The sequence below is a fragment of the Pseudomonas sp. A39 genome (assembly GCF_058145955.1).
Genome location: NZ_JBYVMD010000027.1, coordinates 1 through 90,841, shown reverse-complemented (window position 1 = coordinate 90,841; position 90,841 = coordinate 1). Strand labels below are relative to the sequence as shown.

The 90,841-nt window shown below is 59.1% G+C and carries 75 protein-coding genes, 2 tRNA genes and 1 other RNA gene; 36 read left to right on the top strand and 42 right to left on the bottom strand.

Features of this window, described 5'->3' with window-relative positions:
* Window positions 1–116: 116 nt before the first annotated feature.
* From AC3ZU9_RS20115 to AC3ZU9_RS20105, 3 genes are read right to left on the bottom strand one after another with little or no spacing between them, the layout of a single operon-like run.
* Window positions 117–884: a heme ABC transporter ATP-binding protein gene (locus AC3ZU9_RS20115; protein ID WP_093544357.1), complete on the bottom strand. Its 768-nt coding sequence runs from the start codon at window positions 882–884 to the stop codon at window positions 117–119.
* Complete coding sequence (locus AC3ZU9_RS20110) at window positions 884–1,921, bottom strand: FecCD family ABC transporter permease (protein WP_122810724.1); 1,038 nt, start codon at window positions 1,919–1,921, stop codon at window positions 884–886. The genes AC3ZU9_RS20115 and AC3ZU9_RS20110 overlap by 1 nt, the downstream gene beginning before the upstream one ends.
* Window positions 1,918–2,796, bottom strand: coding sequence for a heme/hemin ABC transporter substrate-binding protein (locus tag AC3ZU9_RS20105; protein WP_490091225.1), 879 nt, complete (start codon window positions 2,794–2,796; stop codon window positions 1,918–1,920). The genes AC3ZU9_RS20110 and AC3ZU9_RS20105 overlap by 4 nt, the downstream gene beginning before the upstream one ends.
* Window positions 2,797–2,952: 156 nt before the next feature.
* On the opposite strand from AC3ZU9_RS20105, the gene AC3ZU9_RS20100 reads away from it, so the two are divergent.
* Entirely contained in the window at window positions 2,953–3,270 is a 318-nt protein-coding gene (locus tag AC3ZU9_RS20100) for a Rieske (2Fe-2S) protein (RefSeq protein ID WP_046034296.1), read from the top strand.
* On the opposite strand, the gene sfsA is transcribed toward AC3ZU9_RS20100, so the two are convergent.
* Window positions 3,267–3,977 (bottom strand): DNA/RNA nuclease SfsA, encoded by a 711-nt coding sequence (gene sfsA / locus AC3ZU9_RS20095; RefSeq protein ID WP_015885899.1) that lies wholly within the window; start codon window positions 3,975–3,977, stop codon window positions 3,267–3,269. The genes AC3ZU9_RS20100 and sfsA overlap by 4 nt on opposite strands.
* Window positions 3,977–5,149 carry a pyridoxal phosphate-dependent aminotransferase gene (locus tag AC3ZU9_RS20090; RefSeq protein WP_015885900.1) on the bottom strand — a complete coding sequence of 391 codons (1,173 nt, stop codon included), beginning with the start codon at window positions 5,147–5,149 and terminating at the stop codon, window positions 3,977–3,979. The genes sfsA and AC3ZU9_RS20090 overlap by 1 nt, the downstream gene beginning before the upstream one ends.
* 319 nt (window positions 5,150–5,468) lie before the next feature.
* Here AC3ZU9_RS20090 and dksA point away from each other — a divergent pair, with 319 nt between their 5' ends.
* The 14 genes from dksA (at window position 5,469) to AC3ZU9_RS20020 (ending at window position 24,934) form a co-directional block, all read left to right on the top strand.
* Window positions 5,469–5,909, top strand: coding sequence for an RNA polymerase-binding protein DksA (gene dksA, locus AC3ZU9_RS20085; RefSeq protein WP_026083092.1), 441 nt, complete (start codon window positions 5,469–5,471; stop codon window positions 5,907–5,909).
* 84 nt (window positions 5,910–5,993) lie between these two features.
* Window positions 5,994–6,881: a tRNA glutamyl-Q(34) synthetase GluQRS gene (gene gluQRS / locus AC3ZU9_RS20080; RefSeq protein WP_015885902.1), complete on the top strand. Its 888-nt coding sequence runs from the start codon at window positions 5,994–5,996 to the stop codon at window positions 6,879–6,881.
* 62 nt (window positions 6,882–6,943) lie between these two features.
* Window positions 6,944–7,120 (top strand): hypothetical protein, encoded by a 177-nt coding sequence (locus AC3ZU9_RS20075; RefSeq protein ID WP_003176118.1) that lies wholly within the window; start codon window positions 6,944–6,946, stop codon window positions 7,118–7,120.
* Entirely contained in the window at window positions 7,104–10,058 is a 2,955-nt protein-coding gene (locus AC3ZU9_RS20070) for a sensor histidine kinase (RefSeq protein WP_015885903.1), read from the top strand. The genes AC3ZU9_RS20075 and AC3ZU9_RS20070 overlap by 17 nt, the downstream gene beginning before the upstream one ends.
* Window positions 10,059–10,080: 22 nt before the next feature.
* Window positions 10,081–11,511, top strand: coding sequence for a sigma-54-dependent transcriptional regulator (locus AC3ZU9_RS20065; RefSeq protein ID WP_015885904.1), 1,431 nt, complete (start codon window positions 10,081–10,083; stop codon window positions 11,509–11,511).
* 709 nt (window positions 11,512–12,220) lie between these two features.
* Complete coding sequence (locus AC3ZU9_RS20060; RefSeq protein ID WP_015885905.1) at window positions 12,221–13,624, top strand: polynucleotide adenylyltransferase PcnB; 1,404 nt, start codon at window positions 12,221–12,223, stop codon at window positions 13,622–13,624.
* 2 nt (window positions 13,625–13,626) lie between these two features.
* Complete coding sequence (folK, locus tag AC3ZU9_RS20055) at window positions 13,627–14,112, top strand: 2-amino-4-hydroxy-6-hydroxymethyldihydropteridine diphosphokinase (RefSeq protein ID WP_122810727.1); 486 nt, start codon at window positions 13,627–13,629, stop codon at window positions 14,110–14,112.
* A 286-nt stretch (window positions 14,113–14,398) separates the two neighbouring features.
* Window positions 14,399–15,199, top strand: a complete 801-nt coding sequence (gene panB / locus AC3ZU9_RS20050; protein WP_046034293.1) for a 3-methyl-2-oxobutanoate hydroxymethyltransferase — start codon at window positions 14,399–14,401, stop codon at window positions 15,197–15,199.
* Window positions 15,196–16,047, top strand: a complete 852-nt coding sequence (panC, locus tag AC3ZU9_RS20045; RefSeq protein WP_046034292.1) for a pantoate--beta-alanine ligase — start codon at window positions 15,196–15,198, stop codon at window positions 16,045–16,047. Before panB ends, panC begins: the two co-directional genes overlap by 4 nt.
* A 213-nt stretch (window positions 16,048–16,260) precedes the next feature.
* Complete coding sequence (gene pgi / locus AC3ZU9_RS20040) at window positions 16,261–17,925, top strand: glucose-6-phosphate isomerase (RefSeq protein ID WP_015885909.1); 1,665 nt, start codon at window positions 16,261–16,263, stop codon at window positions 17,923–17,925.
* A 105-nt stretch (window positions 17,926–18,030) separates the two neighbouring features.
* Window positions 18,031–19,968: an acetate--CoA ligase gene (gene acs / locus AC3ZU9_RS20035; RefSeq protein WP_015885910.1), complete on the top strand. Its 1,938-nt coding sequence runs from the start codon at window positions 18,031–18,033 to the stop codon at window positions 19,966–19,968.
* 16 nt (window positions 19,969–19,984) lie between these two features.
* Window positions 19,985–20,854, top strand: coding sequence for an oxygenase MpaB family protein (locus AC3ZU9_RS20030; RefSeq protein ID WP_102060178.1), 870 nt, complete (start codon window positions 19,985–19,987; stop codon window positions 20,852–20,854).
* Between the two features lie 57 nt (window positions 20,855–20,911).
* On the top strand, window positions 20,912–21,928 hold the full coding sequence (locus tag AC3ZU9_RS20025; RefSeq protein WP_015885912.1) for a class I SAM-dependent rRNA methyltransferase: 1,017 nt from the start codon (window positions 20,912–20,914) through the stop codon (window positions 21,926–21,928).
* 87 nt (window positions 21,929–22,015) lie between these two features.
* Window positions 22,016–24,934 (top strand): DUF748 domain-containing protein, encoded by a 2,919-nt coding sequence (locus tag AC3ZU9_RS20020; protein WP_490091224.1) that lies wholly within the window; start codon window positions 22,016–22,018, stop codon window positions 24,932–24,934.
* 288 nt (window positions 24,935–25,222) lie between these two features.
* On the opposite strand, the gene AC3ZU9_RS20015 is transcribed toward AC3ZU9_RS20020, so the two are convergent.
* The 16 genes from AC3ZU9_RS20015 to rlmE form a co-directional block, all read right to left on the bottom strand.
* Window positions 25,223–25,846, bottom strand: a complete 624-nt coding sequence (locus AC3ZU9_RS20015) for a BON domain-containing protein (RefSeq protein WP_093544332.1) — start codon at window positions 25,844–25,846, stop codon at window positions 25,223–25,225.
* Window positions 25,847–26,141: 295 nt separating this feature from the next.
* Window positions 26,142–28,247, bottom strand: a complete 2,106-nt coding sequence (gene pnp / locus AC3ZU9_RS20010; protein WP_046034287.1) for a polyribonucleotide nucleotidyltransferase — start codon at window positions 28,245–28,247, stop codon at window positions 26,142–26,144.
* Between the two features lie 194 nt (window positions 28,248–28,441).
* A complete protein-coding gene (gene rpsO / locus AC3ZU9_RS20005; RefSeq protein WP_003177875.1) occupies window positions 28,442–28,711 on the bottom strand; it encodes a 30S ribosomal protein S15 in 270 nt (89 codons plus the stop codon).
* Window positions 28,712–28,826: 115 nt separating this feature from the next.
* Entirely contained in the window at window positions 28,827–29,744 is a 918-nt protein-coding gene (gene truB / locus AC3ZU9_RS20000) for a tRNA pseudouridine(55) synthase TruB (protein ID WP_015885916.1), read from the bottom strand.
* Between the two features lie 3 nt (window positions 29,745–29,747).
* The gene (gene rbfA / locus AC3ZU9_RS19995; RefSeq protein WP_015885917.1) at window positions 29,748–30,143 is read right to left on the bottom strand and encodes a 30S ribosome-binding factor RbfA; all 396 of its coding nucleotides are present in this window, start codon (window positions 30,141–30,143) and stop codon (window positions 29,748–29,750) included.
* Between the two features lie 159 nt (window positions 30,144–30,302).
* Window positions 30,303–32,828: a translation initiation factor IF-2 gene (infB, locus tag AC3ZU9_RS19990; RefSeq protein WP_015885918.1), complete on the bottom strand. Its 2,526-nt coding sequence runs from the start codon at window positions 32,826–32,828 to the stop codon at window positions 30,303–30,305.
* Window positions 32,829–32,855: 27 nt separating this feature from the next.
* Window positions 32,856–34,337, bottom strand: coding sequence for a transcription termination factor NusA (nusA, locus tag AC3ZU9_RS19985; protein WP_003212187.1), 1,482 nt, complete (start codon window positions 34,335–34,337; stop codon window positions 32,856–32,858).
* Window positions 34,338–34,384: 47 nt separating this feature from the next.
* A complete protein-coding gene (gene rimP, locus AC3ZU9_RS19980; RefSeq protein WP_003235029.1) occupies window positions 34,385–34,843 on the bottom strand; it encodes a ribosome maturation factor RimP in 459 nt (152 codons plus the stop codon).
* Window positions 34,844–34,983: 140 nt separating this feature from the next.
* Window positions 34,984–35,060: transfer RNA gene (locus AC3ZU9_RS19975), tRNA-Met, on the bottom strand.
* Between the two features lie 96 nt (window positions 35,061–35,156).
* A tRNA-Leu gene (locus AC3ZU9_RS19970) sits at window positions 35,157–35,242 on the bottom strand.
* 22 nt (window positions 35,243–35,264) lie between these two features.
* The gene (gene secG, locus AC3ZU9_RS19965) at window positions 35,265–35,648 is read right to left on the bottom strand and encodes a preprotein translocase subunit SecG (RefSeq protein WP_010206600.1); all 384 of its coding nucleotides are present in this window, start codon (window positions 35,646–35,648) and stop codon (window positions 35,265–35,267) included.
* Between the two features lie 4 nt (window positions 35,649–35,652).
* On the bottom strand, window positions 35,653–36,408 hold the full coding sequence (gene tpiA, locus AC3ZU9_RS19960; RefSeq protein WP_015885920.1) for a triose-phosphate isomerase: 756 nt from the start codon (window positions 36,406–36,408) through the stop codon (window positions 35,653–35,655).
* A gap of 66 nt (window positions 36,409–36,474) precedes the next feature.
* Window positions 36,475–37,812: a phosphoglucosamine mutase gene (gene glmM / locus AC3ZU9_RS19955; RefSeq protein WP_490091223.1), complete on the bottom strand. Its 1,338-nt coding sequence runs from the start codon at window positions 37,810–37,812 to the stop codon at window positions 36,475–36,477.
* Between the two features lie 16 nt (window positions 37,813–37,828).
* A complete protein-coding gene (gene folP, locus AC3ZU9_RS19950; RefSeq protein WP_046034284.1) occupies window positions 37,829–38,680 on the bottom strand; it encodes a dihydropteroate synthase in 852 nt (283 codons plus the stop codon).
* 8 nt (window positions 38,681–38,688) lie between these two features.
* Window positions 38,689–40,599, bottom strand: coding sequence for an ATP-dependent zinc metalloprotease FtsH (gene ftsH, locus AC3ZU9_RS19945; RefSeq protein WP_043205904.1), 1,911 nt, complete (start codon window positions 40,597–40,599; stop codon window positions 38,689–38,691).
* Between the two features lie 200 nt (window positions 40,600–40,799).
* Window positions 40,800–41,450, bottom strand: a complete 651-nt coding sequence (gene rlmE / locus AC3ZU9_RS19940) for a 23S rRNA (uridine(2552)-2'-O)-methyltransferase RlmE (protein WP_015885924.1) — start codon at window positions 41,448–41,450, stop codon at window positions 40,800–40,802.
* A 106-nt stretch (window positions 41,451–41,556) separates the two neighbouring features.
* Between rlmE and AC3ZU9_RS19935 the strand changes: the two genes are divergently transcribed.
* Complete coding sequence (locus AC3ZU9_RS19935; protein ID WP_010206607.1) at window positions 41,557–41,865, top strand: YhbY family RNA-binding protein; 309 nt, start codon at window positions 41,557–41,559, stop codon at window positions 41,863–41,865.
* Between the two features lie 20 nt (window positions 41,866–41,885).
* Here the strand turns inward: AC3ZU9_RS19935 and AC3ZU9_RS19930 are convergent, their stop codons facing one another.
* From AC3ZU9_RS19930 to grpE, 8 genes are all read right to left on the bottom strand, one after another.
* Window positions 41,886–42,290 carry an MFS transporter gene (locus AC3ZU9_RS19930; RefSeq protein ID WP_102060182.1) on the bottom strand — a complete coding sequence of 135 codons (405 nt, stop codon included), beginning with the start codon at window positions 42,288–42,290 and terminating at the stop codon, window positions 41,886–41,888.
* 28 nt (window positions 42,291–42,318) lie between these two features.
* On the bottom strand, window positions 42,319–42,795 hold the full coding sequence (gene greA, locus AC3ZU9_RS19925; RefSeq protein ID WP_490091222.1) for a transcription elongation factor GreA: 477 nt from the start codon (window positions 42,793–42,795) through the stop codon (window positions 42,319–42,321).
* Window positions 42,792–46,013, bottom strand: coding sequence for a carbamoyl-phosphate synthase large subunit (carB, locus tag AC3ZU9_RS19920; RefSeq protein WP_490091221.1), 3,222 nt, complete (start codon window positions 46,011–46,013; stop codon window positions 42,792–42,794). The genes greA and carB overlap by 4 nt, the downstream gene beginning before the upstream one ends.
* 105 nt (window positions 46,014–46,118) lie before the next feature.
* Window positions 46,119–47,255, bottom strand: coding sequence for a glutamine-hydrolyzing carbamoyl-phosphate synthase small subunit (gene carA / locus AC3ZU9_RS19915; protein WP_320399848.1), 1,137 nt, complete (start codon window positions 47,253–47,255; stop codon window positions 46,119–46,121).
* 259 nt (window positions 47,256–47,514) lie between these two features.
* Window positions 47,515–48,321: a 4-hydroxy-tetrahydrodipicolinate reductase gene (gene dapB / locus AC3ZU9_RS19910; protein ID WP_064053115.1), complete on the bottom strand. Its 807-nt coding sequence runs from the start codon at window positions 48,319–48,321 to the stop codon at window positions 47,515–47,517.
* Window positions 48,322–48,331: 10 nt separating this feature from the next.
* Window positions 48,332–49,456 carry a molecular chaperone DnaJ gene (dnaJ, locus tag AC3ZU9_RS19905; protein WP_015885930.1) on the bottom strand — a complete coding sequence of 375 codons (1,125 nt, stop codon included), beginning with the start codon at window positions 49,454–49,456 and terminating at the stop codon, window positions 48,332–48,334.
* Window positions 49,457–49,772: 316 nt separating this feature from the next.
* Window positions 49,773–51,689, bottom strand: a complete 1,917-nt coding sequence (gene dnaK / locus AC3ZU9_RS19900) for a molecular chaperone DnaK (RefSeq protein ID WP_015885931.1) — start codon at window positions 51,687–51,689, stop codon at window positions 49,773–49,775.
* Window positions 51,690–51,791: 102 nt separating this feature from the next.
* A complete protein-coding gene (gene grpE, locus AC3ZU9_RS19895) occupies window positions 51,792–52,352 on the bottom strand; it encodes a nucleotide exchange factor GrpE (protein ID WP_015885932.1) in 561 nt (186 codons plus the stop codon).
* Window positions 52,353–52,606: 254 nt separating this feature from the next.
* Between grpE and recN the strand changes: the two genes are divergently transcribed.
* Window positions 52,607–54,280, top strand: a complete 1,674-nt coding sequence (recN, locus tag AC3ZU9_RS19890) for a DNA repair protein RecN (protein WP_046034280.1) — start codon at window positions 52,607–52,609, stop codon at window positions 54,278–54,280.
* Between the two features lie 97 nt (window positions 54,281–54,377).
* Here recN and fur read toward each other — a convergent pair whose 3' ends face one another.
* Window positions 54,378–54,782, bottom strand: coding sequence for a ferric iron uptake transcriptional regulator (gene fur / locus AC3ZU9_RS19885; RefSeq protein WP_003194220.1), 405 nt, complete (start codon window positions 54,780–54,782; stop codon window positions 54,378–54,380).
* A 98-nt stretch (window positions 54,783–54,880) separates the two neighbouring features.
* On the opposite strand from fur, the gene AC3ZU9_RS19880 reads away from it, so the two are divergent.
* Window positions 54,881–55,408 (top strand): outer membrane protein assembly factor BamE, encoded by a 528-nt coding sequence (locus tag AC3ZU9_RS19880; RefSeq protein ID WP_015885934.1) that lies wholly within the window; start codon window positions 54,881–54,883, stop codon window positions 55,406–55,408.
* Window positions 55,409–55,471: 63 nt separating this feature from the next.
* Here AC3ZU9_RS19880 and AC3ZU9_RS19875 read toward each other — a convergent pair whose 3' ends face one another.
* Together AC3ZU9_RS19875 and AC3ZU9_RS19870 are read right to left on the bottom strand one after the other, a co-directional pair.
* Entirely contained in the window at window positions 55,472–55,774 is a 303-nt protein-coding gene (locus AC3ZU9_RS19875) for an RnfH family protein (RefSeq protein WP_015885935.1), read from the bottom strand.
* On the bottom strand, window positions 55,767–56,201 hold the full coding sequence (locus AC3ZU9_RS19870) for a type II toxin-antitoxin system RatA family toxin (protein ID WP_015885936.1): 435 nt from the start codon (window positions 56,199–56,201) through the stop codon (window positions 55,767–55,769). Before AC3ZU9_RS19870 ends, AC3ZU9_RS19875 begins: the two co-directional genes overlap by 8 nt.
* A 168-nt stretch (window positions 56,202–56,369) precedes the next feature.
* On the opposite strand from AC3ZU9_RS19870, the gene smpB reads away from it, so the two are divergent.
* Window positions 56,370–56,852 carry an SsrA-binding protein SmpB gene (gene smpB / locus AC3ZU9_RS19865; protein ID WP_003235073.1) on the top strand — a complete coding sequence of 161 codons (483 nt, stop codon included), beginning with the start codon at window positions 56,370–56,372 and terminating at the stop codon, window positions 56,850–56,852.
* A 36-nt stretch (window positions 56,853–56,888) separates the two neighbouring features.
* Here smpB and AC3ZU9_RS19860 read toward each other — a convergent pair whose 3' ends face one another.
* Complete coding sequence (locus tag AC3ZU9_RS19860; RefSeq protein WP_015885937.1) at window positions 56,889–57,656, bottom strand: GntR family transcriptional regulator; 768 nt, start codon at window positions 57,654–57,656, stop codon at window positions 56,889–56,891.
* Window positions 57,657–57,906: 250 nt separating this feature from the next.
* Here AC3ZU9_RS19860 and AC3ZU9_RS19855 point away from each other — a divergent pair, with 250 nt between their 5' ends.
* From AC3ZU9_RS19855 to AC3ZU9_RS19825, 7 genes are all read left to right on the top strand, one after another.
* Window positions 57,907–59,601 (top strand): lactate permease LctP family transporter, encoded by a 1,695-nt coding sequence (locus AC3ZU9_RS19855; protein WP_015885938.1) that lies wholly within the window; start codon window positions 57,907–57,909, stop codon window positions 59,599–59,601.
* Window positions 59,602–59,670: 69 nt separating this feature from the next.
* Window positions 59,671–62,481 carry an FAD-binding and (Fe-S)-binding domain-containing protein gene (locus AC3ZU9_RS19850; RefSeq protein ID WP_490091220.1) on the top strand — a complete coding sequence of 937 codons (2,811 nt, stop codon included), beginning with the start codon at window positions 59,671–59,673 and terminating at the stop codon, window positions 62,479–62,481.
* A gap of 150 nt (window positions 62,482–62,631) precedes the next feature.
* Window positions 62,632–62,910 (top strand): PA2433 domain-containing protein, encoded by a 279-nt coding sequence (locus tag AC3ZU9_RS19845; protein ID WP_064053113.1) that lies wholly within the window; start codon window positions 62,632–62,634, stop codon window positions 62,908–62,910.
* A 104-nt stretch (window positions 62,911–63,014) separates the two neighbouring features.
* Window positions 63,015–63,411, top strand: a transfer-messenger RNA (tmRNA) gene (gene ssrA / locus AC3ZU9_RS19840).
* Window positions 63,412–63,798: 387 nt separating this feature from the next.
* The gene (locus AC3ZU9_RS19835; protein ID WP_065875326.1) at window positions 63,799–64,059 is read left to right on the top strand and encodes a DUF6124 family protein; all 261 of its coding nucleotides are present in this window, start codon (window positions 63,799–63,801) and stop codon (window positions 64,057–64,059) included.
* 347 nt (window positions 64,060–64,406) lie between these two features.
* A complete protein-coding gene (locus tag AC3ZU9_RS19830) occupies window positions 64,407–64,916 on the top strand; it encodes a hypothetical protein (RefSeq protein WP_154845638.1) in 510 nt (169 codons plus the stop codon).
* Window positions 64,917–65,050: 134 nt separating this feature from the next.
* Entirely contained in the window at window positions 65,051–66,484 is a 1,434-nt protein-coding gene (locus tag AC3ZU9_RS19825; protein WP_102060201.1) for an ArnT family glycosyltransferase, read from the top strand.
* Between the two features lie 15 nt (window positions 66,485–66,499).
* Here the strand turns inward: AC3ZU9_RS19825 and AC3ZU9_RS19820 are convergent, their stop codons facing one another.
* Window positions 66,500–66,988: a TIGR00645 family protein gene (locus AC3ZU9_RS19820; protein ID WP_010206662.1), complete on the bottom strand. Its 489-nt coding sequence runs from the start codon at window positions 66,986–66,988 to the stop codon at window positions 66,500–66,502.
* A gap of 163 nt (window positions 66,989–67,151) precedes the next feature.
* On the opposite strand from AC3ZU9_RS19820, the gene AC3ZU9_RS19815 reads away from it, so the two are divergent.
* On the top strand, window positions 67,152–68,975 hold the full coding sequence (locus AC3ZU9_RS19815; RefSeq protein ID WP_490091219.1) for a hypothetical protein: 1,824 nt from the start codon (window positions 67,152–67,154) through the stop codon (window positions 68,973–68,975).
* 7 nt (window positions 68,976–68,982) lie between these two features.
* Here AC3ZU9_RS19815 and AC3ZU9_RS19810 read toward each other — a convergent pair whose 3' ends face one another.
* Together AC3ZU9_RS19810 and AC3ZU9_RS19805 are read right to left on the bottom strand one after the other, a co-directional pair.
* Window positions 68,983–69,300, bottom strand: a complete 318-nt coding sequence (locus tag AC3ZU9_RS19810; protein WP_015885972.1) for a PA4575 family protein — start codon at window positions 69,298–69,300, stop codon at window positions 68,983–68,985.
* A gap of 320 nt (window positions 69,301–69,620) precedes the next feature.
* Window positions 69,621–72,059, bottom strand: coding sequence for a Lon protease family protein (locus tag AC3ZU9_RS19805; protein ID WP_015885973.1), 2,439 nt, complete (start codon window positions 72,057–72,059; stop codon window positions 69,621–69,623).
* Window positions 72,060–72,328: 269 nt separating this feature from the next.
* On the opposite strand from AC3ZU9_RS19805, the gene AC3ZU9_RS19800 reads away from it, so the two are divergent.
* From AC3ZU9_RS19800 to AC3ZU9_RS19785, 4 genes are all read left to right on the top strand, one after another.
* Window positions 72,329–72,817, top strand: coding sequence for a DUF3015 domain-containing protein (locus tag AC3ZU9_RS19800; protein WP_015885974.1), 489 nt, complete (start codon window positions 72,329–72,331; stop codon window positions 72,815–72,817).
* 92 nt (window positions 72,818–72,909) lie between these two features.
* The gene (locus AC3ZU9_RS19795) at window positions 72,910–74,763 is read left to right on the top strand and encodes an Lnb N-terminal periplasmic domain-containing protein (protein ID WP_093544309.1); all 1,854 of its coding nucleotides are present in this window, start codon (window positions 72,910–72,912) and stop codon (window positions 74,761–74,763) included.
* A gap of 173 nt (window positions 74,764–74,936) precedes the next feature.
* Complete coding sequence (locus AC3ZU9_RS19790) at window positions 74,937–75,263, top strand: chorismate mutase (RefSeq protein ID WP_490091218.1); 327 nt, start codon at window positions 74,937–74,939, stop codon at window positions 75,261–75,263.
* A gap of 177 nt (window positions 75,264–75,440) precedes the next feature.
* Complete coding sequence (locus AC3ZU9_RS19785) at window positions 75,441–76,526, top strand: type I restriction endonuclease (RefSeq protein WP_231808049.1); 1,086 nt, start codon at window positions 75,441–75,443, stop codon at window positions 76,524–76,526.
* A gap of 100 nt (window positions 76,527–76,626) precedes the next feature.
* Here AC3ZU9_RS19785 and AC3ZU9_RS19780 read toward each other — a convergent pair whose 3' ends face one another.
* On the bottom strand, window positions 76,627–76,917 hold the full coding sequence (locus AC3ZU9_RS19780; RefSeq protein WP_490091217.1) for a DUF3077 domain-containing protein: 291 nt from the start codon (window positions 76,915–76,917) through the stop codon (window positions 76,627–76,629).
* 425 nt (window positions 76,918–77,342) lie between these two features.
* On the opposite strand from AC3ZU9_RS19780, the gene AC3ZU9_RS19775 reads away from it, so the two are divergent.
* Together AC3ZU9_RS19775 and AC3ZU9_RS19770 are read left to right on the top strand one after the other, a co-directional pair.
* Window positions 77,343–77,699 (top strand): hypothetical protein, encoded by a 357-nt coding sequence (locus tag AC3ZU9_RS19775; protein ID WP_093544306.1) that lies wholly within the window; start codon window positions 77,343–77,345, stop codon window positions 77,697–77,699.
* Between the two features lie 70 nt (window positions 77,700–77,769).
* Window positions 77,770–78,258: a GreA/GreB family elongation factor gene (locus AC3ZU9_RS19770; RefSeq protein WP_046034273.1), complete on the top strand. Its 489-nt coding sequence runs from the start codon at window positions 77,770–77,772 to the stop codon at window positions 78,256–78,258.
* Here AC3ZU9_RS19770 and gdhA read toward each other — a convergent pair.
* Together gdhA and ettA are read right to left on the bottom strand one after the other, a co-directional pair.
* Complete coding sequence (gdhA, locus tag AC3ZU9_RS19765; RefSeq protein ID WP_093544300.1) at window positions 78,255–79,592, bottom strand: NADP-specific glutamate dehydrogenase; 1,338 nt, start codon at window positions 79,590–79,592, stop codon at window positions 78,255–78,257. The genes AC3ZU9_RS19770 and gdhA overlap by 4 nt on opposite strands.
* A 349-nt stretch (window positions 79,593–79,941) precedes the next feature.
* On the bottom strand, window positions 79,942–81,606 hold the full coding sequence (ettA, locus tag AC3ZU9_RS19760) for an energy-dependent translational throttle protein EttA (RefSeq protein ID WP_015885979.1): 1,665 nt from the start codon (window positions 81,604–81,606) through the stop codon (window positions 79,942–79,944).
* Window positions 81,607–81,769: 163 nt separating this feature from the next.
* Between ettA and AC3ZU9_RS19755 the strand changes: the two genes are divergently transcribed.
* From AC3ZU9_RS19755 to glyA, 3 genes are all read left to right on the top strand, one after another.
* Complete coding sequence (locus AC3ZU9_RS19755; protein ID WP_015885980.1) at window positions 81,770–82,381, top strand: LysE family translocator; 612 nt, start codon at window positions 81,770–81,772, stop codon at window positions 82,379–82,381.
* A 116-nt stretch (window positions 82,382–82,497) separates the two neighbouring features.
* Window positions 82,498–86,349 (top strand): bifunctional diguanylate cyclase/phosphodiesterase, encoded by a 3,852-nt coding sequence (locus tag AC3ZU9_RS19750; protein ID WP_329616552.1) that lies wholly within the window; start codon window positions 82,498–82,500, stop codon window positions 86,347–86,349.
* A gap of 230 nt (window positions 86,350–86,579) precedes the next feature.
* Window positions 86,580–87,833 (top strand): serine hydroxymethyltransferase, encoded by a 1,254-nt coding sequence (gene glyA, locus AC3ZU9_RS19745; protein WP_015885982.1) that lies wholly within the window; start codon window positions 86,580–86,582, stop codon window positions 87,831–87,833.
* Between the two features lie 97 nt (window positions 87,834–87,930).
* Here glyA and yjiA read toward each other — a convergent pair whose 3' ends face one another.
* The 3 genes from yjiA to AC3ZU9_RS19730 all read right to left on the bottom strand — a co-directional run.
* Window positions 87,931–88,890 (bottom strand): GTPase, encoded by a 960-nt coding sequence (gene yjiA / locus AC3ZU9_RS19740; RefSeq protein ID WP_490091216.1) that lies wholly within the window; start codon window positions 88,888–88,890, stop codon window positions 87,931–87,933.
* A 148-nt stretch (window positions 88,891–89,038) separates the two neighbouring features.
* On the bottom strand, window positions 89,039–89,236 hold the full coding sequence (locus AC3ZU9_RS19735; RefSeq protein WP_003176208.1) for a YbdD/YjiX family protein: 198 nt from the start codon (window positions 89,234–89,236) through the stop codon (window positions 89,039–89,041).
* Window positions 89,237–89,251: 15 nt separating this feature from the next.
* Window positions 89,252–90,841 (bottom strand): carbon starvation CstA family protein (locus tag AC3ZU9_RS19730; protein WP_490091215.1); only part of this gene is annotated, 1,590 nt, incomplete at its 5' end.

Sequence of the window (90,841 nt, the reverse complement as noted above, 5' to 3'; positions counted from 1 at the left end):
GTTCGGACTCTCAGATTATCTCCTCATCAGGCTAATCACGGTTATTTGACCCGGCTCTTGCCGGGTCTTTTTTTGCCCGTAAAACGCTATCGGTACAAAGCCGCCCACACTGCATTTCAGCGGGCAATGATCAACGGATGCCCACGCTCCGGATGAGGCTGCACAAGCACATCCAAACCAAACACAGCTTTCAACGGCGCCGGCTGCATCACCTGCGCCGGCGCACCCAAGACATGCGGGCGCCCTGCCTCCAGCAGCAGGATCCGATCACAATAACGCGCCGCCAGGTTCAAGTCGTGAAGGATCACCAACACCGCCGCCCCTCGATCGGCAAAAGTGCGAATGGCCTGCAAGGTTGTGTGCTGGTGCAAGGGGTCCAGCATTGACGTCGGCTCATCCAGCAGCAACGTCTGCCCAGCCTCGCCCGGCCATAACTGCGCCAGCACCCGCGCCAGATGCACCCGTTGACGCTCTCCGCCGGACAGCGCCAGGTAGCTGCGACCGCTCAGGTGGCCGACATCTGCCGCCTGTAGGGCTGCCTCGATAATCGCGTCATCACGCACGCGCCCGGTCTGGTGTGGCAAGCGCCCCATGCCGACAACCTCTTCAACACGGAAAGCGAAGTCCAGCGTCGAACTTTGCGGCAATACCGCCAGGCGTTGCGCCCGTTGCGCGCCACTCCACTCGCTCAACGGGCGCTGGTCCAACCACACGTTGCCGTGGTCAGGAGGCAACTCGCCGCACAATCCGCCGAGCAACGTACTCTTGCCCGCACCATTGGGGCCCAGGACCCCGAGCACCTCGCCCGGCAACAGATCGAGGGTGACGCCTGCCAATACGGTTGTACGACCGCGACGGATCTGCAGGTCTTCCACACGCAACATCAGGCACGCCCCCGCAACAACAGATAAAGAAAAAATGGCGCGCCGATAAATGCGGTCACAATACCGATCGGCAATTCAGCCGGTGCCAAGGCCAAGCGCGCGACCAGATCGGCAAACAGCAGCAGGCTCGCCCCCGCCAGGACCGAAGCCGGTAGCAGCACACGATGATCCGGCCCCGCCAGCAAACGCACCAGATGTGGCACCACCAGCCCCACAAAACCAATCATGCCCGCAGCGGCCACGGCGGCTCCCACGCCTAACGCCGTGCAGAAGACCAACTCGCGCTTAAGCCTTTCTACATCGATACCTAAGTGATTGGCCTCTGATTCACCGAGTAGCAGCGCGTTCAGCGCTTTGGCTCGACGCGGCAACCACAGCGCGACACCCGCGCTTACCAGCAACAGGGGCCATAACCGCGAATAGCTGGCGCCGTTGAGGCTGCCCAGGTTCCAGAACGTCAGGGTGCGCAAGGTGGCGTCGTCGGCCAGGTAGGTAAACAGTCCTACCGCCGAGCTGGCGAGGGCTGTAAGGGCGATGCCGGCCAGCAACATGGTCGCGACATGGGTCTGGCCGTTGCGCCGCCCTAGTCGATAGACCAGTGCAGTGACACCCAAGCCGCCAAGGAATGCGCATAGCGACAACACATAGGGCCCGAATGCATCCGGCAAACCGCCGAAAAACGAACCCCCTACAATCGCCACCGCCGCCCCCAGCGCGGCACCGCTGGAAACCCCGACCAACCCCGGATCAGCCAAGGGGTTGCGAAACAGCCCCTGCATCGCCACGCCCGACAAGGCCAACACGCCGCCGACCGCCAACCCCAGCAGCGTGCGCGGCAAACGGATCTGCCCCAGGATCAGCTCAGCCTGCTCCAGCCCTTGGGCCTCGATCGGCACGCCCATCCACCGCAACGCAGCCCTGAGCGTATCCAGCAAGGGCAGGCTGACTGGCCCCAGCGCCAGCGAGAGCCAAATAGCGAATACACACAGCAGCGCCAACCCCACAAACAGCGTCTTCGGTTTAACCGGAGTGGTCATAGGGCTGGCTTGACCAGGGACGGATAAAACCCGGCGGACAGGTCCGCGAGGCTTTGTGGCAGGCGCGGCCCAAGCCCACCGACCAGCAAGGTGGGATCGACCTCAAACACTCGCCCGCTTTTGGCCGCTGGCGTGGAAGCCAGGATCGGGTTCTCCTTGAACAGTGCGGCACGCGCCGCCTCACCGGTCAGGGCACGATCAGCAAACACCAGCACATCCGGGCTCAACCCTGCCAACGACTCCACCGAAAACGGCTTGTAGCCAGTATGGGTCGCCAGGTTGCGCCCGCCAGCCTGCTGCAACATCCAGTCAGCCGCCGTGTCTTTGCCCGCGATCAGCGGCTTGCCGCCTGCATGACCGAGCAACAGCAACACGCCTGGCGCCTTTTGGGTCGATTGGGCCTTGCTTACCCAGCGCTTTTGCTGATCCAACGCCTGCTCATATCCGGTAAACAATTCGTTGGCTTTGGCCTCATTGCCCAGCAACGTGCCCAAGTGCTGAAGGTTACCTTTCAGCGTGGGCAGGTCCGGCTGCGCCGAGAACATTTCCACCTGCACACCCGCGTTGCGAATCTGCGCCAGCACGGGCGGCGGCCCCATTTCTTCAGTACCGACCAGCACCTGCGGGCGCAAACTCAGAATGCCTTCCGCAGACAACTGCCGCTGATAGCCAATGCTCGGCAACGCCTTGAGAGACTCCGGATGCTGACTGGTGGTATCCACACCCACCAATTTCGACTCACCGCCCAGGGCCGTCACCCATTCCGACAGCGCCCCGCCGGCACTCACCCAGCGTTGTGGCAGTTCGGAGGCTTGAGCCCCGTGGTTGACCAGCAATCCGACAACAAGCGCAATAGCGCTGGTACTCAGGCGCATAACAGGGTTTCCTTGCAAAGGCGGGGCCGCTCAAGCACTCATCGATGAGGCAGATAACGCCCGCCTGGCATCGCATTGAGCGCCCGCTCAGCTAACGGGCGAAGCCGGCATTTGATAATTGTTTGCATTTGAACGTCAAGGCACTTAAGGATTGAAATGAAGTTTCTCTGCCCCTCCGAAACCCTCGCGCCTAACTGCAGCCTCGGTTTTGATATCGACGGCTGCAAGGTGTTGGCGGTGCGTCGGGACGGTGTAGCCTACTTCTACATCAACCGTTGCCCCCATCGCGGCATTTCGCTGGAATGGCAACCCGACCAGTTTCTCGACGCCAGCGCCAGTTTGATCCAGTGCGCCACCCACGGCGCCCTGTTCCTGATCGAGAGCGGCGAGTGCATCGCCGGCCCTTGCGCCGGGCAAAGCCTTACCGCCCTGCCCGGCCGCGAAGATGACCAGGGCCTGTGGGTGGCGCTCTAGTCGAGCAGCACGTCCAGCCGCCGATCCACACAGATTTCTTCGGAAGTCACCCGCACGCCATACGCCAGCACTTCCACCCCCGCCGACTTGGCTTCACGCAGGGCGGCGGCGTAGGCCGCGTCGATTTCCACCGCCGGGCGCACGGCATCAATGCCCGAGAGATTGACGCAGTACAACTGCACTGCACGCACACCCTGCCGCGCCAGATGGGCCAGCTCGCGCAAATGCTTGGCGCCGCGCTGGGTCACCGCATCAGGGAACGCGGCAACCGCAGAGCCATCAAAGCCCAAGGTCACACTTTTGACTTCGACGTAGGCCGCGCCATCGGGATAGTCCAGACGAAAATCGATGCGGCTTTTCTCCTGGCCGTAAGGCACCTCGCGCTTCAACGCAGTAAAGCCGTTGAGTTCGGTGATGACCCCCGCCAGCAACGCCTCCTCGACCAACTGATTGGCACGCGCGGTGTTCACGCAGGCCAGACGCCCCTGGGGCGTCTCGGCGATTTCCCAGGTACCAGGCAACTTGCGCTTGGGGTCATTGGAGCGACTGAACCAGACCTGCCCACCTTCCACCATGCAATTGAGCATCGAGCCGGTGTTGGGGCAGTGAATGGTGAGCAACTCGCCGGTAACGGTTTCGATATCGGTGAGAAAACGCTTGTAGCGACGAATCAGCCGCGCTTCTTCGAGGGGAGGATTAAAGCGCATCAGCCTTGCCAGCTCCGCAGGCCACGGGCGATTCGCTCCACCGCCTCCTGCAGGCGATCGAGGTTTTGCGTGTAGGCAAAGCGCACATGATGACCGGCTTTAAAGCGGCCAAAATCCAGGCCAGGGGTAAAGGCCACATGCTCGGTTTCGAGGAAGTGACGACAGAATGCGAAGGCATCACCGCCGAACGCGCTGATATCGGCATACAAATAGAACGCCCCTTCCGGCTCGACGGCGATGCCAAACCCCAACTCGCGCAAGGCAGGCAGCAGGAAGTCACGACGACGGCCGAATTCAGCGCGGCGCTCTTCAAGAATGCTCAGGGTTTGCGGGGTGAAACACGCTAGCGCCGCGTGCTGGGCCATGCTTGGCGCACTGATGTAAAGGTTTTGCGCCAGTTTCTCCAACTCCCCCACTGCGGCCGGGGGCGCCACCAGCCACCCCAGGCGCCAGCCGGTCATGCCGAAATACTTGGAAAAACTATTCAGGACAAATGCTTCGTCGTCGACTTCCAGCACGCTGGCCGCGTCCGTGCCGTAGGTGAGGCCATGGTAAATCTCGTCCACCACCAAGTGGCCGTTGCGCGCCTTGATGGCGGCGGAAAGCCCGGCCAATTCGTCACGCGTGAGGATCGTCCCGGTCGGGTTGGCCGGGGACGCCACGAGCGCGCCGACACTGTCTTGATTCCAGTGCTTGGCCACCAGGTCGGCGGTCAACTGGTAGCGCACTTCGGGGCCGACCGGCACCAGTTGGGCCGCGCCCTCCACCAACCGCAGGAAGTGACGATTGCACGGGTAACCGGGGTCTGCGAGCAGCCAATGCTTGCCCGGATCCACCAACAGGCTGCTGGCCAGCAGCAAAGCGCCGGAACCGCCAGGGGTGATCAGGATACGCTCGGGGTCGACGTTCAGCCCGTAGCGCTGCTGATAGAACCCGCTGATGGCCTCGCGCAATTCCGGCAGACCACGGGCCGCGGTGTAGCGGGTCTTGCCGTTGGCCAATGCTGCCTGGCCGGCCTGGATGATGGGCTCGGCAGTGGTGAAATCCGGCTCACCGATTTCCAGGTGGATCACGTCATGGCCGGCGGCTTGCAGCTCATTGGCCCGCGCCAGCAATGCCATGACATGAAAAGGTTCGATGGCGCGACTGCGCGCACTATAGGGCTGAGCCATTAGCCTTCCTTAACGGTAGGGACAAAATCTGGATTCTACCGAACCCTCGCGGGAAAACATGTTCTATTGCCTGCCCGGAGGCATGTGCCGGCCGAGCAAGCGCCTGCAAAACGACTAAAATCAACATTCGAGGCAATGCATACCCAGCAATGGCGGGCTGTCGCAGTTTGCAAGCGATTTGCCATGGGCCTCGACAACCGGGAGTGGCGCACCCCGAATCTATCTGGTAAGTTCGCCCGCTTGCAGCCGCAGGGCCGGCAGGTGTCGGTGACGTTGCAATCCTGCGCAATGGATTAGAAGAGTGAGAGGCGGTCTATTCATGTCCACCCAAGCAAAGCAACAGCAGCAGAGCCTCAGTGGCTTCACACCTTACGTCGAAGCGAAGGGTGAGGAGTACATGGGCAAGCCCATGCGCCAGCACTTCACCAAGATCCTGCAAAAGTGGAAGCAGGACTTGATGCAAGAGGTCGACCGCACCGTTGACCACATGAAGGACGAAGCCGCGAACTTCCCGGACCCGGCCGACCGTGCCAGCCAGGAAGAAGAGTTCGCCCTTGAACTGCGCGCCCGTGATCGCGAACGCAAGCTGATCAAGAAGATCGACAAGACGCTGCAACTGATCGAAGACGAAGAATACGGCTGGTGCGAATCCTGCGGCGTCGAGATTGGTATTCGTCGCCTGGAAGCCCGCCCAACCGCGGACCTGTGCGTAGACTGCAAGACCTTGGCTGAAATCAAGGAAAAACAGGTCGGCAAGTAATCCCTGCCGAACTGAACGAATGGGGCGTGCAAACGCCCCATTTTTGTTTCTGGCGTTTACCGAATTTCCAGTAGTATCCGGCCCATGACAGCCTCTACCTATATCGGGCGTTTCGCCCCCACGCCCAGCGGCCATTTGCATTTTGGCTCCCTGGTCGCCGCCCTCGCCTCCTACCTCGACGCCCGCGCAAACCAAGGCCGCTGGCTGATGCGCATGGAGGACCTTGACCCACCGCGTGAAGAGCCGGGCGCCCAGGCAGCGATCCTCCACGCCTTGGAAGGCTACGGTTTCGAATGGGACGGTGAACTCGTCCGACAAAGCGAGCGGCATGATGCCTACGCCAAAGTGCTGAACGATATGTTCAACCATGGCCTGGCCTACGCGTGCACCTGTTCACGTAAACAGCTGGAACCCTACAACGGTATCTACCCTGGGCTGTGCCGCAATGCAGGGCACGATCAGCAGGATGCCGCCATACGGTTACGCGTTCCGGAGCTGGAATACCACTTTACCGACCGCGTCCAGGGCGAATTCCGACAGCACCTGGGCCGCGATGTAGGCGATTTTGTCATCCGTCGCCGCGACGGCCTGTATGCCTATCAACTGGCCGTGGTCCTCGACGATGCCTGGCAAGGCGTCACCGATATCGTGCGCGGCGCCGACCTGCTCGACTCCACGCCACGCCAGCTCTACCTGCAGGAACTGCTCGGCCTGCGCCAACCGCGCTACCTGCATGTGCCGCTGATCATCCAACCGGACGGCAACAAGTTGGGCAAATCCTACCGTTCCCCGCCGTTGACACCCGACCAGGCCACGCCTTTGCTATTGAGAGCCCTGCGTGCCCTCGGCCAGCAACCCGGCGACGAGTTGCTGCACGCCAGCCCACGGGAACTGCTGGACTGGGGCATCCAGCACTGGGATGCCGGCCGGATACCTCGCACACTCACGCTGGCCGAAGCGCAATTGAGCTGAAGGCGCTTGCAGCTTGCCAGGCATCCGTTACCATCGCCGCAGTTTTTCAATCAGAGGCCAACATGTACATCTATCGATTGGTCCTGCTGCTGGTCGTCGGGATCTACCTGTTTTCTCCCGCCATCATGGATTGGTGGATCGACGCCACGGGCGCCTGGTATCGCCCCTATCTGCTGTGGCTGATCCTGATCGTCGTGACTTTCATCCTGCAGAGCCAAAAAGATGCCGATGAGCTTTAGCCTCACCCAGATGCTGCTGATCAGTGCCGCCTACCTGGCCGCGCTGTTCGGGGTGGCCTGGATCAGTGAGCGCGGAATGATTCCGCGGGCGATCATTCGCCATCCGTTGACCTACACCTTGTCCCTGGGCGTGTACGCCAGTGCCTGGGCGTTCTATGGCACGGTGGGCCTGGCCTATCAATACGGCTATGGCTTTCTTTCCAGTTACCTCGGGGTGTCCGGCGCGTTCCTGCTGGCACCGGTGTTGCTGTACCCGATCCTGAAAATCACCCGTACCTATCAGCTGTCATCCCTGGCCGACCTGTTTGCCTTCCGCTTTCGCAGCACCTGGGCCGGCGCGCTGACCACCATTTTCATGCTGATCGGCGTGTTGCCGTTGCTGGCCCTGCAAATCCAGGCGGTGGCTGACTCCATCAGCATCCTGACCCGTGAGCCGGTGCAGCACCGCGTTGCCCTGGCCTTCTGCGCCTTGATTACGCTGTTCACGATTTTCTTCGGTTCACGCCATATCGCCACTCGCGAGAAACACGAAGGCCTGGTGTTTGCAATTGCCTTCGAGTCCGTGATCAAGCTGATCGCCATCGGCGGTGTCGGCCTTTATGCACTTTACGGCGTGTTCGACGGCCCGCAGCAGCTTGAGCTTTGGTTGCTGCAAAACCAGACCGCCCTCGCCGCCCTGCACACGCCGCTGCAAGAGGGCCCATGGCGCACGCTGCTGCTGGTGTTCTTCGCCTCGGCGATTGTGATGCCACACATGTATCACATGACCTTTACCGAGAACCTCAACCCGCGCTCGCTGGTCAGCGCCAGCTGGGGTTTGCCGCTGTTCCTGCTGTTGATGAGCCTGGCGGTGCCACTGATCCTGTGGGCAGGCCTGAAACTGGGCGCCACCACTAACCCGGAATACTTCACCCTCGGCATCGGCATTGCCGCCAACAGCCCGGCGTTGGCTTTGCTGGCGTACGTCGGTGGTTTGTCAGCCGCTAGCGGGCTGATCATCGTCACGACCCTGGCGCTCTCGGGCATGGCGCTCAACCATCTGGTGCTACCGCTGTACCAGCCGCCGGCCGAGGGCAACATCTACCGCTGGCTGAAATGGACGCGGCGCGCGCTGATCGTCGCGATCATCATGGCCGGCTACGGGTTCTACCTGTTGCTGGGCGCCGGGCAAGACCTGGCCAACCTGGGTATCGTCGCGTTTGTCGCCACCTTGCAGTTCCTGCCGGGCGTGCTGTCGGTGCTGTACTGGCCGACCGCCAATCGCCGTGGCTTTATCGCCGGCTTGCTGGCGGGGATCCTGGTGTGGATCGTGACCATGCTGCTGCCGCTGGTCGGTAATCTGCAGGGCTTCTACATCCCATTGCTGAACATGATCTACGTGCTGGATGACACCAGCTGGCACATGGCGGCGATTGCGTCCCTGGCCGCCAACGTCTTGATGTTCACGCTGATCTCGCTGTTCACCAATGCCAGCCCCGAAGAAACCAGCGCCGCCGAAGCCTGCGCAGTGGACAACGTGCGCCGCCCGCAACGCCGTGAATTGCATGCCGCCTCACCCCAGGAGTTCGCCACGCAACTGGCCAAGCCTTTGGGTGCCAAAGCCGCACAAAAGGAGGTCGAACAAGCGCTGCGCGATCTCTACTTGCCGTTCGACGAGCGGCGCCCTTACGCGCTGCGGCGTCTGCGCGACCGTATCGAAGCCAACCTGTCCGGTTTGATGGGACCCAGTGTGTCCCAGGACATGGTGGAAACTTTCCTGCCCTACAAGGCCGGCGGCGAAAACTACGTGACCGAAGACATCCATTTCATCGAGAGCCGGCTCGAGGATTACCACTCACGCCTCACGGGCCTCGCCGCCGAACTCGATGCACTGCGCCGCTACCACCGCCAGACCCTGCAAGAATTGCCGATGGGCGTGTGCTCGCTGGCCAAGGATCAAGAGATCCTGATGTGGAACAAGGCCATGGAAGAACTCACCGGTATCGCAGCGCAGCGCGTGGTCGGTTCACGCCTCAATACCTTGGGCGATCCGTGGAAAGAATTGCTGCAAGGGTTCATCAATCTGCCCGACGAGCACTTGCACAAGCAGCATCTGGCCCTCGACGGCCAAACCCGTTGGCTCAACCTGCACAAAGCCGCTATCGACGAGCCCCTGGCGCCCGGTAACAGCGGCCTGGTGTTACTGGTGGAAGACCTGACCGAAACCCAGATGCTCGAAGACAAGCTGGTGCATTCCGAGCGTCTGGCCAGCATTGGCCGACTGGCGGCGGGCGTGGCCCATGAAATCGGCAACCCGATCACCGGTATCGCGTGCCTGGCGCAGAACCTGCGCGAAGAGCGCGAGGAAGATGGCGAGATCATCGAGATCAGCGGGCAAATCCTCGAACAGACCAAGCGCGTGTCACGCATCGTGCAGTCGCTGATGAGCTTTGCCCACGCGGGCGGGCATCAGAACCAAGATGAAGCGGTGTGCCTGGCCGAAGTGGCGCAGGATGCCATTGGGCTGCTGGCCTTGAACCGGCGCAATTTCGAAGTACAGTTCTTCAACTTGTGCGACCCCGACCACTGGGTGGACGGCGACTCACAACGCCTGGCCCAAGTGCTGATCAACCTGCTCTCCAACGCCCGCGATGCAACGCCTGCCGGTGGCGCGGTACGCGTCAAGACCGAGGTTTTCGAACATACGGTCGATCTGATCGTCGAAGATGAAGGTAGCGGTATTCCACAGAACATCATGGACCGATTGTTCGAACCCTTCTTCACCACCAAGGACCCAGGTGAAGGTACCGGTCTGGGCCTTGCACTGGTCTATTCCATCGTTGAAGAGCATTATGGACAAATCACCATCGACAGCCCGGCTGACACCGAAAGCCAACGCGGCACCCGTATTCGGGTGACCTTGCCGCGTCATGTCGAAGCGACGTCCGCTGTGAACTGAGACCGTCGAGAGAATTGAATCAATGCCGCACATTTTGATCGTCGAAGACGAAACCATTATCCGCTCTGCCTTGCGTCGCCTGCTTGAACGAAATCAGTACCAGGTCAGCGAAGCCGGCTCGGTGCAGGAAGCCCAGGAGCGTTTCAGCATTCCCACGTTCGACCTGATTGTCAGTGACCTGCGCCTTCCCGGCGCGCCTGGCACCGAGTTGATCAAGCTTGGCCAGGGCACCCCGGTGCTGATCATGACCAGCTACGCCAGCCTGCGCTCGGCGGTGGACTCCATGAAGATGGGCGCGGTGGACTACATCGCCAAGCCTTTCGACCATGACGAGATGCTTCAGGCCGTGGCCCGTATCCTGCGTGACCGCCAGTCGGCCAGCAGTGCGCCCGTTGAGCAACGCCCGGCAGGCAAAGCGGCCGATAAACCAGGCGTCGATAACAGCAACGGCGAGATCGGCATCATCGGCTCCTGCCCACCGATGCAGGACCTCTACAGCAAGATCCGCAAAGTCGCGCCGACCGACTCCAATGTATTGATCCAGGGCGAGTCCGGCACCGGTAAAGAACTGGTGGCCCGCGCCCTGCACAACCTGTCCAAGCGTGCCAAGGCACCGATGATCTCGGTGAACTGCGCGGCGATCCCTGAATCCCTGATCGAGTCCGAACTGTTTGGTCACGAGAAAGGTGCATTCACCGGCGCCAGCGCCGGGCGTGCGGGCCTGGTAGAGGCCGCGGACGGCGGCACGCTGTTCCTCGACGAGATCGGTGAGCTGCCTCTGGAAGCCCAGGCGCGCTTGCTGCGTGTGCTACAGGAAGGTGAGATTCGCCGCGTAGGCTCGGTGCAGTCGCAAAAGGTCGATGTGCGCCTGATCGCGGCCACTCACCGTGACCTGAAGAGCCTGGCCAAAATCGGCCAGTTCCGTGAAGACTTGTACTACCGCCTGCACGTGATCGCGCTCAAGCTGCCAGCCCTGCGTGAACGTGGTGCCGACGTCAACGAGATCGCCAGCGCGTTCCTGCTGCGCCAAAGCGCGCGCATCAACCGTACCGACCTGAAGTTCGCCCCGGACGCCGAGCAGGCCATTCGGCATTACTCGTGGCCGGGTAACGTGCGGGAACTGGAAAATGCGGTCGAACGGGCGGTGATCCTGTCGGAGAGCCCGGAAATTTCCGCCGAGCTGCTGGGTATCGATATCGAGCTCAGTGATCTGGAGGAGGACGATTTCATCGGCCTGGCCCCACAGCACGGCGGCGGCAGCAATACCAGCCATGAGCCAACGGAAGATCTGTCACTGGAAGATTACTTCCAGCATTTTGTCCTGGAACATCAGGACCATATGACCGAGACCGAACTGGCGCGCAAATTGGGCGTGAGCCGCAAATGCTTATGGGAACGCCGCCAGCGCCTGGGTATTCCACGGCGCAAGACCGGTGTGGCCAGCGAGAGTTGAGGGTGCGCCCCCACAGGTAACACCCACAGATGTGAAAAAACTGTTACCGCGGATATTTCGCGTAACAAAAGCCGGGGCTTACGGTAACGAAGCCCCGGCTTTTTTTGGTCCGTCAAAAACCCGAAACCCCCTCAACCCCCCGGTTTTGCTGGGCGACGCAAAAGTTGGCACGCACCCTGCTATATGCTTAGTACAAAAACAATAACAAGCTTTGTACAAGACAATAAAAATAAGACGAATCGACTCACGCATAACAAAAACAACACGGCGGAGGCGCAGCTAACTGATTCTTTTGGAGAGGCGTTGCATTTGGGGCTTGCCCCGCAACCAGGCCGAGAACAACAAAAACTGCCCTAAGGCAGAGCCTGAACTGGTTGGATCGTAGATCAGCAACACAGCGACCAAAGCAATCCGTTTGCTCTTGGCTCCCGATTGGGAGTGCCATGAAGGTGAAGCTTCATGGCGAGGGCGATCAACAAAAACAAGAAGCCCGCAACCCATAATAAAAATAGAGCACGCAACTACTTCTGGGGGAGCTTCGGCTCCCCTTGTAGTTTCCGGGATTTGTCTGGCATGAATCACCGTAAAGGCTTATGGCGCAATGCCCTTAGCTTGTTCCTACACCATCCCCTGACTAAATGCTAGAATCCCGGCCCATCATGCGGTCATTCTTCGTTATGGCCGAACATTCCTTCAAACAGTGCATCCCATGCTGAAGAAGTTGTTCCAGTCATTCCGTTCTCCCTTGCGTCGTACGCAACACAAACGCAGCACGCCTGAAGTGCTCAACAGCAGCCAGCATTCGCTGCAACGTGCTCAATTCAGCCGTTATGCAGTGAACATCGTCGAGCGTTTGCAGAACGCCGGTTACCAGGCCTATCTGGTGGGCGGGTGCGTGCGTGACATGCTGCTCAATATCACGCCCAAGGACTTCGACGTTGCCACCAGCGCTACGCCTGAGCAGGTACGCGCCGAATTCCGCAATGCGCGCATCATCGGTCGGCGCTTCAAGTTGGTGCATATCCACTTCGGACGCGAAATCATCGAAGTCGCGACGTTCCGTGCAGGCCACCCGCAAAACGATGAAGAGGAAGACACCAACCAGTCCTCCCGCAACGAAAGCGGGCGCATCTTGCGCGACAACGTCTACGGCACCTTGGAAGAAGACGCGCAGCGCCGCGACTTCACCATTAACGCCCTGTATTACGATCCGGTCAGCGAACGCATTCTCGATTACGCCAATGGCGTACACGACATTCGCAATAACCTGATCCGCCTGATCGGCGACCCGGTCCAGCGCTACCAGGAAGACCCGGTGCGCATGCTGCGGGCCGTGCGGTTTGCCGCCAAGCTGAACTTCGGCATCGAGAAACACACGGCTGCGCCGATTCGCGAACTGGCACCGATGCTGCGGGAGATCCCTTCAGCGCGCCTGTTCGAAGAAGTGCTCAAGCTGTTCCTCTCGGGGTACGCAGCCGACACCTTTGAAATGCTGGTGGACCTGCAGCTGTTCGATCCCCTGTTCCCGGCCAGCGCCGAGGCGTTGGAATACAACCCCACGTACACCCACACCCTGATCAGCGAAGCACTGATCAACACTGACCTGCGCATCAAGCAGAACAAACCGGTGACCCCGGCGTTCCTGTTTGCCGCCCTGCTGTGGCCAGCCCTGCCAAAACGCGTACTGCGCCTGCAAGACCGTGGCATGCCACCGATTCCGGCCATGCAGGAAGCCGCGCATGAGCTGATCGCCGAGCAGTGCCAACGCATCGCAATCCCGAAACGCTTCACCATGCCGATCCGCGAGATCTGGGACATGCAGGAACGCCTGCCGCGCCGTAGCGGCAAACGTGCTGACCTGCTCCTGGACAACCCCCGCTTCCGCGCAGGCTATGACTTCCTGCTGCTGCGCGAAAGCGCTGGCGAGCAAACCGACGGCCTGGGCGAATGGTGGACCGACTACCAGGATGCCAATGACAGCGAGCGCCGCGACATGATCCGTGACCTCGGCAGCAAAGGCGACGGCGAAGGCGCTGGGCCGAAGAAGCGTCGCCGCAGTGGTACCAAGCGCAAGCGCAGTGCCGCTGATGCCTCGGGCGCTGCAGGCGAATAAACGTGGAACGCATCTACATCGGCATGGGCAGCAACCTGGCTGCCCCGGATCAGCAATTGCGCAGTGCTATTGAAGCGCTGGCGCAATTGCCAGGCACCACCGTCGCCGGTGTCTCCGCCTTTTATCAAAGTGACTCTCTGCTCCCGGGCCAGCCGCGCTATACCAATGCGGTGGCCGCCCTGGACAGCAGCCTCGCGCCCCTTGAGTTACTGGATGCGCTGCAAGCCATCGAAAACGACCAGGGCCGCGAACGCCTGGAGCGCTGGGGACCGCGCACGCTCGACCTGGATATCCTGCTGTTTGGCGATCACCTGATCGACGAGCCACGCCTCAAGGTGCCCCATTACCAGATGCACCTGCGTGCGTTTGTACTGTACCCGCTGGCGGAACTCGCGCCCGCCACCTTGTCATTGCCTGACGGCCAAACCCTGCGCGACTTGCTGGCCGCTTGCCCGTTTATCGGCCTGGAACGCCTTCCTCAGGACTGACTCAGCCAGCGCCCACATGTTGATCTCCTGTGACGTGAAAACGGGGCTCAAGTTGCTGAATCGCGTCAGTAACAGCGGTAACACCGCCATCGTAACAATGCGGTAACACATCCAATTGACTTCCCGTGTCCTCCTCACGACTATAGGCGTCCCGCTGCCGCCAACCCGGCGCTAAAGGGCGCAATCCAGGCCTTATAAGCACTGCTCTCAAGACAGTGCGCCTGTATAAACGAAGACTCACGCGCGTTACTCGCTGTTTCCAAGCGCCTGAACGAGGACCCTTTTCATGCCAGACATTACCCTGACCACCTTGCAGAGCCTCAAGCTCAAAGGTGAAAAAATCACCATGCTGACCTGCTATGACGCCACCTTCGCCCACGCCAGCTGCCAGGCCGGGGTTGAAGTGCTGCTGGTGGGCGACTCCCTGGGCATGGTTCTTCAAGGGAATGACAGCACCCTGCCCGTCACCACCGATGAACTTGCGTACCACACCGCCAGCGTCAAGCGTGGCAACGATGGCGCCTTCATCATCGCCGACCTGCCGTTCATGGGTTACGCGACGCTTGAACAGACCTTCCAGAATGCCGGCAAGCTGATGCAAGCCGGTGCGCACATGATCAAAGTCGAAGGTGCGGTGTGGCTTGCCGAGTCGATCCGCCTGCTGGCTGAGCGCGGCGTGCCGGTGTGCGCGCACATGGGCCTGACACCACAGTCGGTGAACCTCCTCGGCGGCTACAAGGTACAGGGCCGTAATGAGGCCCAGGCGCGCCAGATGCGCGCCGATGCCATCGCCTTGGAACAAGCCGGCGCGGCAATGATCCTGCTCGAATGCGTGCCAAGCGAACTGGCGGCAGAAATCACCCAGGCCGTGAAAGTGCCGGTGATCGGTATTGGCGCGGGTTCCGCCACCGATGGCCAGGTACTGGTGTTGCACGACATGCTCGGCCTGTCGATCACCGGTCGCGTGCCGAAGTTCGTGAAAAACTTCATGACCGGCCAAGCCAGCATCCACGACGCATTGAGCGCCTACGTCGCTGAAGTCAAAGGCGTGACCTTCCCTGGCGCCGAACACGGATTCTCTGCATGAACACCGTAAAAACCGTACGTGAACTGCGCGCAGCCGTAACGCACGCCCGCAGCGCCGGCAAGCGCATTGGCTTTGTGCCCACCATGGGCAACCTGCACAGCGGCCATGCCACCCTGGTGACCAAGGCCGCCCAACAGGCCGACTTCGTGGTGGCGAGCATCTTCGTCAACCCGCTGCAGTTTGGCGCCGGCGAAGACTTGGACAAGTACCCACGCACCCTCGCCGCCGACCAGGAAAAGCTGCTGCAAGCCGGCTGCAACCTGCTGTTCGCGCCCACCGTCGAGGAAATGTACCCCGGCGGCATGACCGGCCAGACCCGCGTGAGCGTGCCGCAACTGTCTGAAGGCCTGTGCGGCGCCAGCCGTCCAGGGCACTTCGAAGGCGTGGCGACGGTGGTCAGCAAGCTGTTCAACATGGTCCAGCCGGACATGGCCGTGTTTGGCCAGAAGGATTACCAGCAACTGGCGGTGATCCGCGCCATGGTCCACGACCTGAACATGCCCATCCAGATCATCGGCGAACCCACCGTGCGCGCCGACGACGGTCTCGCACTGTCGTCGCGCAATGGCTACCTCACCGATGAGCAGCGGGCCATTGCCCCGGTGCTGTACCGCAGCCTCAGCCAGATTGGCGCAGCGATCAAAGCCGGTGATCACGACTTCGCCAAGCTGCGTGCCGAACAGGTCCAGCAGATCGAAGCTGCCGGGTTGCGCCTGGACTACCTTGAAGTACGCCAGGGCGTGCATTTGCGCCCCGCCACGCCCGAGGACCGCGATATCGTAATCCTGGTAGCCGCTTATCTGGGGGCCACCCGCCTCATCGACAACCTGCACCTGACCCTCGACTGACCCCTCCTTGCTGCGGAAATAAAAAGTGCCGGTATAAAAAAGTACCGGCCTGAGCGCAGACAAAGCCAAGACATATCGACACGCTAGGTTTAATGTAATCGCCCTGCGCTATGGTTAGCGCTGTCCGGAACCCATTGCTTGATAAAAGACTGGACGTTCCGGGCTTAAAAGTGTCCTAAAGGCAGTCCCCGTAATAAAAGGAAACCCGCAGCGATGGCGTACTACCGCACTCCTCATGACGTTACCGCTCTGCCCGCCTGGCAAGCGCTCAATCAACATCGCCAAGCCATGCAGGATTTCAGCATGCGCGAAGCATTCAATGCCGATCCTCAGCGTTTCTCCCAGTTCACCTTGAGCAGCTGCGGACTTTTCCTCGATTACTCGAAAAACCTGATCACCAGCGAAACCCGTGACCTGCTCGTGGGCCTGGCCAAAGAAGTCGGCCTGAAAGACGCGATCAATTCGCTGTATGCCGGCGAGCCCGTCAACTCTTCCGAAGGTCGCCCAGCGCTGCACACCGCTCTGCGCCGTCCGGTGGGTGACAAGCTGTCGGTGAACGGCGTGAACATCATGCCGGACGTGCACAAGGTGCTGAACCAGATCACTGACCTGGTCGGCCGCATCCATGATGGCCTGTGGCGTGGCTACACCGAAAAGCCGATCACCGACGTGGTGAACATCGGTATCGGTGGCTCGTTCCTCGGCCCGGAACTGGTCTCCGAAGCGTTGTTGTCCTACGCCCATAAAGGCGTGCGCTGCCATTACCTGGCGAACATCGACGGCAGCGAGTTCCATGAGCTGACCATGAAGCTGCGCGCCGAGACCACGCTGTTTATCGTCTCGTCAAAATCCTTCAACACCCTCGAAACCCTGAAAAACGCCCAGGCCGCCCGCGCCTGGTACCTGGCTCAGGGTGGCTCGGAAGCCGAGTTGTATCGTCACTTCATCGCCGTATCCAGCAACAACGCGGCAGCCGTGGCCTTCGGTATCCGCGAAGAAAACATCTTCCCGATGTGGGACTGGGTCGGCGGCCGTTACTCACTGTGGTCGGCCATCGGCTTGCCCATCGCCCTGGCGATCGGCATGTCCAACTTCAAGGAACTGCTGTCCGGTGCCTACACCATGGACCAGCATTTCCAGAACGCCCCATTCGAAGCCAACATGCCGGTGCTGCTGGGCTTGCTGGGCGTGTGGTACGGCAACTTCTGGGGTGCGCAGAGCCACGCGATCCTGCCGTACGACCACTACCTGCGTAACATCACCAAGCACTTGCAACAGCTGGACATGGAATCCAACGGCAAGAGCGTTCGCCAGGACGGTACGCCCGTCGCTACCGATACCGGCCCGGTGATCTGGGGTGGCGTGGGTTGCAACGGCCAGCACGCTTACCACCAGTTGCTGCACCAGGGGACCCAACTGATCCCGGCCGACTTCATCGTGCCGATCGTCAGCTTCAACCCGGTGTCCGACCACCATCAGTGGCTGTACGCCAACTGCCTGTCCCAGAGCCAGGCGCTGATGCTCGGCAAGACCCGCGTCGAAGCCGAAGCCGAGCTGCGCGACAAAGGCATCCCGGAAGACGAAGTGCAGAAGCTGGCACCGCACAAGGTGATCCCGGGCAACCGTCCGAGCAACACCCTCGTGGTCGAGCGCATCAGCCCGCGTCGCCTGGGGGCACTGGTCGCCATGTATGAGCATAAAGTGTTCGTGCAGAGCGTGATCTGGGGCATCAACGCCTTCGACCAATGGGGCGTGGAACTGGGCAAAGAGCTGGGCAAAGGCGTCTACAACCGCCTGACCGGCGCCGAAGAAACCTCGGCCGAGGACGCTTCGACCCAGGGCCTGATCAACTACTTCCGCGGTCGTCACCGCGGCTGATACAGGTATTGCAGGGCCAACGTCCGTTTGGAGGTTGGCCTTGAACCCTCCCCTTGCAGGGTGCATCTTTATGACTTGTGGCTAAAACAAGAATAAGGATCGCTCATGTTCGATATCAGCACGTTTCCCACCGCCGATGCCGTCCGCCGGGCTGCGCAACTCAGTCAAGAGGACTACCAGCGCCTCTACCGCCAATCCATCGAACAGCCGGATACCTTCTGGGCTGAACAGGCCAAGGCCTTTCTCGACTGGATAACCCCTTGGCACACGGTTCATCGCTCAGACATCAACACCGGCGCCGCCCAATGGTTTGCCGGCGGGCAACTGAACGTCAGCTACAACTGCATCGACCGTCACCTGGGGCAACGCGCCGATCAACCGGCCTTCATCTGGGAAGGCGATGATCCTGCGAAATCGTCCACAATCACTTACCGCCAGCTGCACCAGAACGTCAGCCGCCTGGCCAATGTACTGAAAAGCCGTGGCGTGAAAAAAGGCGACCGGGTGTGCATCTACATGCCGATGATCCCGGAAGCCGCCTACGCCATGCTTGCCTGCACGCGGATTGGCGCCGTGCACTCCGTGGTTTTTGGTGGGTTCTCGCCGGACGCCCTGCGCGATCGTATTCTCGACGCGGACTGCCGCACCGTGATCACCGCCGACGAAGGCGTACGCGGCGGCAAGCCGGTGGCGTTGAAACAAAATGTCGACAAAGCCCTGGCCAGTTGCCCCAACGTCAGTACCGTGCTGGTGGTTGAGCGCACGGGGGCTGATCTGATCTGGGTGAAAGACCGCGACATCAAGTATCGACAAGCCCTGGACGCCGCCAGCGACGACTGCCCGCCCGAGCCGATGGACGCTGAAGACCCGCTGTTCATCCTCTACACCTCCGGCAGCACCGGCAAACCCAAGGGCGTGTTGCACACCACCGGTGGCTACCTGCTGCAAGCAGCAATGACCTTCAAGTACGTGCTCGACTACCGCGACGGCGAAGTGTTCTGGTGCACCGCCGATGTGGGCTGGGTCACCGGCCACAGTTACATCGTGTACGGCCCGCTGGCCAATGGCGCGACCTCGCTGATGTTTGAAGGGGTGCCGAGCTACCCGGACAGTTCGCGCTTCTGGCAGGTGATCGACAAGCACAAGGTCAATATTTTCTACACCGCGCCCACGGCCTTGCGTGCATTGATGCGTGAGGGCCATGGCCCGCTGGAGAACACGTCCCGCGCCAGCCTGCGCCTGCTGGGCAGCGTCGGCGAACCGATCAACCCGGAAGCCTGGGATTGGTACTTCAACGCCGTGGGCGAACAACGCTGCCCGATTGTCGACACCTGGTGGCAGACCGAAACCGGCGGCATCATGCTCAGCCCCTTGGTCAGCGCGCAACGGATCAAGCCGGGCTGTGCAACCCAGCCCATGTTCGGCGTACAGCCCGTGTTACTGGATGAACACGGCAAGGCCTTCAGCGGCGCCGGCAGTGGCGTGCTGGCAATCAAAGCGAGCTGGCCGGGGCAGATCCGCAGTGTGTACGGCGATCCGCAGCGGATGATCGACACCTACTTCAAACCCTACCCCGGCTACTACTTCACCGGTGACGGTGCGCGGCGCGATGAAGACGGTGACTACTGGATCACCGGACGCATCGACGATGTGATCAACGTGTCCGGTCACCGTATCGGCACCGCCGAGGTCGAGAGCGCCCTGGTATTGCACGACCAGGTCGCCGAAGCCGCCGTGGTGGGCTACCCCCATGACGTCAAAGGCCAGGGCATTTATGCCTTTGTCACGCCCATGAATGGCGTGGAGCCCAGCGACGCGTTAAAAAAACATTTGCTGGAATTGGTCAGCAAGGAAATTGGCAGCTTCGCCAAGCCGGAACTGATTCAATGGGCACCGGCCTTGCCCAAGACCCGCTCCGGCAAGATCATGCGCAGGATTTTGCGCAAGATCGCCTGCAACGAACTCGACAGCCTCGGCGACACGTCGACCCTGGCTGACCCGAGCGTCGTAGAGGGCTTGATCGACAAGCGCCTGAACCGATAGGAAACCCCACGTCGCCATGGAATTTATTCGCAGCCGTATCGAAACCCAGTTGATGAGCCTCACCGGCCTGTCGCTGGGCCAACTGGACCTGGAAAACCCCAAGGGTGACCCAGGCCTGTTCGGGCCTGACTCGGTGAGTTGGCAAGTCCATGGCGACTTCACCAGCATGCTCGTCGGCGGCATCAGCGCCTTGATGCTGCAGGCCTTGCACCCCTTGGCCCTGGCGGGTGTATGGGACCATTCGAACTTTCGCCAGGACATGCTCGGGCGCTTACGGCGTACCTCGCAGTTCATCTCGGGCACGACCTTTGGCTCGCGCAAAGACGCCGAATGGCTGATCGAAAAGGTCCGTACCATTCATTTGCAGGTGGTCGGCCATGCGCCGGATGGTCGGTCCTATGCGGCCAGCGATCCGGAACTGCTGACCTGGGTGCATGTGGCGGAAGTCAGTCACTTCCTGGCCGCCCACTTACGGTATCGCAACCCACACCTTTCAGGCCGGGACCAGGACCGTTACTACAGCGAAATTGCCTTGGTGGCCGAGCGGCTGGGCGCACGGCATGTTCCGCGCTCGCGGCAGGAAATTTCGGATTATCTGGCACGTATTCGTCCACAACTGCTGTGCGACGATCGCAGCCGCGAGGTCCTGCGTTTGCTGCTGAATGCGCCCTCTCCCAGTACGCTGGCCAAACCTTTTGGCGCCTTGATGATGCAAGCCGGGATCGACCTGCTGCCGGATTGGGCCAGCGCCATGCTTGGACAGCACCAGAGCCCGCTGCAACGCCAGATGATCCGAGCCGGGGTCAAACGCAGTGCGCCGATGCTGCGTTGGGCCATGCGCAACGGTTCGGTACAACGCGCCCATCGGCGGATGGGGTTGATGTAGGCGACGGCGCATAGCTGTTAAACTTCGCGCCCTCAATTCCCCAGCAAGGCGCGCTCCATGTCTTCCTTGAATCAGGCGCTGCGCGCCGCCCTCGATCATCGCCAAGACCTGATCAGCGAGTTGCACGCCCAGGGCACCGACTGCTACCGCGTGTTCCACGGCAGCCAGGAAGGCGCCGGCGGCCTGACCATCGACCGCTACGGCCCGCAATTGCTGGTGCAGAGCTTCCACCAATCCCTGCAAACCGAAGCGCTGTTAGACCTGCATCAACAGATCAACCAGTCCATGGGGCTGGAATTGCTGCTGGTGTACAACGACCGTTCCCGTGGCAATTCGCGCATCGACCGCGAAGACACGGTATACCGTGCCGAGCCCGCCGCGCTGGAGGACCTGGTTGGTCACGAGTGGGGCCTCAATTACCGCGTGCGCGGGCGCCATGCCGGGCAGGACCCACTGCTGTTCCTTGACCTGCGCAATACCCGTGGCTGGGTCAAGGCGCACAGCGCCGGCAAAAGCGTGCTGAACCTGTTCGCCTACACCTGCGGCGTGGGACTGAGCGCGGCTGCCGGCGGTGCGCGTGAGGTGTGCAACCTGGACTTTGCCGAGGGCAACCTGGCGGTCGGTCGCGAAAATGGCCTGCTCAACCCGCAATTGCCCACCATGGAGTTCGTACAATCCGACTACTTCCCGGCCATTCGCCAACTGGCCGGCCTGCCGATCACCCAGCGGCGTGGGCAGAAACTGCCGAGCTATCCGCGCCTGGAGCAACGTCAATACGACCTGGTTTTGCTTGACCCTCCGGCCTGGGCCAAGAGCGCATTCGGTACCGTCGACCTGCTGCGCGACTATCAGAGCCTGCTCAAACCCGCGCTACTTGCCACGGCTGAAAATGGCGTGCTGATCTGCTGCAACAACCTGGCAAAAGTCAGCATGGAGGATTGGCGCGAGCAGGTACTGCGTTGCGCTGAAAAAGCCGGCCGACCGGTGCGCGACTGCAAAATCATGACGCCCGGAGTGGACTTTCCCTCACAGGATCAACAGCCCCCCCTGAAAACCCTGATACTGCAACTGTAAGACCTTTCCCAAAGGCCCGGCTCTTCGGAACCGAAAACCCGTGCCATACTCCAAGGCACTCCTGTATGACATAGATGGCGCCGCCCCATGCCCAAAGGATTGATCCGCGCCACTGGCGCCTTGTTGACTGCCCTTGCCCTGTACAGCTTACTGGGCTTTCTGATTCTCCCCGGTATTGCGCTTCGTATCGCCAACCAGCAGTTGGCGAATTACGCCACGGTGCCGGCGCGGATCGAACGGATCGAGTTCAATCCGTTCAGCCTGGAAGTGACGGCCTGGGGCCTGCAAATCGGTGAGCCCGGCAAGGAGCAGGTAGGTTTCGAACGCCTCTATGCCAACCTGCAGATCGACAGTCTCTGGACCCGCGCCTTGCACCTCGCTGATATACAACTGGACAAGCCCAAGACCGAGCTGTTGTTCGACAAGTCCGGCCAGTTGAATCTGGCGCAGTTGTTCAAGCTGCCACCCAGTGAGCCCACCCCGACCGATCCGGATGCCAAGCCGTTTCCATTGCGTATCGACAGCATCAAGCTGGCGGCCGGCTACGTGCACTTCCAGGATTTACGCCCCAGCGAGCCTATCGAATTCCTCTACGACACACTCGACTTCGAGCTGAAGAACCTCAGCACCTTGCCAGAAGACAATGCCGACATGACCTTGGTCGCGGCAGGCCCTGAAGGTGGGCAGATCGACTGGAAAGGCAATTTCAGCCTGGTGCCGATCACCTCCGAAGGTACGTTGAAGGTCACTGGCGGAAAGATGAAAGCCTGGTGGCCCTACGTACGTGACGCGCTGCCACTGGTGCTTGAAGACGGCGTGCTCAACTTCAGCACCGAGTACACGTTCAGCCTGGCCAAAGAGACCGAACTGAAGCTGACCAACACCGCCGCCAGCATCGCACCGTTCTCCATCAAGGCCCCCGACGGCCGTCCATTGGCACGCCTGGAGCGCCTGGACGTCAGCGAGACCACCGTGGACCTGGCCAAGCAGCAGGTGATCGTCGGCAAGATCCGCAGCAACAAGCTGGAAACCTGGGCGGCGCTTGAGGCCGACGGGCAGTTGGACTGGCAAAAGCTGTTCGCCAGCCAACCGAGTAAACCCGCCAAGGCGCCGGAGCCTGCGACCGCACCGGCCACCGCCGACTCGCCAAAACCCGCGCCCGCCGCGCCAAGCAAACCGTGGCAAGTGCTGCTCAAGGACGTGCAACTGCGCAATTACCAGGTGCACCTGGCTGACCGTCAGGCCAAGCCGGCGGTCGCGTTGGAAGTGGGCCCGCTGAACGTCGATATGCAGAACTTCGATAGCCTCAACCAGAGCCCGTTCACCTTGAAAGTCGACACCGGCCTGGGCAAGCAAGGCAAGCTCCAGGCGACCGGCGAAGTCAACCTCAACCCGGTCAGCGCCAAGCTCAAAGTGAACACCCAGGACATCGACCTCCGAGTTGCCCAGTCCTATATCAGCCCTTTCATCCGCCTGGAACTGCGCAGCGGCATGCTCGGCAGCGCCCTCGATGTAAACCTGAAAAGCACCGCCCCGTTGAAACTGCAAGTCACTGGCCGGGCACAGGTCGACCAGTTGCACACGCTGGACACCCTCAAGACCCGCGACTTCGTCAAATGGCAGCGCCTGGTGTTGGAAGGTGTGAACTATCAACACGGCGACAGTCTGTCGATTGACAAGGTCAACCTGCTGCAGCCGTATGCGCGCTTCATGATCAACGATGACCGCACCACCAACGTGGATGACCTGTTGATACCGCAACCAGCCGACAAGAGCGCGAAGCCCGCCAGCAAAGACAAGCCCTTGGGCATTCGTATCGGGCAAATTGCGATCAATGACGGTTCCGCCAACTTTGCTGACTTCAGCCTCACACCTAACTTCGCCACGGCCATTCAACAGCTCAACGGGCAGATCGGCACGATCGACAGTCGCCAGGCCAAGCCGGCCAGCGTCGATATCAAGGGCAAGGTGGACCGGTATGCGCCGGTGACCATCAAAGGCAGCGTGAACCCGTTTGATCCTATGGCAGCGCTGGATATCGCCACCAGCTTCAAACGTGTCGAGCTGACCACCCTGACCCCCTATTCCGGTAAGTTCGCGGGGTTCCGGATCCGTAAGGGGCGCCTGAATCTCGACCTGCACTACGTGATCACCAAGGGCCAATTGAAGGCTGAGAACAAAGTGGTGGTTGAACAGCTGCAACTGGGTGAGAAAGTCGACAGCGCCGATGCCGTGGACTTGCCGATTCGCCTGGCAATCGCCCTGCTGAAGGACTCCGACGGCAAGATCTCCATCGAACTGCCGGTGACCGGCGACCTGAATAACCCGCAATTCAGCGTAATGCCGATCGTCTGGCAGACCCTGCGTAACCTGGTAGTGCGCGCGGCGACAGCGCCCTTCAAGTTTATCGGTGGGTTGGTGACGGGTGGGGGATCGGAAGACCTGGGGAATGTGTCGTTCGCCGCAGGTTCCAGCGAGTTGAACAAAGACGCTGAGGGCGCGTTGAATAAGCTGGCCAACGCGCTGAAAGAGCGCCCTACCCTGCGCCTGGAAATCGAAGGTACCGCCGCTGCCAGCAGCGATGGCCCACTTCTCGCCGCACAGCGTCTGGAGCGCGAATACCAATACAACTACTACAAGATGCTCCAGCGCCGCGGCGACAAGGTTCCGGCCCAGGCTTCCTTGGTGGAAGTACCGGAGAGTGAAAAAGCGCCCTTGCTGGAAGGCATCTACCGCACCCGTCTGAAACAGCAGCCGCCGGCGGAGTGGAAAGACCTTAGCCGTGATGAGCGCACAGCGAAGCTCAAGGACGGCGTGATCAAGTTCTGGAGCACAAGTGATGTACTGCTGCGCCAGCTGGGTCAGGACCGGGCCAGCACCATCAAGGACTACCTGGTCGACAAAGGGAAGTTGGAAGATGACCGGGTGTACTTCATCGATGCCAACCTGGGCCAGGCCGAGAAGGATGGTCGGGTCGTGACACCGATGCACCTGGATGCCGAGTAACGTCTGAGCGACACCTGTGCAACGGTGGGAGCTGGCTCGCCTGCGATACCGACACCTTCGTGATTCAGCTGAATCGAGGTGATGCTATCGCAGGCGAGCCAGCTCCCACAGTTGTTATCGGCTGACCTTGCGATTGTGTTCCAGCCCACAATAGAACAGGCCCCGGCACAAGTGCCGGGGCCTGTAATGACCACATCCGTGTGGTCGGTCGCATGAACCTTAGAGGTGCATTGAGTGGATATCTAACTCACGCGCCGCCGCCGCCTAGTTCAGACGAATTATTGAGCGTTACTCTGCTTTCAGGCCGTCGGCCGATACAGCTTTAACGCCTTTGATTTTCTTGGTGATATTCACCGCGGTAGTTTTCTGAGCTTCGGTGACTGCGGCAGTCGAAGACAGGGAAACTACGCCTTTGTTGGTCTCGACTTTGATGTCGGTGCCAGGAATGCCTTTCTCGGTTACCAGATCAGCTTTTACTTTGGTAGTGATCCAAGTATCGGAGGTCGACTCTTTGGCGTTAGCCGCTGCGCCTTTGGTTTTATCGATGTTGTCAGCCTTGGTAGCGCCGCCAGCCAGCAGGCCATCAGCAGAAACGGCAGTCACACCTTTAATTTTCTTGGTGATGGCAACAGCAGTCGCTTTTTGCGCATCCGAGATAGCGACTTCCGAGGACAGGGAAACCACACCTTTGTTGGTTTCAACCTTGATGTCCGAACCCGGAATGCCTTTTTCGGTCAGCAGATCAGCTTTAACTTTGGTGGTGATCCAAGTGTCAGAAGTCGATTCTTTTGCCTTGGTGACTTCACCGGCGGCCAGGGTCATTGGCGCCTGGGAATTCTGTGCGAAGGCTACGTTAGCCATAGCCAGGGTCAGAGCGGTAGCAGTTGCAGTAGCGAGAGCGAACTTCTTCATACGAGTAACTCCTGTTTTATTAAAAGTCTGCAGTGTGTGAACCTTGATGCTGCAGCGTTAACAGGGTTATTGCAGGCAGTGTGCCAAGTCTTGGCCAAGCACTAAACCGTTATAAAACAATGACTTATAAAAACAGGTAATTTTCGAAATCGTGCAACTTGCATGAAACAGTCCGCCCCTGCATGCAAGTTGCGGCTTTTTTTGAGTTTAGTAAGCGCCTGATTATTAGGCATTTTCTCACGGGCATAAAAAAGGACTCCGAAGAGTCCTTTTTTCAGCGTAAAGCCCGGGGTGATTAAACGCCCGAAGCCTTCGCTGCTGCTACGTCCTTGATGGACAGCTTGATACGGCCGCGGTTGTCCACGTCCAGAACCAGCACTTCCACTTCCTGGCCTTCTTTCAGAATGTCGGTCACTTTCTCAACGCGAGCGTCGCTCAGCATGGAGATGTGAACCAAACCGTCTTTGCCTGGCAGGATGTTGACGAATGCGCCGAAGTCGACGATGCGCTCAACCTTACCAACGTAGATCTTGCCGATCTCGGCTTCAGCAGTGATGCCCAGAACGCGCTGACGCGCGGCTTCTGCAGCTTCCTTGGTTTCGCCGAAGATCTTGATCGAACCGTCATCTTCGATGTCGATCGAAGCCTTGGTTTCTTCGCAGATCGCACGAATGGTCGCGCCGCCTTTACCGATAACATCACGGATTTTGTCGGTGTCGATTTTCATCGCGATCATGGTCGGAGCATTTTCCGACAGCTCGGTACGCGACTGACCAATGATCTGGTTCATCTGACCGAGGATGTTCAGGCGCGCTTCCAGGGCTTGGCCCAGAGCGATTTCCATGATTTCTTCGGTGATGCCTTTGATCTTGATGTCCATCTGCAGCGCGGTCACACCTTTGGCGGTACCGGCTACTTTGAAGTCCATGTCACCCAGGTGGTCTTCGTCGCCCAGGATGTCGGTCAGGATGGCGAACTTCTCGCCTTCTTTAACCAGACCCATGGCGATACCGGCAACCGGCGCCTTCATCGGCACACCGGCGTCCATCAGTGCCAGGGAAGCACCGCAAACGGAAGCCATGGAGCTGGAACCGTTCGACTCAGTGATTTCCGATACGACACGGATGGTGTACGGGAACACGTCGGCGGCTGGCAGCATGGCCGAAATCGAACGACGGGCCAGGCGGCCGTGACCGATTTCGCGACGACCAGCACCGCCCATGCGACCACACTCGCCCACCGAGAACGGAGGGAAGTTGTAGTGCAGCATGAAGGGGTCTTTTTTCTCGCCTTCCAGGGTGTCCAGCAGCTGTGCGTCGCGGGCAGTACCCAGGGTCGCAACAACCAGTGCCTGGGTTTCACCACGGGTGAACAGGGCCGAACCGTGAGTCTTCGGCAGAACGCCGACTTCGATGTTCAGCGGGCGCACGGTGCGGGTGTCGCGGCCGTCGATACGTGGCTTGCCGTTAACGATGTTTTCGCGAACGGTGCGGTATTCGATTTCACCGAAGGCTGCTTTGACTTCGCTGGAAGAAGGCTGACCTTCTTCGCCGGACAGTTTGGCAACGACTTGGTCCTTCAGTTCACCCAGGCGAGCGTAACGGTCGGCCTTGACAGTGATGGTGTAGGCGTCGGAGATAGCAGCGCCGAACTCGGAGCGGATAGCGCCCAGCAGTGCGGTGGCTTCTGGCTGAGGAGCCCAGGTCCAGGTTGGCTTGGCCGCTTCGGCAGCCAGTTCTTTAACGGCGTTGATCACCACTTGGAACTCGTCGTGAGCAAACAGTACCGCGCCCAGCATCTGGTCTTCGGTCAGCTCTTTGGCTTCCGATTCAACCATCAACACGGCTTCCGAAGTACCGGCAACGACCATGTCCAGGCTCGAAGCTTTCTGCTGCTCGTAAGTCGGGTTCAGCAGGTAGCCGGTGCTTTCGTGGAAGGCGACGCGGGCAGCGCCGATCGGGCCATCGAAAGGAATGCCGGAAATAGCCAGGGCCGCCGAGGTACCGATCATCGCAGCGATGTCCGGATCGGTCTTCTTGCTGGTGGAAACGACGGTGCAGACAACCTGCACTTCGTTCATGAAGCCTTCTGGGAACAGCGGACGGATCGGACGGTCGATCAGTCGGGAAGTCAGGGTTTCTTTCTCGGAAGGACGGCCTTCGCGCTTGAAGAAACCGCCAGGGATCTTACCGGCAGCGTAAGTCTTTTCCTGGTAGTGAACGGAAAGAGGGAAGAAGCCTTTGCTCGGGTCAGCGGTCTTGGCGCCAACAACGGTCACCAATACGGTGACGTCGTCGTCAACGGTAACCAGCACTGCGCCGGAGGCTTGACGGGCGATACGGCCTGTCTCGAGGGTAACGGTCGACTGACCGAACTGGAATTTTTTGATAACCGGGTTCACGGTGTCCTACCTTCTTTGTGGCTCTTGGGGAACTTGTCTTCTTGCGAAATTCTTGGGCAATGTCGGGAATCGGCCCGCCGCTTGTCCAGGGTAAAACGTGTATCCAGATAAAACTTGAGGCTGGGAGCCTGCCATGGGCCAGCGGGAATCCCACTGACACACGGCAGACAACCAACCTCTAGCGCAATCGCTGATTAGCGACGCAGACCCAGGCGACCGATCAGAGTCTGATAACGACCCAGATCCTTGCCTTTCAGGTAGTCCAGCAGCTTACGGCGCTGGTTTACCATGCGGATCAGACCACGACGGGAGTGGTGATCTTTACCGTTGGCCTTGAAGTGACCTTGCAGCTTGTTGATGTTGTGGGTCAGCAGTGCAACTTGCACTTCTGGCGAACCAGTGTCACCAACAGCTTGCTGATAGTCAGCTACGATTTGTGCTTTTTCTTGAACGTCGAGAGCCATGAGGCAATCCTTTTTTCAGGAAACCACCCAAAGGGCGGTTTCAACAGGCCAGGGACAAATCCCTGTATCTAAAAATGAGTGTTGACCGTGCCTGTTAACAGCCACACTCGTTCGGTCATTCTGACCGAATCAGTCGACGCGGCGCGATGCGCCCGTCTTCGCTCACTTCACCGATACCGATAAAGCGACCGTTATGATCCTGTACCCGCACCATACCGAACTTCGGAGCGTCCGGGGCACGTACCGGTTGGCCGTTGAGCCAGTAGAACGCGCTGTGCTCCGAAAAGTGCAGCAATGGCCAATCCAGTAGACCGCTGTCCGACGGCATCAGGAAACGATCAACCGCTTCGTTCCCCCCTTCGGCGTGTACGGCTTCCAACTCTTCCAGCGTGACCGTCTGGGCCAGGCTGAACGGACCTGCCTGGGTGCGTCGCAGCTCTGCAACGTACGCGCCGCAACCAAGCTTTTCACCGATATCTTCCACCAGGGTACGGATATAGGTGCCTTTGCTGCAGTCCACGGCCAAGCGGGCAGTGTCGCCTTCATGAGCGAGCAATTCCAAGCGCGCAATAGTAACAGAACGCGGTTCGCGCTCCACTACTTCGCCCGCACGTGCCAGCTTGTAGAGCGGCTGGCCATCACGCTTGAGAGCCGAGTACATCGGCGGTATCTGACTGATTTCCCCACGAAAACCGGGTAAAGCAGCTTCAATATCAGCACGACCAACGGTCACGTCGCGAACCTGCAAAACATCACCTTCAGCGTCGGCCGTGGTGGTGGTCTTGCCCAGTTGCATCAGGGTTTCGTACCCCTTGTCGGAATCGAGCAGGTATTGCGAGAACTTGGTGGCCTCACCAAAGCACAACGGCAGTACGCCGGTGGCCAGGGGATCAAGGCTGCCGGTGTGCCCGGCCTTCTCCGCATTGAGCAGCCAGCGGACTTTCTGCAACGCGGCATTGGAGGTGAAGCCAATGGGCTTGTCGAGCAGAATGATGCCGCTGACATTGCGACGGATACGTTTGACCTGAGCCACCGCTTACTCCTTGGCGTCTTCAGGTGTGGACGGATGCTGGCTGTCTTCAGCCACGGCGCGCTCGATCAGCGCCGACAGGTGCGCACCACGTACGACGCTTTCGTCGTAGTGGAAGTGCAACTGGGGAACACTGCGCAGCTTCATCTCACGGGCCAACTGCATACGCAGGAAGCCTGCGGCGGCGTTGAGCACCTTGATGCTTTGTGCAATTTCTTCGGCGCTGTCCTGCCCCATCACGGTGATGAAGATCTTGGCGTGACCCACGTCACGGCTCACTTCAACAGCAGTGATCGTGACCAGGCCAACGCGGGGGTCTTTGACTTCGCGACGGATCAGTTGGGCCAGCTCGCGCTGCATCTGATCGCCGATACGCTGGGTACGGCTGTATTCTTTTGCCATGTCTTGTTACCTGTTACTGCCACACGGTGAAACCCGTGGGGTCTGAAAGCGGCAAACGCCCGGCCTGACAAAAGCCAGACCGGGCGTTGCGTTTAGAGTCCGGACACTGCGCGGGGCATTTGCATGCCCACACACGGCGTGGCTCCTGAAGTGCGCGAGTTAGAGGCTGCGAGCAACCTGAACCTTCTCGTAGACTTCGATCTTGTCGCCAGCCTTGACGTCGTTGTAGCTCTTGACGCCGATACCGCATTCCATGCCGGCACGTACTTCGGAAGCGTCATCCTTGAAGCGGCGCAGGGATTCCAGCTCGCCTTCGAAGATAACGATGTCTTCACGCAGTACACGGATTGGACGGTTACGGTACACAGTACCTTCGATAACCATGCAACCGGCGATCGCGCCGAATTTCGGCGAGCGGAACACGTCACGCACCTCGGCCACACCCAGGATGTTCTCCCGGACGTCGCTGCCAAGCATGCCGGTGAGGGCCTTCTTGACGTCTTCGATGATGTCGTAGATGACGTTGTAGTAACGCATATCCAGGCCTTCCTGCTCGACGATCTTGCGAGCGCCAGCATCGGCACGCACGTTGAAGCCGAACAGTACAGCGTTGGAGGCCAGTGCCAGGTTGGCGTCGGATTCGGTGATACCACCGACACCGCCACCGACAACGCGCACTTGCACTTCGTCGTTACCCAGGCCGTTCAAGGCGCCGTTCAACGCCTCGAGGGAACCACGGACGTCAGATTTGAGGACGATGTTAAGCGTCTTCTTCTCTGCCTGGCCCATGTTCTCGAAGATGTTTTCCAGCTTACCGGCGTGAGCACGAGCGAGTTTGACTTCGCGGAACTTGCCTTGGCGGAACAGAGCCACTTCACGGGCTTTCTTCTCGTCCGACAGCACGCTCATCTCGTCGCCAGCGTCCGGGGTACCGTCCAGGCCGAGGATCTCGACAGGGATGGAAGGACCGGCTTCTTTGATTGGCTTGCCGTTCTCGTCGAGCATGGCACGTACACGGCCGTAGTTCGAACCAACCAGCACCATGTCGCCTTGGCGCAGGGTACCGTCTTGAACCAGAACGGTTGCAACCGGGCCACGACCTTTGTCGAGACGCGATTCAACCACAACACCGCGACCTGGGGCCGATGGGGTTGCCTTGAGTTCGAGTACTTCAGCTTGCAGCAGGACGGCTTCGAGCAGCTCGTCTACGCCAGTACCGACTTTCGCCGAGACCGAAACGAACGGCGTATCACCGCCCCACTCTTCGGACGTCACGCCGTGAACCGACAGTTCGCTACGGATGCGATCGAGATCGGCGCCCGGCTTGTCGATTTTGTTCACGGCAACAACCAGTGGAACACCAGCGGCCTTAGCGTGCTGGACAGCTTCAATGGTCTGCGGCATCACGCCGTCGTCCGCTGCAACTACCAGGATCACGATGTCAGTCGCCTTGGCACCACGGGCACGCATTGCGGTAAACGCGGCGTGACCAGGGGTGTCGAGGAAGGTGACCATGCCGCGCTCGGTTTCAACGTGGTATGCACCGATGTGCTGGGTGATACCGCCGGCTTCGCCAGCAGCTACCTTGGCACGACGGATGTAGTCGAGCAGCGAAGTCTTACCATGGTCAACGTGGCCCATTACGGTCACAACTGGCGCACGGGAGAACGTCTCACCTTCAAACTTCAAGGACTCGGCCAGGGAGTCTTCCAGGGCGGTGTCGCTGACCAGGGTCACTTTGTGGCCCAGTTCTTCGGCTACCAGCTGAGCAGTTTCCTGATCAAGCACCTGGTTGATGGTCGCTGGGGTACCCAGTTTGAACATGAACTTGATGATTTCAGCAGCCTTGACCGACATCTGATTGGCGAGATCGCCAACCGTGATGGTCTCGCCGATCTGCACATCACGCACGACAGGGCCGGTTGGGCTCTGGAAACCGTGGGCGTTGCGTTTTTTCAGCTTGGCCTTGCCGCGACCACCACGACGGAAGCCATCGCTTTCTTCGTCGGTGGTGCGTGGAGCAACGCGTGGAGCAGGCGCTTTCTCTTTGACCGAGGCACGATGCGGAGCGTTTTTACGCTCGCCATCGCCACCACCACCGCGACGATTGTTATCGTCGGCACGTGGTTTGTCCGGACGACGAGGTTCGTCGCGCTTGCGGGCGTCAGCAGCCGGTGCTGGTGCGGCGGCAACCGGAGCGGCCTCACGCACAGCTTCAACAGGCGCTACAGGAGCGGCGACCGCTTCAGTACCAGCAGGTTGCGCAGCAGCAGGCTGGCGACGCGCTTCTTCTTCGGCGCGACGCTTGGCTTCTTCTTCAGCCTTCTGACGAGCAGCATTTTCTACTGCGCGACGTTCTTCCAGTTCGCGTTTGCGCTCGGCTTCGATTTCTTCCGGGCTACGCTGTACGAAGACTTTCTTCTTGCGTACTTCAACGCTGATGCTCTTGCTACCAGCAACACGCAGGGTGCTGGTGGTTTTGCGCTGCAATGTAATCTTGCGCGGTTCTTCCACTTTCGCCTTGTGGCTGCTCTTCAAGTGAGTCAGCAAAGACTGCTTCTCACTATCGCTCACACCTTCATCGGCGGCGGTGTGCGGCAGACCTGCCTCACGCATCTGCTGCAACAGGCGCTCTACCGGTGTTTTGACCTCATCGGCCAGTTGTTTCACCGTGACTTGCGTCATGCACTTCTCTCCTCAGGCCGCGCCTAGTTACTCGAACCAATGGGCTCGGGCGGCCATGATCAACTTGCCGGCACGATCATCGTCAATGCCGTCGATGTCGAGCAGATCGTCAATAGACTGCTCGGCCAGGTCTTCGCGGGTAATTACGCCGCGCACCGCCAGTTCCATCGCCAAATCCTTGTCCATACCCTCAAGCGAGAGCAGGTCTTCGGCCGGATGGGCGTCTGCCAGCTTTTCCTCAGTAGCGATGGCTTTAGTCAACAAACGATCCTTGGCCCGAGCGCGAAGCTCGTTGACGGTGTCTTCGTCAAAGCCGTCGATGTTGAGCATTTCTTCCAACGGTACGTAGGCAATCTCTTCCAGGCTGGTGAAGCCTTCATCTACCAGCACCTGTGCCAGGTCTTCGTCGACTTCCAGCTCGTCGATGAAGTTGCGCAGGATGTCACCGGTTTCAGCTTGCTGCTTAGCCTGGATGTCCGATTCGGTCATCACGTTCAGGGTCCAACCGGTCAGTTGGCTCGCCAGACGCACGTTCTGACCACCACGACCAATGGCCTGAGCCAGATTGTCTGCGCCAACGGCGATGTCCATTGCATGGGCATCCTCGTCAACGATAATTGCCGCCACTTCAGCTGGCGACATGGCGTTGATCACGAACTGCGCCGGGTTATCGTCCCACAGGACGATGTCCACACGCTCACCGCCCAGTTCGCCCGACACTGCCTGGACGCGCGAACCGCGCATACCAATGCAAGCGCCTTGCGGGTCGATGCGTTTGTCCTTGGACCGAACCGCGATCTTGGCGCGCGAACCCGGGTCGCGGGACGCAGCCATGACTTCGATCAGGCCTTCGGCAATTTCCGGCACTTCGATACGGAACAGCTCGATCAGCATTTCCGGCGCGGTACGCGACAGGATCAACTGAGGGCCGCGGTTCTCGGTGCGGATTTCCTTGAGCAGCGCACGCAAGCGCACGCCAACCCGGAAGGTTTCGCGAGAGATGATGTCTTCGCGGGCCAGCAACGCTTCGGCGTTGTTGCCCAGGTCAACGATCACGTTGTCGCGGGTTACTTTTTTCACGGTGCCGGAGATGATTTCACCCAGGCGTTCGCGATAGGCGTCAACGACTTGAGCGCGCTCAGCTTCGCGAACCTTCTGCACGATGACCTGTTTGGCGGTCTGTGCAGCAATACGGCCGAATTCGATCGACTCGATCTTTTCTTCGACGACATCACCGACCTGGGCGCCTGGATGCGTTTCGGCAACCTTGCTTGGCCAGGTTTCGATGGCCGGATCATCAAGATCGGCCTCTTCGACGACCGTCCAGCGACGGAAAGTCTCATAGGCACCGGTGTGGCGGTTGATTTCCACACGCAGATCAACTTCGTCTTCAAAACGCTTTTTGGTAGCAGTGGCCAGGGCCAGCTCCAGCGCTTCAAAAATCACGTTTGCCGGTACGCCCTTTTCATTGGATACCGACTCAACAACCAGCAGTACTTCTTTGCTCATCGTACGCCTCGCCTTTCGCAAGCCATTGGATCCGCGGGATCCGCGTCTCAGTCAAAACTGGGAATAATGTTGGCCTTGTCGATCATATCGATCGGCAACAGGAACTCATGGTCTTCTACCTGCACCACGACGTCCTGCTCTTCTACACCGCGCAGAAGGCCCTGAAAGTTGCGTCGCCCTTCGAACGGGGAGCGCAGCTTGATCTTCACTTGTTCACCGGCAAATTTTGCAAACTGATCAATAGTGAACAGTGGGCGTTCCATGCCTGGCGAGGAAACTTCTAAGGTGTATTCAACGGAGATCGGATCTTCAACATCCAGCACACCGCTGATCTGACGGCTGACAATGGCACAATCGTCCACCAGCACGCCGCCCTCTTTATCGATATAAACGCGCAACATTGAGTGGCGACCTTGAGCCGAAAACTCAATACCCCAGCATTCATAGCCTAGGGCCACGACCACCGGGGCCAACAAGGCCTGCAACTCTTCTAGCTTGCTCGACACCTGAACCCCCTCGTGCATGTATGTGCATGCTGTGCAAAATAAAAAAATGGGCGAAACGCCCATCCTTGAAACGCCGTCGAACAGCGGCGTTGAAAGTGTCCAGCTAACAAAAAGCCCCTTAAAAGGGGCTCCGCTAAAACTGGTTGCGGGGGCCGGATTTGAACCGACGACCTTCGGGTTATGAGCCCGACGAGCTACCAGACTGCTCCACCCCGCGACAAAGCTGGGGCGGAAGTATACGACCGATCCCTTACAGGGTCAATGTAACCTTCCACCTACAAGAAAGCCCGCAACAGCGGGCTCTCCTGATAATTGGTACCGAGAAGGGGACTCGAACCCCTACACCCTATGGGCACAACCACCTCAAGGTTGCGTGTCTACCAATTCCACCACCTCGGCAATACAGCGTTTACAACCCTTCTTACTTCTGCTCTTGAGCTGGAGGTACGTCAGTCGCTGGAGTAGCCGACTTTTGCTCTTGAAGCACCGGGACATCATCAGAAGCCGGTTTTGCTTTTGGTACTTCCAACACTGCTGGGTTTGGGAGACCTACTTGAGTCAGCACATGAGCTTTCTCTTTAGCAAAGTAACCTAACCCCAAGCTGGTTATGAAGAAACCGGCGGCAAGTATAGCAGTAAACTTACTAAGAAAGGTAGAGGAACCTTGGCTTCCGAATACAGTATTTGAAGCACCTGCACCGAAAGACGCACCAGCATCCGCACCTTTACCCTGTTGCAACAAGACCAGGGCAACTACGCCCAAGGCAGCCAACAGATGAAAAACGACTACGACTGTTTCCAGCATTTTTTCAGTTTCCCGCGGCGCGACAGATCGCACCGAACTCATCTGCATTCAGGGAAGCTCCACCAATGAGCCCCCCATCGATATCCGGCATGCCGAACAGTTCGACCGCATTGGCCGCCTTCACGCTGCCGCCGTATAGAAGCCGCACACCTTGTGCGACTTCAGAATTCTCTGCCGCCAACTGCGCCCGGATGGCTGCGTGCACATCCTGCGCCTGTTGCGGTGTAGCAGTCAGCCCGGTGCCAATGGCCCAGACCGGCTCGTAAGCAATAACCGCCTTTGCAAACGCACCAACACCCAGCTCCTCGATGATGCTGCCAAGCTGACGCGAGACAACCTCAAGAGTCTTGCCCGATTCACGCTGCTCAAGGGTCTCCCCTATGCACAACACTGGAATCAAGCCACAAGCCTGTGCCGCTGCGAACTTGCGATTGAGTGTCCCATCACGCTCGCCCATCATCTGACGACGCTCGGAGTGCCCGACAAGCACATAGGAACAACCCGCATCAACCAGCTGACTCGGTGCAATCTCACCGGTCAACGCACCTTGCATGGCTTCCACCGCAGAATTCTGCGCGCCGACCTGAATCGACTTACCTTTCAAGCCATCAACCACTTGGGTGATATGCAAGCAAGGCGGGAACACCGCGATATCAACACCGCTAGGCAAGGCCAAGTGACGAAGGCCATTGATCAGCTCAGCGACACTGGCGCGGGTACCGTGCATCTTCCAGTTACCAGCTACCATAGTGCGACGCATGCTGTACCTCGTCGGTCAAAGTGGGCGCAGATGTTACCCAACCACATCATCACTGGCAAGCCGAATTCAGGCGCAAACTTCAGTTACCAGTTTTGCCAGGTCTTCGGCATGGCCGCGAACCTGTGTTTCGTCATCACCTTCGACCATGACACGCACCAGAGGCTCTGTGCCGGACTTACGCAACAACACTCGACCACGCCCAGCCATTGCCAGGGTCACGCGCTCGCAAGCCTCTTTGACAGCGGGGTGCTCAATCGGGTTTTCACCACCGGCAAAACGCACATTGAGCAGCACTTGCGGGCATTTGCGCAGCGCCTGACGCGCCTGGGCAAGGCTCTCTTCGCGACGACGCAACGACAGCAGAACCTGCAACGCAGCAATGATGGCATCGCCCGTAGTGGTGTGCTGGAAGCAGACAACGTGCCCGGAATTCTCACCCCCCACCTGCCAGTTACGCTCCAGCAGTTCGGCGATCACATAGCGGTCACCGACATTGGCGCGCACGAACGGGATGCCCAGGTCCGCCAAGGCCAATTCAAGCCCCAGGTTACTCATCAGCGTACCGACGACACCACCTTGCAGCTTGTTACGCTCATGCAGGTCGCGGGCAATGATGAACAAAAGGTCGTCCCCATCAACGATCGCCCCCGTGTGGTCCACCATCAGCACACGGTCACCATCACCATCGAAGGCAATACCCAGGTCAGCATGCTCGGCAAGGACGGCGGCCTGCAGTTGCTCCATATGCGTGGAGCCGCAGTTGTCGTTGATATTCAGCCCGTTCGGCTGGGCCGACAGAACGGTCACGTCCGCCCCCAACTCCTTGAATACGCTTGGCGCCACTTTATAGGTCGCACCATGGGCGCAATCGACCACAATCTTCAAACCGGCGAAATTGGTGCTGCTCGGCACACTGCTCTTGCAGAATTCGATATATCGACCCGATGCGTCGTTGATACGCGACACCTTGCCCAACCTGCTGGACTCAACCACCGTCATCGGCGCATCCAGCAGCTCTTCGATCATCAACTCGATCTCATCCGGCAGCTTAGTGCCCTGACCCGAGAAGAATTTGATGCCGTTGTCGTCATGGGGGTTGTGCGAGGCACTGATCACAATACCGGCTTCAGCGTGAAAGGTGCGCGTCAGGTAGGCGATCGCCGGGGTCGGCATAGGGCCCAGCAGCATGACATCGGCACCCGCGGCGGACAGGCCTGCCTCCAGTGCGGACTCAAACATGTACCCTGAAATACGGGTGTCCTTGCCCACCAGGATGCGACACGCCCCCATACTGCGGAACGCCATACCCGCCGCCCAACCCAGCTTGAGCATGAAATCAGGAGTAATCGGAAATTCGCCGACCCGACCACGGATACCGTCGGTGCCAAAGTATTTTTTAGTCATAAGTGCTCCATCATTCTTATTCGGCTGATTCTACCGCAGCAATCATGCGCACCACATCCACCGTCTCGGCGACATCATGCACACGCAAGATACGCGCGCCCTTGCTGACTGCAAGCGCCGCCAGTGCAAGACCACCATACAGGCGCTCACCCACCGGACGATTCAGCGCCAGCCCTATCATGCTCTTGCGCGAAACGCCGACCAAAAGAGGCCGACCAAGCGCATGCAGGGATTCCATATGCTTGAACAGGCTTAGATTGTGCTGCAGGGTTTTAGCAAAGCCGAAGCCGGGATCGAGGATGATCTTTTCCGCGGCAATCCCCGCGACAGCACACTGAGCGACCCGCTCAGCGAGAAAACCACACACCTCGCCAACAAGGTCCTCGTAATGAGGGCTGTCCTGCATGTTGCCGGGCTCTCCCAGCATATGCATCAGGCACACCGGCAAACCGGTAGCGGCAGCGGCATCGAGGGCACCGTCACGCTGAAGAGAGCGCACATCGTTGATCAACCCCGCTCCCAGTCGCGCAGTTTCGCGCATCACGGCCGGGGTTGAAGTATCAACAGAGATGATCACATCCAGCTCGCGCGCAATGCGCTCGACTATCGGCGCCACCCGCTCCAGCTCCTCCAAGGGAGAAACGATGCGAGCGCCAGGTCGGGTCGATTCACCACCGACATCAATGAGCGTCGCTCCCGCAGCCACCATTGCCGCAGCGTGACGCAACGCAGCATCGAGCTGGCTGAAGCGGCCGCCATCGGAAAAGGAGTCAGGGGTTACGTTAAGAATGCCCATGACATGTGTATGGGCCAAATCAAGAACCCGGTTGCCGCAAGGCAACCGGGTGGAGGACAACGCAGAAGTCATTTCAAACCTTAGTGGTCGGCTGCCGGGCCGCCGATTGGGGTTTCAGGGCGCTCGTTCTGAACCACTGGCGGAGTGCCAGAGGTGCCCGAACCGCCTTCCCAATCGCGAGGCTCGCGGGGTGCGCGACCGGCCATGATGTCATCGATCTGGTCGGCATCAATGGTCTCGTACTTCATCAGCGCATCAGCCATGGCGTCCAACTTGTCGCGGTTGTCAGTCAGGATTTGCTTGGCCGTGCCGTAGCACTGGTCAATGATGCTGCGCACTTCGGAGTCAATCAGCTTGGCTGTCTCACCCGAGAAGCTGGCGCTTTGACCGCCACCGCCACGACCCAGGAACACTTCGCCTTCTTCCTCGGCATACATCAGCGGGCCGAGTTTTTCCGACAAGCCCCACTTAGTCACCATGTTCCGCGCGATCTGGCTGGCACGCATGATGTCGTTGGAGGCACCGGTAGTCACGCCGTCGAAACCCAGGGTCATCTCTTCAGCAATCCGGCCGCCGTACAGCGAGCAGATCTGACTGATCAGGGCGCGCTTGGAAAGGCTGTAGCGGTCCTCTTCCGGCAGGAACATGGTGACACCCAGCGCCCGCCCCCGAGGAATGATCGACACTTTGTAGACCGGGTCATGCTCAGGCACAACGCGACCGACAATGGCGTGACCGGCTTCGTGATAAGCGGTGTTCTGTTTCTCTTTCTCGGACATGACCATGGATTTGCGCTCGGCGCCCATCATGATTTTGTCTTTGGCCAATTCGAACTCTTTCATCTCCACGATGCGCTTGCCGGTACGGGCAGCGAACAACGAAGCCTCGTTGACCAGGTTGGCCAGGTCAGCACCCGAGAAACCTGGCGTACCACGGGCAATCACGGCCGGAGCCACGTCATCGCCCATGGGCACCTTGCGCATGTGCACTTTCAGGATCTGTTCGCGACCACGGATATCCGGCAGGCCAACCACAACCTGGCGGTCGAAACGGCCTGGACGCAGCAAGGCAGGGTCCAATACGTCCGGACGGTTGGTTGCAGCGATGACAATGATGCCGTCGTTCATTTCAAAGCCGTCCATCTCAACCAGCAACTGGTTAAGGGTCTGCTCACGCTCATCATGACCGCCGCCCATGCCGGCACCACGATGGCGACCAACGGCGTCGATTTCATCGATGAAGATGATGCAAGGCGCATGCTTTTTAGCCTGCTCGAACATATCGCGAACACGGCTGGCACCCACACCCACGAACATCTCGACGAAGTCAGAGCCGGAAATAGTGAAGAACGGCACCTTGGCTTCGCCGGCAATTGCCTTGGCGAGCAGGGTTTTACCGGTACCTGGTGGCCCCACCATCAAGACGCCGCGAGGAATGCGGCCACCCAGACGCTGGAACTTGCCCGGGTCGCGCAGGAACTCGACCAACTCACCTACTTCTTCCTTGGCTTCGTCGCAACCGGCAACGTCAGCCAGGGTGGTCTTCACCTGATCTTCGGAGAGCAGGCGCGCCTTACTCTTGCCGAAGCTCATCGGCCCGCCCTTGCCTCCCGCGCCGCCCTGCATCTGGCGCATGAAGAACATGAACACGGCGATGATCACCAGGATCGGGAAGCTGGCTACCAGCAATTGGGTCCAGATACTTTGCTGCTCAGGCTGCTTACCTTCGACAACCACGTGGTTATCCACCAGGTCGCCGATCAGGCCATTGTCCTGGATTGCCGGACGAATGGTCTTGAAGCTGTCGCCATCGTTGCGTTTACCGGTGATCACATAGCCATCAACCGCTACGCGCTCGACCTTGCCATCCTTAACTTGCTGGATGAAGTCGGAATAGTTGAGGGTCTGCGGCTCGTTAGGGCTGGAGAAGTTGTTCATCACCGTCACCAGGACTGCCGCGATGATCAACCACAGGATCAGATTCTTTGCCATATCGTTCAATTAACTACCCTCTGAAGCAAGCTCCGCTACTGGCGCGCGCTTCGCATGATATTCACCGGCCTAACTTACTACATTACCTACAACACTGGCAGGCGCCGTCTGTAACCCTTTGTGAAACTTTGACTACACAATATTCGTAAAGCTTCGTGACGAAAGCGATATAAAAAAACCTATCGCCCTCCTCGAATTCCTCAAAAGCGCTCTTCACTCGCCGCGCCTTCGACGCCGCGGAAGCCGCGGCACAGCAGGTATTGCTCTCTGGAACGGTCTCGGGAAGAGTCGGGCTTGCGCGTCTGCACCTTGTCGAACAACTTGCGGATGTTCTTGTGGTACTCGTCGAAACCCTCGCCCTGGAAGACCTTCACCAGGAAATCACCCCCCGGACGCAACACCCGACCCGCCAAATCCAGCGCCAATTCGCAAAGGAACATGGCACGTGGCATATCGACAGCCGGTAATCCACTCATATTGGGGGCCATGTCGGAAATCACAAGGTCTACCTGCGAATTTCCCACAGCCTCAAGAATCTGTGCGAGCACCGTATCCTGGGTAAAGTCACCATGAACAAAGGTCACATCGGGGATGCTGTCCATTTCCAGAATGTCGGAAGCGATCAGACGACCCTGCCCACCAATCAGACGACTGGTCACCTGGGACCAGCCACCCGGGGCCGCGCCAAGGTCGATAACGCTCATGCCTGGACGAATCAACTTATCCTTGTCCTGGATCTCCAGCAACTTGTAGCTGGCCCGGGAACGGTAGCCATCCTTTTGCGCCTTTTTGACGTAAGGATCGTTGAAATGTTCTTGTAGCCACTTAAGGCTGGTTTTGGAACGGGCCACGGGCCACCTCGAAAAATAAAACGGGTCGTGATTAACTGGGCGGTCCCGGACTCGCTCGGGTAAACTGGCCGCCGCTTTTTACAAGATCAGACGCAGGGGTCAGATTATGCCGCTCACTCAAGAGCAGAAGAAACAGTACAAATCCATTGGCCACCATCTGAAACCAGTTTTGATTGTGGCAGATAACGGTTTGACTGAAGGTGTGTTAGCCGAGTTCGAACGCGCACTGAACGATCATGAACTGATCAAGATCAAGGTCAATATCCTCGACCGCGAAGCGCGCCTGGCCGCCATTGCAGAATTGTGCAAGGTGGGCAAAGCGGACCTGGTCCAGGTCATCGGCAAGATGGCGCTGCTGTATCGCAAGAACTTCAGCGTCAACAAGCAGCTGTCGAACGTACATCGCTTCAAGTAGTTTTCAAATGATAAAAAGGGTCACGGGCGTGCTTCGCGCGCCCCGCCACTCCATCCCGGTGCGGGCTGTATAACCAGCACCAGGCCGGAGAACCCTAGCACAAGATAGCTGAATAGCTGCCAGCGCAACGCTTCCGGCTGCCAGACATGCACGATGCAATACATTGCACACGCATACAGCGCCATCAACAGCAGTTGCCCGCGAATATCCCGCCACAAACTCTCCAAGCCTTCAGCCTTGACCAGCACCAATGCCTGGAGCGTTACGCACGCCGCCGCAAAACCCACCAGCAACGCACTGAGTAATCCGTCGATCTCATCGATCAACAACGGCGCCAGCCCAATCAGGCCCAGCGCCGGTAACACACCAATATGCAGCAACCACAGGCCGCCGACCCAAAGCATCTGGGAGAGCTGCCAAAGCATGGCGCCCGCATGAAGCGGGCGCCGCCTTTCAGACGTGACGAACTTCAACAATCTCGTACTCGATCACGCCACCCGGCGTCTTCACGGCCACCACATCACCCTCTTCCTTGGCAATCAAGGCGCGGGCAAGCGGGGAACAGACGGAGATTTTGCCGAGCTTGAAGTCAGCCTCGTCCTCGCCAACGATGTGGTAAACCACGCTCTCATCAGTTTCGACGTTGGCGATTTCCACGGTGGTGCCGAAAATCACCTTGCCGGTGTGCGGAATAGTCGTGACGTCGATGATCACCGCATTCTGCATACGGCCTTCGATGTCACGAATCCGCGCCTCGACCATACCCTGCTGCTCGCGAGCAGCGTGGTATTCGGCGTTTTCCTTCAAGTCACCCAGCTCGCGGGCCGTACCGATGTCCTGGCTCAGCTTTGGACGTACGACCTTGGTCAGATGGGCGTGCTCCTCTTCCAGGGCCTTGGCGCCCTGGACGGTCATTGGGTATTTGATCATGCCTTCAATCCTGCGTGTAGGTCCTGCAAGCGACGCACGGTTTTTTCCGGACCGAACTTGAGCGCTTCGCAGATGGCTTCGCCAGCAGCAATGGTAGTGGTGCAGTAGATCTTGTGCTGCAAGGCATTACGACGAATGGAGTAGGAGTCCGCGATCGACTGGCGACCTTCGGTGGTGTTGATGATCAGGGTGACTTCGTCATTCTTGATCATGTCGACCACGTGCGGACGGCCTTCCGTCACCTTGTTCACGCGACGCACTTTCAGGCCGGCAGCTTCGATCAGCTTGGCGGTCCCGGCAGTGGCCACGACGTCGAAGCCCAAGTTGATCAGATCACGGGCTACGCCCGCAACCAGCGGTTTGTCGTCATCACGCACGCTGATAAACGCGGTACCGCCGGTTGGCAACACTTCGCTGGCGCCCATCTGAGCCTTGGCGAACGCTTCACCGAAGGTATCGCCCACGCCCATCACTTCACCGGTGGACTTCATCTCTGGGCCCAGGATCGGGTCCACGCCAGGGAATTTGGCGAATGGGAATACCGCCTCTTTCACGCTGTAGAAGTTCGGAATGATCTCCTTGGTGAAGCCGATTTCCTTCAGGGTCTTACCGGCCATCACGCGAGCAGCGACCATGGCCAGGGACACACCAATGCACTTGGAAACAAATGGCACGGTACGCGAAGCACGCGGGTTGACTTCGATGACGTAGATGTCTTCGCCTTGCAGCGCCAACTGTACGTTCATCAAGCCGACCACGCCCAGCTCCAGGGCCATTTTCTTGACCTGTTCGCGCATTTCGTCCTGGATATGCGCCGGCAGCGAGTACGGCGGCAGCGAGCAAGCGGAGTCACCGGAGTGAACGCCCGCCTGTTCGATGTGCTGCATGATCGCGCCGATCACCACGTCGGCCCCGTCGCAAACAGCGTCTACGTCCATCTCGATGGCGCAGTTGAGGAAGTGGTCCAGCAGCACCGGGCTGTCGTTGGACACTTTCACCGCATCACGCAGGTAACGTTTGAGCTCGTCTTCTTCGTAGACGATTTCCATCGCACGACCGCCCAGTACGTAGGACGGACGCACCACCAAGGGGTAACCGATCTTGCTGGCCGCGCGGATCGCTTCATCTTCGCTGCGCACGGTGGCGTTCGGCGGCTGACGCAGGTTCAGACGCTCAACCATCTGCTGGAAACGCTCACGGTCTTCGGCACGGTCGATAGCGTCAGGGCTGGTGCCGATAATCGGGACGCCAGCGGCTTCCAGTGCGCGAGCCAGTTTCAACGGAGTTTGGCCGCCGTACTGGACGATCACGCCTTTTGGCTTCTCGACGCGACAGATTTCCAGCACGTCTTCCAGTGTTACCGGCTCAAAGTAAAGACGGTCGGAAGTGTCGTAGTCAGTGGAAACAGTTTCCGGGTTGCAGTTGACCATAATGGTCTCGTACCCGTCTTCGCGCAGGGCGAGAGCGGCGTGTACGCAGCAATAATCGAACTCGATGCCTTGGCCGATACGGTTTGGACCGCCACCCAGGATCATGATTTTGTCGCGGCCCGACGGCGCAGCTTCGCACTCTTCCTCGTAAGTGGAGTACATATACGCGGTGTCGGTTGCGAACTCGGCCGCACAGGTATCAACGCGCTTGTAGACCGGGAAGATGTCCAGCTTGTGGCGATGTGTGCGCAGGTTCTTCTCGGTCACACCCAGCAGCTTGGCCAAGCGCTGGTCGGAGAAACCTTTGCGCTTGAGGCGGAACATCAGGTCGCGATCGATAGAGGACAGACCGAGGGTCTTGACCTTCTCTTCTTCCTTGATCAGATCTTCGATCTGCACCAGGAACCACGGGTCGATCATGTTCATGCCGAAGATGTCTTCGACGGTCATGCCGGCGCGGAAAGCATCGGCTACGTACCAGATACGCTCGGCACCCGGCACGGTCAGCTCACGCTTGAGCACGCTCATGCTTTCCGGATTGCTCAGGTCGAGCTTCTCGTCCAGACCGCAAACCCCCACTTCCAGGCCACGCAGGGCTTTCTGCAGGGACTCCTGGAAGGTCCGGCCGATAGCCATGACTTCACCGACTGACTTCATCTGAGTGGTCAGGCGGGCGTCGGCTTTCGGGAATTTCTCGAAAGCGAAGCGTGGCAGCTTGGTGACGACGTAGTCGATCGACGGCTCGAAGGACGCCGGCGTTGCGCCGCCCGTAATTTCGTTCTGCAGCTCGTCCAATGTGTAACCGATCGCCAGCTTGGCAGCGATACGCGCAATCGGAAAGCCGGTAGCTTTCGATGCCAGCGCCGAAGAACGCGATACACGCGGGTTCATTTCGATCACAACCATGCGGCCAGTGTCCGGGCAGATGCCGAACTGGACGTTGGAGCCACCGGTTTCCACGCCAATCTCACGCAGCACCGCCAAGGAGGCGTTACGCATGATCTGGTATTCCTTGTCCGTCAGGGTCTGTGCCGGAGCAACAGTGATCGAGTCACCGGTGTGCACGCCCATCGGGTCAAAGTTTTCGATAGAGCAAACGATGATGCAGTTGTCCTTCTTATCGCGGACAACTTCCATCTCATATTCTTTCCAGCCGATCAGGGATTCGTCGATCAGCAGCTCTTTGGTCGGAGACAAGTCCAGGCCACGGGCGCAGATTTCTTCGAATTCTTCACGGTTGTAGGCAATACCGCCGCCCGTGCCGCCCATGGTGAAGGACGGACGGATGATGCACGGGAAGCCCAAGCGTTCCAGGACAGAATTGGCCTCTTCCATGCTGTGGGCGATACCGGAACGCGGGCAATCAAGGCCGATGGACTTCATGGCCTTGTCGAAACGCGAACGGTCTTCAGCCTTGTCGATGGTGTCGGCATTGGCGCCGATCATCTCTACGCCAAACTTTTCCAGGACGCCTTCGCGCTCCAGGTCCAATGCGCAGTTCAGGGCGGTCTGGCCACCCATGGTTGGCAGCAGTGCGTCCGGACGTTCTTTCTCGATGATCTTGGCAACGGTCTGCCACTTGATCGGTTCGATGTAGGTGGCGTCGGCCATGTCCGGGTCGGTCATGATGGTGGCCGGGTTAGAGTTCACCAGGATGACGCGGTAACCCTCTTCGCGCAGGGCTTTACAGGCCTGGGCGCCGGAGTAGTCGAATTCGCAGGCCTGGCCGATCACGATCGGGCCAGCGCCGAGAATCAGGATGCTTTTTATGTCTGTACGTTTTGGCATGGGTTTGTCACTCAAATCCGCAGGTCAGTCGGCAAGCCGTCTTGAACAATCTTTGATGAGCCTGCGGGGGCCACCGAAGCTCGGGTCCGCCCGCAAGCCGCTCAGTCAGCGTCGCTTGGCCATCTCATTGATGAAACGGTCGAACAGCGGCGCTACGTCGTTCGGGCCCGGGCTGGCTTCAGGGTGGCCCTGGAAGCTGAACGCGCTCTTGTCGGTGCGCTCGATGCCCTGCAGGGAACCGTCGAACAGCGACTTGTGAATCGCGCGAACGTTGCTCGGCAGGGTCGCTTCATCCACCGCAAAACCGTGGTTCTGGCTGGTGATCATCACAATGCCGGTGTCCAGGTCTTGCACAGGGTGGTTGGCACCGTGATGGCCGTGCCCCATTTTCAGGGTCTTGGCGCCAGAGGCCAGGGCCAGCAGCTGGTGACCGAGGCAGATACCGAATACCGGAATCTCGGTCTCCAGCACTTCTTTGATCGCCTGGATAGCGTAGTCGCAAGGCTCAGGGTCACCCGGGCCGTTGGACAGGAACACACCGTCCGGCTGCAGGGCGAGCACCTCGCTGGCCGGGGTTTGCGCCGGCACCACGGTCACGCGGCAACCGCGCTCGACCAGCATGCGCAGGATGTTGTACTTGACGCCGTAGTCGTAGGCGACCACGTGGTAAGGCAACTCGGCCGCATCGATGGTCGCGTGGCTATCGGTCTTCAAGTCCCAGACAGTGGAGCGCCACTCGTACTTCTCTTTGACGCTGACGACTTTCGCCAGGTCCATGCCCTTCAGGCCAGGGAAGCCTTGGGCTGCGGCAATCGCCGCCTCTTCGGAAATATTGTCACCGACCATGATGCAGCCGTTCTGCGAGCCTTTCTCACGCAGGATGCGTGTCAGGCGACGCGTATCGATACCGGCGATCGCCACAACGTTGTTGGCTTTCAGGTAATCGGACAGCGACATCGTGTTACGCCAGTTGCTCGCAACCAGCGGCAGGTCACGAATCACCAGACCGGCCGACCAGACACGATCAGACTCGACATCTTCCGGTGTCGTACCGGTGTTGCCGATGTGCGGATAGGTCAGGGTAACGATCTGTTGGGCGTAGGAAGGATCGGTAAGGATTTCCTGATAGCCGGTCATGGCAGTGTTAAACACCACCTCTCCAACGGTTTGACCGTCGGCTCCAATGGCTTCGCCGCGAAAAATGCTGCCATCAGCAAGGGCGAGTATGGCTGGCTTAGTCAAGAAGACCTCCCGTAAATAAAGCCTGAAAGGGCGATCGCAGGTTGTAAAAAAGCGGAGTGACGTATGGACACGTCACCCCGCTTCTTCACTGAATTATTCTGCGCGCTTTTAGTGGACACACTAAAGCTGTAGCTTACAGAAAAAGGCTTTTTTGGTCCACCGCTAATGAGCCTTAAAGGCAGGGGAATGCGACAGGACGTCGCTTAGCGGGTAAAAACGGGGCCTAAGCATAAGCTTGGGCCCCTGTTTTAGCTACTGATTAGTGCAGATCCAGCACGTCACGCATGTCATAAAGGCCCGCCGCACGACCTTCCAGCCAGAGCGCAGCACGTACCGCCCCCTTGGCAAACGTCATGCGGCTGGACGCCTTGTGCGTGATTTCCAGGCGCTCGCCCTCGGTGGCGAACAATACGGTGTGATCACCCACCACATCGCCACCGCGCACGGTTGCAAAACCAATGGTGTCACGCGCACGCGCACCGGTATGGCCTTCACGGCCGTACACCGCCACTTTCGACAAGTCGCGACCGAGCGCATCGGCGATCGCTTCACCCATGCGCAACGCGGTACCCGACGGTGCGTCGATCTTGTGACGGTGATGAGTCTCGATGATTTCGATATCCGCCTCATCCCCCAGCACGCGCGCCGCCAGATCCAACAGCTTGAGCGACAGGTTCACACCCACACTGAAGTTGGCCGCGAAGACGATCGGAATGTCCTTGCCCGCCTCCGCCAGCAACTGCTTCTGCTCAAGCGTCAAACCGGTGGTGCCGATCACCATCGCCTTGCCCGCCTTGCGGCAGAAAGCCAGGTTTTTCAGCATGACGTCCGGCAGAGTGAAATCGATCAGCACGTCGAATTCGTCAGCCACCTGCTCCAGGTTGCCGGACAACGAAACACCGATACGCCCCAGCGAAGCCAACTCACCCGCATCCGCACCGATCAATGTGCTGCCGGGACGAACGATCGCTGCGGTCAGCCCGGAGGCCGGCGAGCGCTGCTGCACCGCCTCGACCAGCGTCTTGCCCATGCGCCCGGCAGCGCCCATTACGGCTATACGTCGCATACCCAACTCCTTACAGGTCGCCGAAGAAGCGCTTCACGCCATCGAAAAAGCCGGTGGTTTTCGGCGAGTGGGAGTCATCGCCTTCCAGCGAGCTGCGGAACTCTTCCAGCAATTCGCGCTGACGACGCCCCAGATTGACTGGCGTCTCAACGGCAACGCGGCACATCAGGTCGCCAGCACCACCACCGCGCACCGGCGCAACGCCTTTGCCACGGATACGGAACTGTTTGCCGGTCTGCGTGCCTTCAGGGATCTTGAGTTTGACGCGACCATCAAGGGTCGGAATTTCCAACTCGCCACCCAGCGCCGCATCAACAAAGCTGATTGGCACTTCACAGAACAGGTGCTTGCCGTCGCGCTGGAAGATCGAGTGCTCGCGCACATTGATCACCACATACAGATCGCCCGTAGGGCCACCTTGAGTACCCGCCTCGCCTTCGCCCGACAGACGAATACGGTCGCCGGTATCCACACCCGCAGGCACTTTTACCGACAGCGTCTTGTACTCTTCGACACGACCTTCGCCGTGGCAGGAGTCGCACGGGTCGGAAATGATCTTGCCCTGGCCATGGCAACGCGGGCAGGTCTGCTGCACCGAGAAGAAGCCCTGCTGCATGCGGACCTGGCCGATACCGCCACACGTCGGGCAAGTGATCGGCGAGGAGCCTTTCTTGGCACCCGAACCATCGCACGGCTTGCAGTTGACCAGCGTCGGCACACGGATATTGACGCTGGTGCCGCGCACGGCTTCTTCCAGGTTCAACTCCAGGGTGTAGCGCAAATCACTGCCACGCTGGGCGCCGCCCCGCTGACCACCCCGGCCACCGCCGAAAAAGTCGCTGAATACGTCACCGAAAATATCGGAGAAGTTCTGGCCGCCAAACCCGGCACCGCCACCGCCCATGCTCGGGTCGACCCCTGCGTGACCGTACTGGTCGTAGGCCGCACGCTTGTTGGGATCAGACAGGCATTCGTAGGCCTCATTGGCCTCTTTGAACATTTCTTCGGATTCTTTGCTATCCGGATTACGGTCCGGGTGATGCTTCATCGCCAGGCGACGGTAGGCCTTCTTCAGGTCCGCCTCGCTGGAGCCGCGCTCCACACCCAACACTTCGTAATAGTCACGCTTTGCCATAAGTCTTTGCACTCTTAAGGACGTTCGGCCAGACCCTCCTGAGCCCTGCCAAACTCGTTGAGCCCCAATACAGGCCCGGACCCAACTCACGTCAATTCAACGATCCTGGTCATTACTACTTTTAGCCAGGGACCCGGCCAAAATGCGGTACTTCTTACTCGGAAAGCAGGAGCATTCCCGATCGTACCGCCAGCATCCGAACCTTGTCGCATGCTGTAAAAATTCGCATACCCCAGACACGCCAACGCGGGAGCAAGCTCCCGCGCGGCGACATCCTACCAGTCACCGCTTGATAGCGGTCAACCGGGCGACCAACTTACTTCTGGTCTTTGACTTCTTCGAACTCGGCATCGACAACGTCGTCGTGCTTGGCTTCAGGCTCTGCCTGTTGCGCGGCACCATCAGCTGGCTGACCTTGTTCGGCATACATTTTCTGCGCGACGGGTGCAGAAACTTTCGACAGCTCTTCGATCTTGGCTTCGATAGCGGCCTTGTCGTCGCCTTTGACGGCGGCTTCCAGGGCAACCACGGCAGCTTCGATCGCGGCCTTCTCTTCAGCCGTCACTTTATCGCCAGCATCAGCGACCATTTTGCGCGTCGAGTGAACCAGTGCATCACCCTGGTTACGGGCGCCAGCCAGCTCGGCAAACTTGGCATCCGCATCAGCGTTGGCTTCAGCATCACGAATCATCTGTTGAATTTCTTCATCAGACAGACCGGAGTTGGCCTTGATGGTGATCTTCTGCTCTTTGCCAGTTGCCTTGTCTTTCGCGCCGACGTGCAGGATACCGTTGGCGTCGATGTCGAAGGTCACTTCAATTTGTGGCACGCCACGCGGTGCTGGTGGAATCTCAGCCAGGTCGAACTTGCCCAGGGACTTGTTCTGCGCCGCTTGCTTACGCTCACCTTGCAGCACGTGAATGGTCACCGCGCCTTGGTTGTCGTCGGCAGTCGAGAACACTTGGGATTTCTTGGTAGGAATCGTGGTGTTTTTCTCGATCAGCGCAGTCATCACGCCGCCCATGGTTTCGATACCCAGGGTCAGCGGGCTGACGTCCAGCAGCAGCACGTCTTTCACGTCACCGGCCAATACCGCGCCCTGGATGGCAGCACCCATGGCAACCGCTTCGTCCGGGTTCACGTCTTTACGTGCTTCCTTGCCGAAGAACTCGGTAACTTTCTGCTGCACCAGTGGCATACGGGTTTGACCGCCCACCAGGATCACGTCGTTGATGGAACCTACGTCGATACCGGCGTCTTTCAGCGCAATGCGGCAAGGTTCGATGGTGCGCTGAACCAGGTCTTCAACCAGTGCTTCCAACTTGGCGCGAGAGATCTTCACGTTCAAGTGCTTAGGACCGGTGGCATCTGCAGTGATGTACGGCAGATTCACGTCGGTCGACATGCTCGAGGACAGCTCGATCTTGGCTTTCTCAGCCGCCTCTTTCAGGCGCTGCATGGCCAGCGGGTCACCCTTGAGGTTCATGCCGCTTTCTTTCTTGAATTCGTCAACGAGGTAGTCGATCAGACGAATGTCAAAGTCTTCACCACCCAGGAAGGTGTCACCGTTGGTGGCCAACACTTCGAATTGGTGCTCACCGTCAACTTCAGCGATCTCGATGACCGAGACGTCGAACGTACCGCCACCCAGGTCATAAACGATCACAGTGTGGTCGCCCTTGGCCTTGTCCATACCGTAAGCCAGAGCAGCTGCGGTGGGTTCGTTGATGATGCGTTTAACGTCCAGACCCGCGATGCGGCCGGCGTCTTTGGTTGCCTGGCGCTGGCTGTCGTTGAAATAGGCCGGAACGGTGATGACCGCTTCGGTGACGGTTTCGCCGAGGTAGTCTTCGGCGGTTTTCTTCATCTTTTTCAGGACTTCAGCCGAAATCTGCGGTGCAGACATCTTGTTGCCATTTACTTCAACCCAGGCATCACCGTTGTCAGCCTTGGCGATTTTGTAAGGCACCATCTTGATGTCTTTCTGTACGACTTCTTCGTCGAACTTACGACCGATCAGACGCTTTACCGCGTACAGGGTGTTGTGCGGGTTGGTGACAGCCTGACGCTTGGCCGATTGACCAACGAGGATCTCGCCATCATTTGCGTAAGCGATGATCGACGGCGTAGTACGCGCGCCTTCGGCGTTTTCGATAACTTTGGCTTTGCCGTTTTCCATGACGGAGACGCAGGAGTTGGTGGTCCCCAGGTCGATACCGATAATTTTGCCCATGATTTACTCTCCCGAAACTTGAATTTGGATGCCGCAGCAGTGGTGGCTAACTGCGGTAGCACTTAAACGCTTGACTTATAGATGGGGGCCTTACGGCGTATTTCAAGCCTGCTCATCAATAGAAGGCGAAACCGGTGCAGGTGCTTTGCTCACCACCACCATCGCCGGACGCAGCAAGCGACCGTTGAGCTGATAACCCTTCTGGAACACCTTCAACACACTGTTAGGCTCCAGATCATGGCTTTCCTGCATGGCCATGGCTTGGTGATGCTCAGCGTTGAACGGTTCGCCGCCGACTGGATCAATGGCTTCCAACTGGTAACGCTTCAGGGTGTCCTGGAACATTTTCAGGGTCAGCTCGATCCCTTCGCGCATCGGGCGGATGTTTTCGTCATCCGGGTTGGACAACTCAAGACCACGCTCCAGGCTGTCGATGATCGGCAGCAAGTCACTGGCGAATTTTTCCAGTGCGAATTTGTGAGCCTTCTCTACATCCTGCTCGGCACGGCGGCGGACGTTCTGCAGATCGGCGGCAACACGCAAAGACTGGTCCTGCGCAGCGGCCAATTGCTCTTCGAGCACCTGCACACGAGTTGCCAGCTCATCGCCGACAGCCGAATTGGCGTCTGGAGTTTGCGTATCCTGCGTCTGTTCGTCAGCCATAGTTTTCTCCTTTCAAAATCATGCGCGAACTCAACTCGCGCTTCTGTTCCGGTATATGGGGCCACAATTTTCAGGTTCAAGGGCGCGGGCGTTACCAAAAGTCTTTCCTATGACCGGGATCAATTCCTGCCTATACATTCCTCATCGCGCTAAAAAAAGCGTTCATCCAAGCAAATCGAGCTAATCATCAGGATTGTCAGCCCCGAACAAAACACTGTATAAATAACCAGACCTAAAGCCTGGGAGCGGCCGTCATGCTCGTGCACCTGTCCGTACATAACTACGCCATCGTTGAACACCTGGATCTCGAACTGGATCGCGGGATGAGCGTAATCACAGGCGAAACCGGCGCCGGCAAGTCGATCATGCTCGACGCCCTGGGCTTGACCCTTGGGGACCGTGCCGACAGCGGCGTGGTGCGCCCCGGCGCGGACAAGGCCGATATCCTGGCCACTTTCGACCTGGCGGATATTCCCGAGGCCGAGGCCTGGCTGGCAGAGCGCGACCTTAATAATGAAGGCCCGTGCATCCTGCGCCGGGTCATTACTGCGGAAGGCCGCTCACGCGGCTATATCAACGGCACCCCCTGCCCACTGGGCGACTTGAAAGCCCTGGGCGAACTGCTGATCGATATCCACAGCCAGCATGAACACCAGTCGCTGCTGAAAACCGACACTCATCGCCGCCTGCTCGACGAATACGCCGGTGCGACAGACCTTGCCCGCCAGGTGCAACTTGCCGCCCAGCGCTGGCGCCAAACGCGCCAGGAACTGGAGCGACTCTCCAATTCCGGAGACGAACAACGCGCTCGCCACCAGCTACTCAGCTATCAGCTCGAAGAGCTGGAAAGCCTGGGCCTGGGCGAGACTGAACTGGAGCAACTCGAGCAGGAACACAAGAACCTCACCAACGCAGAAACTCTGCTGGGCATTTGCCGCCAGGTGGTGGAGCAATGCAGCGAGAGCGACTCCGGTAACGTACTCAACGCGCTGACCGCCAGTCTCAATCGCCTGTCCAGCGTGAACAACGCCTCCGGTTCCCTGAGCGAGGCCACGACCTTGCTCACCAGCGCACAGATCCAAGTAGAAGAAGCCGTCGGCGAATTGAACCGCTTCCTGGATCACTTCGATGCCGACCCGGCACGCCTGCAGGAAATAGAAGAACGCCTGGACACCATCTATACCCTGGCGCGCAAACATCGAATCCAGCCCACCGAAGTGGCGACGATGCAGCAAAAGTTGCTGGATGAAATCGAGACCCTGAATGCCAACGACGAATCCATCGAGCGCCTAGGTGACGAGCTCGCGTCCTTCGCCCGCCACTACCAGGAAAAAGCACGCGAACTGAGCGACCTGCGCCACCAGGCAGCAACCGGCCTGGCCAGCGCAGTGGAGCTGGAGATCCAACGCCTGGGCATGCCTGGCGGGCGCTTCACCATTGAACTGCACGCCAGCACCAGTAACGAATTGCAGCCACATGGCCTGGAACAGGTTGAACTGCTGGTCAGCGCCAACCCTGGGCAGCCGCTCAAAGCATTGGCAAAAGTGGCCTCCGGCGGTGAGCTGTCTCGGATCAGCCTGGCGATCCAGGTGATTACCGCGCAAACCTCTCGGGTACCAACACTGGTGTTCGACGAAGTTGACGTGGGGATTGGCGGGCCGACAGCGGAGATTGTTGGCCAATTATTACGACGCCTCGGGGATCGGGGCCAGGTACTGACGGTCACTCACTTGCCACAAGTGGCCGCCCAGGGGCATCAACATCTGTTTGTGCACAAGGTACGCGGCAGTGATGCAACGCACACAGCCGTGTCCAAGCTGAACAAGTCGGAACGTGTGGAGGAAGTGGCGCGCATGCTTGGCGGCATTGATTTGACCAAGGAGTCCTTGGCACACGCGAAGAAAATGGTCGTGGCGGCGAAAGCCTGAGCAGAGCACTTTCGCTCATCTTTCCGGCTTATAGAAAGCACGAAGGCGACCCTAAGGTCGCCTTCAATCGTTTTGCAGAGCGAATCTGCAGCGATTTTTACTTTTTCTTACGGATGTACAGAACCAGATTATGGTCGACCAAATCGAAGCCATGTTCCTCGGCAATCTTATGCTGAAGCGCCTCGATTTCCGGGCTGGTGAACTCGATAACCTCATTGGTATCCAGGTCAACCATATGGTCGTGATGACCACCGTCAGCCAATTCGAACACTGCATGACCGCCGTCGAAATTATGACGAACCACCAGCCCTGCGGCTTCAAACTGGGTCAGCACACGGTAAACCGTGGCCAGGCCGACGTCCTCGTTAGACTCCATCAGCGCCTTGTAAACATCCTCGGCACTCATGTGGCGCTGCTCAGCAGAATCGAGCATTTGTAGAATCTTGACTCGTGGCAGAGTCACTTTAAGACCGGCTTTGCGTAGTTCGCTATTTTCAACCATGGTTAGCTTTCTCGCGGATGCTGCTTCGCAGCTTCTCTTAATACGGGTATGATCGGCGTTTACGTTGTCCCAGCCAAGATAGTGGAAGTCGCCCACCGATGCAAAACACCAAGCTCTTGCTAACCAGTTTCACCTTTGTGGGACTGCTCGCACTCGCCGGTTGTTCATTCCCCGGGGTTTACAAAATCGACATCCAGCAGGGCAATGTCGTCACGCAGGACATGATAGACCAGTTACGCCCCGGAATGACCCGACGGCAAGTACGGTTTATCATGGGTAACCCCCTGCTGACCGACACTTTCCATGCCGATCGCTGGGATTACCTCTACAGCCTGCAGCCAGGTGGCGGTGAACGCCAACAGGAGCGCGTCAGTGTCATCTTCAATGGCAACGACCAGCTTGTCAGCCTGTCCGGCGACTTCATGCCCGGCGTGAGTCGTGATGAAGCCCTGCTCGGCAAGGATAACGGCACTAACGTGACCGCGCCTGCGCAGGAAGGTGAAAAGCAGAAGTCGGAAGTACCGGCCAAGCCAGGCTCCCTGCTCGACAAGATCCAGAAAGACGTCGACGGCGTGGAAACAGTTCCCGTCCCGACACCACAGCCTCTGGACACCAGCCCGCAGTAAGTTTGCGCTGCTCAACAAAAAGCCCGGCATGCCGGGCTTTTTGTTGCCTGCTATTTGGCAAGCCTATGAGCCCTGCTGCTTAGCCAGCGCAGCCTTGGCCGCGCGCAGTCGACGCACCTCTTTTGGGTCCGCCAGCAACGGTCGGTAAATCTCAATACGATCACCTGCCTGCACGGCACGCACCTCAGCATCCGCAACCACCTTGCCGAATATGCCCAAAGGGCAGCCAGCCAGATCCAGCTCAGGAAACTGCGCTGCGATACCTGACGCCCGCACCGCCGCGCGCAGGCTGGTGCCCGCCGCCACCTTCATCGCCAGCAGAACCTGGCGATCCACGGCCGCATACACCACTTCAATCTCAACCATGCAGTTGTTTGGCCCGCTGGCAAAATGCATCCACCAGCGTATTAGCTGCCTGATTGAACAAGGGGCCCAGCGTTGCTCGCACGATAGGCCCGGCGTAATCAAAGGAAAGGTCCAGGCTGATTTTGCAGGCCTTATCCGTCAGCGCCTTGAATACCCACACCCCATGCAGCTGGGTGAACGGGCCTTCCTGCAGATTCATTTCGATGGATTTCCCAGGCACCAGCGCATTACGCGTCACAAAGTGCTGGCTAAGGCCGCCTTTCGCGACCCCAACACTGGCGACCATGTACTCATCACCGCTTTCCAGCACCTCGGCCTTCGAGCACCACGGCAGGAATTCCGGGTAACGCGCCACGTCGTTGACCAGGTCATAGAGCGCCTGAGCCGGATAAGGCAGCAGCGCTGAACGTTGAATATGCGTCGTCATGTGTGCGTTATTTCCACAGCTGAGCGGCAAACATCGCGAAAGAACAGCCCGATCCGCGAAAGAAAAAAACCAGAGAACTGCCCGCATTGTCCGGGATTCGTCGAACACGCTCAAGCACGCAGGTTGACCGTAGCCGACACGCTCGCAACTCCCTATAATGCCGCCCCTATGGCTAAACAAAAGAAACACCCCACAGGGACCATCGCGCAAAATAAAAAGGCGCGACACGATTACTTCATCGAACATCGGTTCGAGGCTGGTCTGGTCCTGGCCGGCTGGGAAGTAAAGAGTCTGCGCGCCAGCAAGCTGCAACTGGTCGACAGCTATGTGCTGCTCAAAGATGGCGAGGCATGGCTGCTGGGCAGTCATATCACCCCGCTGACTACCGCGAGCACCCACGTGATTGCTGACCCGGTGCGTACGCGCAAGCTGCTGCTCAATGCACGCGAACTGGAAAAGCTTGCCGCCGCCGTACAGCAGAAAGGCTATGCCTGTATCTGCCTGTCCTGGTACTGGAGCAAGCACCTGGTCAAATGCGAGATTGCGCTGGGCAAAGGCAAGAAGGAATACGACAAGCGTGATACCGAGCGCGAGCGCGATTCCAATCGCGAGCTGCATCGCGCCGTGCGCAACAAGGGCAAGGAAGACTGATCCTTGCAAACCTGTAGCCCTGGGAGACTCCCTCGGCTACAGGCCCTTGCGCCGCTCCGCACGCGCCACGCGCTGAACCTCCTGACGAACCTCCTCCAACACTTCCTGCACATACAGCAGATGACGCGTTGAAACTTCCCGCGCCTGCTCGGCACGCCCTTCGATAATCGCCAGGTACAAATCCCTGTGCTGACTGATCAGCATGTCGCGGGTTTCCGTACGCTGTTGATACATCCCCCCGATGTTGGTCACCACGTTACGTTTCAGCAGGTCGAACAGACCGCGAATGGTGTGCAGCAACACCGCGTTGTGGCTGGCCTCGGCGATAGCCAAGTGAAACCTGGCATCCGCCGCCCCCTCTTCAGCTCGGCTCACTTCATCGGAGCGGGTGTAGCAATCCTGGAGCGCTTCGAAGGCCGCCGTAAGCCGTTCGCGGTCGACCTCGGTGGCACGTAGCGCCGCGTAATAGGCGCAAGAGGCTTCAAGGGTCTGGCGGAACTCCAGAAGATCACGCTGGACCTCGGGATTATTCTCCAACAGGTGGAGCAGCGGATCACTGAACGTGGAGCCCAAGGACTCCGCCACGTAGTTACCACCGCCCTGACGACTGACGAGCAAACCTTTGGCCGCCAATTTCTGGATTGCCTCCCGCAAAGACGGACGCGACACACCAAACTGCTCAGCCAAAGCGCGCTCGGCGGGCAAGCGCTCACCCGACTTCAGCGTGCCCTCAAGGATCATGCCCTCAAGCTGCTCGACGATATCGTCGGACAAACGGCGCTGACGCACCTGATCAAACCCCATAACTCACTCTCCACCATCCCGACCACTCGCCGGGCCCTCTATTCTGGCCTATCGCCGCACTTGCAGCACCTATCAGAACGCCTTCGATTTATCCGCTCAGATCCGTCGCCTACCCACCTACGACCAAAGTTTCGCGAGCGGCAAATTGACACACCGCCCCGAAGCCTTTTAACCTAGCCCACAGCGATTGTAAATTGGTATTACCAATTATCCAAGCTGACCAAACAACAACAATCAGGGGCCACCCCATATGCAAACCTGGCAACAGCTCTACAGCCCGCTCGGCAGCCTCGGCCTGTCCGCATTAGCGGCCGTCATTCCGATCGTATTCTTCTTCCTGGCCCTGGCCGTGTTTCGCCTCAAAGGCCACGTGGCCGGCAGCATCACCTTGGCGCTGTCGATCCTGGTGGCGATCTTTGCCTTTAAGATGCCGGTGGACATGGCACTGGCCGCCGCCGGTTATGGCTTTGCCTACGGCCTGTGGCCTATCGCGTGGATCATTGTCGCCGCGGTGTTCCTCTACAAACTCACGGTCAAGAGCGGCCAGTTCGAGATCATTCGCAGCTCGGTGCTGTCGATCACTGACGACCAGCGCCTGCAAGTGCTGCTGATCGGCTTCTGTTTCGGCGCCTTCCTGGAAGGTGCGGCCGGTTTCGGCGCCCCCGTGGCAATCACCGCCGCACTGCTGGTCGGCCTCGGTTTCAACCCGCTGTACGCCGCGGGTCTGTGCCTGATTGCCAACACCGCACCGGTGGCCTTTGGCGCATTGGGTATCCCGATCATCGTTGCGGGTCAAGTGACCGGCATTGATGCGTTCAAGATTGGCGCCATGACCGGTCGCCAACTGCCGCTGCTGTCGCTGTTCGTGCCGTTCTGGCTGGTGTTCATGATGGACGGCCTGCGCGGCGTGCGTGAAACCTGGCCGGCGGCGCTGGTAGCGGGCTTGAGCTTTGCCATCACCCAGTACTTCACGTCCAACTTCATCGGCCCTGAACTGCCGGATATCACCTCGGCCCTTGCCAGCCTGATTTCCCTGACCCTGTTCCTGAAAGTGTGGCAACCCAAGCGCACCGCTGGCGCACAGATTGCCGGCGCCACTTCCAGCGCGGCAGTCACCGCCAGTGCCGGCGGTTTCGGCCTGCCACGCAACACGGTTGTCTCGCCCTACAGCCTGGTGCAGATTTTCAAGGCCTGGTCACCGTTCCTGATCCTTACCGTGCTGGTGACGATCTGGACGCTCAAACCGTTCAAGGCGATGTTCGCCGCCGGCGGCTCGATGTACAGCTGGGTGTTCAACTTCGCGATTCCGCACTTGGACCAAATGGTGATCAAGGTCGCACCCATCGTGACCAACCCCACCGCGATCCCGGCTGTGTTCAAGCTGGACCCGATTTCCGCGACCGGCACCGCGATTTTCTTCTCTGCATTGATCTCTATGCTGGTGCTAAAGATCAACATTAAAACTGGTCTTACCACTTTAAAAGAGACTTTCTATGAACTTCGCTGGCCCATCCTGTCCATTGGCATGGTGTTGGCGTTCGCATTCGTCACCAACTACTCCGGCATGTCGTCGACCATGGCGCTGGTATTGGCCGGCACCGGTGCAGCCTTCCCGTTCTTCTCGCCTTTCCTCGGGTGGCTGGGCGTTTTCCTGACAGGTTCTGATACCTCGTCCAACGCCCTGTTCAGCTCGCTGCAGGCCACCACTGCGCATCAGATCGGCGTGAACGACACGCTGCTGGTCGCGGCGAATACCAGCGGCGGCGTCACCGGCAAAATGATCTCGCCTCAATCGATCGCCGTGGCGTGCGCCGCCACTGGCCTGGTAGGCAAGGAATCCGACCTGTTCCGCTTTACCCTCAAGCACAGCCTGTTCTTTGCCACGATCGTCGGGCTGATCACCCTGGCCCAGGCTTACTGGTTCACCGGTATGCTGGTGCACTGAGACCTGCACGCAATAGGGTAAGAATCGACGCCGGATACGATTCCGGCGTCAGCTATTTCTGGAGGACCGATGAGCCTGCCTGCTGCTTTCCTGAGCGACGTCGCACACTTGATCCCGAAAGATCGGCGTTTCGACGACGCGCTTTCCACCCTCGCTTTCGGCACCGACGCCAGCTTTTACCGACTGATCCCACAGTTGGTGATCCGCGTGGAATCGGAGGACGAAGTCGTTACGCTGCTGCAACTCGCTCAGCGCGACCGCGTACCGGTAACCTTCCGCGCTGCGGGCACCAGCCTGTCCGGGCAAGCCATCAGCGATTCAGTGCTGATCGTACTGGGCGACAACTGGAACGGCCGCGAAATCCGTGGGCAAGGCACACAAATCCGCCTGCAGCCCGGTGTCATCGGCGCTCAGGCGAATGCGTGGCTGGCACCGTTCGGGCGCAAGATCGGGCCGGATCCGGCGTCGATCAACGCCTGCAAAATTGGCGGCATTGTCGCCAATAACGCCAGCGGCATGTGCTGCGGCACGGCGCAGAATACCTATAACACCTTGGCCGGGATTCGCCTCGTACTGGCTGATGGCAGTCGCGTGGACACCGAAGACGCGGCCAGCGTGAAGGCGTTTCGTGAACAGCACGGGCCGCTGCTTGAACGCCTGGCGACACTGGGCCGCGAGACCCGGGCGAATGCTGAGCTGGCGGCAAAAATACGCCACAAATACCGTCTGAAAAATACCACCGGGCTGTCACTCAACGCCTTGGTGGATTTTGATGAGCCACTGGATATCCTCAGCCACCTGCTGGTGGGCTCCGAGGGCACCCTTGGTTTTATCAGCGCGGTCACCTACGACACCGTGATCGATCACCCGAACAAAGCATCGGCGTTGATTGTGTTTCCGGACGTTGAGACCTGCTGCAACGCAGTGAGCGTCCTTACAACCCAACCGGTCTCGGCCGTCGAGCTACTGGACCGTCGCAGCCTGCGCTCGGTACAGAACAAGCCGGGCATGCCCGCGTTCGTACAGCAGCTATCGGAAACTGCCTGCGCCCTGTTGATCGAATCCCGCGCGGCGTCGTCGTCCTTGCTGCATGAGCAACTGGCGCTGATCATGGCCTCCCTCGCCCGATTCCCGGTAGAGAAGCAGGTCGATTTCACCGAAGACCCCGTGGAAAACGCCCGCCTGTGGGCAATCCGCAAAGACACCTTCCCAGCCGTCGGTGCCGTGCGCAAAACCGGCACCACCGTGATCATCGAGGACGTGACCTTCCCGGTTGAGCAACTGGCAATCGGCGTCAACCGCTTGATCGAACTGTTCGACAAACATCACTACGACGAAGCCATACTTTTCGGACACGCACTGGAAGGCAATCTGCACTTCGTGTTCACTCAAGGCTTCAACAGCGCGGAAGAAGTCACGCGCTACCAAGCGTTCATGGACGACGTGGCGCAATTGGTGGCGGTGGAGTTTGGGGGCTCGTTGAAAGCCGAACACGGCACCGGCCGCAATATGGCGCCGTTTGTCGAGCTGGAATGGGGCAGCGACGCCTATCAATTGATGTGGCAACTCAAGCGGCTACTCGACCCCAACGGCATCCTCAATCCGGACGTGGTGCTCAGCGAAGACCCACACATCCACCTCAAGCACCTCAAGCCGCTGCCCGCCGCCGATGAGCTTGTGGATAAGTGCATCGAATGCGGCTTCTGCGAGCCGGTGTGCCCGTCGAAAGGCCTGACCTTGAGCCCACGCCAACGCATCGTGATCTGGCGCGATATCCAGGCAAAAAAACGCGCCGGTGTCGACACCACTGAGCTGGAAGCCGCCTATCACTACCAGGGCATCGACACCTGCGCTGCCACCGGCCTGTGCGCCCAACGCTGCCCCGTGGGAATCAATACCGGCGACCTGGTGAAAAAACTGCGCAGCCGCGACGCCGACCGTACGAAAACGGCCGAATGGCTCGCCACTCATTTCGCCACTGCACTGCAAGGCGCGCGCTTTACGCTGCATGTGGCCAATGGCGCGCGCATGCTGCTGGGCGCACCTCGCCTGGCGAAGCTGTCGGCCAGCGTGACCAAGCTGTCCAAGGGACAGATTCCGCAATGGACCCCTGCCATGCCGCAGCCGGAAAAAGCCATTCGCTTCAGCCCGGCCGTGACGGACGAGCGGCCACGTGTGGTCTACCTGGCCGCCTGCGTGTCACGCGCCATGGGCCCGGCGGCGGGGGATAAGGAACAGATGTCGCTGTATGACAAAACCCGCAATCTGTTGGAAAAAGCCGGTTACCAAGTCGTGTTTCCCGACAATCAGGACAGCCTGTGCTGCGGCCAGCCTTTCGCCTCCAAAGGCTATGCCGAACAGGCCGAACACAAGCGCCAGGAACTGATCGGTGCGCTGCTGCACGCCAGCCGTGGAGGGCTCGATCCGATCTACTGCGACACCAGCCCCTGCACCCTGCGCCTGGTACAGGACCTGGGCGAAACCCGCCTGGATCTTTACGACCCCGTGCGTTTTATCCGCACCCACCTGATGGATCGCCTCGACTTCACGCCCCAGGAAGCGCCGATCGCCGTGCACGTCACCTGCAGCACCCAGCACCTGGGCGAAAGCCAGGCCCTGATCGACCTGGCCCGACGCTGCTCCAACACCGTGGTCATCCCGGAGGGCATTCATTGCTGCGGTTTTGCCGGCGACAAAGGCTTCACCACGCCGGAGCTCAACGCCCACTCACTGCGCACGCTCAAGGACGCGGTGCAATATTGCAGCGAAGGCATCTCCACCAGCCGCACCTGCGAGATCGGCCTGAGCCAGCATGGCGGCATTGATTATCACGGCTTGGTCTACCTGGTGGACCGTGTCACCCAGGCTCGCGCACACTGATCCAGCAAAAATGATCCTGCAAAAAAACAGAACCCCTGCGCGCCAGCGCAGTCATCTGCATAGGCCTCGACAAACGAGGCTCATCCGTGATGTCGCTGGCAGCCGTTCAACGCCAGCAGCGTCGAGCCCCTTTGCGCAAGGAGATACCCTATGAAGCGTTCCGCTCTTGCTGGCTTGTTCGTTACCGCTGCGATGTTGGCTTCGCCTGTGTTCGCTGCGGGCGAGCCCGATCTGTGCAAAATCAATCTGGACAAAATCAACAACGGTAAAGCGCTGCTCGCCACTGACACCAGCGGTAAAAGCGGCGAGATCGACACCGCCGTCTCCCAGGCCAAAGCAGCCCACGCCGCGGGCGATGACAAAAGGTGCATTGAGATCACCTCGAAGGCACTGCAAGACCTGCAGAACAGCGAAAAAGGCGGTCAATAGGCTGCTCCGTCACGGAAGGCAAACCTTCGGGTTGGCCTTCCGCGACCGTTTGGCGTACACTGCACAGGCTTGTCACTCACTAAGAAACAACGAGTTACAAGCACGGGGCCGTTTAGGATTCGACGCCGGTCGCGAAACTTTAGGTGCATGCCGAGTTGGTAACAGAACTCGTAAATCCACTGTTGCAACTTCTTATAGTTGCCAATGACGAAAACTACGGCCAGGAATTCGCTCTCGCTGCGTAAGCAGCCTTAGCCCTGAGCTTCTGGTACCTTCGGGTCCAGCAATCACCAGGGGATGTCTGTAAACCCAAAGTGATTGTCATATAGAACAGAATCGCCGTGCAGTACGTTGTGGACGAAGCGGCTAAAACTTACACAACTCGCCCAAAGCACCCTGCCCTTCGGGTCGCTGAGGGTTAACTTAATAGAAACGGCTACGCATGTAGTACCGACAGCGGAGTACTGGCGGACGGGGGTTCAAATCCCCCCGGCTCCACCAATTCGAAGCATCGACAAAACCCGCCTAGTGCGGGTTTTGTTGTTCCTGGGTCTCTGAAATCACCGCCAAACCGCGCTTCGGATTTTTCCTTCAAGATGTCGCGCCCTTGGTGAACTGGTTCCACTCCACCCACCCGGCTAACCTCTCCACGTCGCTGCAAAATCAGCGACCGGGTTTAGCAGCTCGGTTAATATCAAGGCCTGCAAAGCCACCATCCGTTCAAGCGATGCTTTCAGCATCCGCTGGTTCGCATTATGGCGGCTGTGCGTGGGGCACTTTCGGGTGCGCTGGGTTCCTTGATTCCTGGCCTGCTAACCCGCGTACGGTCGCCACCCTTTTCGTTTAGCAGCGATATCTGGCGACTCCATTAATCAAGGAGATTCAGCCATGAAAAAAATCACCCCAAATCCCCCAACCACCCTCTTCACCATCGCGCCAAACATCGATCCCGAAACACTGCTGATCCAAGCCAGCGAAACCCTTGCATCGCTGGACGCAATCATCACAGACCTGGCCTTCGAACTCGACGGATTAACCCGTCAAAAACTCTTGGGTAGCCAGCAACTGGTGGTGCTGGGCGGATTACTCATCGAGCGTGTGCTCGTCACGCTGGCCTCCACCGCTGACGCGCAACCGTTCCCGACGTAACCTCAGTAGCAAATCAAAAAAGCCGAGTCGCGTGCAGGCTGACGCCGCCGATAACGGTCCAACAACTCACCCTGGCAATCACCACTTCACACTGAGCTCAGGCTTTCACCCCCCTTTCACACTTGAGCGTCTATGGTAATCCCAGCTCCTTGTGAATATCCCTTTCAAGCCCGCTTCTCCCCATCGCGGGCTTTTCTTTGTCTGCGATTTGCCATCGTCTCATTTCCCCGGCTCACGCTCTCAGCGCACCACCCAAGGGGCACATCCATTACAATTCAATGATGCACTACTGCCCTGTCTCCGAGAGACACCAGCGGCAGGCTCTGACTACAAGGACGAACGTCGCATTGAACAAAAACTCCTATGCCTACCTGATACCAACCACCATTGGCCTGCTACTCTTCGCCGCGCTGATTCTGGTCTGGACATTCATTATCTGGCCGTCTGCACATTTCAACCCGGTAGCTGAAAAGATCGCCCTGATCTCATCGCCAGCGCTTGCAATCATCTTGATGGGGTGGGGGTGGCATACCAGGAACTCCAGGTTCCTGCGCAAAAAACCGCTGGATCGATTAAAAGTCTTTTTCGGCTTGCTCATCGCCAGTGGCTTGGTGATGGATGCGCTGCTATCGGTGGTTATTCTGCTTACGAGCACGGTATTCAGCAGCTATGTGACTTCGTACGAATATGCAGCGGGAGGCAGGCATAATTGCGCAGGCATCCGGGTATTCGATACGGAAGTGAACAAACAGATTAAAATTTGCCGTACCAGATACTACGGTGAACAGGGTTGGGTAAGGGTGGAAAAACGTAGTGGACCGTTGGGAATTGTTGTAATAGACACCACGCGCCTGTGACTTCCTATACCGCCCAATAGGCGCCCCTCACTATTCTCCCATCTGTTCACGAAACGTTCAGAAACACTGACAGATACTAACCGATAGCAATGACCACTCCCCCGAGCGGTCCCCCGCCTCGGTAGCCACAACCCATGACGCGCCCCGCTCCTTTATTACTCCTGCTTGCAGGTCTGTTGTTCTTCTTTGCCCTCGGTAACCATGAGCTGCAAGGCTCCACCGAAGCCCGCGTGGCCGGCATCGCCATGGCCATGCACCTGGACAATAACTGGGTTGTTCCTCAGTTATTCCGTGAGCCCTTCCTGGAAAAACCGCCCCTGAGCCTGTGGATCGATGCCGGGGCGATTCGCCTGTTCGGCGGCACCACCTGGGCCGTGCGCCTGGCGTCGGCATTTGCCGGGTTGTTCAGCGTGATGCTGCTGTATGGCATGCTGCGCAGGTTCGGGCGACCGCAGACACTGGCGTTCAGTGCGGCCTTGATCCTGGCGACCATGGCCAGCTACTGGGGCAATGTGCGCGGCGTGGGTGAAGACTCGCTGCTTACCCTCGGCGTGACCACCGCGCTGCTGGCGTTCTACCAGGCCGTGCGGCCCGATCGTGAAGGCTCCAGCGCGGGCGCATGGGCACTGTTTACTGCAGGGATGGTGATCGCCACGCTCAGCAAAGGCGTGCTGGGCCTGGCGATGCCGGGCATTGTGATTTTTGTGTACCTGGCCATCACCAGCCTGATGGACAAGCGCCTGCGCATTGGCGATTGGCTCAAGCCTGCGCTGTTTACCTTATTGGCGTTGGTGCCGCTGGTGATTTGGTTGGGTTTCCTGTTCCAACGCGGCGGGCTGCAGGCCGTGGCCGAAGTGGTGTTGACCAACAGCGTCGGCCGGTTCAGCGGCTCGTTTGTCGAGGCCGGACACTACGAGCCGTTCTACTACTACATCGCCAAGTTGCCCGAAGCGTTCCTGCCCTGGAACATCCTGGTCTACCTGGGCCTGTGGCATTTCCGTAAAAGCCTGATGCGCAACCGCTACCACCTGTTCTTCAGTGTCTGGCTGGTGGCGCAGTTCACCCTGCTGACCCTGGCATCGAGCAAACGCACCGTGTACCTGATGGCACTCACTCCGGCCGCCGCCGTACTGGCTGCGGAATACGCACGGGTATTGCTGGACTGGCTGAAAACTCACAAACCCGCACTGCACACCCATCACAGAACCCTGGTGGGCAGCGTGTTCACCCTGGCCGTCGGTTGCTACCTGATTGCGGCCTTCTGGTTCGCGCCCAAAGCCGACGCGCACCACTCGTTTATACCGGTGATCAGCCAGGTGCAGGCATTGAAAGACGAAGGCAGGGAGGTGGTGTTGTTCCGGCCTAACGAGCGCATCGCCGGGGCCAGCGTGTTTTACCTGCTGGCCTATTTGCCGATCCTGCAAACCGAGGCGCAGTTGCACAACTACCTCAGTGCCAAGCCCGGCAACGTTGCATTGCTGGACCATACCGATGACCTGAACACCCCGGTCAAGGTGATCAAGCAGATGTCGATCAATCGCCAGCCTTACTACTTCGTGGAGGAGTAAGGCCAGCGCAGGGCATCAGTGCTTGGTGACTTTGTCCAGGTACCCCATGGCAAACGCCGAGACCACGAAGGTCATGTGAATGATCACGTACCACATCAAGTGCTGCGGATCGACGTTCTTGGCGTCCATGAAGATGCGCAGCAAGTGGATGGACGAAATCGCCACGATGGACGCCGCCACTTTCATCTTCAGCGACGAAGAGTCCATGGTGCCCAGCCAGTTGAGTTTCTCTTTGTTGTCATCGATATCCAGCTGCGAGACGAAGTTCTCGTAGCCGGAGATCATCACCATCACCAGCAAGCCACCGACCAGGGCCATGTCGATCAACGACAGCAGCACCAGGATCAACTCGGACTCGGCCATCGAGAACACGCTCGGCAGCAGGTGAATCACTTCCTGGAAGAATTTCAGCGCCAGCGCCAACAACCCCAGGGACAAGCCGAAATAGATCGGCGCCAGTAGCCAGCGCGAGGCGTACATAGCATTTTCGATAAAGCGTTCCATTGGATCTCACACAGCTTGGCTAGAAATGGCGGCGAGTATACCAGCCGCCACAAGACACCTGTCACCACGAGAAAACTGACGTGGGCGGCATCTGTAAGGGAATTTTTCTGCTAGTGTCGAGCCCAATAAATCGGCTCGATGACGTCGGACAGGAAAAACTCAGATGATGGATGTGCGATCCCCTTTGGCCAGTATCGGCCTGTGCGCGGCATTGCTGCTGGCCGGCGGCTGCTCCCCCAGCGACGAGCAGAAGCAGGCGACCCTCGAAGAGAAAACCGCCAAGTTCGAACAGTCCCTCGACAGCATCCAGGACCCCAAGCTGCGCGACGCCATCGCCGATCTGGGCGGTTCGTTGCTGTTACTGGAACGGGCTCAGGCCAAGCTCGCCACCAAGCCCATCGAAGCCGAATACGGCGAAGACAGCTTGGCACTGCTCAAGCACTACCCCACGCCCCAGGCGCTGGTGGACACCTACATCAATGGCCTGTTCGTGCTGCGCAAGACCTCCCATTCCGACTATTTGACGGACTTGCAACCGGTCTTCCCGTTCACGTTCAATACGTCTGACCAGTTCCCCTTCCCCCATGGCCTGGAATGGCAGTCGGTCACCTTGAGCAACAACAAGGTCATCCCCTTCCAGCCGGAATGGTCGGAAACCGATCCCGGCATCCAACTGAGCCCCAGCAGCTCCAACTTGACCAACCCGGATGACCTGACGGTGACCTACCCGTTCATCGACGGCATCGAGACGGAAAACAAGAGCCAGCCCCAACCCATCAACCTAAAGGGCACGGTCGAAGTGATCGCGCCGGGCAAGGTGTTGACGTTTGACCTGTCGAAAAAGGACGTGGGCCACACGCGTACCGAAGGCAATATCACCCTCAAGCTGCTGCTCCTGGAGAAAAACTACGCCGAGATCGAGCTGACCAACAGCCAAGCGTTGGCGCCGGAAGTCGGCGATGAATCGCCCAACCCGCTGCTGGTACAGGCACGGGACAGCACCGGGCAATTCCTCACGCGCTCCGGCTCGATCAATGAAAGCAGCGCGCAGGTGGCGTTCTACGAGAAACAACTGGCCGAGATGCAAAAGCAGAAGGCCTGGTCGGAGGCATTCGAAAAACAGCTTACCGATGAACAAAAAGCCTTCGAACACAAGCAGAGCAGCCATTACGCCAAGGTGTATTTCAATGGTGTGATCGACAACCTGCAGGTCAACGTACTGGATTTCTCCACCGCTACCCGCACCCGCAAGGACCTCGACCTGCCGGTGCTGCGTTTCGACAAGAACAGCCTGCAACAAACCGTACAGGCCTTGCCGATGCCGGTCACCGTGTATGACGACGGTGCCGCCAGTTGGCTCAAAGACGCGAGCATGACCGAAGAGCAGTTGAAAAACAGCGTCACCATCAGCCAGTCGGTCGAAGACGCCAGTGCGGCGCACATCGTGTTTGACCACCCTTTCACCTTCAACGACGACATGGTGGGCAGCGAGCGCAACAGCAGCGAATCACCGGTGACCTTCTTCACTGCCGACGAAAAAGGCGAACGCGGCGAGCCGATCGAATTACCGACCGAGGCCTTCGAACTGAACCCGGCGCGCGGCACCCTCACCTACGATCTCAACCTGTTTCCGGAAAACCCGGCGTATGTGGTGGGCTCGATTCCGCTGTTCCTGGCGACCATCGAGAAAGCCGAGATAGACGTGGCCAAGCTGCCTAAAGGACTGTCGCTCAAGGACAACGCGCTGGTCGTCGACCAAAAGGAATTCCCCGCCGACAGCTGGCGCTTCTACGCCAAGGACGCCAGCGGCAACTACCTCAAGGAAATCCTCGGTGTGAGCCACCGCGCCGAGGAGTACGGTACGGCGATGTTTGACGTGCATTACTTCTACGGCCAGCCGACTACCCTGGAAAGTTACCAGCGCACCGACCTGAGCACCGTGCAATACGGCTTCGAAGTCAAACTGGACAAGCCCGAGAGCAAGTAACCGGCGCCTACAGGGCCAGTTGGTCATGCCCACCGTTGAGTTGGCGCAGATGGGCCTGCATGTGCAGGCACCAGATCTGCGGATCGCCCGCCAGCTCATAGCCGTGCAGGGTCAGGCTGTCCACGATGGATTCGAGAATATTTTCCGCGACGAAAGGCCCTGGAAACGGGCCTTGGGACTTGATGGTGGACGGCTGTTCACCGGTCATTCCGGCGGCAAACAACAAGGTCCACATCCCGTTATCCCCCGCAAGAGGGCGAATGGAACATTCAATACGGGTGACCAGGCCAAAGCACTGGCGGGTGAGGCAGAGGTTGCGCGACATGGCGGCGGCCCTCGGTAGATCGGTGTTCAACCTGCGCCTGGGGCGAGGCTGTTTCTATCCAGCGACTCCTGTGGATATCCCTTGAGCTCAGAATAGAAGAAAACCACGACAAACCAAGGTTGTAGAGACCAACGGGCGTTAGCTCTACAGACCCCAGTCAATTTTTTGGCTAAGACACCCTCCGTAGTGAGCGGGCTTGCCCCGCGCTGGGCTGCGCAGCGGCCCCGAACCCAAACGACGCAACCTGTCGGACACTGCGCAGCGGTCCTATTAGGGCTGCTTTGCAGCCCAGCGCGGGGCAAGCCCGCTCACTACACAGGTCAAGTCGGCTTGGCTTCCGCCAGCGCCTGTTGTGCCAACTCTTTCTCCGCTTCTTTCAAGTCCTCTTCGCTGATCATCTCGGCAATTGCCCGCAGACGCTCTACCACGCGCGCATTGACCGTGCCTTCCGGGAACTGACCTTCTGCATCCGGCTCACCGGCATCCTCGCCCACCAGCAGGCTCAATGCCTCATCCGCCTGGCGCACCGCATAGATATGGAACTGCCCGGCACGCACGGCCTGCAGCACCTTCTCATCGAGCATCAGCGTGGCGACGTTGGCCTGGGGAATGATCGCGCCCTGCTCCCCGGTCAAACCGCGCGCTTCACACAGGCGGAAGAAGCCTTCGATCTTCTCGTTGACCCCGCCCACCGCCTGCACTTCACCAAACTGATTGATGGAACCGGTGATGGCAAAGCACTGCTTGAGCGGGGTTTTCGACAAGGCCGAAATCAAGGTGCACGCCTCGCCGAGGGACGCACTGTCGCCGTCCACGTAGCCGTAGGACTGCTCCAGCGCGATGCTCGCGGAGATCGCCAGCGGGAATTCCTGCGCATAACGGCTGCCCAGATAGCCGGTGAGGATCATCACGCCCTTGGAGTGAATCGGCTGGCCGAGGTTGACCTCACGCTCGATGTCGACAATACCGCTGCCGCCGGGGTACACCGTGGCGGAAATCCGCGCCGGCACGCCAAAGGCCGAGTCACCGACTTCCAGCACCGTCAGCCCGTTGCACTTGCCCACCGCCGCACCGGCGGTGTCGATCAGGATGACCCCGGCGAGCATGTCGTCGAGAATCCGCGCCGAGACTCGCCCAGTGCGCGTGGCCTTGGCCTTGAGTGCGCGCTCGATATGGCCGGCGTCGGTCATCTCGTCACCCGCCAGGTGGCGAATGAAATCCGCCTCGCTGACCAGCTGGAACAAGTCCCCAATGCGCGCCGACAAGCGCCCCTGGTGTTCCGCCAAGCGTGCGCTGTAAGTGGCCAGCCGTGCCACCGCATCCGAGGTCAGCGGCGCCATGCCTTCTTCCGAGGTGCGGGTTTTGAGCAACTGGGCGAACTGCTCCAGGCTTTCGTCGACCATCGGGATGTCTTCGTCGAAGTCCACCAGCACCCGGAACATCTCCTGGAAGTCTGGGTCCGCGTCCTGCAACGCGTAGTACAGCTGGCGGGAGCCGATGATGATGACCTTGACCTGCAACGGGATCATCTGCGGGTTGAGGGTCACGGTGGCCAGGCGGCCCAGCTCGCCCAATGGCGATTCCATCTTCAGCTTGCGCGACTGCAGGGAGCGCTTGAGGGCGTCCCAGACAAACGGCTCACTGAGCATTTTTTCGGCTTCAAGAATCAGGAAACCGCCGTTGGCACGGTGCAGCGCACCTGGGCGCAACTGACGATAAGTGGTGTAGAGCGCGCCCTGGTCGGTGCTGTACTCGATACGGCCGAACAGGTTGTCGTAGGTCGGGTGCGGTTCGAACACCACCGGTGCGCCACCGTTGACCGGATGGCCGACCACCAGGCTCGGGCAGTACTGTTCTTCAAGCAGCTTGCGCGCCTGGGCGTCGGTCTTGGCGTCGTCAACCAGTTGCTCGACCACGGTCTTGAGCAGGTACACCTGCATGGCTTGCAGGTAACCGCAGACAGCCGCATTTTCCGCATACTTTTCCGACAGCGGTGCGAGCAATGGCTGCAGGGCCAGGGTGATGGTTTCTTCGTTGAACTGGCGCAGTTGGTTGTTGGACTCACGCTTCCACTGCGGCAGGCTGGCCAGTTCTTCGTTGAGGCGCTCTTCCAGCTCGGAAATATCCGTGTGGAAACGCTCACGGTCGGCTTCCGGCAACTGCGAGAACTCGGCCTCGTCCAGCGCCTTGCCGTCGAGCATCGGCGTGAACGCGATGTTGGTGCTGTCACGGTACAGCGCCACGTCCTTTTCCAGGGCCAGGCGTTCGATCACGTCCAGCGCCTTGTCGTAGCGCTGGTTGAACGCACGGTCGATGGCGCTTTTGCGTTGTTGATACGTCGGGTGCTCGAAGACCGCCGGGAAAGTGGCCACCAGGTTGTCGACCAGGCCGTTGATATCGCTGATGAACGCCGCTGCGCCGCCGCCCGGTAATTCCAGGGCACGCGGTTCGCGAGGCTCATCGAAATTGTTCACATAGACCCAGTCCGCCGGGGTCTGCAGGCGCTTGCCTTCGGCCTTCAGGTAGCGTTTGACGAACGAAAAGCGGCCGGTACCCGGCTCGCCCATGACAAACACGTTGTAACCAGGGCGTGGCATGGCCACACCGAACTGCAAGGCTTCAACCGCACGTTCCTGGCCAAGCACACCGCGAAAGGGCTCCAAATCATTGGTGGTCGAGAAGCTGAACTGTTCAGCGGAGAAAGGGCGAGTCAGCGCTTCGGGCGCTAGACGCAAGCTGGCAGCAACAGGATCAGGCATCGGGCTTCCTTACATCAGGCGGGGCAGATGACGGCATTCTGGCTCCCGCTTACGCGCTCTGGCAAGGCGCGCTTGAGGGAAAGCCGTAGACGCGGGATGCGTCCTGCAAAAAAAACACGACATCGCGAATTGTTTTATAAAAACACACGGAACCCTTGGAACGTGCCTAAACTCCAAACTGCGCGGGTTGGACTAATAACCGATCCCTAGGGCGCTATGAAGTGCCTGAACCCTTGTCCATTGGTTTGCACACAATAGAGAACAAAGCTATGAAACGGATCCTTCTCGGTACTCTCTTCACCGTCGTCTCCCTCAATGCAATGGCAGAAGCACCAGGTGGCCCGAACTGCGGTTGGGGCAACATGTTGTTCGAAGGCCAGCGCGGTACTCCAGCTCACTTCCTGGCTTCCACCACCAACGGTACTTCGGGTAACGCCACCTTCGGCATGACCTCGGGCACCAACGGTTGCAGCACCAACAGCGCCCTGACTTACGGCGGCAAATCGTGGATTGCCATGAATGGCATGATGAACGAGCTGTCCGAAGACATGGCCAAGGGTAACGGCGAAGCGCTGACCACCTACGCTGTGGTACTGGGCGTTGCGCCTGAAGATCGCGAGCACTTTGCTGCCGTGACCCACGAGCACTTCCAGCAGATCTTCAGCAAGGCTGACGTGACCGCTGACGACGTGCACAACAACACCATTGCTGTACTGAAAAGCGATGCCCGTCTGGCGAAATACGCTACCCAGGCTTAAGCTCGATCCGCCCGCGTCTTTCGAGGCGCGGGTTTTATTTTTTCGACCTGTCCCCCTTGGGTCTTTTTTTTATTCCGACTTAAGTAGCCCCCATGCTCAAACGCCTCGCTTGCCTGGCTCTCTTCGCCTGCGCCCCGCTGCATGCGGCCCCGCACCTCGATGATCAACGTTTGCAGCAACTGGCCAACGACCCTTTCTGGTTGTCTTTGGGCCACTACGAAGCCGGAAAAATCAGTGGCTGGCGCAGCTATGTCAGCGACAAAAAGTTTTTCCTCGCCGCTGACGGCGCCCACCACCCGGACGCCGAACTCAAGGCCACGGTCGACGCCCTCTACGCCCCGGCCAGCCTGGGTGAAAAACACGCCCAATGCGTTTACCCCGCGCGCACCCGCTGGCTCAAGGACCAGTTGCACCTGGCCGACCTGCCCGCTGTCGACTGCAAAGAATTCAAGCAGTGGTTCAAGGACGTTGCGCCCCACAGCGCGGTGATGATCTTCCCGGCGGCCTACCTCAACAGCCCGTCGTCGATGTTCGGTCACACCCTGCTGCGCATCGACCAGGCCGACGTGCAAAGCAACAACACCGCCTTGCTCAGCTACGCGATCAACTTCGGCGCCTACATCGAAGGCTCCGACAACAGCATCCTCTACGCCTGGAAAGGCCTGATGGGCGGTTATCCCGGCCTGTTCGCGCTGGTGCCTTATCAGGAGAAGTTGTCGGAATACCGCAGCCTCGAAAACCGCGACCTGTGGGAATATCGCCTCAACCTCACCCAGGTCGAGACCGAGCGCATGGTCGAGCACGTGTGGGAACTCAAGCAGATCCAGTTCGACTACTTCTTCTTCGACGAAAACTGCTCCTATCGCCTGCTGGAACTGCTGCAAGTGGCCCGCCCCGGCCTGCGCCTGACCGAACAATTCCCGCTGACCGCCATCCCCACCGACACGGTAAAAGCCGTGAAGGACGCCGGCCTGGTCGAGAAAATCGACTATCGCCCCTCCCGTGAACGCGAGTTGCTGGAACGCGCCAAGCCGTTGGACAGCGACGAGCAACAATGGGTATTGAAGGTCAGCGACGACCAGAAGCAACTGCAGGAGCCGGCTTTCAAAGCCCTGCCCCGCGAACGCCAGGCCCTGATCATCGACGCCGCCTACCGCCTCGGCCGCTACCGCGCGAATGGCTTGGAACGCGACACCGAACGCTCCCAACGCAGCTTCGAACTGCTGCGCGCCATCAACCAGAACCCCGCGCCTGACCTGAAGATCACGCCCCCAGGCCTGCCGGAAAACGGTCACGAATCGCGCACCTGGCAAGCCGGCATCGGCACCCGTGGCGACAAAGCCTTTGGCGAATACGGCCTGCGCATGGCCTACCATGACCTCAACGACAACGCCGAAGGCTTCCCGCTGGGCGCGCAGATCGAAATCCTGCAAATGAAACTGCGCCAGTACGAAGGCAACCACTGGCAACTGCAGCAACTGGACCTGGCCACCATCCGCTCCCTGACCCCGCGCAACGCCCTGTTGCAGCCGTGGTCATGGCAAGTCACCGGCGGCCTGGAGCGAGTACCGGGCAAGCACGACGACGAAACCCTGGTCGCCCACGTCAACGGCGGCGCCGGCGGCACCTGGCAACTGCGCGACGACATGCTCGGCTTCGCCCTTGGCACCGTACGCGTGGAACACAACAACGACTTCAACGAAGCCATCTCCCCGGCGGCCGGGTTCAACACCGGTGTGCTGTGGAAGAATCCGCTGGGCAACCTGAGCCTGGAAGCCAAAGGGGACTTCTTCACCAACGGCGAAGTGCGGCGCAGCATCAGCCTGAACCAGCAGTGGGAATTGTCCCGCAACCTGGGCCTGCGCCTGAGTGCACAGCGCGAGTACAGCCATTTATCAACGCCGGTGAATGAAGTGATGCTTGAAGTGAAGTGGTATCACTACTGATCGGTAAGACCCGGCGAAGATCCAATGTGGGAGGGGGCTTGCTCCCGATGGCGGTGTGTCAGTTAAGTATCCAGTGACTGACATACCGCTATCGGGAGCAAGCCCCCTCCCACATTTGTCTCGCGTATATTCAGACGCATGGCGTTGCCCGCGCAATCAGGAGTTCCATCAACATGGCCGTTATCTGCACCAACCTCGAAGAAATCCGCGCAAACATCGATCACCTTGACCAACAGATCGTCACCCTGCTGGCCGAACGCGGCCGCTACGTATGCCAGGCCGCGCGCTTCAAAAAAGACGCGAATGGCGTCAAGGCACCGCAACGGGTTGAACAGGTGATAGCCAAGGTGCGGGGTATATCGGAGACCGTGGGTGCCAATCCCGAGGTCACTGAACAGGTATATCGAGCGATGATTGCGGCGTTTATTCAGTTGGAGTTGGCTGAGCACGCCGCTCCAACAGCCCAAAGAGAACCAGCACTTACACATACAAATTCTTAGCTTGCTTCTAACCTATTGAAAAATAGGCAGGAAATTTCGGACATTTTTTTAGCTTTTTTCAGTCAAGCCAAACTGCCTCCGACCTCATCCTCTTTAAGGGTGTTTTGGACTAGTATCGGGTGGCAATCAAATTGCCATCCCATCTATACACGGATCTGAATAGGTAAGAGGCTCACTATGGATTTCTTCGAAAAGCTAACCAGTTTGGCAGCAAAAGTTCGGCTACAAGGCCCTGCCATTCAAACAGAAGAAGCGACAAAAAATGCTTTCGTAATGCCTTTCATCAACACCGTGTTGGGCTACGACGTATTTGATCCACAGGAAGTAACGCCAGAATTTGTCTGTGATGTAGGGACGAAGAAAGGTGAAAAAATAGATTACGCGATCATGAAAGAGGGTGAAGTCCAAATACTCATCGAATGCAAAAAAATTGGTGAGTCATTGAGCATCAACCATGCCTCACAGCTTTTTCGGTATTTTCATGTTACGAGCGCAAGGATCTCAATTCTCACCAACGGCCAGGTCTACAGGTTTTTTACCGACTTGGACGCCCCCAACAAAATGGACGAGAAGCCATTTCTAGAGCTGGACCTGCTGGATATTGACGAGTACGCGGTACCGGAGTTGGTCAAACTCACCAAGTCGGCTTTCGATGTTGACTCCATCATCAATGCAGCCGGAGAGCTGAAGTACGTCAGCCAGCTTAAAAAGCTCATTGGCAGTCAGGTAAGCAAACCAGAAGACGACTTCGTGAAGTTCTTCGCATCCCGTGTTTACGAGGGTGTCATCACGCAAAAAGTGCGTGAGCAATTTTTTGAACTGACCCGAAAAGCGTTAGCGCAATTTCTGAACGACCAGATCAACGATCGGCTGAAGTCGGCGATGAGTGGCGCGATCCAACCGACAATGGCATCAATCCCCATCGCGAACAGCGCGAATGCAGATGCGCAGGACAGGGACGAGTCCGAAGATAAGATTCTAACTACGCTTGAAGAACTGGAGGGTTACCACATCGTTCGCGCCCTCGTCCGATCCGTAGTCGATGCAAAACGCATCGTTCAACGAGATACCCAGAGCTATTTTGGGATATTGCTAGACGACAATAACCGCAAGCCCATCTGCCGACTTCACTTCAATCGAAGCCAGAAGTACATCGGGATATTCGATGAGGAAAAAAATGAGACCCGACACGCTATTTCATCTATCGATGAAATTTACGAGTATGCGGATCAACTGAAAAAAACTGTGGGCTATTACGACTGACAGTCGCGCCTGGATGGCCGGAGTCATCGATAAACCTCGTGGTGAACAGGCCTGCCCTGCGCAGGGCAAGCCTGCTCACCACAAAGGCAGTGCCAACCTATTATGCTGCTGGCGTCATCGCTTGGGTCAGGTCATCCACGACTGCCTTGCCCATCTCGCACAGATAGTGAGCGGCCCAGGCGTATTGCTCACCACGCACATCCATGGCGGCTTCCATGGCGAGTTTCTTGGAGTAAAAAAGCAGGGTGGAGGCGTGCTCCAGTGCTTGATCAATCGGGATGCCGGAATTGACGCGGAACAGAGGTTTCTCGTTTTCGCCGTAGTCGCCAAATGTGACGACGCCGAGGGTGGTGATTGAGGACAGGGGTGGGTCGGGGACGACGTTAGACATGGTGTACCTACTAAGTGAGATAAGGGACCACCACAGCACGTCGCTAAACATAAAGGGTGGCAGCTGTACGCGGGTTAGCGAACCGGTCACCTAGACACCCGGCAGATCAGAAGATCTCCCGCGCACAGCCGCCATAACACGATATCGATAGGCGCGAAAAACGCCTGCCAAGTGTGCAAAGAGGATGAGTCTTAGTGATTCGAGTCGCTAAACCCGGTCGCTGCTTTCGCAGCGAAGCCAGGAGACTAGTGACCCAAACTCTAAGGCACAATAGGCCAGAGATTGTCTAGGAAACGTCCTGCAATTTAAAGGGAATCGTCGTTGATGGCCCTTTAACACACCTTTCTCACGCGCCTTTCACACCTCCTCGACAAATCCCCTTCTAGACTCTCCCTATCAGCCGTGAAACGGCCAGGGAGTACGCCATGTGGCGGTCTGCGGTATTGCTGTGTGTGTGGGTGGGGCTGTCGGGTTGCCAATCGACCCATCAGGATTTACTGGCCAAAGGTTACCCACCGGCCTTTGCTGATGGTTTTGACGATGGCTGCGGCAGTGGTCGCCAAGCGGCTGGCGTCATCAGCGGGGAGTTTCGCAAGAACGTGCCGCGTTATCTCAAAAACCGCGAATACGCCGAAGGCTGGGAAGATGGTTTTCGCCAGTGCAAAGCCATGCGTGAGAATGAAGAGCTGCGTGACTACAAAGACAATCACTGGGACGACCGCGACCGCGCCTGGCAGCACGAGAAAGACCGCGACGCAGCCCGGGCCTATCGCTCGCAATAGGTCGTTTTCAGACATCCATCGAAACTAAAGCGCGGCGACCATGGCCCAAGCTCCATAGAGGGAGAACGTCATGAGCCGAGCTTTTGTAAACGAAGACAACGCCGCCGCCCAGGCCGACCAGCCGGTGGAGCGCCAGGTCAGTGAGCAGCCCAACCGCCTCACCGCGCAAGGGCTGGCGCAGTTGCAGGCCAAGGTTGCGCAGTTGCAGCACGCATACAGCATCGAATCCGCCAAGGGCGATAAACAGCGCCAGGCTGACCTTGAACGGGATTTGCGTTACTTCAATCAGCGGCTGCAAAGCGCCCAGGTCGTGGCGCCGGCCACCTCCACCGACAAGGTGCAGATCGGCAGTTGGGTGACCTTCGCCAACGAACAGGACGAGCAGCAGCGCATCCAGTTGGTTGGCGAAGACCAGGCCGATGCCAACGCCGGTTTGATCAACTGGGGCTCACCCCTGGGCCGCGCATTGCTGGGCGCTCAGGTGGGCGACGAGGTGCTGTGGCAGCGCCCCGTCGGCGATCAGTTGATCGAAGTGCTGCGCATCGAGCCCGAGGTTTAGACGATGCCTTGGGCCAACATCGCGTCGGCGACTTTCACAAAGCCCGCGATGTTCGCGCCTTTGACGTAGTTGACCCGGCCGTTTTCCTCACCGTAGTGCACGCAGGCATGGTGGATCGATTGCATGATGTTGTGCAGCTTGCTGTCCACTTCGCCAGCGGTCCATAGCAGGCGCATGGCGTTCTGCGACATTTCCAGGCCACTCACGGCCACGCCGCCGGCGTTGGATGCTTTGCCGGGCGCGAACAGAATGCCCGCGTCGATAAAGATATCCACAGCCTCCAACGTAGTCGGCATGTTGGCGCCTTCGGCCACGCAGAGGCAACCGTTGCGCAGCAGGGTGCGGGCGGCTTCGGCGTCGAGTTCGTTCTGGGTGGCGCAAGGCAGCGCGATATCACAGGCCAATTCCCACGGGGTTTTACCGGCGCGGAATTCCAGGCCGTAACGCGCGGCCAATTCGCTGATGCGACCACGCTGGACGTTTTTCAACGCCAGCAGGGCTGACCATTGCTCCTCGGTCAAACCGCTTTCGGCGTACAGGGTGCCTTCGGAGTCGGAGAGGGAAATCACTTTGCCACCCAGGTCCATGACCTTACGCGCCGCGTACTGCGCGACGTTGCCGGAGCCGGATACCGCCACGCGCTTGCCTTCCACCCGCTGGCCATTGCGCTTGAGCATTTCTTCGGCGAAGTACACGCAGCCGAAACCCGTGGCTTCGGGCCGAATCAGGCTGCCGCCGTAGGTCATGCCCTTGCCGGTCAGCACGGAGGTGAACTGGTTGCTCAAGCGTTTGTACTGGCCGAACAAAAAGCCGATCTCGCGCGCGCCCACGCCGATATCGCCGGCCGGTACGTCCACATCTGCGCCGATATGCCGGTACAGCTCGCTCATGAACGCCTGGCAAAAGCGCATGACTTCGGCGTCGCTCTTGCCCTTGGGGTCGAAGTCGGAGCCGCCTTTGCCGCCGCCCATCGGCAGTGAGGTCAGGGAATTCTTGAAGGTTTGCTCGAAGGCGAGGAACTTCAACACGCCCAGGTTCACCGATGGGTGGAAGCGCAGGCCGCCTTTGTACGGGCCAATGGCGCTGTTCATCTGGATACGGAAACCGCGATTGACCTGGACCTTGCCGTGATCATCCACCCAAGACACCCGAAAGGTGATCGCGCGTTCCGGCTCGCAGAGGCGCTCCAGGATGCCCGAGGTCAGGTAGTGGGGGTTGGCTTCAAGAAAAGGCCACAGACTACGTAGGACTTCTTCTACGGCCTGGTGGAATTCTGGCTGGTCAGGGTCGCGTTTCTTGAGGCGGGCAAGGAAAGATTCCACGGATTCGATCATGAAAAGTCTCGGCAGATTGATTGTTTTTAAATGAGATTGAGCCGGACCTTAGCAACTCGAATCGCACCTGAAAAGCGCAAAATGTCGCCTTTGTGAATTTAAATGGTGCATTTGATATAAATAAACGCGCTTATTCGCACCAAAAAAGGGATTTAAACTCAGGGTGCGCACCAATAGTTAGACCGCCTTCGCGAGCAAGCCCGCTCCCACATTTGATAGGGTTCCAACGTTGGAATGCGATCACATGTGGGAGCGGGCTTGCTCGCGAATGAATCCACCTCGGTCTTCCAGAAAAGACGCAAAAAAAACGGAGCCCGAAGGCTCCGCTCTTTCTCACCACCCACCCAGATCAGGCGAGTTTTTTGTGGCGTACACGGTGCGGCTGGGCAGCGGCTTCGCCCAAACGCTTTTTACGGTCCGCTTCGTACTCGGTGTAGTTACCTTCGAAGAACACCGCTTGGGAGTCGTCTTCGTACGCCAGGATGTGGGTCGCGACGCGGTCAAGGAACCAACGATCGTGAGAGATCACAATGGCGGCGCCCGGGAAGTCCAGCAGGGCTTCTTCCAGGGAACGCAGGGTTTCAACGTCGAGGTCGTTGGACGGTTCGTCGAGCAGCAGCACGTTGCCGCCCTCTTTCAGGGTCAGGGCCAGGTGCAAGCGACCGCGCTCACCACCGGACAGGTCCTTGACGAACTTCTGCTGGTCGCCGCCCTTGAAGTTGAAACGGCCGACATAGGTACGCGACGGGATTTCATAGTTGCCGATACGGATCTGGTCGGAACCTTCGGAAATCTGCTGGAACACTGTCTTGCTGCCGTCCAGGTCTTCACGGCTCTGGTCCACACAGGCGAGCTGCACGGTTTCGCCGACTTCGATAGTGCCTGAATCCGGCGTTTCCTTACCCATCAGCATGCGGAACAGGGTGGATTTACCCGCACCGTTACCACCAATAACGCCGACGATCGCGCCTTTTGGCATGGAGAACGACAGATTGTCGATCAACACGCGGTCGCCATAGCCTTTGGAAACGTTCTTGAATTCGATGACCTTGTCACCCAGGCGCGGGCCGGCCGGGATGTAGATCTCGTTGGTCTCGCTGCGCTTTTGGAATTCCTGCGATTGCATTTCTTCGAAGCGTTGCAGACGTGCCTTGGATTTGGACTGGCGGGCCTTGGCGCCTTTGCGCACCCACTCCAGTTCTTCCTTCATGGCTTTTTCATGCGCCGATTGTTGCTTGGATTCGGCAGCCAGACGGTCGGACTTGGCTTCCAGCCAACCGGAGTAGTTGCCCTCGTAAGGGATACCGGCGCCGCGGTCAAGCTCGAGGATCCAACCGGCAACGTTGTCCAGGAAGTACCGGTCGTGCGTGATCGCAACCACGGTGCCCGGGAAGTCGTGAAGGAAATGTTCCAGCCAGGCGACGGAATCGGCGTCCAAGTGGTTGGTAGGCTCATCGAGCAGCAGCATGTCGGGGGCCGACAGCAGCAGGCGGCACAGGGCCACACGACGTTTTTCACCCCCCGACAGGAATTCGACCTTGGCGTCCCAGGCCGGCAGGCGCAGCGCGTCGGCGGCGACTTCCAGCTGACGCTCCAGGTTGTGACCGTCGCCGGCCTGCAGGATGGCTTCAAGCTTGGCCTGTTCCGCTGCCAGCTTGTCGAAGTCGGCATCCGGTTCGGCGTAGGCGGCATAGACTTCATCCAGGCGCGCCTGGGCGTCCTTGATGACGCTGACGGCCTCTTCGACCACTTCACGTACGGTCTTGGTCGGATCCAGGATGGGTTCCTGTGGCAGGTAGCCGATGTTCAGGTCGGGCATTGGGCGGGCTTCGCCTTCGAACTCAGTGTCGACGCCGGCCATGATTTTCAGCAGCGTGGACTTACCCGAACCGTTGAGGCCGAGCACGCCGATCTTGGCGCCTGGGAAAAAGGACAACGAAATATTTTTCAGGATTTCCCGCTTCGGAGGGACAACTTTACCCAGCCGATGCATGGTGAAGACGTATTGAGCCAAAATGTGGACCTCATGAAAAAGTGAGAACAGGCCTACGTAGCGTCATGGCGCGGTACATAGCATTGCGAATCCTCAAGGTTAACCTAAGTGACCGAGCGTATCGAAATCTATCTGTTAGATTAGCCGGCCATCCCCCCCTCAGCGGTTTCAGGAAACAACCTTCATGCTCAGCGTCATGTCTGCACTCGCGTTGCTGCTGTTAATGCCGGGGCCCACCAACACATTGCTATTGCGCTCGGGATTACTCACCGGGTTCAGGCGCGCCTGGCCACTGAGCCTGCTGGAATGCCTGGCGTACCTGGTGCAAATATCCTTTTGGGGCTACCTGCTCAGCCATCTGGGCGACAGCGCGCCATGGGGGCTCAAGCTCGTGCAGTTCGCTTCGGTCTGTTATTTGATCAGGACTTCCTACCTGCTGTGGTGCAATCCCGACGAAACACTCAACTCCGCGCCTGCAGCACGCGTATCCAAACTGCATTTCTTTTTGCTGACGCTGATTAACCCCAAGGGATTGCTGATTGTCTCGTTCATCGTCCCGATGCAGACGTTTGCCGACGTGAACCTGTATGTGCAGTTCGTCGCACAATTCACGCTGGTGGTGATACCGGTGGGCTGCACCTGGGTACTGTTCGGTGCCCGCATCAAACGAGGCGGATACGCCTGGTTGACGCCCCACACCATCAACCGCGCAGCCTCTGTGGTGATCAGCCTCTTCACGCTGGCGATCCTGACCCGGCTGGCAGACAGCCTGATCCATACCGGCAGCGCGCTTTAGTCCCCGCCAAGCGGGGCTGGCACTTTGCCACAAGTCAAGGCATGCTAGCCGCCCTCCGGGCGTCCGGCTTATAGTGCACGTCGCGCGCCAGTCCAGCCAAACCGCAGGATCACAGCTTGTCCAAAGTCACGCCGCCAACTCCCCTGCGCGCCGCTCATATTGCGCCGGGAGCGCCCCTGCACGGCACCCTCAAAGGCGCATTGGCGACGCTCGTCCTCATGCTGCTCGCCTTATTGTTCTGGCAACTGCTGGACCAGCTGCAGCAAAACCAGAAGAACCAGCAGCAATACACCATCGACTACAGCGCCGACCTGGCGGAACAGATCAGCCTGAACATGGCCCTGAGCGCAAAAATCGCCCTGAACCTGCTGCCGATGATCGAACCACCGCGCGACAGCGAACAGCAACAAGCGTTGATGCGCACCCTGCAGCGCTCGCTGCCGGAGCTGCGCAGCCTCGCCCTGCTCGCCCCCAGCGGCGCGGTGATCAGTGACAGCGCCAGTGACAGCCAGGACAGCGCCTTGCTCGAGGAGTTGGTGCAGCGCAGCCACGGCCAGTCCTACTACCTGAGCAACAGCAACGACGGCACCCTCATCTATCTATTGCTGCACCAGCCCAGCGGTGGCTCGAGGGTTTACTGGGCGCTGCGCCTGTCGCCCAATTACCTGGCAAACCTCACACGCCAGGACGGCCAGGGCCTGCGCCCCATGTGGGCCATCGAGAATCGCCTCAACCACCGCGTCATCAGCCGCGACAGTGGTATGCCGGCGCAGTGGACGTCCGCCCTCACCCCGGACGAATTGAATAAAAGCGTACTGGTCACGCCCCTGAGCAAAAGCGACTGGCAGCTGCGCGGGTTGTTCGACCGCACCGCCGTGCTGGAACAACTGCTGCCGGCGTTCATCGGCAAATGCCTGCTGGGCCTGGCCTTCTCGCTGATCCCGGTAATCGTGCTGCTGAACATGCGCCGTCGCCAGCGCCAGGTGCATGAAGGGCGGCGACGCTACCAGGATATTTTCGAAGGCACCGGCGTGGCCCTGTGCGTGCTTGACCTGTCAGGCCTGAACGCCTTCTTCCAAAGGACCCCACTGGAGACTCGCGAGCAACTGCACGCCTGGCTGCAGGACAACCCCGATGAGCGCCAGCAACTGCTCAAGGAACTGCGCATCACCGAGGTCAACCAAGTGGCGGTGCGTCTGCTCAACGTAGGCTCTTGCGAGGAGGCGTGGGAGCGCCTGATCGATGACTGCCCGCGCAACGCCACCTCCATCGGCTACCAGATCCTCGAAGCCGTGCTGACCCAACAGCACCAGTTGGAGCTGGAAATCCAGCTCAAGGACATGGCCGGTAACGAGCAGTACCTGTGGCTGGTGATGCGCCTGCCGGAGCAGCAGGACGACTCCAAGGCCGTGATCCTCAGCATCAGTGATATCACCAGCCGCAAACTGATCGAGTTGTCGTTGGTGGAGCGCGAGAGCTTCTGGTCGGACGTGGTGCGCACCGTCCCCGATCACCTGTACGTGCAGGACGTGATCAGCCAGCGCATGATTTTCAGCAACCACCATTTGGGCCACACCCTCGGCTATAACAAAGCCGAACTGCAGCAAATGGGCGAATACTTCTGGGAAATCCTGCTGCACCCCGAGGACGCCGAGCACTACCACGACTTGCGCCAGCAACAACGCCAGGTCGGCTACACCACCCAATTGCAATGCCAGTTGCGCTTTCGCCATCGCAACAACCAATGGCGGCGTTTTGACATACGCGAACAGGCCCTGGCCCGCGACAAGTCTGCGCAGATCACCCGCATCATCGGCGTGGCCAAGGACATCACCGATCAGATCGAAGCCAGCGAATCCCTGCGCGACAGCGAACAGCGCTACCGCATGCTCGCCGAAAGCATCAGCGACGTGATCTGCTCCACCGACAGCCAGTTGGCCCTCAATTACATCAGCCCTTCGGTCAACGCCGTGCTGGGCTATGACGTGGATTGGGTGTTCAAGAACGGCTGGCAGTCGATCATCGCCAACCCGCAGCAACTGACCGGCATTTATAGCCTGGTGGAACAGGTCAGCCGCGCCTTGGGCGATATCGAAGCACTGAATAAGCTGCGCGATGAGATTCAAACCCAACTGTTCCTGTTCGACTGCCTACGCGCTGACGGTCGCAAAGTGCCGATCGAGTTACGCCTGGTGCTGGTGTGGGACGAACACGGCGCCTTCGAAGGCATCCTTGGCGTGGGCCGCGATATCAGCCAGCAACGCCGTGCCGAGAAAGACCTGCGCATGGCGGCCACGGTCTTCGAACACTCCACCTCGGCGATCCTGATCACCGACCCCGCCGGTTACATCGTGCAAGCCAACGAGGCGTTCAGCCGGGTCAGCGGCTATGCGGTCAGCGATGTACTCGACCAGTTGCCGAACATGCTCACCGTCGACGAACAGCAGGAAGCCCACCTGCGCTACGTGCTCAAACAGTTGCACCAGCACAGCACCTGGGAAGGCGAAGTGTGGCTCAAGCGCCGCAACGGAGAGCATTACCCGGCCTGGGTCGGCATTACCGCCGTGTTCGACGACGAAGGCGACCTGGCCAGCTATGTGTGCTTCTTCAGTGATATCAGCGAGCGCAAGGCCAGCGAGCAGCGCATCCACCGCCTGGCCTACTACGACGCCCTGACCCACCTGCCTAACCGCACGCTGTTCCAGGACCGCCTGCACACTGCGTTGCAGTCGGCCGAACGGCAGAAGTCGTGGGTGGTGCTGATGTTCCTCGACCTCGACCGCTTCAAGCCGATCAACGACTCCCTGGGCCACGCCGCCGGCGACCGCATGCTCAAGGAAATGGCCACGCGCCTGCTGGGCTGCGTGGCCGAAGACGATACCGTGGCGCGCATGGGTGGCGACGAGTTCACCTTGCTCCTGCAACCGCGGATCAGCCGCGAAATGGCGCTCAACCGTGCGATCCATGTGGCCGAGCAGATCCTCGCCAGCCTGGTGAAACCGTTCGTACTGGAAGGCCGCGAGTTCTTTGTGACGGCCAGTATCGGCATCGCCCTCAGCCCGCAGGACGGCAACGAGCTGAGCCAATTGATGAAAAACGCCGACACCGCGATGTATCACGCCAAGGAACGCGGCAAGAACAATTTCCAGTTTTACCAGGCCGACATGAACGCCAGCGCCCTGGAGCGCCTGGAGCTGGAAAGCGACCTGCGCCACGCCCTGGACCAGAACGAATTCGTGCTCTATTACCAACCGCAGTTCAGCGGCGACGGCAAACGCCTGACCGGCGCCGAAGCCTTGCTGCGCTGGCGTCATCCGCGACGTGGCCTGGTGCCGCCGGGGGATTTCATCCCGGTGCTGGAAGAATTGGGTCTGGTGGTGGACGTGGGCGACTGGGTGATCAGCGAAGCCTGTCGCCAGCTCAAGACCTGGCACCAGAACAAGGTGCGCGTGCCGAAAGTCTCGGTGAACATCTCGGCGCGGCAGTTCTCCGACGGGCAGTTGGGCACGCGCATCGCCACCATTCTCAAGGACACCGGCCTGCCGCCGGCATGCCTGGAGCTGGAGCTGACCGAAAGTATCCTGATGCGCGAAGTCAACGAAGCCCTGCATATCCTCGACAGCCTGAAAAACCTGGGCCTGAGCATTGCGGTCGACGACTTCGGCACGGGTTATTCGTCGCTCAACTACCTCAAGCAATTCCCCATCGATGTGTTGAAGATCGACCGCACCTTCGTCGACGGCCTACCGTCCGGCGAACAGGACGCGCAGATCGCCCGCGCGATTATCGCCATGGCGCACAGCCTGAACCTGGCCGTGATCGCCGAGGGCGTGGAAACCCATGAGCAGCTGGACTTCCTGCGTGAGCATGGGTGTGACGAGGTGCAGGGCTACTTGTTCGGGCGGCCGATGCCGGCGAATCGGTTCGAGGCGCAGTTCAGCAATGATGCGCTGTTCATGTTCGACTGAAATTCTGCGGTGAGGCTACTGGCCTAATCGGGGGCAAGCCCCCTCCCACATTCTGATCTGTGAACACATTCAACTGTGGGAGGGGGCTTGCCCCCGATTAGGCACTCACAGCCACCGCCTATCCCCAGATGAGCCCCGCTTGTCCGCGACATGATGTCCTTTCATATGCCATCTAAAACCCATTGGGTTAGAATGCCCTCCTTTTCTGCCCCCGATCCTTGAGGACCGCCATGTTCAGCCGTGATTTGACTATTGCCAAGTACGACGCCGATCTCTTCGCCGCCATGGAGCAAGAAGCCGTGCGCCAGGAAGAGCACATTGAGCTGATCGCTTCGGAAAACTACACCAGCCCTGCGGTGATGGAGGCTCAAGGTTCGGTTCTGACCAACAAGTACGCCGAAGGCTACCCAGGCAAGCGCTACTACGGTGGTTGCGAGTACGTCGACGTGGTTGAGCAGTTGGCCATCGACCGTGCAAAAGAACTGTTCGGCGCCGATTACGCCAACGTCCAGCCGCACGCCGGTTCCCAAGCCAACAGCGCCGTGTACCTGGCCCTGCTGCAAGGCGGCGACACCATCCTGGGCATGAGCCTGGCCCACGGTGGTCACCTGACCCACGGCGCCAGCGTTTCGTCCTCCGGCAAGCTGTACAACGCCGTTCAATACGGTATCGATGCCAACGGCCTGATCGACTACGACGAAGTCGAGCGCCTGGCGGTCGAGCACAAGCCAAAAATGATCGTGGCCGGTTTCTCTGCCTACTCGCAGATCCTGGATTTCCCACGCTTCCGCGCCATCGCCGACAAGGTGGGCGCGTACCTGTTCGTTGACATGGCTCACGTAGCCGGTCTGGTCGCCGCTGGCGTCTACCCGAACCCGGTGCCTTACGCTGACGTAGTGACCACGACTACCCACAAGACCCTGCGCGGTCCACGTGGCGGCCTGATCCTGGCACGCGCCAACGCCGAGATCGAGAAGAAGCTGAACTCCGCCGTATTCCCTGGCGCCCAAGGTGGCCCGCTGGAGCACGTCATCGCCGCCAAAGCGATCTGCTTCAAGGAAGCGCTGCAGCCTGAGTTCAAGACTTACCAGCAACAAGTGGTGAAAAACGCCCAGACCATGGCCAGCGTGTTTATCGAGCGCGGCTTTGACGTGGTGTCCGGCGGTACTGAGAACCACCTGTTCCTGCTGTCGCTGATCAAGCAGGACATTTCCGGTAAAGATGCTGACGCTGCCCTGGGCAAAGCCTTCATCACCGTGAACAAGAACTCCGTGCCGAACGACCCACGTTCGCCGTTCGTGACTTCGGGCCTGCGCTTCGGCACCCCGGCGGTGACCACTCGCGGCTTCAAGGAAGCAGAGTGCAAGGAACTGGCTGGCTGGATCTGCGACATCCTGGCTGACCTGAACAACGAAGCCGTGATCGACGCGGTACGTGAGAAGGTCAAGGCCATCTGCAAGAAGCTGCCGGTGTACGGCGCTTGATTGCAGTTGCTTGACTAAAAAGCCCGGCTGAAGAGCCGGGCTTTTTTATGCCAATTTCAGTTTGGAATGCGCTCCCACATTTTGATCGTATTTCAATTCAGGATTGGTAGACCTTTGCAAAGCCGTCGCGAATCTTCTGCTCCGGCAATTCGTCGGCAATAAACACAATCACACTCTCCCGTGCCTCGCCTTCGGCCCACTCGGTATCCCAATCGAAACCGTAGAGCTTAAGCACACCCTGGAACACCATGCGCCGGTCTTCCCCGGCGATGTTCAACACGCCCTTGTAACGCAGCAATTGCTTGCCATGGTCTTCCAGCAGTTCGTTCATGAACTCACTGAGCCGGTCGATATCCAGCGGTTCCTCGGTACGCAGCACCAGGCTGGAAATACGGTCGACGGACGGCGCGGCGCTCACCGGGCGCAGGCTCATGCCGGCGTTGAGGTTGAAACCGCGCACATCGAGCAGTTCAGCCAAGTCAATGATGCCATGGTCCACCACGCGTATCGGCGCACGGCGGTTGATGCGCGTGAGGCGTTCGCTGAGCGCATCGAAGGTGGCGTCATCCACTAGGTCGCGTTTGCTCACCAGCAGGCGGTCGGCAAAACCGATCTGGGCCTGGGCAATGGTCTGGGTCAGGTGATGTTCAGCGTGGGCGGCGTCCACCAAGGTGATGATGCCATCGAGGATGTAGCGCTCGCGCAATTCCTCGTCGATGAAAAAGGTCTGGGCCACGGGGGCCGGGTCAGCGAGGCCGGTGCACTCGATCACCAGGCGGTCGAAGGCGATCTCGCCGCTGTCCAGGCGCTCGAGCAGCAGGTACAGGGCTTTGGTCAGGTCGGTGTGGATGGTGCAGCACACGCAGCCGTTGGACAGGGTCATGACTTGCACCGGTTCGGCGCCCAAGAGCTGGGTGTCGATACCGGCGTCACTGAATTCGTTTTCGATCACGGCGATTTTAAGGCCATGCTCGGCCTTGAGCAGGTGGCGCAGCAAGGTGGTCTTGCCGGCCCCGAGGAAGCCGCTGAGGATGGTTACTGGAATGGGAGAGGACAAAATATTCTCCTTGGAGGAATACAAAAACAAATGTGGGAGGGGGCTTGCCCCCGATAGCAGTGTGTCAGGCACTGGTATGTCACTGACACATCGCTATCGGGGGCAAGCCCCCTCCCACAATAAACCACTGCTAGCCCGGGTTACCGAGTCAGCAGCACTTGGGCCCACCCTTGCCACCGTAACGGGCCTCTTGGCGTTCCCGGAAGAACGCCTTGTAGTCCATCATCGGTTTGTCCGGGTGTTTGGTTTGCATATGCTCGACGTAGGTGTCGTAGTCGGGCATGCCGACCATCAGGCGCGCGGCCTGACCGAGGTATTTACCGAGGCGACTGATGTCATTGAACATGGTTGCAATCCTCGATCACGCGTCCGGAACAGCCTGGAACGGGGCTTCTTTATCCGTACGTTCTTTGTTGCCCCAGGCGGCGACGCCGACCTTGAGCGCATAGAACAGGATGCTGAATACCACGAACAAGAACAGCGCCGTCAGCGTTGCGTTGGTGTAGGCGTTCCAGATCACGTGCTGCATCTGGTCGATGCTCTTGGCCGGGGCCAGGATCTGACCATTGGCCAACGCATCGCTGTACTTCTTGGCCAGCGACAGGAAGCCGATCGCCGGGTTGGCGTCGAACAGCTTGATGAAGCCCGCGGTGGTGGTGCAGATCAGCAGCCAGACGGCCGGCAGCATGGTCACCCAGATGTAGCGTTGGCGTTTCATTTTGATCAGCACAACGGTCGCCAGCATCAGCGCGATACCCGCCAGCATCTGGTTGGAGATACCGAACAGCGGCCACAAGGTGTTGATGCCGCCCAGTGGGTCGATCACGCCTTGGTACAGCAGGTAACCCCACATGGCCACGCAACCGGCGGTCGCGATCAGGTTGGCGGTCCATGACTCGGTGCGTTTCAGCGCGGGCACGAAGGAGCCCAGCAAGTCCTGCAGCATGAAGCGACCGGCACGGGTACCGGCGTCGACGGCGGTCAGGATGAACAGCGCTTCGAACAGGATCGCAAAGTGGTACCAGAACGCCATGGTGTTTTCACCCGGCAGTACGCTGTGCAGGATCTGCGCGATACCTACCGCCAGGGTCGGTGCACCGCCGGCACGCGCCAGGATGGTGGTTTCACCGATGTCATGGGCCACGGCCGACAGGGCTTCAGGGGTAATTGCAAAACCCCAGCTGCTGACGGTTTGCGCCACGGTCACCACGTCGGTACCGACAATAGCGGCCGGGCTGTTCATGGCGAAGTAAACGCCAGGCTCGATCACCGAAGCGGCAACCATCGCCATGATGGCCACGAACGACTCCATCAACATGCCGCCATAACCGATGTAGCGGGCATGGCTTTCGCTGGCCAACAACTTGGGCGTAGTGCCCGAAGAAATCAGCGCGTGGAAACCCGAGACCGCGCCGCAGGCGATGGTGATGAACAGGAACGGGAACAAGCCGCCCTTCCACACCGGGCCGGTGCCGTCGATGAACTGGGTCAGTGCCGGCATTTTCAGGTCGGGCATGGTCACCAGGATGCCGATGGCCAGGGCGATGATGGTGCCGATTTTCAGGAAGGTGGAAAGGTAGTCACGCGGTGCAAGGATCAGCCACACCGGCAGTACCGCTGCAACGAAACCGTAGCCGATCAGCATCCAGGTGATCTGGATCCCGGTGAAGGTGAAGGCCTTGGCCCACACCGGATCAGCAGCAATCTGCCCACCCAGCCAGATCGAACCCAGCAGCAACAGCACGCCAATGATCGAGATTTCACCGATGCGGCCCGGGCGGATGTAGCGCATGTAGATGCCCATGAACATCGCGATCGGGATGGTCGCCATCACGGTGAAGATGCCCCACGGGCTCTCGGCCAGGGCCTTGACCACGATCAGCGCCAGCACCGCGAGGATGATGATCATGATCAGGAAGCAGCCAAACAGCGCGATGGTGCCGGGGATGCG

What these genes read in the sequence shown, in the direction of transcription:
- secG (WP_010206600.1), bottom strand. Translation starts at nt 35,648, where the DNA reads ATGCTGGAAACAGTCGTAGTCGTTTTTCATCTGTTGGCTGCCTTGGGC.
- AC3ZU9_RS20025 (WP_015885912.1), top strand. Translation starts at nt 20,912, where the DNA reads ATGTCTTCCTTGAATCAGGCGCTGCGCGCCGCCCTCGATCATCGCCAA.
- AC3ZU9_RS19855 (WP_015885938.1), top strand. Translation starts at nt 57,907, where the DNA reads ATGCAAACCTGGCAACAGCTCTACAGCCCGCTCGGCAGCCTCGGCCTG.
- fur (WP_003194220.1), bottom strand. Translation starts at nt 54,782, where the DNA reads ATGGTTGAAAATAGCGAACTACGCAAAGCCGGTCTTAAAGTGACTCTG.
- panC (WP_046034292.1), top strand. Translation starts at nt 15,196, where the DNA reads ATGAACACCGTAAAAACCGTACGTGAACTGCGCGCAGCCGTAACGCAC.
- AC3ZU9_RS19860 (WP_015885937.1), bottom strand. Translation starts at nt 57,656, where the DNA reads ATGGGGTTTGATCAGGTGCGTCAGCGCCGTTTGTCCGACGATATCGTC.
- folP (WP_046034284.1), bottom strand. Translation starts at nt 38,680, where the DNA reads ATGACTTCTGCGTTGTCCTCCACCCGGTTGCCTTGCGGCAACCGGGTT.
- AC3ZU9_RS20065 (WP_015885904.1), top strand. Translation starts at nt 10,081, where the DNA reads ATGCCGCACATTTTGATCGTCGAAGACGAAACCATTATCCGCTCTGCC.
- AC3ZU9_RS20030 (WP_102060178.1), top strand. Translation starts at nt 19,985, where the DNA reads ATGGAATTTATTCGCAGCCGTATCGAAACCCAGTTGATGAGCCTCACC.
- dapB (WP_064053115.1), bottom strand. Translation starts at nt 48,321, where the DNA reads ATGCGACGTATAGCCGTAATGGGCGCTGCCGGGCGCATGGGCAAGACG.
- AC3ZU9_RS19820 (WP_010206662.1), bottom strand. Translation starts at nt 66,988, where the DNA reads ATGGAACGCTTTATCGAAAATGCTATGTACGCCTCGCGCTGGCTACTG.
- AC3ZU9_RS19935 (WP_010206607.1), top strand. Translation starts at nt 41,557, where the DNA reads ATGCCGCTCACTCAAGAGCAGAAGAAACAGTACAAATCCATTGGCCAC.
- AC3ZU9_RS19735 (WP_003176208.1), bottom strand. Translation starts at nt 89,236, where the DNA reads ATGTTCAATGACATCAGTCGCCTCGGTAAATACCTCGGTCAGGCCGCG.
- grpE (WP_015885932.1), bottom strand. Translation starts at nt 52,352, where the DNA reads ATGGCTGACGAACAGACGCAGGATACGCAAACTCCAGACGCCAATTCG.
- sfsA (WP_015885899.1), bottom strand. Translation starts at nt 3,977, where the DNA reads ATGCGCTTTAATCCTCCCCTCGAAGAAGCGCGGCTGATTCGTCGCTAC.
- AC3ZU9_RS19850 (WP_490091220.1), top strand. Translation starts at nt 59,671, where the DNA reads ATGAGCCTGCCTGCTGCTTTCCTGAGCGACGTCGCACACTTGATCCCG.
- AC3ZU9_RS19775 (WP_093544306.1), top strand. Translation starts at nt 77,343, where the DNA reads ATGTGGCGGTCTGCGGTATTGCTGTGTGTGTGGGTGGGGCTGTCGGGT.
- AC3ZU9_RS20070 (WP_015885903.1), top strand. Translation starts at nt 7,104, where the DNA reads ATGCCGATGAGCTTTAGCCTCACCCAGATGCTGCTGATCAGTGCCGCC.
- AC3ZU9_RS20075 (WP_003176118.1), top strand. Translation starts at nt 6,944, where the DNA reads ATGTACATCTATCGATTGGTCCTGCTGCTGGTCGTCGGGATCTACCTG.
- infB (WP_015885918.1), bottom strand. Translation starts at nt 32,828, where the DNA reads ATGACGCAAGTCACGGTGAAACAACTGGCCGATGAGGTCAAAACACCG.
- AC3ZU9_RS19780 (WP_490091217.1), bottom strand. Translation starts at nt 76,917, where the DNA reads ATGTCTAACGTCGTCCCCGACCCACCCCTGTCCTCAATCACCACCCTC.
- AC3ZU9_RS19790 (WP_490091218.1), top strand. Translation starts at nt 74,937, where the DNA reads ATGGCCGTTATCTGCACCAACCTCGAAGAAATCCGCGCAAACATCGAT.
- recN (WP_046034280.1), top strand. Translation starts at nt 52,607, where the DNA reads ATGCTCGTGCACCTGTCCGTACATAACTACGCCATCGTTGAACACCTG.
- AC3ZU9_RS19800 (WP_015885974.1), top strand. Translation starts at nt 72,329, where the DNA reads ATGAAACGGATCCTTCTCGGTACTCTCTTCACCGTCGTCTCCCTCAAT.
- AC3ZU9_RS20115 (WP_093544357.1), bottom strand. Translation starts at nt 884, where the DNA reads ATGTTGCGTGTGGAAGACCTGCAGATCCGTCGCGGTCGTACAACCGTA.
- dnaJ (WP_015885930.1), bottom strand. Translation starts at nt 49,456, where the DNA reads ATGGCAAAGCGTGACTATTACGAAGTGTTGGGTGTGGAGCGCGGCTCC.
- AC3ZU9_RS19785 (WP_231808049.1), top strand. Translation starts at nt 75,441, where the DNA reads ATGGATTTCTTCGAAAAGCTAACCAGTTTGGCAGCAAAAGTTCGGCTA.
- gdhA (WP_093544300.1), bottom strand. Translation starts at nt 79,592, where the DNA reads ATGATCGAATCCGTGGAATCTTTCCTTGCCCGCCTCAAGAAACGCGAC.
- AC3ZU9_RS19795 (WP_093544309.1), top strand. Translation starts at nt 72,910, where the DNA reads ATGCTCAAACGCCTCGCTTGCCTGGCTCTCTTCGCCTGCGCCCCGCTG.
- dksA (WP_026083092.1), top strand. Translation starts at nt 5,469, where the DNA reads ATGTCCACCCAAGCAAAGCAACAGCAGCAGAGCCTCAGTGGCTTCACA.
- pgi (WP_015885909.1), top strand. Translation starts at nt 16,261, where the DNA reads ATGGCGTACTACCGCACTCCTCATGACGTTACCGCTCTGCCCGCCTGG.
- AC3ZU9_RS20110 (WP_122810724.1), bottom strand. Translation starts at nt 1,921, where the DNA reads ATGACCACTCCGGTTAAACCGAAGACGCTGTTTGTGGGGTTGGCGCTG.
- panB (WP_046034293.1), top strand. Translation starts at nt 14,399, where the DNA reads ATGCCAGACATTACCCTGACCACCTTGCAGAGCCTCAAGCTCAAAGGT.
- AC3ZU9_RS19770 (WP_046034273.1), top strand. Translation starts at nt 77,770, where the DNA reads ATGAGCCGAGCTTTTGTAAACGAAGACAACGCCGCCGCCCAGGCCGAC.
- AC3ZU9_RS19875 (WP_015885935.1), bottom strand. Translation starts at nt 55,774, where the DNA reads ATGGTTGAGATTGAAGTGGTGTATGCGGCCGTGGATCGCCAGGTTCTG.
- AC3ZU9_RS19815 (WP_490091219.1), top strand. Translation starts at nt 67,152, where the DNA reads ATGATGGATGTGCGATCCCCTTTGGCCAGTATCGGCCTGTGCGCGGCA.
- AC3ZU9_RS20100 (WP_046034296.1), top strand. Translation starts at nt 2,953, where the DNA reads ATGAAGTTTCTCTGCCCCTCCGAAACCCTCGCGCCTAACTGCAGCCTC.
- AC3ZU9_RS19845 (WP_064053113.1), top strand. Translation starts at nt 62,632, where the DNA reads ATGAAGCGTTCCGCTCTTGCTGGCTTGTTCGTTACCGCTGCGATGTTG.
- carB (WP_490091221.1), bottom strand. Translation starts at nt 46,013, where the DNA reads ATGCCAAAACGTACAGACATAAAAAGCATCCTGATTCTCGGCGCTGGC.
- AC3ZU9_RS20090 (WP_015885900.1), bottom strand. Translation starts at nt 5,149, where the DNA reads ATGGCTCAGCCCTATAGTGCGCGCAGTCGCGCCATCGAACCTTTTCAT.
- smpB (WP_003235073.1), top strand. Translation starts at nt 56,370, where the DNA reads ATGGCTAAACAAAAGAAACACCCCACAGGGACCATCGCGCAAAATAAA.
- AC3ZU9_RS19930 (WP_102060182.1), bottom strand. Translation starts at nt 42,290, where the DNA reads ATGCTTTGGCAGCTCTCCCAGATGCTTTGGGTCGGCGGCCTGTGGTTG.
- AC3ZU9_RS19755 (WP_015885980.1), top strand. Translation starts at nt 81,770, where the DNA reads ATGCTCAGCGTCATGTCTGCACTCGCGTTGCTGCTGTTAATGCCGGGG.
- rbfA (WP_015885917.1), bottom strand. Translation starts at nt 30,143, where the DNA reads ATGGCAAAAGAATACAGCCGTACCCAGCGTATCGGCGATCAGATGCAG.
- AC3ZU9_RS20020 (WP_490091224.1), top strand. Translation starts at nt 22,016, where the DNA reads ATGCCCAAAGGATTGATCCGCGCCACTGGCGCCTTGTTGACTGCCCTT.
- AC3ZU9_RS20015 (WP_093544332.1), bottom strand. Translation starts at nt 25,846, where the DNA reads ATGAAGAAGTTCGCTCTCGCTACTGCAACTGCTACCGCTCTGACCCTG.
- glyA (WP_015885982.1), top strand. Translation starts at nt 86,580, where the DNA reads ATGTTCAGCCGTGATTTGACTATTGCCAAGTACGACGCCGATCTCTTC.
- AC3ZU9_RS19835 (WP_065875326.1), top strand. Translation starts at nt 63,799, where the DNA reads ATGAAAAAAATCACCCCAAATCCCCCAACCACCCTCTTCACCATCGCG.
- nusA (WP_003212187.1), bottom strand. Translation starts at nt 34,337, where the DNA reads ATGAGCAAAGAAGTACTGCTGGTTGTTGAGTCGGTATCCAATGAAAAG.
- rpsO (WP_003177875.1), bottom strand. Translation starts at nt 28,711, where the DNA reads ATGGCTCTCGACGTTCAAGAAAAAGCACAAATCGTAGCTGACTATCAG.
- glmM (WP_490091223.1), bottom strand. Translation starts at nt 37,812, where the DNA reads ATGACTAAAAAATACTTTGGCACCGACGGTATCCGTGGTCGGGTCGGC.
- AC3ZU9_RS19880 (WP_015885934.1), top strand. Translation starts at nt 54,881, where the DNA reads ATGCAAAACACCAAGCTCTTGCTAACCAGTTTCACCTTTGTGGGACTG.
- greA (WP_490091222.1), bottom strand. Translation starts at nt 42,795, where the DNA reads ATGATCAAATACCCAATGACCGTCCAGGGCGCCAAGGCCCTGGAAGAG.
- acs (WP_015885910.1), top strand. Translation starts at nt 18,031, where the DNA reads ATGTTCGATATCAGCACGTTTCCCACCGCCGATGCCGTCCGCCGGGCT.
- AC3ZU9_RS19870 (WP_015885936.1), bottom strand. Translation starts at nt 56,201, where the DNA reads ATGACGACGCATATTCAACGTTCAGCGCTGCTGCCTTATCCGGCTCAG.
- AC3ZU9_RS19805 (WP_015885973.1), bottom strand. Translation starts at nt 72,059, where the DNA reads ATGCCTGATCCTGTTGCTGCCAGCTTGCGTCTAGCGCCCGAAGCGCTG.
- gluQRS (WP_015885902.1), top strand. Translation starts at nt 5,994, where the DNA reads ATGACAGCCTCTACCTATATCGGGCGTTTCGCCCCCACGCCCAGCGGC.
- ftsH (WP_043205904.1), bottom strand. Translation starts at nt 40,599, where the DNA reads ATGGCAAAGAATCTGATCCTGTGGTTGATCATCGCGGCAGTCCTGGTG.
- AC3ZU9_RS20105 (WP_490091225.1), bottom strand. Translation starts at nt 2,796, where the DNA reads ATGCGCCTGAGTACCAGCGCTATTGCGCTTGTTGTCGGATTGCTGGTC.
- tpiA (WP_015885920.1), bottom strand. Translation starts at nt 36,408, where the DNA reads ATGCGTCGCACTATGGTAGCTGGTAACTGGAAGATGCACGGTACCCGC.
- dnaK (WP_015885931.1), bottom strand. Translation starts at nt 51,689, where the DNA reads ATGGGCAAAATTATCGGTATCGACCTGGGGACCACCAACTCCTGCGTC.
- AC3ZU9_RS19810 (WP_015885972.1), bottom strand. Translation starts at nt 69,300, where the DNA reads ATGTCGCGCAACCTCTGCCTCACCCGCCAGTGCTTTGGCCTGGTCACC.
- AC3ZU9_RS19825 (WP_102060201.1), top strand. Translation starts at nt 65,051, where the DNA reads ATGACGCGCCCCGCTCCTTTATTACTCCTGCTTGCAGGTCTGTTGTTC.
- AC3ZU9_RS20060 (WP_015885905.1), top strand. Translation starts at nt 12,221, where the DNA reads ATGCTGAAGAAGTTGTTCCAGTCATTCCGTTCTCCCTTGCGTCGTACG.